Source organism: Hymenobacter algoricola, assembly GCF_039539525.1.
Taxonomy (GTDB): Bacteria; Bacteroidota; Bacteroidia; order Cytophagales; family Hymenobacteraceae; genus Hymenobacter; species Hymenobacter algoricola.
Window position 1 is genome coordinate 1 of record NZ_BAABDH010000109.1, and the last position, 97814, is coordinate 97814.

Annotated in this window: 79 protein-coding genes and 1 tRNA gene; 53 read left to right on the forward strand and 27 right to left on the reverse strand. The window is 62.0% G+C overall.

Going from position 1 to position 97814, the window contains the following annotated elements; genetic code table 11:
* The first annotated feature begins 131 nt into the window (after positions 1 to 131).
* Positions 132 to 1283, forward strand: coding sequence for an FG-GAP repeat domain-containing protein (locus ABD842_RS18155; protein ID WP_345117053.1), 1152 nt, complete (start codon positions 132 to 134; stop codon positions 1281 to 1283).
* A gap of 58 nt (positions 1284 to 1341) precedes the next feature.
* Positions 1342 to 1560, forward strand: coding sequence for a T9SS type A sorting domain-containing protein (locus tag ABD842_RS21240; RefSeq protein ID WP_425553206.1), 219 nt, complete (start codon positions 1342 to 1344; stop codon positions 1558 to 1560).
* 567 nt (positions 1561 to 2127) lie between these two features.
* Here the strand turns inward: ABD842_RS21240 and ABD842_RS18160 are convergent.
* The 6 genes from ABD842_RS18160 to ABD842_RS18185 form a co-directional block, all read right to left on the reverse strand.
* On the reverse strand, positions 2128 to 5709 hold the full coding sequence (locus ABD842_RS18160; RefSeq protein WP_345117055.1) for a reprolysin-like metallopeptidase: 3582 nt from the start codon (positions 5707 to 5709) through the stop codon (positions 2128 to 2130).
* Positions 5710 to 5839: 130 nt separating this feature from the next.
* On the reverse strand, positions 5840 to 6328 hold the full coding sequence (locus ABD842_RS18165; protein ID WP_345117057.1) for a hypothetical protein: 489 nt from the start codon (positions 6326 to 6328) through the stop codon (positions 5840 to 5842).
* Between the two features lie 257 nt (positions 6329 to 6585).
* Positions 6586 to 8523: a DUF3857 domain-containing protein gene (locus ABD842_RS18170; protein ID WP_345117059.1), complete on the reverse strand. Its 1938-nt coding sequence runs from the start codon at positions 8521 to 8523 to the stop codon at positions 6586 to 6588.
* On the reverse strand, positions 8520 to 10568 hold the full coding sequence (locus ABD842_RS18175) for a transglutaminase domain-containing protein (protein WP_345117062.1): 2049 nt from the start codon (positions 10566 to 10568) through the stop codon (positions 8520 to 8522). The genes ABD842_RS18170 and ABD842_RS18175 overlap by 4 nt, the downstream gene beginning before the upstream one ends.
* Positions 10569 to 10740: 172 nt before the next feature.
* Positions 10741 to 10869: a hypothetical protein gene (locus ABD842_RS18180; protein WP_345117064.1), complete on the reverse strand. Its 129-nt coding sequence runs from the start codon at positions 10867 to 10869 to the stop codon at positions 10741 to 10743.
* Positions 10870 to 11196: 327 nt separating this feature from the next.
* Positions 11197 to 12411 carry an MFS transporter gene (locus tag ABD842_RS18185; RefSeq protein ID WP_345117066.1) on the reverse strand — a complete coding sequence of 405 codons (1215 nt, stop codon included), beginning with the start codon at positions 12409 to 12411 and terminating at the stop codon, positions 11197 to 11199.
* A gap of 349 nt (positions 12412 to 12760) precedes the next feature.
* On the opposite strand from ABD842_RS18185, the gene ABD842_RS18190 reads away from it, so the two are divergent.
* Positions 12761 to 13471: a DUF305 domain-containing protein gene (locus tag ABD842_RS18190; RefSeq protein WP_345117068.1), complete on the forward strand. Its 711-nt coding sequence runs from the start codon at positions 12761 to 12763 to the stop codon at positions 13469 to 13471.
* A gap of 133 nt (positions 13472 to 13604) precedes the next feature.
* Positions 13605 to 14219 (forward strand): methyltransferase family protein, encoded by a 615-nt coding sequence (locus tag ABD842_RS18195; protein ID WP_345117070.1) that lies wholly within the window; start codon positions 13605 to 13607, stop codon positions 14217 to 14219.
* Positions 14220 to 14315: 96 nt separating this feature from the next.
* On the opposite strand, the gene ABD842_RS18200 is transcribed toward ABD842_RS18195, so the two are convergent.
* Positions 14316 to 15137 (reverse strand): DUF547 domain-containing protein, encoded by an 822-nt coding sequence (locus tag ABD842_RS18200; RefSeq protein WP_345117072.1) that lies wholly within the window; start codon positions 15135 to 15137, stop codon positions 14316 to 14318.
* A 206-nt stretch (positions 15138 to 15343) separates the two neighbouring features.
* Here ABD842_RS18200 and ABD842_RS18205 point away from each other — a divergent pair, with 206 nt between their 5' ends.
* Positions 15344 to 18298 (forward strand): TonB-dependent receptor, encoded by a 2955-nt coding sequence (locus tag ABD842_RS18205; RefSeq protein ID WP_345117074.1) that lies wholly within the window; start codon positions 15344 to 15346, stop codon positions 18296 to 18298.
* 78 nt (positions 18299 to 18376) lie between these two features.
* On the opposite strand, the gene ABD842_RS18210 is transcribed toward ABD842_RS18205, so the two are convergent.
* The 5 genes from ABD842_RS18210 to ABD842_RS18230 form a co-directional block, all read right to left on the reverse strand.
* Positions 18377 to 19543, reverse strand: coding sequence for a hypothetical protein (locus tag ABD842_RS18210; protein ID WP_345117076.1), 1167 nt, complete (start codon positions 19541 to 19543; stop codon positions 18377 to 18379).
* A gap of 377 nt (positions 19544 to 19920) precedes the next feature.
* Positions 19921 to 20640, reverse strand: coding sequence for a DUF92 domain-containing protein (locus tag ABD842_RS18215; RefSeq protein WP_345117078.1), 720 nt, complete (start codon positions 20638 to 20640; stop codon positions 19921 to 19923).
* A 197-nt stretch (positions 20641 to 20837) separates the two neighbouring features.
* Entirely contained in the window at positions 20838 to 21257 is a 420-nt protein-coding gene (locus tag ABD842_RS18220) for an STAS/SEC14 domain-containing protein (RefSeq protein WP_345117080.1), read from the reverse strand.
* Between the two features lie 430 nt (positions 21258 to 21687).
* A complete protein-coding gene (locus tag ABD842_RS18225) occupies positions 21688 to 21942 on the reverse strand; it encodes a hypothetical protein (protein WP_345117082.1) in 255 nt (84 codons plus the stop codon).
* Positions 21943 to 22095: 153 nt separating this feature from the next.
* Positions 22096 to 22830, reverse strand: coding sequence for a DUF4328 domain-containing protein (locus tag ABD842_RS18230; protein ID WP_345117083.1), 735 nt, complete (start codon positions 22828 to 22830; stop codon positions 22096 to 22098).
* A 330-nt stretch (positions 22831 to 23160) separates the two neighbouring features.
* On the opposite strand from ABD842_RS18230, the gene ABD842_RS18235 reads away from it, so the two are divergent.
* Positions 23161 to 25038, forward strand: coding sequence for an ABC transporter ATP-binding protein (locus ABD842_RS18235; RefSeq protein ID WP_345117085.1), 1878 nt, complete (start codon positions 23161 to 23163; stop codon positions 25036 to 25038).
* Positions 25039 to 25184: 146 nt separating this feature from the next.
* Complete coding sequence (locus ABD842_RS18240) at positions 25185 to 25787, forward strand: DUF4136 domain-containing protein (protein WP_345117087.1); 603 nt, start codon at positions 25185 to 25187, stop codon at positions 25785 to 25787.
* An 11-nt stretch (positions 25788 to 25798) separates the two neighbouring features.
* Here the strand turns inward: ABD842_RS18240 and ABD842_RS18245 are convergent, their stop codons facing one another.
* From ABD842_RS18245 to ABD842_RS18260, 4 genes are all read right to left on the reverse strand, one after another.
* The gene (locus tag ABD842_RS18245; protein ID WP_345117089.1) at positions 25799 to 26776 is read right to left on the reverse strand and encodes an XdhC family protein; all 978 of its coding nucleotides are present in this window, start codon (positions 26774 to 26776) and stop codon (positions 25799 to 25801) included.
* A 241-nt stretch (positions 26777 to 27017) separates the two neighbouring features.
* Positions 27018 to 29315, reverse strand: coding sequence for a xanthine dehydrogenase molybdopterin binding subunit (locus tag ABD842_RS18250; RefSeq protein ID WP_345117091.1), 2298 nt, complete (start codon positions 29313 to 29315; stop codon positions 27018 to 27020).
* A gap of 189 nt (positions 29316 to 29504) precedes the next feature.
* On the reverse strand, positions 29505 to 30944 hold the full coding sequence (locus ABD842_RS18255) for an FAD binding domain-containing protein (RefSeq protein ID WP_345117093.1): 1440 nt from the start codon (positions 30942 to 30944) through the stop codon (positions 29505 to 29507).
* A 215-nt stretch (positions 30945 to 31159) separates the two neighbouring features.
* Positions 31160 to 32086 (reverse strand): hypothetical protein, encoded by a 927-nt coding sequence (locus ABD842_RS18260; protein WP_345117095.1) that lies wholly within the window; start codon positions 32084 to 32086, stop codon positions 31160 to 31162.
* A 248-nt stretch (positions 32087 to 32334) separates the two neighbouring features.
* Here ABD842_RS18260 and ABD842_RS18265 point away from each other — a divergent pair, with 248 nt between their 5' ends.
* The 3 genes from ABD842_RS18265 (at position 32335) to ABD842_RS18275 (ending at position 35861) form a co-directional block, all read left to right on the forward strand.
* The gene (locus tag ABD842_RS18265) at positions 32335 to 32679 is read left to right on the forward strand and encodes a DUF7957 family protein (RefSeq protein ID WP_345117097.1); all 345 of its coding nucleotides are present in this window, start codon (positions 32335 to 32337) and stop codon (positions 32677 to 32679) included.
* The gene (locus tag ABD842_RS18270) at positions 32676 to 33728 is read left to right on the forward strand and encodes an MJ1255/VC2487 family glycosyltransferase (RefSeq protein ID WP_345117098.1); all 1053 of its coding nucleotides are present in this window, start codon (positions 32676 to 32678) and stop codon (positions 33726 to 33728) included. The genes ABD842_RS18265 and ABD842_RS18270 overlap by 4 nt, the downstream gene beginning before the upstream one ends.
* A gap of 150 nt (positions 33729 to 33878) precedes the next feature.
* Complete coding sequence (locus tag ABD842_RS18275) at positions 33879 to 35861, forward strand: peptidylprolyl isomerase (protein ID WP_345117100.1); 1983 nt, start codon at positions 33879 to 33881, stop codon at positions 35859 to 35861.
* Positions 35862 to 35948: 87 nt separating this feature from the next.
* Here ABD842_RS18275 and ABD842_RS18280 read toward each other — a convergent pair whose 3' ends face one another.
* A complete protein-coding gene (locus tag ABD842_RS18280) occupies positions 35949 to 36290 on the reverse strand; it encodes a cupin domain-containing protein (protein WP_345117102.1) in 342 nt (113 codons plus the stop codon).
* Between the two features lie 200 nt (positions 36291 to 36490).
* Between ABD842_RS18280 and ABD842_RS18285 the strand changes: the two genes are divergently transcribed.
* The gene (locus tag ABD842_RS18285) at positions 36491 to 37318 is read left to right on the forward strand and encodes a serine O-acetyltransferase (RefSeq protein WP_345117104.1); all 828 of its coding nucleotides are present in this window, start codon (positions 36491 to 36493) and stop codon (positions 37316 to 37318) included.
* 51 nt (positions 37319 to 37369) lie between these two features.
* Positions 37370 to 38290 (forward strand): cysteine synthase A, encoded by a 921-nt coding sequence (cysK, locus tag ABD842_RS18290; protein ID WP_345117106.1) that lies wholly within the window; start codon positions 37370 to 37372, stop codon positions 38288 to 38290.
* Between the two features lie 134 nt (positions 38291 to 38424).
* Here cysK and ABD842_RS18295 read toward each other — a convergent pair.
* The 4 genes from ABD842_RS18295 to ABD842_RS18310 all read right to left on the reverse strand — a co-directional run bounded on the left by ABD842_RS18295 (position 38425) and on the right by ABD842_RS18310 (position 43829).
* Positions 38425 to 38501, reverse strand: a tRNA-Ala gene (locus ABD842_RS18295).
* Positions 38502 to 38828: 327 nt separating this feature from the next.
* On the reverse strand, positions 38829 to 39704 hold the full coding sequence (locus ABD842_RS18300) for a hypothetical protein (protein ID WP_345117108.1): 876 nt from the start codon (positions 39702 to 39704) through the stop codon (positions 38829 to 38831).
* A gap of 37 nt (positions 39705 to 39741) precedes the next feature.
* Positions 39742 to 42984 (reverse strand): TonB-dependent receptor, encoded by a 3243-nt coding sequence (locus tag ABD842_RS18305; RefSeq protein ID WP_345117109.1) that lies wholly within the window; start codon positions 42982 to 42984, stop codon positions 39742 to 39744.
* A gap of 185 nt (positions 42985 to 43169) precedes the next feature.
* Positions 43170 to 43829 (reverse strand): C40 family peptidase, encoded by a 660-nt coding sequence (locus tag ABD842_RS18310; RefSeq protein ID WP_345117111.1) that lies wholly within the window; start codon positions 43827 to 43829, stop codon positions 43170 to 43172.
* A 42-nt stretch (positions 43830 to 43871) separates the two neighbouring features.
* Here ABD842_RS18310 and ABD842_RS18315 point away from each other — a divergent pair, with 42 nt between their 5' ends.
* Complete coding sequence (locus tag ABD842_RS18315; RefSeq protein WP_345117113.1) at positions 43872 to 45281, forward strand: FAD-binding oxidoreductase; 1410 nt, start codon at positions 43872 to 43874, stop codon at positions 45279 to 45281.
* Positions 45282 to 45454: 173 nt separating this feature from the next.
* Here the strand turns inward: ABD842_RS18315 and ABD842_RS18320 are convergent, their stop codons facing one another.
* Positions 45455 to 45955, reverse strand: a complete 501-nt coding sequence (locus tag ABD842_RS18320) for an acyl-CoA-binding protein (protein ID WP_345117115.1) — start codon at positions 45953 to 45955, stop codon at positions 45455 to 45457.
* Between the two features lie 123 nt (positions 45956 to 46078).
* Between ABD842_RS18320 and asnB the strand changes: the two genes are divergently transcribed.
* From asnB to ABD842_RS18455, 27 genes are all read left to right on the forward strand, one after another.
* Positions 46079 to 47983 carry an asparagine synthase (glutamine-hydrolyzing) gene (gene asnB, locus ABD842_RS18325; protein ID WP_345117117.1) on the forward strand — a complete coding sequence of 635 codons (1905 nt, stop codon included), beginning with the start codon at positions 46079 to 46081 and terminating at the stop codon, positions 47981 to 47983.
* Positions 47984 to 48071: 88 nt separating this feature from the next.
* Positions 48072 to 49412 (forward strand): UDP-glucose dehydrogenase family protein, encoded by a 1341-nt coding sequence (locus ABD842_RS18330; RefSeq protein ID WP_345117118.1) that lies wholly within the window; start codon positions 48072 to 48074, stop codon positions 49410 to 49412.
* 104 nt (positions 49413 to 49516) lie between these two features.
* Positions 49517 to 50512 carry a UDP-glucuronic acid decarboxylase family protein gene (locus ABD842_RS18335; protein ID WP_345117120.1) on the forward strand — a complete coding sequence of 332 codons (996 nt, stop codon included), beginning with the start codon at positions 49517 to 49519 and terminating at the stop codon, positions 50510 to 50512.
* 79 nt (positions 50513 to 50591) lie between these two features.
* Entirely contained in the window at positions 50592 to 50936 is a 345-nt protein-coding gene (locus ABD842_RS18340; RefSeq protein ID WP_345117122.1) for a sugar 3,4-ketoisomerase, read from the forward strand.
* Positions 50921 to 51871 carry a hypothetical protein gene (locus tag ABD842_RS18345; RefSeq protein WP_345117124.1) on the forward strand — a complete coding sequence of 317 codons (951 nt, stop codon included), beginning with the start codon at positions 50921 to 50923 and terminating at the stop codon, positions 51869 to 51871. Before ABD842_RS18340 ends, ABD842_RS18345 begins: the two co-directional genes overlap by 16 nt.
* A 5-nt stretch (positions 51872 to 51876) precedes the next feature.
* On the forward strand, positions 51877 to 52983 hold the full coding sequence (locus ABD842_RS18350) for a DegT/DnrJ/EryC1/StrS family aminotransferase (RefSeq protein ID WP_345117126.1): 1107 nt from the start codon (positions 51877 to 51879) through the stop codon (positions 52981 to 52983).
* Positions 52984 to 53005: 22 nt separating this feature from the next.
* A complete protein-coding gene (locus ABD842_RS18355; RefSeq protein WP_345117128.1) occupies positions 53006 to 53941 on the forward strand; it encodes a glycosyltransferase family 2 protein in 936 nt (311 codons plus the stop codon).
* Positions 53942 to 54147: 206 nt separating this feature from the next.
* A complete protein-coding gene (locus ABD842_RS18360) occupies positions 54148 to 55923 on the forward strand; it encodes an ABC transporter ATP-binding protein (RefSeq protein ID WP_345117129.1) in 1776 nt (591 codons plus the stop codon).
* Positions 55924 to 55961: 38 nt separating this feature from the next.
* Entirely contained in the window at positions 55962 to 57038 is a 1077-nt protein-coding gene (locus ABD842_RS18365; protein WP_345117131.1) for a DegT/DnrJ/EryC1/StrS family aminotransferase, read from the forward strand.
* A gap of 58 nt (positions 57039 to 57096) precedes the next feature.
* Positions 57097 to 57735 (forward strand): NeuD/PglB/VioB family sugar acetyltransferase, encoded by a 639-nt coding sequence (locus ABD842_RS18370; RefSeq protein ID WP_345117133.1) that lies wholly within the window; start codon positions 57097 to 57099, stop codon positions 57733 to 57735.
* Between the two features lie 65 nt (positions 57736 to 57800).
* The gene (locus ABD842_RS18375; protein ID WP_345117136.1) at positions 57801 to 58745 is read left to right on the forward strand and encodes a glycosyltransferase family 2 protein; all 945 of its coding nucleotides are present in this window, start codon (positions 57801 to 57803) and stop codon (positions 58743 to 58745) included.
* Between the two features lie 146 nt (positions 58746 to 58891).
* Entirely contained in the window at positions 58892 to 59638 is a 747-nt protein-coding gene (locus ABD842_RS18380; RefSeq protein WP_345117138.1) for a WbqC family protein, read from the forward strand.
* Positions 59635 to 60630, forward strand: coding sequence for an aspartate aminotransferase family protein (locus ABD842_RS18385; RefSeq protein WP_345117140.1), 996 nt, complete (start codon positions 59635 to 59637; stop codon positions 60628 to 60630). Before ABD842_RS18380 ends, ABD842_RS18385 begins: the two co-directional genes overlap by 4 nt.
* Before the next feature lie 9 nt (positions 60631 to 60639).
* On the forward strand, positions 60640 to 61167 hold the full coding sequence (locus tag ABD842_RS18390) for a GNAT family N-acetyltransferase (protein ID WP_345117142.1): 528 nt from the start codon (positions 60640 to 60642) through the stop codon (positions 61165 to 61167).
* 6 nt (positions 61168 to 61173) lie between these two features.
* The gene (locus ABD842_RS18395; RefSeq protein ID WP_345117144.1) at positions 61174 to 62097 is read left to right on the forward strand and encodes a glycosyltransferase; all 924 of its coding nucleotides are present in this window, start codon (positions 61174 to 61176) and stop codon (positions 62095 to 62097) included.
* 17 nt (positions 62098 to 62114) lie between these two features.
* On the forward strand, positions 62115 to 63149 hold the full coding sequence (locus ABD842_RS18400) for a glycosyltransferase (protein ID WP_345117146.1): 1035 nt from the start codon (positions 62115 to 62117) through the stop codon (positions 63147 to 63149).
* A 59-nt stretch (positions 63150 to 63208) separates the two neighbouring features.
* Entirely contained in the window at positions 63209 to 63886 is a 678-nt protein-coding gene (locus ABD842_RS18405; protein WP_345117148.1) for a DUF1919 domain-containing protein, read from the forward strand.
* 102 nt (positions 63887 to 63988) lie between these two features.
* Complete coding sequence (locus ABD842_RS18410) at positions 63989 to 65020, forward strand: glycosyltransferase family 2 protein (protein ID WP_345117150.1); 1032 nt, start codon at positions 63989 to 63991, stop codon at positions 65018 to 65020.
* Between the two features lie 16 nt (positions 65021 to 65036).
* Positions 65037 to 66278 carry a glycosyltransferase gene (locus ABD842_RS18415; protein ID WP_345117152.1) on the forward strand — a complete coding sequence of 414 codons (1242 nt, stop codon included), beginning with the start codon at positions 65037 to 65039 and terminating at the stop codon, positions 66276 to 66278.
* 56 nt (positions 66279 to 66334) lie between these two features.
* Positions 66335 to 67606, forward strand: a complete 1272-nt coding sequence (locus ABD842_RS18420) for a glycosyltransferase family protein (RefSeq protein ID WP_345117154.1) — start codon at positions 66335 to 66337, stop codon at positions 67604 to 67606.
* Between the two features lie 147 nt (positions 67607 to 67753).
* Positions 67754 to 68716: a glycosyltransferase family 2 protein gene (locus tag ABD842_RS18425; RefSeq protein ID WP_345117155.1), complete on the forward strand. Its 963-nt coding sequence runs from the start codon at positions 67754 to 67756 to the stop codon at positions 68714 to 68716.
* A complete protein-coding gene (locus ABD842_RS18430; RefSeq protein ID WP_345117157.1) occupies positions 68713 to 69432 on the forward strand; it encodes a GNAT family N-acetyltransferase in 720 nt (239 codons plus the stop codon). The genes ABD842_RS18425 and ABD842_RS18430 overlap by 4 nt, the downstream gene beginning before the upstream one ends.
* 102 nt (positions 69433 to 69534) lie before the next feature.
* Entirely contained in the window at positions 69535 to 70671 is a 1137-nt protein-coding gene (gene rffA / locus ABD842_RS18435; RefSeq protein ID WP_345117159.1) for a dTDP-4-amino-4,6-dideoxygalactose transaminase, read from the forward strand.
* 50 nt (positions 70672 to 70721) lie between these two features.
* On the forward strand, positions 70722 to 72161 hold the full coding sequence (locus tag ABD842_RS18440) for a glycosyltransferase family 39 protein (protein ID WP_345117161.1): 1440 nt from the start codon (positions 70722 to 70724) through the stop codon (positions 72159 to 72161).
* A gap of 130 nt (positions 72162 to 72291) precedes the next feature.
* Positions 72292 to 73011 (forward strand): WbqC family protein, encoded by a 720-nt coding sequence (locus tag ABD842_RS18445; RefSeq protein WP_345117162.1) that lies wholly within the window; start codon positions 72292 to 72294, stop codon positions 73009 to 73011.
* Positions 73011 to 73949, forward strand: coding sequence for a glycosyltransferase family 2 protein (locus tag ABD842_RS18450; protein WP_345117164.1), 939 nt, complete (start codon positions 73011 to 73013; stop codon positions 73947 to 73949). Before ABD842_RS18445 ends, ABD842_RS18450 begins: the two co-directional genes overlap by 1 nt.
* Positions 73950 to 73959: 10 nt before the next feature.
* Entirely contained in the window at positions 73960 to 74616 is a 657-nt protein-coding gene (locus ABD842_RS18455) for an acetyltransferase (RefSeq protein ID WP_345117166.1), read from the forward strand.
* Between the two features lie 82 nt (positions 74617 to 74698).
* On the opposite strand, the gene ABD842_RS18460 is transcribed toward ABD842_RS18455, so the two are convergent.
* From ABD842_RS18460 to ABD842_RS18475, 4 genes are all read right to left on the reverse strand, one after another.
* Positions 74699 to 76399: a hypothetical protein gene (locus ABD842_RS18460; RefSeq protein ID WP_345117168.1), complete on the reverse strand. Its 1701-nt coding sequence runs from the start codon at positions 76397 to 76399 to the stop codon at positions 74699 to 74701.
* 86 nt (positions 76400 to 76485) lie between these two features.
* A complete protein-coding gene (locus ABD842_RS18465; protein ID WP_345117169.1) occupies positions 76486 to 78126 on the reverse strand; it encodes a hypothetical protein in 1641 nt (546 codons plus the stop codon).
* A 91-nt stretch (positions 78127 to 78217) separates the two neighbouring features.
* Complete coding sequence (locus ABD842_RS18470; protein WP_345117171.1) at positions 78218 to 79552, reverse strand: hypothetical protein; 1335 nt, start codon at positions 79550 to 79552, stop codon at positions 78218 to 78220.
* A 21-nt stretch (positions 79553 to 79573) separates the two neighbouring features.
* Positions 79574 to 80794 carry a tetratricopeptide repeat protein gene (locus ABD842_RS18475; protein WP_345117173.1) on the reverse strand — a complete coding sequence of 407 codons (1221 nt, stop codon included), beginning with the start codon at positions 80792 to 80794 and terminating at the stop codon, positions 79574 to 79576.
* Between the two features lie 137 nt (positions 80795 to 80931).
* On the opposite strand from ABD842_RS18475, the gene ABD842_RS18480 reads away from it, so the two are divergent.
* The 8 genes from ABD842_RS18480 (at position 80932) to dnaJ (ending at position 91172) form a co-directional block, all read left to right on the forward strand.
* Positions 80932 to 81846 carry a M20/M25/M40 family metallo-hydrolase gene (locus ABD842_RS18480; RefSeq protein WP_345117175.1) on the forward strand — a complete coding sequence of 305 codons (915 nt, stop codon included), beginning with the start codon at positions 80932 to 80934 and terminating at the stop codon, positions 81844 to 81846.
* 119 nt (positions 81847 to 81965) lie between these two features.
* Positions 81966 to 83183 (forward strand): hypothetical protein, encoded by a 1218-nt coding sequence (locus tag ABD842_RS18485; RefSeq protein WP_345117177.1) that lies wholly within the window; start codon positions 81966 to 81968, stop codon positions 83181 to 83183.
* 870 nt (positions 83184 to 84053) lie between these two features.
* Positions 84054 to 86282 carry a sodium-translocating pyrophosphatase gene (locus ABD842_RS18490; RefSeq protein WP_345117179.1) on the forward strand — a complete coding sequence of 743 codons (2229 nt, stop codon included), beginning with the start codon at positions 84054 to 84056 and terminating at the stop codon, positions 86280 to 86282.
* Positions 86283 to 86395: 113 nt separating this feature from the next.
* The gene (hpt, locus tag ABD842_RS18495) at positions 86396 to 86935 is read left to right on the forward strand and encodes a hypoxanthine phosphoribosyltransferase (RefSeq protein WP_345117181.1); all 540 of its coding nucleotides are present in this window, start codon (positions 86396 to 86398) and stop codon (positions 86933 to 86935) included.
* Positions 86936 to 87046: 111 nt separating this feature from the next.
* Positions 87047 to 87676, forward strand: coding sequence for an adenylate kinase (locus tag ABD842_RS18500; RefSeq protein ID WP_345117183.1), 630 nt, complete (start codon positions 87047 to 87049; stop codon positions 87674 to 87676).
* Positions 87677 to 87901: 225 nt separating this feature from the next.
* Positions 87902 to 88900: a GTPase ObgE gene (gene obgE / locus ABD842_RS18505; RefSeq protein WP_345117201.1), complete on the forward strand. Its 999-nt coding sequence runs from the start codon at positions 87902 to 87904 to the stop codon at positions 88898 to 88900.
* Between the two features lie 395 nt (positions 88901 to 89295).
* Positions 89296 to 89880 (forward strand): nucleotide exchange factor GrpE, encoded by a 585-nt coding sequence (locus ABD842_RS18510; protein ID WP_345117185.1) that lies wholly within the window; start codon positions 89296 to 89298, stop codon positions 89878 to 89880.
* Between the two features lie 152 nt (positions 89881 to 90032).
* The gene (gene dnaJ, locus ABD842_RS18515; RefSeq protein WP_345117186.1) at positions 90033 to 91172 is read left to right on the forward strand and encodes a molecular chaperone DnaJ; all 1140 of its coding nucleotides are present in this window, start codon (positions 90033 to 90035) and stop codon (positions 91170 to 91172) included.
* Between the two features lie 106 nt (positions 91173 to 91278).
* Here dnaJ and ABD842_RS18520 read toward each other — a convergent pair whose 3' ends face one another.
* Positions 91279 to 92643 carry a T9SS type A sorting domain-containing protein gene (locus tag ABD842_RS18520; RefSeq protein ID WP_345117188.1) on the reverse strand — a complete coding sequence of 455 codons (1365 nt, stop codon included), beginning with the start codon at positions 92641 to 92643 and terminating at the stop codon, positions 91279 to 91281.
* A 240-nt stretch (positions 92644 to 92883) separates the two neighbouring features.
* On the opposite strand from ABD842_RS18520, the gene ABD842_RS18525 reads away from it, so the two are divergent.
* The 5 genes from ABD842_RS18525 to ABD842_RS18545 all read left to right on the forward strand — a co-directional run bounded on the left by ABD842_RS18525 (position 92884) and on the right by ABD842_RS18545 (position 97712).
* Positions 92884 to 93384 (forward strand): RNA polymerase sigma factor, encoded by a 501-nt coding sequence (locus ABD842_RS18525; protein WP_345117191.1) that lies wholly within the window; start codon positions 92884 to 92886, stop codon positions 93382 to 93384.
* Positions 93384 to 94004: a hypothetical protein gene (locus ABD842_RS18530; protein ID WP_345117193.1), complete on the forward strand. Its 621-nt coding sequence runs from the start codon at positions 93384 to 93386 to the stop codon at positions 94002 to 94004. Before ABD842_RS18525 ends, ABD842_RS18530 begins: the two co-directional genes overlap by 1 nt.
* A 133-nt stretch (positions 94005 to 94137) precedes the next feature.
* Positions 94138 to 95088 (forward strand): ABC transporter ATP-binding protein, encoded by a 951-nt coding sequence (locus tag ABD842_RS18535; protein ID WP_345117195.1) that lies wholly within the window; start codon positions 94138 to 94140, stop codon positions 95086 to 95088.
* 122 nt (positions 95089 to 95210) lie between these two features.
* Positions 95211 to 96569, forward strand: a complete 1359-nt coding sequence (locus tag ABD842_RS18540) for an ABC transporter permease (RefSeq protein ID WP_345117197.1) — start codon at positions 95211 to 95213, stop codon at positions 96567 to 96569.
* Between the two features lie 267 nt (positions 96570 to 96836).
* On the forward strand, positions 96837 to 97712 hold the full coding sequence (locus ABD842_RS18545) for a ChaN family lipoprotein (RefSeq protein ID WP_345117199.1): 876 nt from the start codon (positions 96837 to 96839) through the stop codon (positions 97710 to 97712).
* Positions 97713 to 97814: the final 102 nt, after the last annotated feature.

Genomic DNA, 97814 nt, shown 5'->3' on the forward strand with positions numbered 1-97814 from the left:
ACAGGCCGCCGCCACGCGGGTGCGTAAATCAAGCGAATAGGGATTCATCTTACTGGCTACGGCTATCCGCCAAATAGGGATGAACTGTTCACGAATCCGCTATAAGTAGATGGTTTAAAAAATAAAGCATCATGAAGTACTGCTTGTTCCTTACTTTTGCCGCCTTACTCGCCTTGCCGGGCTTCGCTCAACAGCAAAACCCACCCATCAGCCTACAGGCGTCGACACTTGCCTTACCCCTTGGGGCGGCTCCGAGTGACGTGGCCGTTGCGGACTTCAACCACGACCAGCGCCCGGATCTGGCCGTCACGCAAAGAGGCCTCAACCAGCTGGCCATCTTCCAGCAAACGGCATCGGGCTTTCCGGCCACGGCCACGAGGACTTACGCAGCGGGCACGTCCCCTAGCAGCGTGGTGGCGGTGTCGTTGGACGTGAATAATCCCAATGCCTACCTGGATGACCTGTTCACCGTCAGCGGCCCGGATGGGCACATCACGGCCTTTACCAATTCGTTGACCCAGCCCGGCGCGCTGACCGCTTCACTTGCAGTTAATTTTGCTTCGACCTACCCTAGCGTTTCGCCACGCCTCCAGGCTGGCAACCTCAATGGGGACGGGCTGATTGACCTGGCTATGACGAATGACCGGGAGATTCTGGCCGGTGTCTTTGCGTATGCTCACCGGGGCAATGGGGTAGTTGAGCAAATAGCTAGGCAAACTACGCTGGACCTGCCGGCCAATATTCAACTCTCGGACTTAGATCAGGACGGGGATCTGGATGCTCTGGTTGCCATGCCGCTCTACAACCAGATCCGCATAATGCAACACAGTATTATGCAGGCCGAATTCTGGTTAGCCCCTCCGATCAATATACCCAGTCTTGGCACAGGGGCCAGTAGCGCCGCCGCCGGCGACATCAATCTGGACTTTTACCCGGATCTGGCCGTAGCCAACAGCGGCTCGAATACAGTGGTTGTCTTTCTGCGGACGGCTCCGTTGCAATACACGACACCCCTCATTTTGCCTATGTCCGCCACCCCGCGGCACGTGCTGCTGGCGGACCTCAATGGGGACCGTGCCGCTGAGCTGATTGTCACCACGGATACGCAGCTGCTGGTTTACCGCAACACCTTGCTGCCTGGTCCGCCTCGCTTTGCTACACCGGTTATATTTCCCCTTGGTCCCAACCCGGATGCCTTGCGGCTAGCCGATGTGAACGGGGACCGGGTGACAGATATTCTCATTCCCTTGCGCCGGGGATCATACCGTTCGGATCTTCTGTAACCTGAGCCAAGTGCAGCCCACTGCGACGCGGCCTAGTACTCTCCTTGGAGTTGCCCTCGTGCCCAATCCGGCTACTGACCGGCTGACTGTGTTCCAGCCAGCACCGTCTGCACCCTTGGTATTGACGGTGCTCGATGGACTGGGCCGCACCGTGCTGCAGCAAACGCTTACCGCTGCTGAAAGCAGTTTTTCGGTAGCGCATCTGCCCCGGGGCCTGTACGTAGCTCGTCTGCAAGCTGGAGCCCGCAGCGCCACCCAGCGACTCGTGCTGGAGTAGATTCAACCGAGAGGCTACGGAGGAGTAGTGGTTCCACGGCTGCGCTTGGGCCGTTTGCTGCGCAAATGCAGTGCCTCCAGGCAGTAGAGGCGATGGACGCGCGTATGCTGGTCGGGCCTGCCTTACCGCCGCAGCAGCGTAAACAGGCGCTGGCAGCCGACGCGACGCGCCCCTGGGCCAGCTCCCGCGGCCGGTGTACCAGCTGCAGCGTTGCAGCGAGACGAGCTGGCAGGCCCGGCGGGTGGACAGGCGGTAGGCCTCGATCAGGTGTTGAGCGTTGATTCGCGTGCCTGGCGGTACGGGCTTCAGAAGGTTGTTTGAGCACGTCCTGCAGCATCTGCTTGTCCAGGCTCAAGTTAGGGTCGGTTCGTCGGTCAGATCTGCCTGCGGCTGTCGGGGCCAGCTCTTGCGCTTTACCGGCAGCAGCGGGGAGGAGCCGTGGGGCCGTCACGCCGGCCGGCTGGCCCTGCTTTCCTGGGGCAGCGCTTGGGTTTCCGGGTGCAGGCTCATAAAAAAAGGGCGGCTCCGAAAGGAGCCGCCCTTTTCAGGCGTCAGGCAGGCAGCGGGTTACTGCTTGATCAGGCGCGTTACGGCCGTGCCGTTCGGCAGGTCGAGGTGGAGCTGGTAGACGCCGCTGCTGAGCTTGCTCAGGTCGAGCTGCTGCTGCAGGGCGGCGGCGCCCTTCACCATGGTTTCGGTGGCGACCGTGCGGCCCAGCACGTCGGTGACGCGCAGGGTGATGTTGCCGCGCTGCCCGTTGTCCACGTTCACCTTGAAGATGCCCGTGCTCGGGTTTGGATACACGGCAATGCCCTTCAGCAGCTCCGCATTGCGGTTGCCCAGAATGGTGGCTTCCGTTGCGTACTCAGAGCAGCCTACGGCGTTGCAGGCCCGTACGCGGTAGTAGTAGCGGCCGCTGACCGATACGCTGGTCACCGTATTCGACTCGTTGGTGCCGGTAGTGGTCAGGGGCTGGTAGCTGGTGTTCGTGTTGAACGAGCGCTCCACTTCAAACCGGGTTTCGTTGGTCGAGTTATCGTACCAGGTCAGGATGTGCTGGCTGCTGCCGTTCACAAACGGATCGGGGATGATGGTCAGCGACGAAGGCATGGCCGGCACGTCACCGACGGTGCACAGCTCCAGGCTCCAGCCCGTGAGCGTACCGCCGTTGCCAGCGGCATTGTCGTTGATGCTCAGCACCCAGTTGCCATTGGCGTTGTCATTGATCAGCGCGGCCAGCGGGTTGGCCGGCTTATACGTGCCGCCCCCCGAGAGTGGGCAGGGCAGCGAGGCCGTAGCCGCGTCGTCGAGGCTCAGGTTGATATCGGCCGTGCCGGCGCAGGCGCGCGAAAGCAGTACTACCGACCGGCCATTGGGGTTGGTCAGGGTGATTTCCAGCTCGCCCACGTTCGGGTGGGTGATGGCCAGGTTACGAAGGCGGATGTCCGAAACCCGATCCGTATTGGTTACCGTGATAGTCGAGGTAACATTGCTGTTGGCGCTCGACAGGATAACGCGCGGGACCTGGGTGGCTACAATCGTGTTGCAGGCCTGAATGCCGGTCTGGAACTGCGTGGCCGCCGAGAAGGGCGCCGTGCCGCAGGGGCTGATGGCCCGTACCCGCCAGAAGTAGGTGGTGTTGGGCTGCAGTATCGTGGAGGGCGTGAAGGTGGTGCCCGTGATACCGGCCTGCGTCAGGATCGGCGTGGTGAAGGCCGCCGTGGTAGCCACCTGCACCTCGTACGACGTGGCGTTGGCTACGGCATTCCAGGTGAAGCGGGGCCGCGTGGAAGTACGGCTCGCGCCAGCCGGCGAAACCGGGATGGCCGCGGCGGTAGCCGCCTGCCGCACTACTACCTGCACCGACTGGCTTTGGGTGATGCTGCCGCTGGTACCGACGAGGTTGATAACGTAGCTGCCCGAAGCCACGGCGGTGGTAGCCGTGATGGTTGCCTGCGTAGAGCTGCCGGCATTGACCGTGGGGTTGGTGAAGGACACCGACAGACCCGTCGGCAGGTTAGCCGCCGACAGGGCGACGGCGCCGGTGAAGCCCTGCAGCTGACCCACGGCTACGTTGATGGACGTGGCGTTGCCGGGGCAGATGGAAGGCACCCCGCCACCAGCCGTGGAGGAGGTGAGGAAGAAGGTGGGGCCAGTGACGGCGCGCACGGCGAAGTTCTGGTTGGAAATATCGAAGAACACGTTGCCTGACGCCTGCACCTTGATGCGGGCCGCGGCCGTAGCCGCCTGGGTGACGGGCAGCGTAACCGTCTGGACGCCGTCGTTGGGCGTACCGGCCAGCAGCGTGGTGGGGTAGGTGCGCCCACCGTCGGTAGACAGCAGGATGTCCACGTTGGCCGCGTTAATGGGGGCCGCCGTGGTGTTGGCTACGTCCCAGCTCACTTCCTGCGGCGTACCGGCCAGCCAGGAGATAGAAGCGCCGGACGTGTTGGGATACGTGACCAGGAACGGGCCGGCCGTCGCTACGACGGCAACGTTCATCGAGTCGTAATCCACGCCGCCACCATTGACCCGGTTGTCGCGGGCCACCAGGCGGAAAATCAGCTTGCGGGCGTACGTCGGCAGCTGCTCCCCGATGGTATCAGTGTTGGTAATCAGGTTGTAGATTTTGGGGAAGGTGCGCGCCGGCGAAGTTTTGGGCGTGAACATCCGGAAGATGGCCGCGTCGCCGGTGGGCGTGCGTGGGTCGCCGGTGGGTCCCAGGTTGTACTGCTCCCACGAATAGGTCAGCGGGTCGCTTTCGGGGTCGGTGGCCGAGCCCGTCAGGGTGAAGGGCGTCTTGAAGGGAATAACGTAGTTGGCCCCCGCGCTTACCACCGGAGCGCTGTTGTTGGTAGCCGTTACCACGCCGCAGTTGCCTGCTCCCGTGATGTGCGCCACAATCTGGTCGAAGCTGCGGGAGTGGAAGTAAGGAATGCTGTTTGGCCCTAGATCCTGGGGCGCACAGATGCCGGCGTAGGCCATGATGCTCACGCCGCTGCCGGGCTCGTAGGCCGACACCGCGGCGCGGTTGCCGCCGGCGCAGTTGCCCGAGTTGCTGTTGAAGGTATGGTCGCCGCCGAACTGGTGGCCGATTTCGTGGGCTACGTAGTCGATGTCGAAGGCGTCACCCACGGGGTTGGGCAGGCCGGTTACGCCGCCCGCCTTTTGGGTCAGGCAGACCGAAGGCTTATAGGCTACGCCGCCGCCGCCGGTGCTGAACACGTGGCCGATGTCGTAGTTGGTAAACCCGATGATCGAGTTGAGGGTAGTAATGTTCTGGCCCAGCATAGCCGAGCCGCTGTTGTTGGTGTAAGGATCGGTGGCACCTTCCAGGTAGATGATCTGGTCGGTGTTGTTTACCAGCACCATGCGCACGGCCACTTCCTGCTCATACACGCCATCGACGCGGTTGACGGAGGTTACGATTTTGGCCAGCGTAAGGGCCTTGGTAGCTGCTGCCGGGGCACAGACCGCCACGGCATACTCGCCGGTGCAGGCCATGGCCAGCCGGTAGGTCCGCAGCTGGGTGCCGTTGGGTACCCGCTGGAAGGCCGAAGGCTGGGGCACGTTTACGTCCTGCGCGTCAGAGTTCAGGCACGTAAACCCTTTCTGGTTCATGGTCTGCTTATCGAACACGACGTAGTGCTCGGTGTCGCCGTTGGCGGCCGGGTCAATGTAAACCGTGCGGCCGGCCAGCATGATCATGCCGTGGAAACCCGCCGGGGTGACGTCGAGCCGGGCCGTGGCCGCCGGGTTGTCGATGCCTTGCGCGGCGTAGGTCTTAATCATGGGGTAGCGGGCGGCCAGCGCGGCCTCCATCACCGGCACTTCTACCACGCGGAAGCGCTGGGAAGTACCATCGGGCAGGGGCAGCGAAACAACCGTGCTGGAGTGGCGGGCGCCGGCACTCTGCTCGGCGGGTGCCTGGGCCAGCGTGCTGCGCATGGCGTCCAGCTGCACCGTAATGGGGCGGAACTGGCGGAGGCGGGCCATGGTCTGGCGAGCTGCCGTGGGGGCCTGGGCCGCATCGGCCCAGAGTACCCGTTGGGCCGCTGCATGATGCGGCGCCCCAGCCGCTGCGAACAACAAGCCGCCCAGCAAAGCTGGCTGCCAGGTGCGCAACGCTTTTGTAAAGGTTGAAACCATAAAGGTGGAGTAGGAAAAATGGTAGGTGAAAATCGAATCAGGATGAAGGCTCCAAGATAAGATTTTCAGCTACCATTTTTCCAATCACCGATGAAATCAGGTGATTATATCCCTGACTCGCGCCCGGGGCTCAGCGGACGGGGCCGCCCTTGATTTCAAAAGCCTGCTTGCTGCCCGCGGGCAGGGCGGCTTTGTCGAAGCACAGATAATGCTGGGTGTCGCCGGAGCGGTAGGGCTCAATCAGGTACGTGCGGCCCAGGCACACCAGCATGGCCCGCAGGCCGGCGGGCGTTATTTCCAGCCGGACGTAGTCGGCGGGGGTGGCGGCCTGGCCGGCGTAGGTGCGCAGCTCGGGGTATTTGGCGGCCAGGGCCGGGGTCAGCACGCTGCTGGCCCGCATCTGAAAGGCCTGCTGGGAGCCGTTGGGCAGGGGCAGCAGCAGGTTGGGGCCGCTCGTCTGATCGGCGGCGGCCAGAGCCTTCTTCAGTTTCGGCAGGTCCAGGGCCAGCACCCGGTAGCGCGTCGGGGTGAGGCGGGGCTTGCCCAGGCGCCGCACCTGGGCCGCCGGCAGCTCCCGCCAGAATCCGGCCGGCGCCAGCGCCGCAGAGGAGTCGGGCATGGGCAGTGGGGCAGACCGGGAAGGTGGGGGTACGGAGCACGCCAGCAGGGCAGGCAGCACGAAAAGTAGGAGGGAGGTCATCGTCATAGAAGTTAGGGTACCTGAGCCCGCCGCGGCTGCGGCACCGCGGAAGGTGCGATAATCCCGCCAGAAATCTGCCGGCGGCGTCTCCGATCCTTACGAGCAGCCCCAAAAGCAACAGCCTCCCGTGGGCTTCACGGGAGGCTGTCAGGAGCCGGCTGGCAGTGCGCGTCGCGTTAGCTTTCCGTTTTGAGCAGGACCAGCTGCACCTTGTCGGCCGACCCGATTTTGCGGCGGAACTCCAGGTAGGCCGGGTAATCGGTGCGCGGAAACCGGGTGCGGGGCATGATAAGCCGGCGCACGTACTGCAGCGTGCCGTCGGGCAGGGTGTGCAGCTGGCTGGAATAGGTGCCAAAGGCGGTCGTCAGCTTTACGGGGGCGGGCAGGGCTTCGGGCTTCAGGCCGGCGGGCACGTGAATGCGCACGGTATCGGCGTGGGAGAAGGCCTGATCCAGCCAGATGTCGGTTTGCCGCTCGCCCACGGCCGCGGGCAGCGCCGGCAGCCGGCTGAGTAGGTTGGGCGTCAGAAACAGCCGCTTGCCGCTGGTGGTGGCGAAGGTGGGCAGCGTCAGCCCCAGCGTCTGGTTCATGGCCGGCAGGGCCGCGCGGGTGTTGGCGGTCAGGCTGAATTTGGTGATGCTGAAGTTGTTCAGCGGCAGCGCGTCCCCAACTTTCTTTTTCTGCTCGGCCGCCGACAGTCCGTTCAGCAGACTGTGCAGGCGTTCCTGCTCAAGGCCGGTGCAGCGGGTCTGAATGGTGGCCGTAGCGCTGCCCAGCGCATCGAGGTACACGTCGGTGCGGCGGGTGCGCTGGTTTTCCTGGGCCCCGTAGCGGGGCGTGCGCACCAGCTTGCCGCCGGTGGGCGTGATGAGTAGCGCGTGGCGGTTGCCGGTAAAGCTGCCCATGTAGTTGAAGGGGTTGGTCTGGCTGGTGCATTCCAGCCACACGGTATCGGGGCGGGCGGCCCGGGTCAGGGGCACGCACAGCACGACGTGGTTGAACTGGCTGCTGGGAAACTCGGTGCGGATATCGGGCTCGTCGGCGCGGACCAGGGCGCAGTAGGCCGTCACGTCGGCGGCTTTCAGCAGGGCCATGCAGTAGTTGCTCAGGGCTTTGCAGTCGCCGTAGCCATTGGCGGCCACCGAGGAAGCCGGGAAGGTTTGCCAGCCCCCGATGCCCAGCTGAATGGAAATGTAGCGCGTGTTGGCCTGCAGGAACTCGTACACTTTGCGGATGCGCACCCGCTCGTCGGCTTCGCCCTGCACCAGCGCCGCAACGCGGGCCGTGAGCTCGGGCGGCAGCACGTCGCGGGTGGCGTTCAGGTCGTAGCTCCACTGGCCCAGGCCCTGCCAGGAACTCAGGTTGCCGGCGTGGCCCTGCACCTCGAAGCTGGTCGGGGCCGTGAGCACCGAGGGCGTAAACTCGGAGATGGGCGGGCTGTCGGGCTCTTCCTCGATGGCGGCCAGGTTGGTTACCTCCCACTGGTAGACCTCCAGCGCGGCCTGCTGGCTGCGCGCCAGCGTGACGCCGGCCGGCAGGTGCCGCTCCTGGTAGCGCAGCGGCAGCTCCGCGGGCGTCAGAACCCGGAACGAGGCCTGCTCGACCGACAGCTGGTCGGTGGGCTGCGGGTACCAGGAGGAGTAGAACAGCGGATTATTCGACACGACCTCGTACTCGAACTCGACCGTGTAGGGGTAGGTCGGCTGGCGCAGGTCGACGACGCGGCCCCGGCCGGAGCTGGCCAGGCTGAAGCCATCCGACAGGCTGATGTCGCCCACGTCGCCGGCCCGGAGCTGGCGCAGCAGCAGGCCCGCCTCGTTGTAGACGGCGCCGCGCAGGTAGCTGACGCTGCTGAGCTGGTCGTAATACACCATCTCCGTGGCCCAGCGCGCCCCGTTTTCGTCCAGGATGGTCGTCACCTGATGCACCGTCTCCACGGTGCGCCCCACCGATTTTACCAGCAGGGTTTCCTCGTGGCGGCGGATGATGGCGTGGGCGTTTTCGCGCAGGGCGGCGGGCACCGCCGACACCGGGTATTTGGGCAGGCCGCCCCCGGCCTGAGCCGGGGAGGCGAGCAGCCAGGCGCTGGCCGCCAGAAGCAGGAGCCGCCTCATGATTTCTTCTTCAACACGATCTGCTCGGCCTGCTTGGCCAGCATGCGGTTGTAGAACTCGCGCAGGTAAGCGTACTCCTCGGCCGAGTAAAACGGCTTGCGCAAGGACATCCGGCTCACAATCTGAATGGCGTTTTCGCCCGGCACGATGGTGTAGGAGTAGCGGCCGCCATCCTCCGGCAGATCCACCAGGGCCGACTTGGGCAGCTCCTCGGCCACAAAGCCGGCGGGCAGGGTGATGGTCATCATCACCGTTTCGTCGACCTGGGCGCCGAAGTCGACGGGAAACAGGCGCTCCTCGTGGCGAAACGGGTTTTTCTCGTCGCTGAACGAGCGGAGCGGGCTCAGGTAAATCGTGCTGGTCGGCCCGTCGGCGCCGGCCGAGGCAAACTCGTAGTCGAGCGTGAGGGGCTTGGGCAGCTGCTCGCGCTCCTTGAAGGCGAACTTGGGAATGGACCAGCCTTCGTGGGCGCTGGCCAGCTGTTCGATATATTTTTTCTCGCCCTGCTTCTGCAGTAATTCCCGCTCGTGCTGGGCCGAGTAGCCGCCGTGTTCCTGGTGCACCTTGCCGGTGATGCCGCCGCGCTCATCAACCGTGAGCTGAATCTGCCGGTATTCCAGGTAGCGCTGCGTTGGCTTCAGATCAACCCAGCGCGACTCTTCGGGGTTGGGCATGACCAGGCGACCCGTGCGGCTCAGGCAGCGCTGGGGCAGCGTGCCGCAGGGCAGCAACTCCTCGGTGGCATCGACCAGCATTTCCTTGCCGTCGGGCAGACTGACGTGGGCAATAACGTAGTTGAACTTCGACACCAGGGGCAGGTCGGTATTGATCATGCCATTGTCGCGGGTGCTGAGCATAACGGGGTTGGCCGTCAGGCCCGCCTCGCGCAGCGTGGCAATCAGGAGCAGGTTCACATCGGCCGCCGAGCCGGTGTGCACGTCGTAGGCGTGGCGCAGCGTGCCGGCGGTGTACAGGCGGTCCGTGCCATTGTATTTTACCGACTTGCGCACCAGGGCGTGAATAGCGGCTACGCGGGCGGCCGGATCGGTTTCCTTGGCCAGCAGCGGCGTGAGCTGGTCTTTCATGAAGCTGCCGCGCTTGAGTTGGGCGCCGAAGTTGTCATCGGTGAGCAGCTCCCTGTCGATTTGCACCCACGTATTCGATACGGGCTGATAAGGCTGCCCTTCCCAGCGGATACCGGCCAGCTCAAAATCAATCCGGTCGACGTAATCCTTGTAGGAAGTCATGTAGGGCTCATCCCGGAAGGCGGGGACGTCTTTCATCACCCAGCGGTGAATCTTGGTGGGCACCTGGACCATGGTAGTGGAGCCCGCCACGCGCTGGGTCGCGAAGCCCGAGCCCGAGGTGCCGCCGCTTTCGCGCAGCGCGGCCTGCATCACGCCCTCCGTGTGCTCGTTCAGCGCCAGCGCATCGTAGCCCTGCATCAGGGTCTTGTAGTCGAAGTACTTGGGAATGGTCGCCTGGTACTCGCTCCAGCGCACCGGAATCTCGTGCTGAAATTGCCAGTCCTGGAAGTTGAACAGGAAGTCGGAGGTGACCAGGTACGAATACTCGATGATGGAACCTACCCGCACGTTGGGCAGCGTAAACTTGCGTACCGTAACGTTGGCGGTGGCCTCGTCGCGGAAGATGGCTTCAGTGGGCAGCTTCTCCTTGACCATATGGCCATCGACCAGATTGTAGGTGAAGCCTTTCAGGCCGGTCAGCTTTTCGGCGTTCCGCTCCTTATGATACAGCGGAACCTTCACCGTGGCCCAGTCGTAGCCCGACTTCTTCAGGATCTTGATGCGGGTAACGCGCTCAAAAAGAATGCGAAAGTCCCCGTCGATGTACTCGAAGTGGGAGCGGCCGTAGTCGCAGAGGATAACGGCTGCCGCGGCGCTGTCGGCCACGAAGTTGGCACCCGTCAGGTCGCGCTCATCGATTTTGCCAAACTTGATAGGGGCCTCCTGGCTGAAAGCCGGGGTAAAGGCCGCGCCGCAGATAACCAGCAGCGCCAGCCGACGCAGTAGCGTTGGAGTCATAAAAAAAGTAAGAAATACTATCCGCTCAACTTTTCCCCAGGGGCTATCTAACAGTGGAGGCGAAGAATCAGATAAGGGATAGTTGTGAACAACACGGATGATTGGAAAGCTAAAATTGCACAATTTCCCGGAGGCTACCGCCGCCGGCAGGAAAAATAAAATCCAGCCTAACTCACTGGCGGCGAAGCACCAGCACCTCGGCCGATTTGGCCAGGGCCCGCTGGTAGAGTTCGCGCAGGGCCGCATACTCGGCCGGGGAATACTCGGGCTTGAGCAGCTGCAGCCGGGCCGTGAGCTGCACCGACTGGGGCGTAGGCTGGCTGAACTGATACAGGAGAAACGGCCGCCGCCGTTGGGCAGCGCCAGCGCCAGCGGCGCCAGCGCTTCCTGCCGCGTGAAGCCGGCAGGGAGCAGCACGGTAAGCACCGCCGTCTGCCCGCGGGCCATGCCGAAGCTGACCGGGTACTGCCGCTCAGCGTGCTCAAACGGGTTGGTGCGGTCCAGGAACTGCCGCAGCAGGTTCAGGTAGATCAGGGCCGAGCACAACAGCTGCCGGCCGCCGAGTATTCTTCAAAACCGGCGAAAAAACCGGGGCCAACCTACTCGGCCAGGGGCTGCCGGCCGCGGGCTAGGCGGCGTGGCCCGCCGGCTTTTTTACGCCCCACAGCAGATAGGCCAGCGCCAGCAGCGTGGTGCCCGTGCTAAGCGCGTGCACGTAAGGCAGGTTGGCGGCGGTGTTGTGGAAAATCCAGCCCGCCAGCAGCGCGCCCAGCCCGATGCCGGCCTCAAGGGCAATGTACATGGTGGCCACGGCCCGGCCCCGGCGCGCGGGGTGGCTCAGGTCGATGGTCCAGGCGTAGAGCGTGGGGGAGTTCAGGCCCGAGGCCAGGCCGAACAGCAGGGCCGCCGCCAGAAAAACCGGCTTGGTGTGGGCCAGCGTGAGCAGCAGCAGCGACAAGGTGAGCAGCACCGTGGAGATGCGCAGAATAGGCACCCGGCCGTACCGGTCGGAGGCGCGGCCCGCCACCAGCCGCACCAGCAGCGACGACAAGGTGAAGCAGGTAAAAAACAGGCCTTTCTCGGCCGGCTGCAGCCCCAGCACCTGGCTCTGGTCGGGAATGACGGTGAGAATGGCCCCGAACGGAAACAGGCACAGCAGCGTAACCACCGCCGGCCCCAGCACCCGCGGCTCCAGCACCTCGGTCCAGTCGAGGCGCAGCAGGCGCCAGCTAAAACGCTGCCGCTGGGTTGCGGGCAGCGTTTCGGTCATGGTGCCCTGCACGGCCAGGCTCAGCAGCGCCAGGCCCGAGGAGCAGTAAAACAAGGTGTTGAGCGAGGTGGCCGCCGTGATGTAGGGCCCCAGCGCCGGCCCGGCGGCCATGCCCAGCGAGCCGGCCACGCCCAGCAGGCCCATGGCCTCACCCCGGCGCTCGTACGGAATGATGTCGGCAATGTAGGCGGCCGTGCCGGTGGGCTTGAAGCCGGTGCTGAAGCCGTGCAGCAGCCGCAGCCCCAGAAACCCGACTACGGTGGAAACCCAGGGGTAGAAAAAGCCGCAGATAAAGCAAACCAGGGAGCCGAACACCATCACCGGAATGCGGCCCACGGTGTCGGCCAGCTTGCCGCTGAAGGGGCGCGAAAGGCCGGCCGTGAGCGTGAACAGGGCAATAATGAACCCCTTGTACTCCGCCCCGCCCAGCCGCGTCAGAAAGTCGGGCAGCTCGGGCAGGAGCATGTTGAAGCTCATGAAAAACAGAAACGAGCTCAGGCACATCAGCCAGAAGCCGGCAGTATAAATCTGGCCTGTTGCAGGAGGGAGAATGTCGTTTTGTACGCTGTTCAAGGGACTTCCTGGGTATCAGACGGGGCGCAGCGAGGCCGAAAATACTACCGGCTTGCCCCTTTTTATGCCTCCTTTCGGCGGTTGCAAGGGAGGCGGCCGGCAGCTTGGCCTCAGTGATGCCCGGGTAATGGGTAAAGTTGAATTCGGCCGGATAACCGGTTGTCATCAGCAGCGGGAGTGGAATGCCCCGGGGGAAAATCGTACGCGCCGCGAAGGTGTTGTGCCTCCAGTGGTACGTCCGGTGCTCCGCGCCGGCCAGGTGCGGCCCGCCCGGCAAAGGTACGGATAGCTTACCAGGGGCCAGCAGCTTTTAGCGGCCGCCGGGCCTTGTTGACGTAACTTCCCCTCCATGAAGAAGCTCGTTTTTTTTCTTGCGGTGCTCGGCTCCGCCACCGGGCTGCTGACGGCCTGCAACGGTGACCCGGCGGCCGGCTCGACGGCTACCACCGAACCGGCCGGCGGTGACGTGGCCGGCATGAACCACTCCCGGACCAATCCAGCCCCCGGTGCTGGGGGCCTGATGAACGTGAGGAGCACTATGCTGCAAGACATGGAGGCCGTCAAGCCCACCGGCAACGCCGACTCCGACTTTGCCCACGTGATGATGGCGCACCACCGGGGCGCGGTAGCTCTGTCGGCTCTGGAGCTCAGGCACGGTCAGGACGCTGGGCTGCGGGCCTTGGCCCGGAAAATCAGCACCGACCAGAAAAAGGAGCTCCAGGCTCTGAAAGCCAGTGCTGCCCGCCTCAACGGTGCTCCCGCCACCTCCCCGTCTGCCGCCGCGCCGGACCCGTTTACCAGCCTGATGAAAAGCTCCCTGGAGCGGATGATGAACCTAGGCCTGCCCGGCGGCAGCATCGACGCCGACTACGCCCTGCTGATGGTAGCGCACCACCAGAGCGCCATCGACCTGGCCAAGGCTGAGCTGGCGTATGGCCGCGACGCCAAGCTTAGGGAAATGGCCCAGCAGCTGATTGACACCCGGCAGAACGAGCTCCAGCAGTTCGAGCAGTGGCCGGCTTCCAGCGCCAGCAAGCCAACGGCCCGCCCGGCCGGGTAGGAGGGCCGGGAAAAGTAACTTCGCCGGGCCCGGCGCCGGTTGCCCGGCGCGCCCCCCAAACCAAGCAGCCGGCCCAGCGCGTACCTCTGCCCGCTACCCGGCCAGCGTTGGCCGGGCTTACCTTGCTACGCGCTTGCTGCTACTCGCCTTTTTCTGGACTGTCTACTTCGGCTTGCACAGCCTGCTGGCCACCACGTGGCTTAAAGACGCCGTGGCCCGGCGCCTGCCCCGGGCGGCGCGCTTTTACCGGCTGGCCTACAACCAGGTGTCGGTGTGGGGGTTTCTGCTCCTGTTTCGCTACCAGAGCCAGCTGCCCGAAACCCGGCTGTTCAGCCCGCCCCAGCCGGTGCTCGTGCTGGGCTACGCGCTGCTGGGGCTGGGCCTGCTCGTGGCCGTGGCCGCCCTGCGGGGGTACGACCTGGCCGAATTTGCCGGCTGGGCCTACATCCGGCGCGGTCCGGCCGCCGCCGACGGACCCCTGCGGACCGGGGGCCTCAACACCGTGGTGCGCCACCCGCTTTATTTGGGGCTGCTGCTGGGGCTGCTGGGGTTCTGGCTGCTGGCACCCACGTATGTGCGCAGTGTCTTTGTGGGCTGCAACCTGGCCTATTTGCTGGTGGGCACCCGCCTGGAAGAGCGGAAGCTGCGCCAGCGGTTCGGGGCCGCGTACGCGCGCTACCAGGCCCGCGTGCCGCAGCTGCTGCCGCTGAAATGGCGGCCCACCGCACCCGGCCCATTGCCGGACTGACGACCTGAAATCACGGACCCCCCCCCGTAACCACCAGCCCCCGGCTGCGCAGCGCTGAAGCGAAGCACAACCGGGGGCTGGTGGTTACGGCAGGCGTTACTTCTGCTCGTTGAGCGACCAGTTGTAGGGCAGGTACTTCAGTTCGGCATCGGCAGTCACCTTCTGGCTGGCCGAGTACTTATTGAGCGTCTTTTGCAGGGTGTTGCCGTCCTTCTTGAAGTCGCCGGGGTAGAAGTTGAAGATTTCGGACACCTGCGGGGCGTTGGCCGGGGTGAGCTTGTTTTTGCCCGGGTCATTGACAAAGTCGCGGGACTGGTCTTCGAGCTGCTGGTTGAGGCGGCTGCCCACGTATGCCTCGCTGCGCAGCTTCGGACACGAAATGGCCGCGCAGACCAGGGCGAAATGCACCCGGTACTCACCGCTGAACTTGCGCCGGATCAGGCGCTGCTCCAGGTCGTTGAGGCAGTATTTGTCCTTGTCTTTGCCCAGCCGGATAAAGCGCTGGTCCCAAACGGTGTTTACCAGGGTTTTGTCGCCGCCGAGCTGGCGGATGGTTTTTACCGGGTAGCCGCGCAGCACCCGCTGGATGGTAAAGGCATTGTAGGCGTTGAGCCAGTAGGCGAGCTGGTCGTTTTTGCTCCACTGCTCGTTGGGCAGCGTGTTGCTCACGGTGGTCAGGTAGGCGCTCAGCTTCGTGGAATCGGCCATAAAAGCGCGGTAGTTCACCATGCCCTGCCTGTCGACGTACTTTTTGAGCAGCGCATCAAACGGGGCGTGGTCGACGGGCTTGGTGCCGGCCATGGTGGGGTTCAGGTCCTTTACGTAGCGCAGGTACTGGCAGCTGCCCACCAGTGGCCATACCAGCAGTGCCAACGCCAGCAGCAGGGGAGAGAAAGAGAAGCGGGAGGACGGGTTCATGAGCAGGCGCGAAGGCGGCGTGGAAAATGGTCGGAATCTGAAGACTCACAAACCTACGCACTTGCTTTTGGTTTGGATGCCGCCGGTCCTGGGTTCGGGTTTCCCGGGTTTTTAGCCGGCGCCCAAACCGGGCGGCAAGCCAGCCCGTAGTTCGGTACGGTCATTCGGCTGAATGGCTACATTTGCGACTCCTCTACTCTCTTTCTATGTTTCCAAACGCTACTTTCTTGGGGCGCCTCGTGCCCGCGGCAGCAGTGGTGTGCGCGCTGGCGCCGGCCGCTTATGCGCAGAGCACGGCACCCGGCCCGGTTACGGGCATCATCACCGATGCGCAGGGCCAGCCGCTGGCCGGCGCCACGGTGGTGCTCAACCCCGGCCGGATCGGTACCGCGACCGACCGTAACGGCGCATTTTCGCTGACGGTCCCGGCCGGTACCTACACCGCGACGGTGTCGTATCTGGGCTTCAAGGCCAGCAGCCAGTCCGTTACCGTCGCCGCCGAGGGTGGGGCCGCCGCTACGCTGAACGCCTCCCTGGCCCAGGACCCGCTGCTGATGGATGCCGTGGTGGTAACGGGTAACTTCAACCCGCAGAGCAAGCTGGAAAGCGCTACGGCCGTCACCACGCTCAACAACCGGCAGATTCAGAACCGCGTCTCGCGCGGCACCGCCGACCTGCTCATGGCCGTGCCCGGCTTCCGGGTAAACTCCGACGGCGGCGAAGCGGCCAACTCCGTGTCGCCCCGGGGCCTGCCGGTGAATGCCGAGTCGGGTTTCGGTTTTTTGCAGCTGATGGAAGACGGCCTGCCGATTCTGGAAGTTGGCTCGCTCACCTTCGCCAAGTCCGATATTCACTTCCGCGTCGACGAAACCATCGACCGGCTCGAGGTGCTGCGCGGCGGCTCGGCGGGCATCACGGCCAACAACGCGCCCGGCGGCATCGTCAACTTCCTGAGCAAAACCGGTACCGGCGACAAAATTCACGGCATCGTGCGGCTGACCGGCGGCGACCAGGGCTTTAGCTCCGACCGCACCGGCGCCGCCCAGCTCGCGGGCCTGCAGCGGCTCGACGCCAACGTGGGCGGCCCCATTGCGGGCACGGCCCTGCGCTTCAACATCGGCGGGTTTTACCGCTACGATGTGGGCACGCGCTACGCCGGCTTCCCGGCCAACGTGGGCGGCGGCGTGAAAGCCAACGTGACCTACAACCTGAAAAACGGCTACGTGCGGGTGTACGGCAAATACCTCAACGACCGGGTCGCCTACTACACCAGCATTCCCTACCAAAACCTGAACAACCCCGAGCAGATTCCGGGCGGCCCCGACTTCCGTCGCGGCACCATGCTCTCGCAGCACCAGCAGATTACCACCATTCCAAACCCGTTCAACAACGGCCAGGGCGCCCTCACGCGGGATCTGGCCGACGGTCAGCACACCCGCTACAAAGCCGTCTCGTCGGAGGTGTTCTTTGATCTGGGCAACGGCTTTACCCTCACCGACAATGCCCGCCTGCTCGATGCCAACCTGAGCACCGACGGCGTGTACGACGTGCGTGCTCCCTTGCCGGGCACCGCTTTTGCCGCCAACTACGCCGCCCTGCGGGGCCTGGGTGCCGGCACGCCGGTCTTCTCCTTTGCCAACGACCCCACCAACACGCCCATCGACATTGCCACGCTTAACGGCAACGGGCTGATAAACATCGCCGGTATCTTCCCCGACGACAAGCCGGCCACCAACGCCATCAACAACCTGAAGCTGCAAAAAACGGTGGGCCAGCACCAGCTCACGGGCGGATTCTACGCCAGCCGCTACACCATCAAGGAGCGCCTGAGCTACAACCTGGTGCTGCAGGAAGTGGCCAACCGCCCGCGTCTGCTCAACGTGCGCATCCCCACCCAGGGGGCGCTGTTCGGGGGCCTGCCGATTGAAGTGACCAAGGACGGCTTCCTGTTCCAGAGCTTTGGCGACGGCCTGCTGTTCAACTCGACCAACACCACGCAGGTGCTGAGCTACTACGCCGGCGACCAGTGGCAGGCCACCAGCAAGCTGCGCCTCGACGGCGGCATTCGCCTCGAAACCACCCACGCCGAAGGCAGCGCGCCCAAGACGGCCATCCTGGTTAACCCCGAGGCCCGGTTCACGCCCTTCGTGGGCGCACCCACGGCCGCCAACGGCTTTGGTGGTTCCAACGGCGGCCTCGACGGCCAGTACCGCACTTTTTACGACAACCGCTTTCTGCAGAACACGGCGGATGTGCGCAGCTGGGACTTCAACTTCAGCACTTTCAACTACTCGCTGGGAGCCAACTACAAGTTCTCCGACCAGCTGGCCACGTACGCCCGCTACAGCAATTCGGGCGTGGCGCCGTCCAACGACCAGTTCGCGTATTCCACCGACCGCACCCAGCCCGACGTGACGGTGCGCGGCGAAATTCAGCGCGTGCTGCAGGCCGAAGCCGGCCTGAAAGTATCGACCAGCCGCGTGAATCTGGCCGTAGTGCCGTTTTACAGCCGTAATACCAACATCGCCGTCACGGTGCAGATTTCGGACCCCAACTTCGGCCTGGGCCTGGTGCAAACCCGCGGCGACGTGGACAACCTGGGCCTGGAGCTGGAAACCACCTACTCGCCCGTGCAGGGCCTCACCCTGCGCGGTATCGGCACGGTGCAGCGCCCGCGCTACCTCGACTTCAACATCTTCGTGCCCCTCGACCCGGATAAGCAGACTGCCGGAACTCCTACCAAGCAGCAGTTTGTGAACCTGAAGGGCAACAAGCTCGAAGACACTCCCGACGTGCTGCTCGAAGGCGGCGCCGACTACACCTACCACGGCTTCAACGTGTTCGGCAACTACCGCTGGTTTGGTGAGCGGTTCGCCACCAAGCGCAACAACATTCTGCTGCAAAGCTACGGGGTGGTGTTTGGCGGCGTAGCCTACGACTTCGACAAGGCCCTCACCGGCCTGCAGCTGCGGGTGCAGGGCTCGAACCTGTTCAACACCATTGGCTTCGGCGACGCGGCGGCCCGCAACGGCGACAACTTCTCCAAGGAATACATCAACGGCCAGGACACCAACGGCAAGACCCGCGCCGAGAACTCCTACAACCTGGCCCGGCCCATTCTGCCGCGCAACATCACGGCCAGCGTCGCCTACTCCTTTTAAGGGCGCCGACAGTACCACAAAAAATCCCCTTGCCGATTGGCAAGGGGCTTTTTTGTGGTCTTATAGCCCGGGTTGGACTTAGTCGATTATCGGGGCCCGCTCGAAGGGCTGATGGCGGTCGAACAGGTAGCGGAAGGTGGCGTGGGTGCGCCAGATTTCGCCCCCGATGTTTTCGGCCACGCGCATCATCTTGGGGTTGAAGTCGCCGATCCAGTTCATGACAAAGTCCTCGTAGTGCACCTTGCTGGTGTCCTGCACGGTTTTGGAAGCAGCCAGGATAAAGGCCATTTCCAGTCCCTTGCGCTGGTGCTCGGGCACGATGCCAAAGGCAATGCCGGTCATGGTCCGCACGGCCCCGCGCCAGCGGTACCAGGCAAATTTGGCTTTGCCCAGCCAGTTCAGGTTGCCGCCCACGTAGCGAAACAGCTCGTTGAGCTCGGGTAAGGCAATGAAGAAGCCGACCGGCTCGCCGTGGTAGTAGGCAAACCAGCAGATTTTCTCGTCGATGATGGGCCGCAGCTTGCGCATGATGTTGGCCGCCTGCTCGGGCGTCATCTCCTTCACGCCGTCGTGTTTCACCCAGGCCTTGTTGTAGATCTGCCGGAAGTCTTCGGCGTATTTGCCCAGGGCCTGCACCCGCAGGTGCTCGAACGTGAAATCGGGGTTGTTGAGCAGAATGGACGCCTTTTCCTGGTATTCGGGCGTAAGTGGGGCAGCTACCTTGCGGAAGTAGGTAAACTGCTTGAAGTAGAGCTGGAAGCCGTGGGTTTCGAGCAGGCGGCGGTAGTAGGGCGGGTTGTAGTTCTGGGTGTAGAGCGGCGGGCCGAAGTTGTCAGTCAGCAGGCCCCACCACTGGTCCCGGTCGCCGAAGTTGATGGGGCCGTCCATGGCCTGCATACCCCGGGCCTGCAGCCACTGCCGGCAGCCGTCGAGCAGCACGGTAGCGGCTTGCTGGTTATCAATACACTCAAAAAAGCCCATGCCGCCCGTGGGCTGGGCGAACGTATGGGCCGTCCGCTCATTGACGAAAGCGGCCACCCGGCCCAGCGTCTGCCCGGCAGCATCGAGCAGCAGCCAGCGAATCAGCTGACCGTGACGGAAGTACTTGTTTTTGGCCGGGTTAAATACCGTCTCAATATCCCGGTCAAGGGGCCGCACGTAGTTTGGCTCGGCCTGGTGGAGGCGAACCGGAAACTCGAGAAATTCACGGGCCTGGCCAGCGGTTACGACTTCCTGAAGCTGCATGGTGGAGAAGATGGTAAAACGGAGAATGAGGCACTGCAAAGCGGGCCGCTGTTCAGGGTAGCGCCTGGCCGCAACAGGCAGGATGAGGAGGGAGGCAAGCGGCGGCCCCGGCCAGCGCGGCGCGTTGATCGGGGTCAGAGGGAATACGGAGGAAAGGATAGGTCGGATTCCCCCGCCCCGGGGCTTACCACCCCCGCCGGGTACTAGGGTGTGGGGGCAGGAACCGAAAAGAGCGTCAGGCCGGGCATGGGGCGCATCAAGCCAGGGATGAAGCATCTCGCGTGCTGACGTATGAATAGTAATCCAACGACGCCACGCGAGATGCTTCGACTTCGCTCAGCATGACGGACGGCCTTTTTCCTTGCCCTCTACGCAGCCTAGGGCAGCAGGGCCAGGCCCGCCGCGGTGAGGGCGCCGACCAGGGTGTTCAGCAGGTTGACGACGTTGTTCGTAACGTAGTGGCGTCGTTCGAGCGTGGCTCCGATGAGCGAGTCGGCCAGATTGCCGGCCGTGCCCGCCACCAGCAGCCACCCGAAGGCCGGGCCCCACCCGAAGGCCACGCAGTAGGCTCCCGCCACCAGGGCGCTGCCCGCCAGGCCCAGCAGCGTCCCCTCCACGCTCACTACCCCATTCTGCCCGCGCACATCGGGCCGCCAGGTGACCATGTTGTAGTAGCGCCGGCCATAGATGTTGCCCAGCTCGGAAGACAGCGTATCGGCCGTGGCGGCGGCAAAGCTGCCCGCCAACATGAGCTGGGCCAGGGACGCCTGGGCGGGCCAGTACCAGCCGGCCAGCCCGAGCACGCCCGCCACGCCGGCGTTGGCCAGCACCTGCCCGGCGGTCCGGCGGCCCTTGTTGGCTTCGGCCAGCCCCAGCCGCCGCTTATCGGCTACCTGCCAGGCGGAGGCGGCGGAGCCCAGCCCAAAGAACAGGCCCAGCAGGCCCACCCCCGCAAAGCCACTGCCCAGGAAGATCAGCAAGCCCAGCACGCCGCCGGTCCAGACTCCGGCCGTAGTGAGCTTGCCGGCCCGCGCGCTGTAGGCCATGCCCAGGCCGAGCAGCAGCACAATAAGCCCGAAGCGAAGCGTCGTAGTCATCAGGGCAAGGGAATGTTCTCAGCGTATCGGCAACGCCGACTCTTGCGGGGCCAGGGTGCCTGGCTTTTACAAAACCCCCAACGGCCGCCTAACCCTCCCGCCAAAGAAGTAGGGCTGGCCGCCGCGCTGGCCACGGGTGATACGGCAGGACGAGCCAAAGCAGGAGCAGTGGTGCCGCTTTTACGGCGGGGGCTGATTTACGCCGCCCCCTGCCGGGCCGCCCGCAGCCAGGCCTGCGCCTCGGCAAAGTCGCTGAACATGCGCATCTGCAGGCGCCCGCCGATACCCAGGTGCATGGCTTCGGCGGAGTGCGCCGCCAGGGAGTCGGGGCTGGCAACGTGGGCAAAGTGGGTGAGGCCCTGCTCGCTGGCGCGGTCGGCCCAGTTGGTCACAATCCACTCCACGGCGTGGTCCCAGGGCCCGATAACCTGGCGGTTGTCGTTGAGCAGGTAGGCGCACTGATTTTCCCGCAAAGGAATCAGGCAGGCATCGGCCCCAGCAGTGATGCCGGTATAGGTCTGGTAGCCAATCCAGTTGTTGTAAACCCACTGGTTGGCCGCGTCATAGTTGGTGGTGAGGTAGACTTTGCCGAAGCCGTTCTTTAATTCTGTGGACATGGGAGCTGGGCTGGAGAGCTGGACTGCTGGCTGGAAGCCGGCCGGGAAGGTCGGTAAAAATACCGCGCGGGCCCACCCGGCGCAAAACTAACGGAGCTTTTTTTTGCCTGTTCCTGCCAAGACGGCCGCCCCCCGACTCCGGTCCGGAGCGTGCTTTAGGGTGCGTGGACAGGTAGTTGAAAGCAGCAAAAAAGAACGGTCCTGCCTTATCTGGCGTCCGCGCAGCCGAAGCATCTCTACTGCTTCGCTGAACCCTACCCCCAGCCCCGTTTCGCTTGAGGCGCGAAGCCAAAAGACCGCCCGGGGCCCACGCACGAAGAAGCCCCGGCCGCAACTGCGACGTCGCGAAACCCGCACCCGTTGGGGTACTCTCCAACGTCGTGTACAGCAGGGTATGCCTGTCGACCGAAACCGGCCCACAGTGGGCTACTTACCCAACCGTATTCCTGCGGCTTATTTCCGCCTGGACGCTCTTCAGGTTTTGCGAATTTCTGTAGCCAATCAGAAAAGCAGAAATCAGCAGAATAACCGGCAGGACAAACCCCTTATGGGTGGCAGACCAGACCGCAATGCCAATCAACACCCCTATGAACAGGGCGGTTGTGGTTTTCTGGGACTTCAGTTTTTTCTCCTCTGACACTACTTCTTCAAGGGTCATTTGAGAGTAGTCTTTACCTGAAAGCATAGCAGAGGAGGTTCGTGAACGGTGTAGAGACGCGTATTCGCGTCTCGTTGTTGAGCAGCCCGCGGCGCGGACGATGAGCACGGGCCCGGTTCACCATTCGCAAAACCGCTACAGGAGAACAGGGTTGAAAGGTATGTTAAATCGTACTACTAGCTACCCCTGAGCAGCCTCAGCATCAGCGGTGGGCGCTCCGCCATAATCAGTGCCACGGGTATTCGGCGGGAATGAAACGGCAGCCAGCAGGTCCTGCTCATGGCGCGCGATGGCGCGGAGCATAGCCAAGGCCGCCATAAAGCTAAACAGGATAAAGACTTGGGTAGCCATCATCATCTGCGTGTTGCGTAAGAGCTGCTCAATGGTAGGGTCTTCGGCCCGGGCAAAGGCAGCATTGACACGAGAAATAATGAGCAGCCCTATGTGGAAGGTCCACCAGACAGCCGCGGCGTTGCGAAATCGAGCCGGTGTAGCAAGCTGGGCAGAGTGGGCCGTGCGGACCGTGTAGCGCCCGATGTCCTGCATGATACGATAGGGGAGCCAGAGGTTCATGATGGGGATAACCCAGCCCCAGGCGGCCATGCTTGTGCTGTATTGGGGCCGAGCCAGGGGCAGCTGATGTACGTTGTGGTAGGCGCGGTACATCCATAGGGCCAAGGCGACCAGTGCCAGCAGCATGACGCCGAACTGGACGTACTCAAGGATTTCCACCCGCAAATCATTGGCGTGGCCAGATCCCGGGGTAAGGGTGCCGCCCTGCTGGACGTGCCGGATCATCTGATACTGCATCCCATAAGAAACCAAGGACAAGAGAGCCATTATGCCGCGGGCGTACTGAGCACCCTGGGCAAAGCGCATGCGCTGACGGTTATCGAGGAAGTAGGGGTATTGCAAAGGTTGGGAATGGTGACGTGTTGAGCGATAAATCGTACTACTAGCTGCCCCTGAGCAGCCCCAGCATCAGCGGGGTCTTCGGCTGCTAGGTGTTCCGGCTGTCCAATGGTTGTCAGATGACGTGTGAGCAACCCATTCAGCAAAAGCAGCAAAGCCCAGGTCCATAGTCAATAGTTATCAGTCATAACGTTATAAACTTTTGGTTTAAAGGGATATTTTGGTCGATGGAATAACCCTTAATCCGGGCAAGATAACACCATTCCCCCAACTCCTCCCTGCCAAAACGGCCGCCCCCTGACTCCGGCCCGAAGTATGCCGTAGGCCGCGCCTATGCCCTGGTACTCTGACTTATTCAACTCGATTTCCGCCAAAAAGCCCCAGCCCGACGGCAAGCCCGCCGTTTCGGTGCGGGAGCGGTTTTCGGCCCTGCGCAACCTGCCCGAGTTTCTGCGCCTGATCTGGCAGACCAGCCCCGGCCTCACGCTGGGCAACGTGGCCCTGCGCCTGCTGCGGGCGGCCCTGCCCGTCGCCATGCTCTACGTGGCCCAGCTCATCCTCGACGCGGTGGTGCAGCTCAGCCGCCAGCCCGCCGCCGACCGTCTGCTTACGCCCGTCCTGACGCTGGTGGCCCTGGAATTTGGCCTCGCGGTGCTGTCGGATGCCCTGGGCCGGGGCGTGGCGCTGCTGGACTCTTTGCTCGGCGACCTGTTTGCCAACCGCACCTCGGTGCGCCTGATGGAGCACGCCGCCGAGCTGGACCTCGACCAGTTCGAGGACAGCACCTTCTACGACAAGCTCGAGCGGGCCCGCCGCCAGACGCTCTCGCGCACCGTGCTCATGGCCCAGGTGCTCAGCCAGGGGCAGGATGCTATTACGATGGCGTTTCTGGCCGTCGGGCTGGTGGCGTTCAATCCGTGGCTGCTGCTGCTGCTGCTGGTTGCCGTGATTCCGGCGTTTCTGGGCGAGTCGCACTTCAACGAGCGCAGCTACTCGCTGGTGCACGGCTGGACGCCCGAGCGCCGGGAGCTCGACTACCTGCGCCAGACCGGCGCCTCCGACGAGACGGCCAAGGAAGTCAAGATCTTCGGCCTCTCGCCCTTTCTCATCGACCGGTTCCGGCTGCTGTCGGATGAGTTCTACCGCAAGAACAAGGACCTCGTGATCCGGCGGGCGGGCTGGGGCACGTTCTTCGCCGGCGTGGGCGCCACGGGCTACTACGCGGCCTACGTCTACATCATCAGCCAGGCCGTGCGCGGGCAGATTTCCATCGGCCAGCTCACGTTTCTGGCCGGTTCCTTCGCCCGGATGCGGGGCCTGCTCGAAAGCATCCTGAGCCGGTTTAGCTCGGTGGCCGACGGCGCGCTCTACCTGCAGGACTTCTTCGACTTTTTCCACCTCAAGCCCCGCATCATCCGCGACGAGGCCCACGTGGTGCGCCCGTTTCCGCACCCGATCCGCCAGGGCTTCCGCTTCGAAAACGTGGGCTTCAAATACCGCAACACCGAGAAATGGGCGCTGCGCCACCTGAACTTTGAGCTGCAGGCCGGCGAAAAGCTGGCGCTGGTGGGCGAGAACGGGGCCGGCAAAACCACGCTCGTCAAGCTGCTCAGCCGCCTCTACGACCCCACCGAGGGCCGCATCCTGCTCGACGGCCACGACCTGCGCGAGTACGATCCGGCCGAGCTGCGCCAGGAAATCGGGGTCATCTTCCAGGATTTCGTGCGCTTCCAGCTCTCGGCGGGGCAGAACCTGGCCGTGGGCCGCATCGAGGAGAAGGACAACCAGCCCCGCATTGCGCAGGCCGCCGCCCAGAGTCTGGCCGACACGGTGGTGCAGAAGCTGCCCAATGGCTACGACCAGATCATCGGCCGCCGCTTCGCCGGGGGCGTCGATCTGAGCGGGGGCGAGTGGCAGAAAATAGCCCTGGGCCGGGCCTACATGCGCGACGCCCAGCTGCTGATTCTCGACGAGCCCACCGCCGCCCTCGACGCCCGCGCCGAGCACCAGGTATTCCAGCGCTTCGCCGAGCTGACCCAGGGCAAAACCGCCATCCTGATTTCCCACCGCTTCAGCACCGTGCGCATGGCCAACCGCATCCTGGTGATTGAAAACGGGCAGTTCGTGGAAATTGGCTCCCACGAGGAGCTGCTGGCCCGGGGTGGCCGCTACGCCGAGCTGTTTGCCCTGCAGGCCGCAGGCTACAAGTAGCCCCGGGCGGAAAAGCGCAAAAGCGGGGCGCACAGGCTGATTTGCCCGGTAGACCAAAATTTTACACCTCCTTTCGGCTGACTATCAATCTATAACGTACGAGTATGTCGTAACTTGAAAAGAGTGTCTCCCTTAGGTTCCTTCGTATGAAACTGACCGTTCCGTTTTGTCTGGCGTTGGTGCTGGCCCTGTCCGGCTGCTTTGCTTCCCGCGAGGCCCGCATCGAATCCGACTACAGCTATTCCGGCACTTTCAAGCGCTACCGGACCTACCAGTTTGTGACGGGCGCCGGCATCTCGGCCGATACGAGCAAGCTCGGGGAAGTGCTGCGCGACGCCATTCGCACCCGGATGAAGATTCAGGGGTACCGCCCGGCCCGCACCCGCCCGGATCTGCTGGTTATCTTCCGGCTCTTTGAGGGCGACATGGCCTTCCGCGGCTACGCCCAGGAAGATTTGACCCGCTGGGTGACCAACGGGCGCGTGGAGGATGATGAAACCCCCAGAAGCGAGCGGCAAGGCTACCAGCCCGTGCGCATGGTCCTGGCCGAAGGTACCCTGCTGGTTACCCTCGTGGATAACCGCACCAACCGGGCCGTGTGGAACGGCTACGCCTCCGGGGTCACGGTGCCGGCGGGCCCGCAGGGCGAAGTGGTACTGCGCCGGTCAGTGCGCTCCATATTCGACCAATACCGCATTTTCACCGAAGGCTACCTGAAGGGCAACGACGAGAGCAGCACCCAGAACTAAGCCTGCCGTAGCTATTGCGCGTTGCGCACCCGAATCAGCTCGGCGGCCACGCTGATGGCTATTTCTTCCGGTGTACGGCTCTGAATGGGCACGCCGATGGGCGCGTGCACGCGGGCCAGGTCCTCGGCCGTGCAGCCGGAAGCGCGCAAAGAGCCCAGCAGCTCGGCAATCTTGGCCTTGCTGCCCATCAACCCCAGGTATTTCACCCGATGAGCCAACAGCTGGCGCAGGGCTACTTCGTCGGGCCGGTAGCCGAAGGTCATGATGACGATGAACTGATGGGGGCCTTCCGGAATTTCCCGGGCCAGGGTTTCGTAGGGCACCGTGCGCTTGTGGTGGGCGTAAGAGTTTAGCGCCAGCGTGTTCAGCCCGGGCCGGTCGTCGAGGACCGTCAGCTCAAAGTCCAGCGTGGCCAGCACCCGCGACAACGCCAGCGCCACGTGCCCGCCGCCCACAATCGTCACCTGGTCGCGGAAGCCGAGCCGCTCGGCGTAGTGCCAGTCGGTGCCGGCGTGGTAGGCGAAGCTGGGCAGGTTCGCCGGCGCCGGCTGTACCCGCAGGCCCGCCGCCGACAAAGTAAAATAAGCTGCCGAAAGCTGTTCCAGAGCCCTGACGCAGGCTTCCACGGCCGGCTGGTCGGTGGGCTGCAGCGGAAACAGCAGCACGACCTGTTCGCCGGAACAGATCATGCCGGACCGGTCGGTGGGGGCTTCGCGGCGGTGAATCTGGGGCCGCAGCACGAGGGCCGGATTCGCCTCGCGCCGCCGGGCCCGGGCCAGATCCACGAACTTGTGCTCCATGATACCGCCCCCGATGGAGCCGGCCGAATCGTCGGCGGCCACGCTCATCTTGAAGCCCTGCCGGCCCGGACTGCTGCCGTGGCTGCTGAGTACGCACAGCAGCGTCACCGGCCGGCCGGCCCGCATATGGGCCGCCGCATGCTGCCACACCAGCAGGTCGCGGGGCCGGGATTGGGAAGGTTGTTGCACGGGGAAAAGTGGTAACGCGAAGTTTTACTTCGCGAGGCGTTGGACGACAGGAGTTGTTAAAAGTAGTTTGAGTTCGTTTCCAGGCCTCCGAAACAGTGTAGAGACGCCTGTTTGCGTCTCGTCGTTGAACAACAATCGTTGCTACGGCGCGGCCGACGAGACGCAAGTATGCGTCTCTACACCGTGCTAGGGGCTTCTTAGCGGCGCGGACGTCTCGCGAGGTAGAACTTCGCGTTGCAGCTTACGCCTCCGCCGAAACCACTACCGGCGCTACCGGCGCGGGCACGGCACTTGGGTACAGGTTCAGCAGCACCTTCTCCGGGGTAATCGGGGCCGAGAAATCTATTTCGTGGCCGGGGCGGAAGGCGCGGATGGCGTCGCGCACGGCAAAGTAGGCCCCGATGCCGTACATCAGCGGCGGCTCGCCCACGGCTTTGGAGCGCAGAATGGCCCGCGGATGACCCGGCGTATCCAGAAAGTGCACGGGCATGTGCCGGGGTACTGAGTACAGATCCGGGATTTTGTAGCTATTCAGCGAGTTGGTCAGCAGGCGGCCTTCTTCGTTGTAGATCAGCTCTTCCAGCGTCATCCAGCCGATGCCCTGCACTGCGCCGCCCTCAATCTGGCCCTGGTCGATGGCCGGGTTCATGCTCTCCCCGAAGTCGTGCACAATCTGCACCGCGTCGAAGGCGTAGGTGCCGCGCAGGCAGTCGACTGTCACGGTGGTGTAGGCCGTGCCGTACACGTGGTAGGCGAAGGGGTAGCCCTGGTTGGTGGTGGGGTCGAAGTGCAGGTCGGGGGTGGCGTAGTGGGCGTTTTCGGTCAGGTTCACGCGCTTCCAGTACGCCGACGACACCAGCTTTTCCCAGATCGTGTCGGCGGGTACGCCGGCGGCCAGCACCTGCTCGTTGGTTATTTCCAGCCCTTCGTAGTTGAGCGTGTACTCGTTGCAGGCGTGCTGCAGCAGCCGTTCGCGCAGCACCTCGCAGGCCATTTGGGTGGCTTTGCCGTTCAGGTCGGCGGTGGCGCTGGCGGCGGAAGGGGAGGTGTTGGCCACGCGGGTAGTATTGGTGCTTTCCACCTTGATGCGGTTGGGCGAGATGCCCAGCGTCCGGGCCGCCACCTGGGCAATCTTGGTGTTCACGCCCTGGCCCATTTCCACCGCGCCGGTGCTCACGCCCACCGTGCCGTCGGTGTAGATGTGCACCAGCGCGCGGGCCTGGTTCATGGGCGTCTTGGTGAAGGAAATGCCGAAGCAGATGGGCATCACCGACAGCCCTTTCTTGAACTGCTCGTTCCCGGCGTTGAAAGCGGCAATAGCGGCCCGGCTTTGCTCCAGGTCGTAGATCCGGTCGGCCGTGTCCCAGCTGAGCTCGGCGTTGCACATTTCGGCCGGCTGCCGGTACGAGAACAGGTCGTTTTCGCGCAGCAGGTTGCGCCGCTGAATCGTGCTGGCCGGTACGCCCAACGCCTCGGCCGCCTTCACAATGGCCGACTCCATCACAAACATGCCCTGGGGCCCGCCGAAGCCCCGGAAGGCGGTGTTCGGCGGCAGATTCGTGCGGCAGCTGTAGGCCGTGGCCGTCACGTTCGGGATGAAATACGTGTTGGTGGCGTGAAACAGCGTCCGTTCCAGCACGGCCGGCGACAGGTCGGCGGCGGCCCCGGCATTCTGGTAGAAGGTGACTTCGTAGGCCACGATGCGCAGGTCGGCGTCGAGGCCGATGCGGAAGTCGGAGGAGTAGGGGTGGCGCTTGCCGGTCATGCGCATGTCGGCCATGCGGTCCAGCACCAGCTTCACGGGCCGGCGCACCACGTAGGCGCCCAGCGCGGCCAGCGCCCCCCAGGTGGTGGCCTGGTCTTCCTTGCCGCCGAAGCCCCCGCCCAGGCGCGTCACGTCGACCTCAATCTGGTGCATGCCGATGCCCAGCACGTGGGCCGTGTGGCGCTGCACGGCCGTGGGGCCCTGGGTCGAGGAAATAATCCGTACGCCGCCCATTTCAGTAGGGTAGGCGTAGGCGCCCTGGGTTTCGATGTACAGATGCTCCTGCCCGCCCGACTCGGCCACGCCCTCAAACACGTGGGCGCACTGGCTCCAGGCCGCGGCCGAGTCGCCGAGACGGAAAGTGCGGGGCGGCACGATCAGCTCGCCCTGGGCCGCGGCCACCCGCGGGTCGGTAAGGATGGGCCGCGGCTCGATTTCGACCTTGATAAACGCCAGCGCGGCCTGGGCCTGGTGCTCTGACTCGGCCAGCACCAGGGCCACGGGCTGCCCGCGGAAGTGGACGTGCCCCTCGGCCAGCAGCGGCTCATCGGGCACGATGCCGCCAATCTGATTTTCGCCCGGAATATCAGCTGCGGTAAGGATGCGCACCACGCCGGGCTGCTCCAAGGCAGCCGAAAAATCGAGGCTCAGCAGCTTGCCGTGGGCCAGCGGCGACTCAAACACGGCCGCGTACAGCGTGCCCCGCTGGGTCGGAATGTCGTCTACGTACTGGGATTCGCCGCGCACGTGGCGCACCGGGTCGAGGTGATTCATGGGAGGGGAATTCGGAAAAGAAAAGTGAGCTGTCAGGCAGAAACACTTTTTCCTATTACTTCAAAATTTGACCGTCATTCCGAGCGAGCCGAGGAATCTCGCGTGCTGACGTCGGATTAGTAACCCAGTGACAGCACGCGAGATGCTTCGACTTCGCTCAGCATGACGTTCTGTTCTATAGTCTGCTGCTTACACCAGCTCCCGCAGGGAAAGCCGTTCGGGGAAAAACTGCAGGAAGTGGGCAAACAGCAGCTGCCGCAGCAAAAGCCGCTTATAGTCGGCCGTGCCGCGGGCGTCGCTGATCGGGCTAATTTCGGCCTGCATCACCTCGTTGGCCGCCGCCAGCGTGGCGGCACTGACTTCCTTACCGGTCAGGAAAGCCGAGGTGCGGGCCAGCAACAGCGGAATGGGCCCCACGCCACCAGCCGAGAGGCGGGCCTCCTGAATAAAGCCATTTTCCGCGCGCAGCCAGGCCGCCGAGTTCACGCTGGCAATGTCGAGGTGAGTGCGCTTGCTGACCTTTTCGAAGCTGAAGAAATCAGTGGGCTGCGGGGCCGCGAAGCTGATTTCGACCAGCTGCTCGTCGGCTTCCTTGGTGAGGGTTTTGTAGCCCCGGTAGAGCTCCCGCAGGGGCAGGTCCCGGCGCTGGCGGGCGGCGGTTTCCAGCGTGATGCGGGCGTCGAGGGCCAGGAAAAAGATGGTCAAATCGCCGATGGGGGAGGCGTTGACGAAGTTGCCGGCCACGGTGCCCATGTTGCGGATCGGGGTGCTCGATACCAGCTTGAGGTGAGCGGGCAGGCGCGGAAACAGCTGGTTCATCAGCGGCGAGTCGCGCAGGTTTTCGGCGGTAGCGGCGGCGCCCAGCACCACCCGGCCGTCGGCTGCCTGCCGGATGCCGCGCAGGTGGGCCTGGTCGTACACCAGCTCCACGGGCACGGCCCGCACGTGCTCGGGGCGCTGTACCAGCAGGTCGGTGCCGCCGCCCAGGATTTGATGATTCGCTATTGGTTTTTGGTTTTTGGTCTCGTTTGACTGCAATTCGGCCTGCAAAGCCTGCAGCTGGGCGGGAATACCTTGGAAATACGCGGGCACAAACTGCTGCTCGCTCAGCCAGTGCACTACGTTTTCGGCGGGGCGGGCGGCCAGCTGCTCCGTCAGCAGCGCCGTGGCCCGCTCCAGGGATTTGTAGCCCGTACAGCGGCAGATGTTGCCGTCGATGGCCGCCAGGCCGCTTTCGGGCGTGGCCGGCTTGTGGCTCAGCGCGTGCCCGGTGAGCGACATCACGAAGCCCACGGTGCAGAAGCCGCACTGCGAGCCGCCTTCCTGCACAATGGCCTGCTGCACCGGCGTGAGCGTACCCGCAGCGGCATTGATGCCTTCCACCGTCACGATGTGCTTGCCCTGGGCATTGCCCAGCGGCGTGAGGCAGGACGTCATCGACTGGTAGCGGATGGTGGCCCCATCGGGCTGCAGCTCGCCGACCAGCACGGTGCAGGCGCCGCAGTCGCCCTCGCGGCAGCCGATTTTGGTGCCGGTCAGGTGCTGCTGGTAGCGCACGAAGTCGAGCAGGGTACTGCCCGCCGGCTGGTCGGTGCGGATGCGCTGGCTATTGAGGTAAAAGTGAAGCATGCGGAGCAGGGAAATTCAGGGCAGAGGGTTCAAGTTAACAAAAAAGTAACATTGGTCCGGACCGCCCGCCGGCTGCCCGGACCCGGCCTGGCCGCTGCCGGTGGCATCTATAACCCGTCGTCGCGGCCGTTGGCCGCCGGTAGCAGGGGCGGCCAGGACAAAAAAAGCCCAGCCATCTGGGCAAGATAGCCGGGCCGGGCGGAGTCGCAACTCCCTTATTTGGTGAACTTAGGAATGCGGAACTGCAGGCCGATGGAAGGAATGAAGGTAAATCCCTTGAGCTTAGCCGTCTGGTTGTTGAGCAGCTGGTAGGTGCCATAGTTCTGGTAATACAGGGCAAAAGCCGGAATGACGTAGGCGTAGCGGTAGCCGATCTTCACGTTGGCGAAAGCGCCGTAGGACGAGAAGTCCCGCTTCTGCTCGGGCAGAGACGGCAGCAGCTCGGTGGCCGAGCCCGACTTGTAGATGTTGCGCGGGTCGAAGCCGTAGCGCAGGAAGGTGTGGGTATACACGGCCCCGAACGACACGGCCCCGATTTCCTCTTCCGGTCCAAACGACTTGCTGAACACCAGCGGCACGATCAGGTCGCGGCGGTTGGCCTCGAAGCGCAGCAGGCTGTTGATGTTGTCGAGGTAGGGGATGCTGGGCAGCTTGGCCCGCTGGGTGGCATACTGGAGCCCCACGCTGCCATACAGCGCACCGGCCGCGCCGCCGGGCCGCTCGGGCGTACCGGTCGGACCCATAAACTGGTACATGGCGTCGAAAACGTGCGAGCCGAAAGCGTACTTGTAGCCCACGTCGAGCCGGTCAATAACCCCGTAGCGCAGGTACAGGTCGGCGGCAGGCTGCACCGGGTCGATGACATAGGCCAGGGCCGCTACCTGCAGCTTGTCGACCAGGTCGCTGTACTCCACTTTTTCCTGGCTGACGAGCTGGTCGGCGGCTTCCTTGACCACGGCCCCGGTTTTGTCGATGGTTTCGGTCGGGATGTTGAACGACTGGTTGCCGCCCACCCGGAACTCGCCGTGCGGGGTGACTTTGCCGGTGCTGGTAATGCCGCGCGGGGCCATGCAGCTGGTCGTGAGCAGAGTGGCCAGGGCCGGCAGCACCAGCACGCGGCGGAGGGAGGAAAGCCGTGTCATCAGCGGAAAAGCGGGAAGAAAGGGTGGGGAGAGGAGGAAAAGTTCCGCGGCGCAATTGCCAAAACCAAGCCGAAAGTACGCTCCCCAAACGAAACGGACCCGCTCGTTAGTCCGGGCTGGCGGGAAGTTATTTGTAGTCAGCCGGTTGTTGTTGGAGCGGGCTGCGGCTCCGGCCAATCCGGTCCGTCGGAGGGGTATTCGGGGTTTTCTGTTACTTGCAGGTGCATGCCGGCCTATCCACTCTCTTCATGATCAGTAGCGAACGAAACAAGGTTATCGACGACGCCGGAGCCGTGCTCTACCAGGCCCGCTACCACATTACGCGGCTGCTGCCGTTCGACGCGCTGTACCTGCTGCTGGAAGAGTCGCCGCTCGGCATCCTGTACAACAACAACAACGTGACGGCCATTTCCCCTACCGGGGAGCTGCGCTGGAAGGCCGAGGTGCTGCAGTCCGTGTCCGGCGCCGTTGACAACCCATACCGGGACCTGTGGATAGCCGACGGGCAGCTCTGGGCCAGCAACTGGATTGGCTGGGCCGTGCAGCTCGACCCGGCCAACGGGAAGGTGTTGCAGAAAGTCTGGACCAAATGAATATTCTCTACGGAGTGCCCGGCGAAGGGCTGGGCCACGCGACGCGCAGCAAGGTAATTATTGGCTACCTGCTCAGCCAGGGGCACAACGTGTGCGTGGTCAGCAGCGCCCGGGCCTACCAGCTGCTGGCCGCCGCCTTCCCGGGCCGGGTGCACGAAATCCGCGGCTTTCACCTGGCCTATAAAAACCTGACCGTGTCGAAGTCGCGCACGGCGGCCCTCACGCTGCGCACGGCGCCCGAGAACCTGCGCATTAACTTCGCCAAGTACCGCGAGCTGCTCTGCGACTTTCCGCCCGACCTGGTCATCTCCGACTTCGAGTCGTTCAGCTACTTCTTCGCCAAGTGGCGCCGTCTGCCCGTTATCAGCATCGACAACATGCAGATCATCAGCCGGGCGGCGCTGGATGTGGCCGTACCGCGGCAGGAGCGGGGCAACCTGAGCCTGGCCCGGCAGATTGTGCGGGCCAAGCTGCCGCGCAGCCGGCACTACCTCATCACCACGTTTTTCCCGCTGCCCCTCACCCACGCCGACACTACGCTGGTGCCACCCATCATCCGGCCCGAAATCCAGGCCGCCCGGCCCACCACGGGGGCGCACGTGCTCGTGTACCAGTCGGCTACCACCCAGAAGGACCTGGTGCCGCTGCTGCAAAGTCTGCCGGGGCAGGAATTTCGGGTATATGGCTTCAACAAGGAGGAAAACCACGGCAACGTGCAGCTGCGCGCCTTCAGCGAGCAGGGCTTCATCGACGACCTGGCCAGTGCCCGCGCCGTGGTCACCAACGGCGGATTCTCGCTGATCAGTGAGGCCGTATACCTGCATAAGCCCATCTGCGCCATCCCGATTCCGGCCCAGTTCGAGCAGTTTCTCAATGCCGCTCAAGTGGAAAAGCTCGGCTACGGCCGTCATTTCGACGCCATCACCGCCGACAGCCTCAAAGCGTTTCTCTACGACCTGAGCGGTTTCGAAAAGGCGCTGGGCAGCTACGCCCAGCAGGGCAACGACGTGCTGTTTGCCGAGCTGGAAAAGGCGCTGGCCGCCGTCTGAGGCCGTAACGGATTGCCCGTTACGGGGGCCTGATTCCGGATGGCATAAGACGCGATAAGGGCCCGGCGGCGTGCCGAACCGTTCGGGCCGGTTGCCCTCATACAACCGGCAACCACGCCACGGAATCAATCAGTATCTTGGCTCACCCATATGAGCCAACCCGTACGTTCCCGTTTTGCCTTTGCCCTCGTCGCGGCGGGCTGCCTGAGTTCCGGCCTTTCTTCCTGCGTAACGCGCCCTCCGGCGGCGGCGCCCGTGGCCAACAAGTTTACCGACTCCGTGCTGCGGCAGATTGCCACGGCCCAGGATGAGCGGGCTACCGCGGCGCTGCTGCCGTTTCTGGAGCGGCCCGAGGGGCAGTACCGCCGCGAAGCCGCCCTGGCCTTTGCCTCGGTGCAGGACAAAAAAGCCACTGCCGCCCTCAGCGCCCACCTCACCGACGCGGACCCGACAGTGCGCCGCGCCGCCGCCTACGCCCTGGGGCAGACTGCCGACTCCACGGCCGAAGCCGCCCTGCGCCAGCGCCTTACCACCGAGCCTGATGCCGCCAACCGCCGCTACGTGCTGGAGGCCCTGGGCAAATGCACTTCCCGCGGCGGACTGTCCGCGCTGGCCAAGCTGCCCCCCAGCCTGGCCGCCGACACCGCCGCGCTGGTCGGGCAGGCCTGGGGGCTGTACCGCGCTGGTCTGCGCGGCCTGACTTCGGAAGCCGCCGTGGCCCGCACCGTGCAGCTGCTGGGCAAAAGCAACCCGTACGGCGCCCGCCTCGCCGCTGCCAACACGCTGGCCCGCACCCGGGGGCTGAACCTGACTTCCTACGCGCCTACCCTGATTGGCGTGGCGCAGAACGACCCCAGCTACGCCGTGCGCAGCTCCGTGGCGGCCTCATTGGGCAAAGCCTCGCAGGCGGCAGCGGTACCGGCCGCCCTGGCCGCCCTCACCCGCCGCGACCCCGACTACCGGGTGCGCCTCAGTGCCCTGCGGGCCATGACGGCCGGGCAGTATGCCCCGGTGAAAGAAGCGGCCTGGGATGCCCTGGCCGATGCCAACGAGCAGGTGGCCCTGACGGCTGCCGAGTTTTTTCTGGCCAGCGCCAAAGGCGAGCCGGGGGCCAGCCTGCTGGAAAAAGCCAATAAGCTTAGCGCCTGGCGGGTGCGGGCAACGCTGTTGGCCGCGGCCCTCAGGCAGGGAGGAGCCCAGCAGGAGGCCATTCGCACGGCCGTGCAGGAGCGCTACTCCGCTACTGCCGACCCCTATGAGAAAGGCTACCTGCTCAAAGCCCTGGGTGAAGACCCGGCCGCGTACGAGTTTGTGAGCCAGGCCACGTTCGTGGCGGGCCAGCCGGTTGTCGTCGGCACCTACGGGCTGGAGGCACTGGTGGCGATGCGCAGCCACCCGGCGTTTCCGGAGCCGCAGCAGCCCGCCTTTGCCCTGCTGCTGCAGCGCGCCATCGGTACCGGCGACGTAGCGCTGCTGGGCATTGCGGCCGAGGCCATGCGCAACCCCAAGCTGGACCTGCGCCGCCTGTTTGCCAACACGGTGTTTCTGCGCCAGGCCCGCGACAAGCTGCTGCTGCCCCGCGACCTGGAAGCCTGGCAGTCGTTGCAGCAGACCATCGACTTCCTGGAAAGCATTCCCACGGCTCCGTTTCCGGTGGCCAAAGCAGCGTCGCACCCCATCGACTGGCCCTTTGTGCAGGGTATTCCCGTCGGGCAGCGCGCCATTATCCACACCGGCAAGGGCGACGTTACCTTCCGGCTGCTGGTGGAGGAAGCGCCGGGCTCCGTTGCCAGCTTCGTGACGCTGGTGCAGCAGGGGTTTTACAATGGCAAGAACTTTCACCGCGTGGTGCCCAACTTCGTGGCCCAGGGCGGCTGCCCCCGCGGCGACGGCTGGGGCAGCTCCGACTATAACCTACGCTCCGAATTTGCTGATCTGCACTACGGGGAAGGAGCCGTAGGCCTGGCCTCGGCGGGCAAAGACACCGAAAGCTGCCAGTGGTTTATTACCCACGCCCCCACGCCCCACCTCGATGGCCGCTACACCATCTTCGCGCAGGTCGTGGCCGGTATGGACGTGGTAAGCCGCCTGGAAATCGGGGACCGGATAAACTCCATCGAGCTGGCGCGCTAGACGTTCTTCCGCGGCCGGCCTGACCTGTTTTTCGCAAAAAGCCCAGCTCCCGGGGGAGAGCTGGGCTTTTTAGCTTAGCAGGAAAGCCTAGGCTTCCTCGCGGCCGTGCACCTGGGCCGGCGGTGAGGTGGCTTCTACGGCGCTGAAAGTGTCCAGTATTTTATAGGTGTGCGAGGCGTTTTTGGGCACCACCCACGAGTTGCCGGGCTCCAGCAGCACCATCTGGCCTTCGATGTGCAGCTCGGCGCGGCCGCTGAGCACGTAGCCCACAGTTTCGTAAGGGCGGGTGGCAGCCTCTTTCGCTTCGCCGGGCTGCTCGTTTTCCCACATGCGCATGGCCACGTGAATGCCGGAGGCCAGGTATTTCTCGCCGTCCTTGCCTTTGGGCGAATGCTTGGAATCTACTTTGGTGATGGTGGTATCAGCCATGGGAAGTGGTGTTTTAGGTGGGGAAGTGGAGCGTCGGCCCACGCGGGCCGGGTCTTCCTAACGCAGGGTGGCCGTCGGTGGTTGTGCGCCGGGAGGATGCCAAACCTTCCGACGGCCCGCTGGTTGCTGGATACGCTGTGGCTGCTATCTTGCCGGCTCCCGGTCGGACTTTCGCCGCGGCTTACTCCGTCTCCCCGCTCATGCAAGTCGCTTTCATTCATGCGCTGGCCCAGGCTCACCAGCAGGCGGCGGCCCCGCTGCCCGGCCCCGCCTTCTGCCAGCTCGCCGATCAGGTGCTGCAGCTGCTGTTTCCGGAGCGCGCCACCCGTCCGCTCAGCAGCCCCGATGCCGTCGAAGCGGAGCTGGGCCAGCTGCAAAGCAAGCTGACCACGCTGCTGCACGCCGTGCTGCCGCCGGCGCCGGCCGCCACCGTCGCCGTAACCTGCCTGGAAGGACTGCCGCTGCTGCGCGAGTCGCTGCTGCGGGATGCCGCCGCCATCGTCGCGGCCGACCCGGCGGCGCAGGGGCTGGCGGAAGTCATCAGCACCTATCCGGGGTTCTACGCCATTGCCATGCACCGGCTGGCGCACGCGCTGGGGCAGCTGCGGGTGCCGCGGGTGCCGCGCCTGCTCAGCGAGTACGCCCACGCCCAGACCGGCGTCGACATTCACCCCGGCGCCCGCATCGGCCCCTCGTTCTGCATCGACCACGGCACGGGCATCGTCATCGGTGAAACGGCCGTTATCGGGGCCCACGTGCAGGTGTTTCAGGGCGTCACGCTGGGGGCGCTGAGTGTGGCCAAGCACATGGCCAACATGAAGCGCCACCCCACCATCGAAGACCACGTGGTAATTTATGCCGGGGCCACCATCCTGGGGGGCAGCACGGTAGTGGGCAGCCGCAGCATCATCGGGGGCAACGTGTGGCTTACCGAAAGCGTGCCGTCGCACTCCCGCGTCTACCACCGCGCCCAGATCCACGTGACCCGCACCGAAGATCCCACGGCTGATATTGTTTTTTCCATCTAAAAAAGGTCCGCCAGCGCCGCGCGGCGGTACTTCTACTTTACCTCCTGCCCTATGAAAGCCAACACCATTCTCGATACCATTGGCAACACGCCTTTGCTGCGCCTGAACCGCCTGTTTGCCCAGCGCCCCGACGTGGAAGTATGGGTGAAGCTGGAGCGCGCCAACCCCGGCGGCAGCATCAAGGACCGCATTGCCCTGGCCATGATTGAGCAGGCCGAGCAGGACGGCCTGCTGACGCCCGACAGCCTGATTGTGGAACCCACCTCCGGCAACACCGGCGTGGGCCTGGCGATGGTGGCGGCGGTGAAGGGCTACCAGATTACGCTGGTGATGCCCGAGTCGATGTCCATTGAGCGCCGCCGCCTGATGGCCGCCTACGGGGCCAACCTGGAGCTGACGCCCCGGGAGAAAGGCATGAAGGGCGCCATCGAAAGAGCCCACGAAATCGTGCGCAACACGCCCGGGGCCTGGCTGCCCATGCAGTTTGAGAATCCCGCCAACATCCGGGCCCACGTCGAATCCACGGCCCAGGAGATTCTGCACGACGCGCCCGAAGGCTTCGACTTTCACATTACCGGCGTGGGCACCGGCGGCCACATCACGGCCGTGACGGAAGTGCTCAAGCCGCACTTTCCCGGTATGCTGACCTTTGCCGTGGAGCCCGAGCTGTCGCCCGTCATCAGTGGGGGCACGCCCGGCCCGCACCCGATTCAGGGCATCGGCGCCGGCTTTATTCCCGCTAACCTGCACACCGCTATTCTGGACGGAACCATCCAGGTCAATCAGCAGGAAGCCTACGATATGGCGCGGCGGGCCGCCCGCGAGGAAGGCCTGTTCGTGGGCGTGTCATCCGGCGCGTCGCTGGCCGCCATCGCCAAGAAGCTGCCCGACATGCCCCAGGGCAGCCGCGTGCTCACCTTCTGCTACGATACCGGCGAGCGGTACCTATCCGTCGACGGGCTATTCGTCTGATCCCCGCGTCTGCTTGTCCGCACCCCAGGCTGAACAAGCAAAAAGGCACTTCCGATAAGGAAGCGCCTTTTTTGCTGGCGGCTGAGCAGCGGGACAAGAAAAAAGGCCCGGCCAAATAAATGGTCGGGCCTTTTTGGTGGAGAATATCGGAGTCGAACCGATGACCTCTTGCATGCCATGCAAGCGCTCTAGCCAGCTGAGCTAATCCCCCGTTTGTTGTACCATCCGCCGGTTGCGTTTGGTGATGCAAAAGTACTGCAGGTTTTCGATTTTGCAAGGCTGCATATCAGAAATACCTAAAATAAAGCAGCCTGTTTAGCTGAAAAGCACAATTTTCAGAGGTAAGCTATTGGTTTAGAAAAGAATATAAATAGTCAGGCCTAAGTAAAATAATTTGATTGATTTCCTCCGTGCTGGACCCATCCGGTACGCAGTTGGGAAACCCAACCAAGCAGGTAGAGTCTGGCGGAGAGCAATAAAAAAGGGGCCGAAGAATCTCTCCGGCCCCTTTTGAAAAACAGAAACCAAACATCTGGTACTAGTGATTGACTACCGAAATGGCGAGTGGGGTAGTAGTGCTGCCACGCAAACCGCTGGTGTAAATCGTATAGCTTTTACCCGCCTCTAAGGTGAGTGCCTGCGGAGTAAATTCCACTTTGAGGTTGTTGGTACCACCTACAAGGCCACGGCGAACATCGAATGTATAAGCACCCGGCGTAACCTCGTTGAACGTAGCAAAGTTGGTTGTGCGAGCAGGGTTGGAATTAGGCACCGTATACGATGTCGAACGGTAAGTACGACCAATTGGACGATACTGAAAGCGGTTCGTGACTGTATTGTAAAGACCCAAACTGTCGGCACCTGAGGTGAAACTCGGTGACAGATTGATGAAGCGGATTCTAGCCCGATTAGCAGTCGAAGTCAGGTTATCAGTTAGTGTAACACTGCGAATACCACCCTGATCTGAGGTTGCAGTCACCGGGTACACATATGCTCGGGTTGGCTGATCTGTTAGGAATACAGTGTAGCTGGTATTCCCTGAGAAGGAAGAACGCAGAGCGAGGGGCCGAGCCACAGTAAGAGGAGCAACTCCGGCCGCTATAGCGGCAGTTGGCGTCGCTGGAATATTAGTGGGCTCCGAGAAGAGGAGTAAACGTTGACCGGCCAGAATGTTAGGTACGGTCGTAGTAGCCAGGTAAGGCAATGTCGCTCCTGCGGTAAGGGCATCAATAGTAAACGAAGTGCCAGTAGTACCCGGAGCGGCGTTTACAATACGAACAGTTGCCGTACCCACTGTGGAGGCAGTTACCGGCTTGGGCTCGGGCAGAGTAGGCTCGTCGCAGCTGGCCAGCGTGGCCGCTACGGAACCAGCCAGCGCCAGCTTGGTCAAATAAGAAGAGGAGGAAAATTTCATGGGATTCGGAATGAAGGTAACGGGGTAGGACTACCGGTTAAAACAAGTAGCGAACACCGAACTGGGCCTGCCACCGCGAGGCCAGCTGGTTGATCTGGTAGCCCGTGGTAGGCGAGGGCGTCGTGCCCGAGCCGAAGCTGAAAGTCGGACGGCCCGTGGTGCCGTTCTCGAGACCCTGGTAACGCAGCAGACCGAAGTTCTGGTTCGATACCGAGTAGTCGCGACCCCACTCGCTGCTGAGCAGGTTGCCGAAGTTGATGACGTCAACCGACAGCTGGATAGTGTGGGCTTTGGTGCCGACCGTCGTGTAGATGTCCTGCAGCAAGCGTACGTCGACGCGGTGCTGGAAGGGAGTGCGGGCCGCGTTGCGAACCATGTACTCGCCGCGGTGATCCTTCATGTAAGAGTCATTCTCGATGAACGAGTTCAGCTCGCTCCAAACCTGGTCAATCGAGCGACGATCATTGACGCCATCCGTTACCAGCACAATTTCGCTCTGGCTGCGCGGGATGTAAATCAGGTCGTTCGAGTTGCCGTTGAAGCTGCCGCCGTCGCCGTTCAGGTCGCCGCCGGTGGAGGTGTACGAGAAGGGCGTGCCCGACTGACCGTTATAAAAGGCCGAGATGGTGGTGGCAAAGTGCTTGGCATACTCTTTCCGGTACGAGAAGGCCGCAATGACGCGGTGACGCAGGTCGAAGTTAGAGTAGGACAGGGGCAGGTTGTTCGGACCCGAGATGTGCGGGTTGAACTCCCAGATCGACTGGGCCGTGGAGCTGGTGCCGGAGTACAGGTCGCGCGACTGGCCGTAGGTGTAGGCCGTCGAAGCGAAGAAGCCGTTGTCCAGCTGCTTTTTCAGCTCACCCGTTACGCTGTACTGGTAGCCTTTGCTGGTGTTAGTCAGCAGAAACACGCTGTTGAAGTCGCGGCTGTTGCGGTAGCGGGCCGCGCCCGTCGGATACACCGGCCGGCCATCACCCTGCAGTACGCCCGTAGGGTTTATCAGGTTGATGTCCTGGGGCAGCACGTCGTTCAGGGTCTTGGAATAGATGCCTTCTACGGTGGCTACGATGCCCAGGGGCAGGCGGTAGTCCACGGCGAAGTTGGTCCGCACCAGCTGCGGGTTCTTGAAGTCTTTCGACGTCACGGCTACCACGCCTCGAACGGCCCGGGCGGGCAGGTTACGCACGGCGTTCTGCAGGGTAGTGTAGTCCGGGGTCAGGGCAAAGCTGCCACCGGTTGGTACGTTGGTGCCGGCCGTCTGGCTGTCGTAGTTGGCAAAGTCGACGCCCGTGCCGGCGTACTGGTTGGCGATCCACACGTAAGCCGGCCGGCCGGTGAACACGCCCACACCCCCGCGGATCTGGAAGGTCTGGTCTTTCTTCACGTCCCAGTTGAAACCGATCCGGGGCGAGATCTGGATGCGGCTCTTCGGCAACCGGTCGGTCCGCACGTCATAGGCATCGGTCTGGGCGTTGGCTACGGCAAACGTCGAGTCAACCTTGTAGTTGTACGACGGCTTGTCGAAGTACACCGGCATGTCGAGGCGCACACCCGTGGTGAAGCGGAAGTTGTCCGTCACGTTGAATTCATCCTGGGCATACACGCCAAACTGCGCCGCGCCAAACTTGGAAGTAGGCTTGCCGCCGGGCAGCGCGAAGTTCTGCTGATAGCGGAAGTTGGCGCCGCCGGAAGCGGCAGCGTTCGGTACGTTATCCAGGAAAGCCTGCAGAGAAGGGTAGGAGTAGCTGCCTTCGGTGCGCTGCACGAACAGGTTGTCGAAGCGGAAGATTTCGTTGTTGGTACCGAAGGTCAGCACGTGCTTACCGGCGAATACGTTGAAGTTATCCGTGATTTCGAGCACGTCCTGGTTCAGGCGGTTCCGGGTCGAGCTGAAGTCGGAGCCCGCGGCTACCGTACCGGAACCGAAGTTGATGGTGACGGCCGGAAACAGCGCCCCTTTGGTGGTGCGGCTGTCGCGGATGCGCGAGTAGCCGAACAGCAGGTTGTTGGCGAAGCGGTTGCCGAAGCGGCTTTTCAATTCCGCTACCGTCGAGTTGGTCTGGCTCAGGAACTGGTACGCGTTGTTGCCAAAGCGGAAGCTGGTGGCGCTCCGGGAGATGTTGTCGTCGGAAGCGTCCACGAAGTTGTGGCGCAGGGTGAGCTGGTGGTCGGGGTTGATGTTCCAGTCCAGACGCGCGAAGGCCTTGTTGCTGCGGGTTTCGGCATTGATGGCGCCGTACTCACCGGCATCGTAGCCGAAGGTGGCCAGATGGTCCGAAATCTGCTTCAGCTGGTCGTTGTTGACGAAGCTTACCACGTCGGAGCCGGTTTCGTTGCCACCACCAGGCAATGTGTTAGCCGCGCGGAACAACAGCGGAGCGCTGCGGCGGGTAACCTCGCCGTTTACGAAGAAGAACAGCTTGTCCTTAATGATCGGACCGCCGAGGCGGAAGCCGGTTTGAAAGTCGTAGAATTCAGCCAGCTTGGTGCGCTGCCCGGTTACCGGGTCAGCCGTTGGGCTTTTGCCGGCCGTGTTCTGGTTACGGCCATAGACGAAGGCCGAGCCCGAGAAGTCGTTGGTACCCGAGCGGGTTACGGCGTTGATGCCACCGCCGCTGAAGCGGCCCTGGCGCACATCGTAAGGAGAAAGGACCACCTGGAATTCCTGGATGGCGTCCAGCGAAATCGGGTTGGTGCCGGCCTGTCCGCCGGGGGCGCCGCTGCCACCTAGACCGAACAGGTCATTGTTGGAGGCACCGTCAATCTGGATGTTGTTGAAACGGCCGTTCCGGCCCGACAGCGAGTTGCCGTTGGCCTGGGGCGTGAGGCGGGTGAAGTCCTGGAAGCTCCGCGAAATCGACGGCAGACGCTCGATTTGCTCCCGCTGAATGTTGGTGGCGGCGCCGTTGCGCTGCGAGTTCAGCGTGGGGTCCTGCTTGCCCTGCACCGTGACGCCGGCCAGCTCGGTCGTGGCTTCGTTCAGGTTGATATCCAGGCGCAGGTTCTGGCCCAGCGTCAGAAAGATGCCATCCCGGGCGGCATCCTTGTACCCGATAAACGTGATACGCACCGTATAAGGGCCGCCCACGCGCATGTTCTGAATGTTGAAACGGCCTTCCGAGTTGGTCGGGGCTACATACTGCGTATTCGTTGGCGTATGCACGGCAATCACCGTGGCTCCGGGCAAACCGGCTCCTGCTTTGTCGGTGATGACACCGTTCATAGCCGAAGTGGTTGCGCCCTGGCTCCACGCTACCTGTGCCGACAGCAGAGTCAGCATCAGCAGCAAGAAATGGCGTAAACGTAAGTGTTTCATAAAGGGGAAAAATGGTGAGAAAAGAGGGTGCTTACGGCTAAGCGCCACAAAACTAAAGACGAGTTCGGGGACGCTCATTACCGAATCGTTACTATTCACAAACTGCCGCCCATTACGTGCGTTTCGTGCCGCAAAGGTAATAGGGAAATTCATAGTACGGGCCGTACCGCTTTGATAAAGCGGCTCAAATAATAGTCACTCTCCAGGCTGTTCTCTACCACGCCTAACGAGCTGGAAGAGTGGATGAACTGCACTCCTTCCGGACTGGCTTCCGTCACCATGCCCACGTGCGTGATGGTGTTGCTACCAGGTGAAGCACCAAAAAATACCAAATCTCCGGCTTGCAGATCCTGCGGTTTTACCGGGGCTCCCCAGGCAGCCTGCTCGTTCGAGGAACGCGGAATCTGCACGTTGATAGCGGCAAAGGAATTGAAGAGCAGGCCCGAGCAGTCCATGCCCAGGCGGGTGGTGCCCCCGTACCGGTAAGGAGTGCCCTGAAAGGAGCGGGCCGTCTGAATCACGGTGGCCAGGTCCTTGCGAATAGTGGCCGGGCCGGAGCGGCGCTTCACCACAATTTTGGACTTGCCCGCGGGCAGGGAGGCCTTGGATTTGACCTTGCTGCCGCCGCGACGACGCTCTGCGGCCTTCATGCGGGCCATGTCGCGGGCCGAGTAGTAGCGCCCGTTGCGCTGGTTAAGCTTTTTGGAGCCGCCGCAGCCGCCCAGCACCAGCAGCATGCCCAGCAGCAGCAGCGCAAGCCACTGGCCCCACTGCCCCGAATGCCGTACCTTTGTTTTGTGTTCCCGCATCGGGGCAAAGATACAGACCCCGCACATTCTGACCCGCTATATATGGATTTCCAAGCCCTGAGTCCCGAACTGGTTCTTGCCTTCGAACACATTGTCGGCGTGGAGTATGTGCTGACGGCACAGCGCACCGAAGCCGCCGCCTACGCCGACTACGGCCGCGACCATACCGAAGACCTGCACTTTGCCCCGGAGGTAGTGCTGCGCCCGGCCGACGCCGAGCAGATCAGCCGGATTGTGCGCCTCTGCCACGAAAACCACGTGCCCGTCACGGCGCGCGGGGCCGGCACGGGGCTGAGCGGGGGCGCGCTGCCCATTCACCACGGCGTGGTGCTGAGCACCGAGCGGCTCAACCGGATCATCCAGATTGATGAGCGCAACCTGCAGGCCACGGTGGAGCCGGGCGTGATAAACGAGGTGTTTCAGAACGCGGTGAAGGAGGTGGGCCTGTTTTATCCGCCCGACCCGGCCAGCAAGGGCAGCTGCTTTCTGGGCGGCAACCTGGCCCACAGCAGCGGCGGCCCCAAAGCCGTGAAGTACGGCACCACCCGCGACTACGTGCTGAACCTGCAGGTGGTGCTGCCCACCGGCGAAATCATCTGGACGGCGGCCAACACCCTCAAAAACTCCACCGGCTACAATCTCACCCAGCTCATGGTGGGCTCGGAAGGTACGCTGGGCATCATCACCCAGGTGGTATTCCGGCTGTTGCCGTACCCGCAGCATAATATTCTGATGCTGGTGCCCTTCCGCCAGGTAGAGCAGGCTGCCGAGGCCGTGTCGGCGGTGTTCCGGGCGGGTATTATCCCGTCGGGCATGGAATTTATGGAGCGCGAGGCCATTGCCTGGTCGTCGGACTACCTGAAAATTCCGCTCACGCTGCCCGAGGACATCCGGGCCCACCTGCTCATCGAGCTCGACGGGCAGGACCTCGATGAGCTCTACAAGGAAGCCGAGCAGGTGTACGGGGTACTGGAGAAGTACGACGTAGGCGAAATCCTGCTGGCCGACAATGCCACGCAGAAAGACGAGCTCTGGAAAATCCGCCGCAACATCGGCAACTCGGTGCGCTATAATTCGGTGTACAAGGAGGAGGATACCGTGGTGCCCCGGGCCGAGCTGCCCACGCTGCTGAAAGGCGTAAAGGAAATCGGGGCACGCTACGGCTTCAAGAGCGTGTGCTACGGCCACGCCGGCGACGGCAACCTGCACGTAAACATCATCCGCGGCGACCTGGACGACGAGATGTGGGACGTAGGCCTGCGCCAGCCGATAACGGAGATATTCGAGCTGTGCGTCCGGCTCGGCGGCACCATCAGCGGGGAGCACGGCATCGGGCTGGTGCAGAAGGGCTACATCGGCATTGCCCTGCAGGAAACCAACCTGAATCTGATGCGCGGCATCAAGGGCGTGTTCGACCCCCACGGCATCATGAACCCGGGCAAGATCTTCTGATCTGAACCCCGGATTCGAGCGGGTTTTTCGGATGCAACTAATTTCGAAGGCGGCTCCAACGCGGGGCATTTAGCCCGTTTTAGCGGCTGCAAAACCAGAACGGCTACCCCTGCGGGCAGCCGTTCTGGTTTCTAAGGGCACGCCCACAAAAGTCGTGGAATCCGTGGTTTGCCTTATTGTTCGCCCTTCAGCTGGTCCTCGCCGCCGTACGGAGCGCCGGCCGTAATGTCGCCGCGCAGGCCGCCCTGCGACACGCCCGGGCCGCTGTCGGGTTGTCGCGAAGTGGTGGTGTTCGCCTCGGTGGGTGGGTTCATGGCGCTGCCGGTGGCCGGCTGTCCGCTGCCGGTAATGATGGTGGCCTGCTCGCCCACGGGGCCGGCCAGCTCGCTTACCTTGGCTACGTACTGGCGCTTGGCGTCGTCTTCGCTCACGCCCTTGAACTTGCTCCACGAGTCCCACTGGGCCTGCGACATGCCCGGGGTGCCGCTGGGGTTGTCGGGCGTGTCGTCGCCCACCACCTCGCCCTTGGTATCATGGTCGCCTTCGGTGGCCTGCTTGTAAAGGCCGTAGAGCTCCGTCATGTGGGCGGCGGCTTTATCACCGGGCAGGCCGTCGACGCGGGCCACGGCGGTTTCAAATTGCTTTTGTAAGTCCATTTGCTGCTGAAGGTCCATAGGGGAGGGGAAATAAGGTGAATGTCGGAGAGTGTACTATCGTGGCACGGCTTTGGTTGCGGGGGCGCCCCGCTACTTTTTTGGAACGTTAGTCCGTAGACTTCGTACTTTTGCCCGCTAATTATGTGTGGAATCACCGGAATATTCGCCTTTACCGACGCTGGACGCAGCACGCTCTCCGCGCTGCAAGCCTCCACCGACGCCATTGTCAGCCGCGGACCTGATTCGCAGGGGCATTTTGTGTACGACCACTGCGGGCTGGGCTTCCGCCGGCTGGCCATTCTCGACCTCTCGGCCGACGGCAACCAGCCCATGACCGACGAGTCGGGCCGCTACACGATTGTGTTCAACGGCGAGATCTTCAACTTTCGGGAGCTGCGGCAGAAGCTGGTCAAGAAAGGCCACACGTTCCGGTCACAGACCGATACGGAGGTTATTCTGAAGCTTTACATCAGTGAGGGCCGCGGGTTTTTGAAGAAGCTCAACGGCTTCTTCGGCCTGGCCATCTACGATAAAGAAGAGGATTCGCTGTTCATTGCCCGCGACCGGATGGGGGAGAAGCCCCTGCTGGTATACCGCGACGAGGACAAGATGTTCTTCGCCTCCGAAATGAAGTCGCTGCTGGCGCTGGGCGTGCCCCGCAAGCTCGACTACGCGGCCCTGAGCCATTATCTGCAGCTCAATTACATTCCCGGTCCCGCCACCATTTTTAAGGGCGTCAAAAAGCTGCTGCCCGGCCACTACCTCTATGTGAAGGGCGGTAAAGTGGTGGGCAAGCGCTGGTATAAGATTCCCTACGACCAGAAGAAAACGGACAGGAACAAGCTCAGCTACGAGCAGCAGCAGAAAAAGCTGGTCGAGCTGCTCGACGATGCCACCGCCCGCCGCCTGGTGGCCGACGTGCCCGTGGGCGCATTCTTGAGCGGGGGCATCGACTCCTCGGTTATCGTGGCGCTGGCCTCGCGCCACACCCAGCACCTGAACACGTTCAGCATCGGCTACCGCGACGAGCCCTTCTTCGACGAAACCAAGTACGCCAAGCTGGTAGCCGAGCGCTACAAAACCAACCACACGGTTTTCTCGCTCACCAACCAGGACCTGTACGACCATATTTTCGACGTGCTCGACTACATCGATGAGCCTTTCGCCGACTCCTCGGCCCTGGCGGTGTACATTCTGAGCAAGCGCACCCGCGAAAAAGCCACGGTGGCGCTGTCGGGCGACGGGGCCGACGAAATGTTTGCCGGCTACAACAAGCACATGGGCGAGTTTCAGGTGCGGCAAGGCGGCTTCAAAGCCGAAGCCGTTACGGGCCTCAACCTGCTCTGGGACGTGCTGCCCAAGTCGCGCAACTCGTTTTTTGGTAACAAGGTGCGCCAGTTTCAGCGCTTCTCGCGCGGCATGCTCAGCGGCCCCAAAGACCGGTACTGGGACTGGGCTACCTTCGTAAGCGAGAAGGACGCCCGCAACCTGCTCAGCCCCGCGTCGCGGCGCAAGGTGGGCAAGAAGCTGGCCGAGAAGCGCCGCAAGGACATTCTGGAAAACCTGCACGCCGACGGCGACCTGAACGAGGTGCTGCTCACGGATATGAACCTGGTGCTGCCCTACGACATGCTCACCAAGGTGGACCTGATGAGCATGGCCAACTCCCTGGAGGTGCGCCCCCCGTTCCTGGACCCGAACGTGGTCAACTTCGCCTTTTCGCTGCCGGTCACTAGTAAGATCGATGCCAACATGAAAAAGCGCATCGTGCAGGACGCGTTCCGGCCGATGCTGCCCGAAGAGCTGTATAAGCGGCCCAAGCACGGCTTTGAGGTGCCCCTGCTGAAGTGGTTCCGCAACGAGCTGCGCCCGCTCATCGAGGACGACCTGCTCTCCGACGGCTTCATTGAGGCCCAGGGCGTGTTCAGCGTCGAGGCTATCCGGGGGCTTAAAACCCAGCTGTTCTCGCGCAACCCCGGCGACGTGCACGCGCAGATCTGGGCGCTTATCGTGTTTCAGTGGTGGTGGAAACGCCATATGGTGTAGGGCCGGCGGAAAAATATCCTATTTCCGGGCGGCCCGTTCTATGTGTTTCCCCCTTGGTCTAAAACGAACTCCTTTTTAAGTATAACCCATGAAAATTGCAGTTGTAGGCACCGGCTATGTAGGCCTAGTCACCGGCACATGCTTCGCTGAAGTTGGCATCGACGTCACCTGTATCGACATCGACCAAAAGAAGATTGACAACCTTCACAAAGGGATTCTGCCCATCTACGAGCCCGGCCTGGAGGAAATGGTAACGCGGAACGTGGAAAAGGGCCGTCTGAGCTTCTCTACCAATCTGGCCGACGGGATCAAAGACTGCGACGTGGCGTTCATTGCCGTGGGCACACCTCCCGGCGAGGACGGCTCAGCTGACCTGAAGTACGTGCTGGCCGTGGCCCGCGGCATTGGCGAGCACATGAACAGCTACGGCGTTATCGTGACCAAAAGCACGGTACCCGTGGGCACGGCGGCCAAAGTGCGCGCCGAAATTGAAAAGGCTCTGGCCCAGCGCGGCCAGTCCATCGAATTTGACGTGGCTTCCAACCCCGAGTTCCTGAAGGAAGGCGCCGCCATCGACGACTTCCTCAAGCCCGACCGTATCGTGGTCGGCGTGGCGTCGGAGCGCGCGGAGGAAGTGATGAGCAAGCTCTACAAGCCCTTCCTGCTCAACGGCCACCCGATTATCTTCATGGATATTCCCTCGGCCGAAATGACGAAATACGCCGCCAACTCGATGCTGGCGACCAAGATTTCGTTTATGAATGACATTGCCAACCTGTGCGAAATCATGGGTGCCGACGTGAACATGGTGCGCAAGGGTATCGGCTCCGATGCCCGCATCGGCACCAAGTTCATCTACCCCGGCATCGGCTACGGCGGCTCCTGCTTCCCCAAGGACGTGAAGGCGCTGATCAAGACGGCGGCCGAAAACGGCTACCAGATGCAGGTGCTCAAAGCCGTGGAAAGCGTCAACGAGGCCCAGAAAGAGGTGCTGTTCGACAAAGTAACCAAGCACTTCGGCGGCGAGCTGAAAGGCAGGAAGATTGCCATCTGGGGCTTGTCCTTCAAGCCCAAAACCGATGACATGCGCGAAGCTCCCTCGTTGGTCATCATCGAGAAGCTGCTGGCCGAAGGCTGCACCGTCTCGGCCTACGACCCGGTGGCCGTGGCCGAAGCCAAGCACACGCTGGGCGACACCATCACCTACGCCAAGGACGAGTTTGACGCCCTGATTGACGCTGACGCCCTGTTGATCGTAACGGAGTGGCCCGAATTCCGCTCCCCTAATTTTGAGGTGGTGGCCCGCCTGATGAAGCAAAAAGTTATCTTTGACGGCCGTAACATCTACGATGCCAAAGAGCTGCACGCGGCTGGTTTTGCTTACCATTGCATTGGTATCCGCACCGACCACAAAGAGCCGGTGGCCTAGTTGTCGGGGCCGCGCTGTCTGCCCGCCGGGTGGCGCGGCCCCACTCCAGTGGCGTTCTACTTCCATAAATTCAGTGGCTAACTGCCATTGCTAACTGCTTGATAATGGCCAACAGCGCTGAGCAAAAACGCATTCTGATCACCGGCGGCGCCGGCTTCCTGGGTTCCCACCTCTGCGACCGGTTTATTGCCGAAGGGTACCATGTCATTGCCATGGATAACCTCATCACCGGGGACCTGACCAACATCGAGCACCTGTTCGGCAACGAGAGCTTCGAGTTTCACCACGCCGACGTGTCCAAGTTTGTCTTCGTGCCCGGCAAGCTGGACTACATCCTGCACTTTGCCTCGCCGGCCTCGCCGATCGACTACCTCAAGATTCCGATTCAGACGCTGAAAGTAGGCTCGCTGGGTACCCACAACCTGCTGGGCCTGGCCCGGGTGAAGGGCGCCCGCATGCTGATTGCCAGCACCTCGGAAGTGTACGGCGACCCGGAAGTTCACCCCCAGGTCGAGGAGTACTTCGGTAACGTAAACCCCGTGGGTCCGCGCGGCTGCTACGACGAGGCCAAGCGCTTCCAGGAGGCCATTACGATGGCCTACCACAACCACCACGGGCTGGAAACCCGCATCATCCGGATCTTCAACACCTACGGCCCCCGGATGCGCCTCAACGACGGCCGCGTGTTGCCGGCGTTCCTGAGCCAGGCGCTGCGGGGCGAAAACCTGACCGTGTTCGGCGACGGTTCCCAGACCCGCTCGTTCTGCTACGTCGACGACCTGATCGAGGGCATCTACCGCCTGCTGCTCAGCGACTACGCGCTGCCGGTCAACATCGGCAACCCCGATGAAATTACCATCAAGGAATTCGGCGAAGAAATTGCCAGCCTGATGGGCGTTGAGTTCAAGCCAACCTACCAGGAGCTGCCCCAGAACGACCCGATGAAGCGCAAGCCGGACATCACCAAAGCCCGCGAGATTCTGGGCTGGGAGCCCAAGGTAAGCCGGGCCGAAGGCCTGCGTCGGACGCTGGAGTACTTCAAGGAGCATGTCACGGTGAAAGACAATAGTCAGCCGGACAACACGCCGCGTACTTTCTAAGCCTTCAGGCCCCGGTATGCAGCAACCGCACATAATCGAGTTTGCGAAGTTAGGCGCTTCAGACATCGGTTATATCTCAGTGAGCGAGCCTGATGGCCTCGTTCCTTTTGAGGTCAAACGGACCTTCTGGACCTATTTCACTCCCGAGAGTATTGTGCGGGGCCGGCATGCCCACCATGCCACCGAACAGGTGCTGATAGCCGTAGCTGGCCGCATCATCGTCACGATGGAGCTGCCCGATGGCGCTATCAGCACCTTTGTGCTCGAGTCGCCCCACGTAGGCGTGTACATTCCGCCCAATGCCTGGCATACCATGCAGTACTCGCATACGGCCGTACAGCTCGTCTTTGCCTCTACTCCCTACCAGGAGTCGGACTACATTCGCGACTATTCCATGTTCAAGCAGGTATGGCAGTCGAAGTAGAGGCGGCCCTGGTAGCGGCGCGGGCGGAAAAGCTGTTCTTTTATTCGCCCTACAACTTTCTGCGCGCCCTTGACGGCCAGCTGCAGCAGGAGCTGTTCGGTACCGGACCTGCCGCTGCTTACGCTTCTGAGCCCAGCCAGGAAGTATTTGAGGCCGAGGTAGGGGAGCACAAAGTACAGTTCCTGTACGCTCACCTGTCCTGGGACAGTGCGTTTTTCAAAACGCCGGTCTATAAGCTTTTCACCGCCTTGTTTGCCGCGGGCGTACCGGCTGGCGCGCTGGCGCAGGCCGCGCAGGCTTTCCGGGAGCATCTGACCCAAAAGGGCGATTTTTACATCTTCGCCGAGCTGCCGGCCGAAGACACGGCTGTGGCCCAGATGCTTGGCGGCAGCTGGCGGCTGGTGGAAACCCGCCTGACGTACTTTCACGACGGCGTCAGCACGTTTGAGCAGCCCCGCTTTCCCGTTCGGCTGGCCCGGCGGGAGGAAGCCGACCACATTGGCCGGATTTCCGCGGCGGCCCGCAACGAGTACGACCGGTTTCACGCCGACGCCTGGTATGGCCCTGGGCAGGGCGACGCTTTTCTGGCCCGCTACGCCGCCGCCGCGGTAGAAGGCTACTGCGATGCCGTGCTGGTACCCGCTGAGCCGGGTCTGCCGGTCGATTCCTTTCTGGCCATCAGCGACCTGCCAGCCCATGCGGCCCGCTTCGGTACCGGCTTTTCCCGCGTCGTGCTCACGGCCGTGGGGCCGCAGAACCGGGGCTGGCACCTCAAGCTGGTGGCCGAGACGGTGCAGCGGGCCCGGGAGCAGCAGGCCGGCTACGTGCTGATGACCACCCAGGCCACGAACCGGGCCGTTTTCCGGACGTGTGAGAAACTGAACTTCAAACTGGGCGGCTGCAGCCACGTGCTGGCGCTTTCCAATACCTTGTAGCCCCCATGAAAGTCCCTTTCCTGTCCTTTACTCCCCAAAACCAGGCCGTCCGGACCGACGTGCTGGAGGCTATGGCCCGGGTTTTCGATTCGCAGTGGTACGTGCTGGGCGATGCCGTCAGGCAGTTTGAAGCTGAGTACGCCGCTTTTTCCCACACCCAGGAGTGTATCGGCGTGGCCAACGGCCTGGATGCCCTGCACCTGGCCCTGAAAGCGCTGGACATCAAGGACGGGGATGAGGTTATCGTGCCTTCCAACACCTACATTGCCACCTGGCTGGCCATTTCCTTCGTGGGCGGTACGCCCATTCCCGTGGAGCCGGTGCTGGATACCTATAACCTCGACCCGACGCTGCTGGAGGCCGCCATTACGCCCCGGACCCGCGCCATCATGCCCGTGCATCTGTACGGGCAGGCCTGCGAGATGGACGCCATTATGGCCATAGCCCGGAAGCATAATCTGTACGTGATTGAGGATAATGCCCAGTCGCAGGGCGCAGCCTACAATGGGCGGCTGACGGGCAGCTTCGGGGAGGTTAATGCCACCAGCTTTTACCCCGGCAAAAACCTGGGCGCCCTGGGCGACGCCGGCGCCATCACCACCAACGATGCGGGGCTGGCCAAGCGCGTGCGGACCCTGCGCAACTACGGCTCCCAGCAGAAGTACTACAACGAGGTTATCGGCCACAACTCCCGACTCGATGAGCTGCAGGCCGCCGTGCTGAGCGTGAAGCTGCCCAAGCTGCTGGACTGGACCCGGCAGCGCCAGGAAGTGGCGGCGCTGTACGACCAGCACCTGGCGGGCATTGCGCAGCTCAAGCTGCCCGCTACGGCAGCCGGGGCCACCCACGTGTATCACCTGTACGTGGTCCGGACGGCGCGGCGCGACGAGCTGCAGCAGCACCTGACGGCGGCGGGCATCGGTACGCTGATCCACTATCCCGTGCCGCCCCACCAGCAGCAGGCGTATGCTTCGCTGGGGTACCAGCGCGGCGCCTTTCCGCTGGCCGAAGAAATTGCGGCTACCTGCCTGAGCCTGCCGATGTGGCCGGGTATGACCGAAAACGAGGTCGAGGTCGTCAGCAGCGCAGTCCGCGCGTTCTTTCAGGCCTGATTTCAGCCCCTAATCCACCAGAATGCCCAAGCTCTCCGTCATCATTCCGTGTTATTTCAACGAGGATAACATCCCGGTTACCAGCCGCGAGCTTATTGCCAATGAGGCCCTGTTTCCCGCCGACCTGGAATTTGAGTACGTGCTGGTCGATGATGGCTCCAAGGACAACACCCTGCAGGCGCTGCTGGCTTTCCGGGCGGCCTATCCGCACAAGGTGCGGGTGGTGGAGCTGGCCGGCAACGTGGGCTCGTACAACGCCATTGTGGCGGGAATCGAACAGGCTACCGGCGACTGTATGGCCATCATCACGGCCGATATGCAGGACCCGCCGGAGCTGATGGTGCAGATGTACGACTACTGGCAGAAAGGGCTGAAGCTCATCATCGGCAACCGGCAGGACCGGGAGGAAACGGGGCTGCAGCAGCTGTTTGCCAAAGCCTTTCACGCCCTGATGAAGAAGATTGCGCTGCCCAACATCCCGGACGGCGGCTTCGATTTCGTCTTCTTCGACCGGCAGGTGGCCGAGCATATTCTGGAGCTCAAGGAGCGCAACAGCAACCTGTTCTACCTGATGGTCTGGCTGGGGTATCCGTACGTCAACATTCCCTACGTGCGGCGCAAGCGCGAAATCGGCAAGTCCCGCTGGACGATCCAGAAGAAGATCAAGCTGTTTATCGATTCTATTCTGGCCTTTTCCTTTTTCCCCATCCGGGCCATTTCCGTGCTGGGCCTGATTATGGGAAGCGTGGCGCTGCTGTATGGCTTCTATATTTTGATCAACAAGGCCGTGGGCCGTATCGATGTGGAAGGCTGGAGCGCGCTGATGGTAGTGGTGCTTTTTGTGTCGGCCTTCCAGATGATTGCCCTGGGCGTGATCGGCGAATACGTGTGGCGCGGTCTGGATGCGGCCCGCAAACGCCCCCTGTACGTGGTGAAAGAGGTTTTTTTCGGTAAATAGTCCTGGCCGGTCAGGGCTGTCCCGCCCTGCGCCCAAGCCCGGCAGTAGGGGCCGAGCAGGGCTGGTTGCCCCCGAAATGTGGCGCTGCCGGAAACGGGCCAAGCTGAAATCCGTACCTTTGCCTGCTTAGCCGAGGCCGGAGATGGCCAGACTCCGGGACGAGCTGCTTTTGCTCGGCCCTTCGTTTTTTGTGTGAACCAAGCTGTATGAACACCGGAATTATCCGCTACTCCCTTGATAGCATCCGCTATTACCTGACCACGTCGCAAAAGCGCAAAGCCGTCTGGATGTTTGCGCTGCTGCTGCTGTCCTCTTTTCTGGATGTGGTGGGCCTGGCGTCGCTGGTACCCGTGATGATGGTGGCGGCGGAGCCCGGCGGCATTCAGAAAAACAAGTATTTCGCTCCGCTCTACGATAGCCTCGGGTTTCAGTCAGACAAGAACTTCCTGCTGTTTCTGATTGTCAGCGTGTTTTTGTTTTTTCTGTTTAAAAACCTGTTTTCTACCTGGGTCAACTACCTGCAGACGCGCTTCACGGCCGACGTGGGCCTGAGCATCATCAAAACCCAGCTCACGAAGTACCTGAACTTCCCGTTCTGGTACTTCAACGACCTGGGCTCGGCCAACCTGATCAACAGTACGCTGCAGGTGCCCAGCACCTACGTGAACATGATTCTGCGGCCCCTGTTCATCTTCTTCTCCGAGGTGGCCGTGGTGCTGGTCATCGTGCTCAGCATCCTGCTCTACAAGCCGCTGCTGCTGGTTATTCTGGCTTTCGTGCTGGTACCCACCACGCTGCTGACCTACCGCGCCCTGCGGGCCCGCTCCCAGGTAATTGGCAACCGCATCAACGAGCTGCGGCCGGTTTCCTTCGGCCTGATCAGCGACCTGTTCACGGGCTTTGCGGAGCTGAAGCTGGCCAACAAGCAGAGCCGCTTCCGCGACCAGCTGGTCAGCAACCAGCAGGAAATCCAGAAGCTCGACGCTGAAGCCTACCTCTATACCCTGGTGCCGCTCAAGGTGATTGAGATGGTGGCCATCCTGGGGGTGCTGACCATTTTTCTGTACGCCATCTTCGTGCCGGGTACCTCTACCAACCTCATTACCCTGGTCGGGCTGTTTGCCGCCGCTGCCTACCGGCTCATGCCTTCCGTCAACCGCATGCTCATGTCGCTGGTGCAGCTCAAGCAGAGCCAGTATACCATTGAAAACCTGGAGTCGTTCCGCGAGGCGAAGTACGACGAGGCTCCCCACCCGCAGCAGCTGCCCCTGCACTTCGAAAGCACCCTCGCCTTCGACAACCTCCACTTCAGCTTTCCCGGGGCCGACAATCCCACGCTGCAGGGCATCAACATTACCATCCGCAAGGGTGAGAAAATCGGGTTTATCGGCAGCTCGGGCTCGGGCAAGACTACGCTCATGAACGTGCTGCTGCGCTTCTACACCGAGCAGAGCGGCCATATTCTGCTCGACGGCCAGCCGCTGACGGCCCAGAACCTTGAAGCCTGGCACCGGGTTATCGGCTACGTGAAGCAGGATACCTTCCTGATGGAGGCTTCCATCAAGGACAACATTACGCTCGGCGACCCCGAAGTCGATGCCGAGCGGCTGCGCTACGCCATCGATCAGGCATCCCTGCGCAGCTTCGTCGACGGCCTGCCCGACGGCGCGGATACGCATATCGGGGAGCGGGGCTCCAAGCTCTCGGGCGGCCAGCGCCAGCGCATTGGTATTGCCCGCGCCATGTACAAGCGCACCGAGGTGCTGGTGCTCGATGAGGCCACCAGCGCCCTCGACAACGAAACGGAGCGGGAAGTAAATGAAGCCATCAACAAGCTTTCCCAGACCGACATCACCATCCTCATCATTGCCCACCGCATCACCACGCTGCGCGAGTGTGACCGGATCTACGAGCTACGGGAGGGGAAGGTGATTGCCGAGCATCAGTACGATAGCCTGATGCGCCAAATAGTGCAGCCCTAGCGGGCCCTTCCCCACTGATTTTCTAAAATCTTGAAAATATGAGCATCAACGTCACCAAAGCCTATCTGCCCCCGCTGGAAGAATACATCGGTTATCTGGAAGGTATCTGGGAGCGAGGCTGGCTGACAAACAACGGCCCGCTGGTGCAGCAGCTCGAAGCAGAGTTGAGCACCGCCCTGAGTGGAGCCAACGTGCAGTTTATGTCCAATGGTACTATCGCCTTGCAGGTTGCCATCAAAGCCCTGGCCCTGACGGGGGAGATTATTACCACTCCTTTCTCCTACGTCGCCACCACTACCGCCATTCTGTGGGAAGGCTGCGAGCCGGTCTTCGTCGATGTGGAAGAGCAGACCTTCTGCATCGATGCCACCAAGATTGAAGCCGCCATTACTCCGCGCACCTCGGCAATTCTGGCTACCCACGTCTATGGCTACCCCTGCGATGTGCGGGCTATTGAGGCCATTGCCCGGCGGCACAAGCTGAAGGTGATCTACGATGGCGCCCACGCCTTCGGCGCGACCGTGCACGGCCGCTCCCTGCTGGCGTACGGCGATATTACCACCTGCAGCTTTCATGCTACCAAGCTGTTTCATACCAGTGAGGGCGGGGCCATCATCACCACGGACGAGAAGCTGGCCCAGAAGGTCTCGCTCTATAAATCGTTTGGGCACATCGGCGACGAGTACTACTCGCTGGGGGTGAACGGCAAAAACTCCGAGTTTCACGCTGCTATGGGCCTGTGCAATCTGCCCCGGGTGCCGGAGTTTATTGACGCCCGCCGGCAGATTGCGGAGCTGTACCGGGCCGAGCTGGCGCCGCTGCCGCTGCGCTACCCCGTGATGCCCGCCGCTACGGAGTACAACTACGCGTACTTTCCCGTCATCTTCGATACCGAAGCACGGATGCACCACGTGAAGCAGGCGCTGGCGGCCCACGGCATCAACACGCGCCGCTACTTCTTCCCTTCGCTCAACAAGCTGCCCTACCATACCGGTGCCGACTGCCCGGTATCGGAGGATATTGCGGTGCGGGTGCTGTGCCTGCCGTTCTATCAGCAGCTGGAACACGACCAGGTCCGCCGTATTGGTGCCCTGATTCGGGAGAATTACGCGTAGTTCCGGCCGTGCGGCAGAGTAGTTTTTTCACCCGGCCCGGCCGGACATTTTCGCTTGTATGCTGATAATCGGAGCCGGCGGGCACGCCACGGAGCTGCTGCAGAGTATGGAACCACTGGCCGCCGCCACCAACCTGTTTTTCTACGACGACGTAACGCCGGATTTGCCCGCTCTGCTGTTTGGCCGGTTTCCGGTGTTGCGTAGTGAAGCCGAGGCCCGCGTCCTGTTTGCCCGCGACAATACGTTTGCCCTTGGCCTGGGCGGCACCACCATCCGGTGGAAAATTGCGCAGCGGTTTCAGGCGCTGGGCGGCCAGCTGGTTTCGGTTATTGCCGAGTCGGCCAGCATCAGCCCCTACGACGTGGTGCTGGGCCCGGGCCTCAACGTAATGCAGAACGCTCTGATTTCGAGTAGTACCCAGATCGGCGAAGGCACGCTGGTGAATGCGGCCGCCAGCGTCCACCACAACACGGAGCTGGGGCGCTACTGCGTGGTGTCGCCGGGGGCCCGGGTGCTGGGGCGCTGCCAGGTCGAAGACTTCTGCCTGATCGGGGCGAATGCCACTATTCTGGCCGACATCCGGGTAGGGCACAACTCTACCATCGGGGCCGGCGCCGTGGTAACGCGGCATGTGGCGCCTAATTCAGTGGTGGTCGGCGTGCCGGCCCGCCCGATTGGTGTAGGGCACAAGGCCTAGCGCCTACAGAATGCGTATTTTCATCCTTCTCCCCCTACTACCGCTGTTCAGTAATAAGTCAGGCAATGCGTGAAGAAGAAACAACGGTTCCTTTGGTGAGTATCTGTTGCATCACCTACAATCATGAGGCTTTTTTGGCGCAGGCAATTGAGTCGGTGCTGAAGCAGCAAACCGATTTTGCGGTGGAACTGGTAATAGGGGAGGACTGCTCGCCCGACGGCACCCGGCAGATAGCGCTGGACTACCAGAGCCGCTACCCGGGGCAGGTGCGGGTACTGCTGCCGGAAAAAAACCTGGGCATCATGCGCAACCTGATGACCACCATGGCTGCCTGCACCGGCCGCTACGTCGCCTTTTTGGAGGGCGACGACTACTTTACCGACCCGCATAAGCTCCAGCGGCAGGTCGACGTGATGCGGGCCCAGCCCGACTGCACGCTCTGCATTCACGACGCGGAGGTCTTCTGGCAGGATAATTCGGCCCCGGCTTATTTGTTCAGTACCAAGTATGCCACGCTGCTGCCGGCGCACGAAGCCCGGATTACCCAGGCCGATTTAGTAGAGTACGGCTGGGGCATTCCCAGCGCATCGATGGTGTTTCGCCGGGACAGTATCCTGCCCTTGCCCGAGTGGTTTCAGGGGGTGTTCAGCGGCGACTACACCCTGCAGCTGCTTAGTACCCGGCGCGGCTACATCTACTGGCTGCCCCAGGTGATGTCGCGCTACCGGCTGCACGCGGGCGGGGTAATGCAGACCAGCAGCAACACGCTGGGACAGAATGAAAAGCGCATCTTTGAACTTGAGCACTACAAGCATTTTCTGCCCCAGCAGCTTCATGCCAAGGTCGATGAGTATCTGGAGTACCTGTACTTGGAGCGCAGCGAGAAGATGGCGGCCCTGGGCAAGCGGGGGCAGCAGCTTCGCTATTATCTGAAGGCAATGACAATAAACCGGCAGCGTTTGGGGTTTCACCTGCGAAGGTTGGTAAAACGGGTAACTTTGTCGGCGTAACCCGCCGCCAACCCGCTTAGGCGGGCGCGCAGTTCTGGTAGCAGTGCCGCCCGCCCTATTTTCTCCCGGCGAGCGGCACTGCCGTAAAAATCAGCCCCCACATTCCTGTTCGGAAGGGCTGATATCTTTTCACCAATCCGATGCTTATGCTCTCAAAGCAACAGACTCTTCCCGTAGTTGCGGAAAAAGTTGCCATCATGCAGCCTTACTTCTTTCCGTATCTGGGCTATTTTGCTTTGATCAAGCACACTGACTTCTTCGTTTCCTTCGACCCCGTGCAGTATATCCGCAAGGGCTGGATGAACCGCAACCGGGTGCTCAAGCCCGGGGAAGGGTGGCAGTATATAACTGCCCCCGTGCAGGCGGCCGACCGGGACGCCCTGATCAAAGAGGTACAGGTAGTGGAGGGGGAAGCCTGGAAAATGCAGATTCTGCGGCAACTGGAGCACTACAAAAAGCGGGCACCGTATTATGCCGAGGTGACGGCGCTGCTGGAAAGCTGCTTCGCCAGCCCCGAGCTGAGCATCAGCCGCCTCAACACGTTTTACCTGCTGCAGGTGTGCCAGTACCTGGCCATTCCGTTCAGCTACGACATCTTCTCCGACCTGAACCTGACGCTGGGACCCGTTGCGGCGCCCGACGAGTGGGCCCTGCGCACCTCCCAGGCCCTGGGGGCCACCACCTACGTCAATGCACCCGGGGGCCGGGAGTTTTTTCACCCCGAAAAATACGCCAGCGAGGGCGTCAGCCTGCAGTTTCTCGACATCACGCTGGAGCCCTACAGCCAGCGCCGCCCCACCTTCGAGGCGGGCCTCTCCATCGTGGATGTGCTCATGTTCAATACACCCGAGCAGGTGTGCGCCATGCTCGACAACGTAGTGCTGGCGGGATGAAAAAGTATATCGGCGGATTTCTGGAGCTGGAACTGTTTCCGCAGCCCGGGCCCGGCTACCACGCCGGCGCGCTGGCCCTGAGCAATGCCCGCGCCTGCGTAAGCCACATCATCGGCCAGACCGGGATGAAGCGCATCTGGCTGCCCTACTACACCTGCAATGCCCTGCTTGAGCCCTTCGAGCAGGCCAATATCCCCTACCAGTTCTATGGCCTCACCCCGGAGCTGACGGCCGCCAACCTTCCCGCCGAGCTGGCCGCCGACGAGTACCTGCTGTACGTCAACTACTTCGGGCTCAACAACGAGTACGTCCGGCAGCTGGTGAGCCGCTACGGCAACCAACTGTTGGTCGATAATACCCAGGACTTTTTTGCCCGCGGCTACGCCCGGGGCTGGGGATTCAACTCCGCCCGCAAGTCCTTTGGCGTGCCCGACGGGGGCTACGTGTACGGGCCCGCCGCCCGGCTGGGCACCGCCGACGGCTACCCCGTCAATGCGGACTACCACGCGGGCTACCTGCTCGACCGGCTCCGGGGCGCGCAGCAGCAGGCCTACGCCGGCTTCGTGGCCTATGAGCATACGCTGACCAGCCAGCCGCTGCGCATCTCGGAGTTTTCGGCATCCTTGCTCTCACAGGTCGATTTTGCCGCCGTCATTGCCAAACGCCGCGCCAACTTCGAGTACTATCACGTCCGGTTGGGTAGCTCAAACACCTTGTCAATAAAGCTGACGCTGTCCGAGCTGCCGGCCGATACCGTCCCGTTTTGCTACCCGCTGCTGCCCGCTTCCGGGCGCGAGCTGGACCGCCGGCCGCTGTTTGCCCAAAACCTGTTTATTCCCACGCTGTGGCCCGACGTGCTCACCCGCCAGCCGACGGGCTACGCCTGGGAGCGGCGTCTGACGCAGGCCGTGCTGCCGCTGCCCGTTGATCATCGCTACGGTCCGGCCGAGCTGGACAAAGTAATAGCGGCGGTCCGCGCCCAACACTCCTAAGTACTTTCTATGGCTCCAGCATTGCACCTGCGCGAGATTGAGCGCGCCGACCTGCCGCGCATCAATCAGTGGCGCAACGACCCGGAAATCATCAGCCTGCTAGGCGCCAACTTCTTTTATATTGGTGCCGGCATCGACGAGAAATGGTTTGACAGCTACCTGGCCAACCGTGACAAAGCCGTCCGCCTGGCCATTGTCGACTCTGCCACGGATACGCACATCGGCAACGTGAACCTGACGGGCATCCACGCGGTGAACCGCTCGGCCGAATTCTCGATTTTCATCGGCGACAAAAGCTACTGGTCGGCCGGCTTCGGACCCGTGGCTACCCGGCAGATGCTGCACCACGGCTTTAATGACCTGAATCTGCACCGGATCTACCTGACCCTGCTGCAAAGCAACGAGCGGGCCCTGCGCATGTACCAGCGGCTGGGGTTCCGGCAGGAGGGGCACCAGCGCCAGGCCGTGTTCAAGGGCGGACACTACCACGACGTGCTGGAAATGGCCCTGCTGCGCGACGAGTATCAACCTCAATAACTGCTGATGGAGTCGTCGACAACCCCGCTGGTGAGCGTGCTGATGATTACTTACAATCACGGCCCTTACCTGGCGCAGGCGCTGGACAGCATTCTGGCGCAGGAGCGAAATTTCAGCCTGGAAATCGTGGTGGGCGAGGACTGCTCGCCCGATAACACCCGGGCCATCGTGCTCGACTACCAGCGGCGCTACCCGGCTACCATCCGCCCGCTGCTGCCCGAGCACAATATCGGGGCCATGAACAACCAGATTCAGGTGATGGAAGCCTGCCGGGGCCGCTACGTGGCGATTCTGGAGGGCGACGACTACTGGGTGGATCCGCACAAGCTGCAGCGGCAGGTCGACTACCTGGAGAGCCACCCGGCCGCCGCGCTGGTCTTTACCGACGCCGCGCTGGTGGACGAGCAGGGACAGATGCTGGAGGAAAACTTTGTGCCGGCCCAGTACCGCCACCACTTCACGCTCAGTGAGCTGCTGCAGGAGTACTGTCCGCCGGCGCTGACGGTGCTCTACCGCAACGTGGTGCCGACGATGCCGCCGGTATTCCGGCAGATAGCCAATGGCGACTACGCTCTGTTTGCCCTCATCGGGCAGCACGGCACGCTCGACTACCTGCCCGGCGTGACGGCCCACTACCGCAAGCACGGGGGCGGCGTGTGGTCGGCGCAAAACGAGGAGAAGCGGTTCCGGATGAACCTGGCAACCAAGCTGGCCATGCTGCACTACTTTGGCCCGCAGTACCGGCCCGATATCCTGCCGGCTGTCAACTGGTACTACACCCAAATCGGCCAGCTGCTGTGGCAGCAGAAGCGCTGGAAAGAGTTTCTGCTGCTCTACGCCCAGTTTGCCAGCCTGTCCGTTTCCACCACGAACCGGGAGCTGTCGGCTTTCACCTGGAAGCTGCTCACCGGCCGTTTGTCCAAGGCTTAACCTTTCTGAAGCTGCTCATGAACGGAGTTTCCATCCTGATCTGCACCTACAACGGGGCTGCCCGGCTGCCGGAGACGCTCCGGCACGTGGCCGCCCAGCAAGTGCCCGCCCACATTCCCTGGGAAGTGCTGGTGGTCAGCAACGCCTCCACCGACGACACCATCGCCGCCGCGCAGCGCCTGGGCCGGGAGCTGCTGCTGCCGGTGCCGCTGCGGGTGCTCGACGCGCCCCGGCCGGGCAAGGAAAATGCCCTGATCCAGGGGTTTGAAGCGGCGGCCTACGAATTTATGGCCGTGGTGGACGACGACAACTGGCTGGCTCCCGACTACGTGCGGCGCGCCTACGAAACCATGGCTGCCCACCCGGCCATAGGCATTCTGGGGGCGCAGGCCCAGGGCGCGTTTGAAGTGCCGCCGCCGGCCTGGTTTGCCGAGTTTCAGGCCGTGTATGCCGTCGGCCCGCAGAACGGTGGCACCAGTGGGCCGCTGCCCGCAACGGACGGCTACCTGTACGGCGCCTGCTCGGTGGTGCGGCGCTCCGGCTGGCAAAAGCTGCGGGCCCACGGCTTTGCATTTACCACCTCCGCCAAGCGCGGCAAGGTGCTGTCCGGGGCCGAGGATGTGGAGCTGGGCGACGCGCTGCGGCTGGCGGGCTATACGCTCTGGTACGATGCGCAACTGCAGTTTCGGCACTTCATGTTCAAGGAGCGCCTGACGTGGGAATACCTGCTGCGCATGGCCCGGGGCACGGCTTCCTCCCAGCTGACCAGCGTGGTGTACTACTTTGTTTTCCGCCACCCCAACCTGACGGAAGCCCGCTTCCGCCGTCTCTACGCCAAGCGGCTGCTTTGGCTGGCTTCGCAGATTGCCCGGCAGCCCGGCACGCTGGTAAATACCCTGCTGCGCCCCGACCAGGAAGAGCTGACCGGCAACTTTGAGATGCTGCGCCTGCTCTACAACCTTAAAATGTCGGTGGCCCAGCGGGAAGAGGCGGTGGTGGTGTTCCGCCACGTGCGGGCGCTACAGCAGCGCCTCGGCGAAAAAAGCACCTGATTTTACTGAATCTTCGATTCAGCCTGTGGAGAATGTGAACCCTCTAACCACTCTGCCGAATGAGTTACTTCATTGATCAGCAGCGCAAAAAGGCCGGCCGATGCCTTGACCGCTACCGCCTCAAGAATAAGTCGTTTACGCTTTTCTCCGATGACTGCTGGGGGGGGGAGGTATACAAACACTTCGACCACCCCTTCAATACTCCGTTCATTGGGCTGATGCTGGAGGCGCCCTGCTACATGAGGCTGGTGTCCGAGCCGAAACACTATCTGGCGCAGCCGCTGGTATTTCAGAAGCACTCGTTTTACCAGGGCATAGATGCGCTGCGGGCACGCTGGCACCATTATTTTCCGATTGCCACGCTGGGTAGCGACGTGGAAATACAGTTCCTGCACTATCATTCCGACGCCGAAGCCCAGGAAAAGTGGACGCGCCGGGTGCAGCGCATCAACTGGGGCAATATCTTCCTCAAGTTCGACGGCAGCAAAGCTGGCGCTACTCCCGAGCTGACCCAACAATTTGACCAGCTGCCCTTCCCCCGGCTCACCCTGCTGCGGGAGCCCCAACCCGAAATCCAGTCGGCGCTGGTGGTGCCGAGGTATGTCAACGATGGAATGTTGCAGTTTGAGCGGGCCCGGCCGCATTTCGACCTGCTTGGCTGGCTGAACCGGGGCGCTATGCACGGCAGCAGCCTTGTCCGCTTCTACAACCAGGTATTCTTTCCCAGCAGCAGCTAATTGCAGGCGGTTGCAACGCTTTGTCCGGAAACCCGGTATTTTTGCAGGTTCAACGCCCGGCGTGCTCCCGGTACGCCGGCCCCCGCTGCCTTTCCTTTGCTTATGCCCGACTCCTCAGCGCCGCTGGTTTCCGTAATCCTGCCCGTCTACAACGCCGGAGAATACCTGCGGCCGGCCATCGACAGCATCCTGAGCCAGACCCTGCAGGACTTTGAGCTTATCATCGTCGATGACTGCTCGCCCGACGGCAGCCTGGCCGTGGCCCGCACCTACGAAGCCGACCCGCGGGTGCGGGTGCTGGCCAACAAGCAGAACCGGGGCCGCTCCTTCACCGACAACTACGGGGCCGAGTTTGCCCGCGGCCGCTACATTGCCAAGATGGATGCCGACGACGTGGCCCGGCCCCAGCGCCTGCAGCGGCAGGTCGAGTTTCTGGAGCAAAACCCCACGGTGGGCCTCACCAGCAGCTTTATGCAGTGCTTCGGCGAGTCCGACATCGTGTATACCTACCCCGTGTCGGCCGACGCGGTGCGCTGCTTTATGCTCTTCAACATGCCGGTGGCCAACCCCACCGTGTTTTTCCGCCACGCCCTGCTCACCGAGCACGGCCTGCGCTACGACGACACCATCCTCGACACCTTCGGCGAAGACTACGAGTTCATTGCCCGGGCCGCGGAAGTCGTCGCCATCGTCAACCAGCCCGAGATTCTGCTCAACTACCGCACCCTGCCCCAGACGATAAAGGGCGACGTGCACGCCCGCCGCAACGCCAAGTCCAACCAGATCCGGGAGCGGCTGCTGCGGCGCTTCGGCATCCCGTTTACGGAGCGGGAGCTGCTGGTGCACAACACCATTTCCTACGTGCCCTTCACCCTGGGCAACATTACCCTGCCCGAGGTGCACGCCTGGCTCTGGAAAATAAAGGACTACAACGCGCAGACCGGCTACGCCGACCCGGCCGTGATGCTGGGCTGCGTGGCCGAGCGGTGGTTTCTGACCTGCTACCTGAACCCCGACAACGCCACCAACAGCTTCCGCGAATACCGCCGGCAGCCCCTGGCGGGCCACTACAAGCTCACGACGAAGCTGCAGGCGAAGTTCCTGCTGAAAAGCTACGTCCTGCGCCACCGGTAACCCCCTTCCTATCCGTATGGTCACTCCCGACTCCACTAAGAAAAAGATTCTGCTCCTCACGCCCCACCTCACCTTTGGCGGGGCCGAGCGGGTGTTTCACGACCACGGGGAGGCCTTCGCGCGCCGGGGCCACCAGGTGACCGAGTGCCTCTTCGACCAGAAGGTCATTGCCTTTCCCACCCAGAATGCGCTGGTATCGCTGGACGTGCCGGCCCGGCCCGGGGTGCCCGGCAAGCTGCGCACGTTCTGGGAGCGGGTGCGCCGCACCGGCCAGATCAAGAAGGCAACCAGCGCCCAGGTCTGCATCAGCCACCTGGAGGGCGCCGACTACCTCAACCTGCTCAGCAAAGGCCCGGAGCGCGTGATTCTGTGCATTCACAACTCCAAGCGCCACGACCCCAACATCCGGGGCGCCGTGGGCTGGCTGCGCCGCACCATCCTGATGCCCCAGCTCTACCAGCGGGCCGACAAGATTGTGTGCGTGAGCCGCGACCTGCGCCAGGAGCTGCTCGATACATTCGGGCTGCCCCCGGAAAAGGTGGTCACCATCAACAACTTCTTCGACGTGGAAGGCATTGCCCGCAAAAGCCGGGAGGCGCTGCCGCCGGCCGAGGAAGAGCTGTTTGCTACCCGGCCGGTGCTGCTGGCGTCGGGGCGGCTGGGGCCGGAGAAAAACCAGCTGGCGTTGCTGCCCGTGCTGGCCGAGCTGCACCGCCGCGGGCAAACCGCCACCCGGCTGGTGCTGCTCGGCGACGGGCCCGTGCGGCCCCAGCTGCTGGCCCGCTGCCGGGAGCTGGGCCTGCGCGCCTGGCAGGCCGAGGACGGCCAGCCCTTCGGCCCCGATTACGACGTGTATTTCCTGGGCTTCCAGACCAACCCCTTCCGCTACCTGGCCCGGGCCACGGTGTCGCTGCTGCCGTCCCTGACCGAGGGCTTCCCGATGGCGCTGTGCGAGTCGATGGCCTGCCGCGTGCCGGTGGCCTCGGCCGACTGCCCCACCGGCCCCCGCGAAATTCTGGCGCCCCAGACGCCGGCTAGCCAGTACGCCGCCGCGCCCGAGTGGGCCGAGTTTGGGCTGCTGCTGCCTATTTTGACGCCCGGCCCGGGGCTGCCGGCCGCGGTAAGCGTGTGGGCGGACTCGCTCAGCACCCTGCTTGCCGACCCCGAGCTGCGCCGCCGCTACGTGGCCAAAGCCCACGAGCGGGTGCAGGACTTTGCCCCCGACCGCATCATGCAGCAATGGGAGGCCGTGCTGTAGGCTGCGCGCCGCCTGTCGGCGTATAGGAAGCTTTCTACCTCCGAATAAAACCCAACATGCTCCAACCCACTCCTGCTACCGCGCCGCGCCCGACGGGCCAGACGGGCTCGGTTCGGCCGATGATAATCTACGTGTACAATAGCTACGACGACCCGCTGTTCCGGGGCATCCTGCTGCCGTTTATGAAGCACGCGGCCCTGGCCCAGCCCGACCTGCGCTTTCACCTGATAACGTACGAGCAGGAAGACTGGCCCCTGACGCCCGAGCAGCGCCGGCAGGTGCGCGCCGACCTGGCCCAGTACCGCACCGTGTGGTATCCGCTGACCTGGCACTCGGGCCGGTTCAAGCTGCTTAAGAAAGCCTACGACCTGGTGCTGGGCACGCTGCTGGTACTCAGGCTGCGCCTGACCACCGGCGCCGGCAGCATCGGGGCGCTGTGCACCATTGCCGGCTCCTTTGCCTTTCTGATGGCCAAGCTCATGGGCCTGCGCTACTACGGCTTCTGGTACGAGCCCCACAGCGAGTTTATGCGCGACTTCAACATCTGGCCCACCTCGGGGCTGGCTTTCCGCGGCCTGCACTACATGGAGGGCCTCTCGGGCCGGCACGCCGACGTGCTGACCACCGGCACCGTGCACATGATGCGCCGCCTGGAAGAGTGGGGCAGCAAGGCCAAAGTGTTTAAGCTGCCCAGCTGCGTCGATGAGAACAAGATCTACTTCCGCCCCGAGGGCCGGCAGCGGGTGCGGGCCACGCTGCCCATTCAGGCCGAGACGCGCGTGATTCTGTACCTGGGCAAGTTCGGCGGCATCTACTACGACCGGGAAATTGCTACTATGTTCCGCACCCTGCACGAGCTGGACCCGGCCCTGTTTTTCCTGATCGTGTCGCCGGATCCCGCGTCCCACATTGCGGGACTGATGCAGGAAGAGGGCGTGCCGGCCACCCACTACGCCGTTACGCGCAGCCCCTACAGCGAGGTGCAGGACTATATTTCGGCGGCCGACTTCGGGGTGGTGGCCATTCCGGCGCTGTCGGCCCAGCAGTTTCGCTCGCCCATCAAAGTAGGGGAGTACCTGTGCTGCGGGCTGCCGTACCTGGTGTGTCGGGGCATTTCGGAAGATGACGCCGTGGCCGAGCAGAAGCGTGTGGGCGTGGTGGTAAAAGACTTCTCGGCGCCGGAAATCCGGGCTGCCTACCCCCAGATTGAGCAGTACCTGCACGAGGACAAAGATGAGCAGCGCCGCCGCTGCCGGGCCGCCGGCATCGAGTACCGCGGCGTGAGCCAGTACCTGAGCACCGCCGAGGCTATCTTTGCCACCGTATAACCAACTCGTTGGGCTGGGCGCCTGCCCTGCAACCTTCCTCTGCCGAGTTGTCGGAAAATGAGGCTACTATTAATGAACGCTGTAGCAGGAACCCGTAATTTTGGCCCCAGGCCGTGCCGGCTTCCTACTGCGATTTTTGCTACTACTGTGACCAACTCCGCTGAGCGCCCGTTTATGTCCATCGTCAGTCCCGTGTACCGGGCCGACACCATGCTGGATGAGTTAGTCGCCCGCATTGTGGCCAGCGTGGCCCCGATTACGGATAGCTTCGAAATTATTCTTGTGGATGACCGCAGCCCGGATAATTCCTGGGCCGGGATTCAGAAGCAGGTGAGCCTCGACTCCCGGGTGAAAGGCCTGCGTCTGAGCCGCAACTTCGGGCAGCACCGCGCCATCACCGCCGGCCTCGACCATAGCCGGGGAGAGTGGGTAGTCGTCATGGACTGCGACTTGCAGGACCGCCCCGAGGAAATACCCGCTTTGCTGGCCAAGGCGCAGGAAGGGTCTGACATGGTGCTGGCCCGCCGCTTCCAGCGGCAGGACACCTTTTTTAAACGCCTGTTCTCGCAGCTCTTCTACGGTACCCTGGGCTACCTCACCGGCTCGCGGCAGGACAGCGCCATTGCCAATTTCGGCATTTACCACCGCAAGGTTATTGACGCCATCTGCGCGATGCGCGAGAGTGCGCGCTACTTCCCCACCATGGCCCGCTGGGTGGGCTTTCGGGTGAACACCCTCAACGTGGAGCACGCCGAGCGGGCCGAAGGCACCAGCAGCTACAACTTCAAGCGCCTCGTCAACCTCGCGCTGGACATTATCCTGGCCTATTCCGACAAGCCCCTGCGCCTGACGGTTAAAGCGGGACTGGTGATTTCGGCTACGGCGTTTCTGGGTGCCATCTACATGCTGGTCCGCGCCATTGAAGGCAAAATCCAGGTGCTGGGCTATGCCAGCCTCATTGTATCCATCTGGTTTTTCTCGGGGCTCATTATCTTGATTATGGGCGTCATTGGCCTATACTTGGGCAAGACCTTCGAAGGCGTCAAAAACCGTCCTATCTACGTCGTCGACGAGCTTATTGGGCCCGACACCACCCCGGTCACCGTATGAAGCAGGCTTTAGAACGACTCAGTTGGGATAGTGACTTTCTGGGCTACCCCGTTGCCCGGATACAGCCCGCTGCTACTGACGAAGGCACGGTGCAGGCGCTGGTGAGCGAGGCCCGGGCACACGGCTACCGGCTGCTGTACTGGTCCACAGACCCCACCGATGCCCAGGCTGCAGCTACGGCCCAGTACCTGGGCGCGCGCCTGGCCGACCAGAAAGTCACGTTTGCTATGGCCGTTCCGGCTGCATCGTCGTACTTACCCGCCGGGGTGGAGCCCACCACGGAACTGACGCCGAAGCTGGAGTCGCTGGCCCGGCAGGCCGGGCACCAGTCGCGCTACCAGACCGACCCCAACTTTGCGCCCGACGTCTACGAGCATCTTTACGACCTCTGGATTGCCAACTCCGTGCAAGGCACGCTGGCCCGGGAAGTTCTCGTGTTTCGGGCGGAGCCCGGCGCGGAGGAAGCCGGCCTGATAACGCTGGGAATCAAAAAGGGGCGGGTCGACATCGGGCTGCTGGCCGTGGATGAGCAGGTGCGCGGGCAAACCATTGGGGCCAAGCTTGTAGAGGCCGCCCGCCAGCGCACCCGGGCCTGGGGCTACGATACGCTGCAGGTCGTCACCCAGCTCACCAACGTGGGCGCCTGTCGTTTCTACGAGCGGTGCGGCTTCACCATCAACCAGCTGGAGTACATCTACCACGTGTGGCTGGAGTAAGGCGGCGGCTGACCAGTGCCGGCCCGGACCTGGGCGGTAATCTGGAACCGGGTTCATTTAATTAGTGTCTCACCACGTACCTTTGTGCTCTAACCCTGAGCTATGCATTCCACCAATATCCCTTTCAACAAACCCTACCTCTCCGGCAACGAAACCCGTTATATTGAGGAAGCGGTTCTGTCTGGCAAGATTTCCGGCGACGGTATGTTTACCAAGCGCTGCCACCAGTTTTTTGAGCAGCAGCTGGGCTTCCAGAAAGTGTTGCTCACGACCTCCTGCACCGATGCGCTGGAAATGGCGGCCCTGCTGCTCGATATCCAGCCCGGCGACGAGGTGATTATGCCCGCCTACACGTTCGTCTCGACGCCCAACGCCTTCGTGCTGCGTGGGGCCCACATCGTGTTTGCCGACAGCACCGCCGAGAATCCGAACATGGACCCGGCCCAGATTGAGGCCCTGATCACGCCCCGCACCCGGGCCATCGTACCCGTGCACTACGCCGGCATTGCCTGCGACATGGACCCGATTATGGCTGTTGCGGAGCGCCATGGGCTGTTTGTAGTGGAAGATGCGGCCCAGGCCATCGACAGCTTCTACAAAGGCCGGGCGCTGGGGACCATCGGGCATCTGGCGGCTTTCTCCTTCCACGAAACCAAGAACATCATTTCCGGGGAAGGCGGCATGCTGGCCATCAACGACGCGCGCTTTGCCGGCCGGGCCGAAATCATCCGCGAAAAAGGCACTAACCGTTCCTCCTTCTTCCGCGGGGAAGTAGACAAGTACGGCTGGGTGGATCAGGGCTCATCGTTCCTGCCATCGGACATCATTGCCGCCTTTCTGTGGGCCCAGCTGGAGAACATGCAGGACATTCAGGCCAAGCGGAAGGCGCTCTGGCAGCACTATTACGACGCTTTGGCCCCGCTGGCCGAGTTGGGCGTGCAGCTGCCGCAGGTGCCCGACTATGCCACCAACAACGGGCACATGTTCTACGTGGCGTGCCGCAGCCTCGACGAGCGGACCCGGCTTATCGAGCAGCTCAAAGGCCAGGCTATCAACCCGGTATTCCACTACCTGTCGCTGCACACCAGCCCGTTCTACGCCGAAAAGCACGACGGCCGGGCGCTGCCGTGGTCAGACCACTACACCGACTGCCTGATCCGGCTGCCGCTGTACTACGAGCTGAGCGAAGAGCAGCAAAATCGGGTTATCAAAGCCATTCTGGAATTCTACGCCCACTAATCGGCTTAGGCTCTCCCTTTGCTTTTCCTGCCCGCCTGACTGTCAATACCGTGCTTACTACTACCGAAATGGCGGCTCCGCCACGCCCCACGCATCGCCTGGCTCCGTACGTGTTGCCAACGCTGCTGCTGGGCGGCCTGGCGTTGCGGCTGTTGTTTATGGCGGTGGGAGCTGCCTTCTACTACAAAGCCAACAGCCCGTTCAGCAACAACGACACGTATTCGTTTACGCAAAGCTTTATGAACCTGTGGCAGCACGGCCACTACAGCTTTAATCCGCTGAATCCTGAGGCGGCCTTTGGCCGTCTGCCCGGCTTTCCGTTTTTCTGGGGTGGGCACTATCTGCTTTTTGGCGAGAAGTACGTGTTTCAGGCCGTGGCTTTTACCCAATGCCTGCTCGATACGGTGGCCATCTACCTGGTGTACGCTACTGCCCGGGCCCTGACGCAAGACGTGCGGGCCGGCTGGGTTTCCGGCCTGCTGTATGCCGGCTACCCGTTTGTTATCGTCTGGCTGACGATGTCGGGCTCCGAGGCGCTGGCCACGTTCCTGACCATCGTGGTGTTCTGGTGGCTGGCCACGCGGCCGGCTACCGGCCGCAATGCCCTGATTGCGGGCCTGCTGGTAGCCGTGGCCCTGATGGTACGCGAGTACCTGGGCGTGCTGCTGCTGCCGGTGGCCTTCTGGGTTTTCTCGGCCAAGGGCATCAGCCTGCCTTTTGTTCGCCTTGGCACGCTGGCTGCGCTGGGCTTTCTGGTGGTGTATATCAGCTGGCCTATCCGCAACTACGTTTTCCAGCACCGGCTGGTGCTGCTCAAGACGGCTACCGCCGGCTACGACCGGTACGCGGAAGACGTCAACTCGGCCCGGCAGTGGGTGTATGGCTGGAGTAGTGATTCCGACCCTTACCTCGATGGTATTGCCGGCAAGGCTCCGCTGCCCGAGTTTCCAGCCGAGGTATTTGCCACACCCGCCGAGGCCGCACGGGCGCAACAGCTGATCCGGCAGGCCCGGCAGTGCGGCACGGGCTTTCACTCCTGGCGCTACAACCAGCGCTACGAGCAGCCCACCAACTGCAATGCCGAACTGGCGGCTGGCTTCGAGGCCCTCAATGCTTCCTACAAGCAGCGCTATCCGTTGTCGTACTGGACGCGCGTACCGTTTGCCAACCTGAAGCGGGCCGTCTTCAAGAGTCAGCTAAAGCAGGATGCTGGGGGCGGCAGTAAGGTGGTCACGATTCTGTTTGGTTACCGGAGTCTGCTTATTCTGCTGAGCCTGGCCGGGGCCTGGTTGCTGCGCCGTCGCCGCCCTACCTGGCCGGTAGTATTCTTCTTCACGTTTATGTACCTGTTTTTGTGCTTTGGCATCCGGCACCTCGAAATGCGCTATCTGCTCCAGGCCGACGCGGCGCTGCTGTGCTTGGCGGGCGCCCCGCTGATGTGGCTGTTTGACCGGCTCGCAGCGCAGTTTCGAACAGTTTCGGCCAACTAAACGGCCAGGCCGTTTATGTCGTCCAACTAAACGTATGACTTCCAGCGGTACCCTGCCGCGGGCCAGCTACCCGGCGGCCACGAGAGTCGATTTATCCGGGGCCTGCCCTGCCAACTAAGATTTTGGTCAAATGCTCACTTCCAAGAAAGTTGCCATTCTTCAATCAAACTACATTCCCTGGAAGGGTTTTTTTGATATGGTCAATATGGTTGATGAATTTATCCTATACGATGATGTACAGTACACGATTAGTGACTGGCGCAACCGCAATAAAATAAAAACTCCTGCCGGTACTGCCTGGCTGATTATTCCGATTCGTCACGACTCCCACGACCAGAAAATCAACGAAAGCGTGGTTTCGATGAACAACTGGGCGCTGAAGCACTGGCGCACCATTTCTCAGACCTATGCCAAGGCGCCGTTTTTTAAGTTGTATAAAGATGAGCTAGAAGCGGTATATATGACTTTGGGCACCGATCATCTGAGCCTGATTAATTACGCTTTCATTCAGTTTGTGTGCAGGCAGCTGAACATCACCACGAAAATATCGTGGTCGTCCGATTATGTCTTAGGTCCCGGCAAAACGGAGCGCCTGGTACAGCTCGTGCAGGACGCTGGCGGCAGCGAATACCTGTCCGGGCCGGCGGCCCAGAATTACTTGCTGCCTTCCTTGTTCGAGGAGGCCTCGCTCAAACTCACCTGGATGGACTACAGCGACTACCCCGAGTACAAGCAGCTGGGGCCCGCACCCTTCGAGCACGGCGTCACCATTCTGGATCTGCTCTTCAATACGGGTCCGGAAGCCCCGGCCTATATGAAATCATTCGCCTCCCAAACCAAGCAGGCCTGATGCAGCCGGCCCCCGAGTACTCCGTAGTCATCCCCACCTACCGTGGGCAGGATACGCTGCGGCCGCTGGTAGAGCAGCTGCAGCAGTTCTTCTCCGCCGCCGCGTTGCGCTACGAGATTATTCTGGTCAATGACTGCGGGCCTGACCGCTCCTGGCAGGTGATGCAGGAACTGCAGCAGGAACAGGGAGCCGACGTGGTAAAGATTGTGAAGCTGGCGCGCAACTTTGGGCAGCACAACGCGCTGATCTGCGGGTTTGCGCACGCGCAGGGGGAGTTTATCATCACCATGGACGAAGATCTGCAGCATAGCCCCGCCGACATTGCCCACCTCATTGCGGCGCAGGCTACCGGCGATTTTGATGTAGTGTACGGCAAATATGCCGCGCTGCAGCATTCGGGGTTTCGCAATATCACTTCCCAGGCGCTCAAGCAGCTGCTGCGGGCCAGTATTCCCGATCTGCACCCGGACTACACCGCCTTCCGGCTGATCAAGGCCGGCATTGCCCGGCATTGCCTGACGATGAGCAACTCCTACACCTTCCTGGATGGCTACCTGACCTGGATTACCAATAACGTCGGCAGCGTCACGGTGTCGCACCAGGAGCGGGCCGCGGGGGAGAGCTCCTACACCGTGCGGAAGTTGATCGAGCACTCCATTAATATCTTCGTCACCTTTTCCGACTTACCCGTACGCCTGTTTTCAATCACGGCGGTAGTTATTTTCTTCCTCACGTCGTGCTACGCTCTGTACATTTTAGGGCGTAAGCTTATCTTCGACGACCTCAGCTCCGGCTTTCCCACCCTGGCAATCTTGCTCGGGTTTGGGGTCGGCCTGGTTTTGCTGGGCCTGGGAATCCTGGGCGAGTATATCCACCGGATTAACCTGAAAACCACCCGGCGCCCGGTATTTGTGGAAGCTGAGGTAAAACACCGCTAACGGAGGTTGTATGAATAGCCACATCAAGCCCCAGCGGGTTGCCATTATCGGTTCGGGAGCCCTGGGCCAGCAGATAGCGCAGCACCTGAAGCAGAGTGCCGGCTGGCTGGCGGTGGGCTTCTTCGACGACTTTGCGCCCGCTGGCACAGTCACCCCCCACGGACCGGTACTCGGAACCGTACCGGATGTTCGGGAGTCGTTCCGGCAGGGGCACTTCGATTCCTTGCTGATGGGCATCGGCTACAATCATCTGGCGGCCCGCCAGCAGCTGTTCGAGCAGCTCGCCGGCCAGGTGCCGTTTGCCTGCTTCGTGCATCCGGCCGCCTACGTCGATGCCAGCGCCTCCGTGGCTCCCGGCTGCTTTGTGTCACCGGGCTGCATTCTGGACCTGAACGTCCGGGTCGGCCCCAATACCTTCCTCTACCCGGGCTGCATCCTGGCCCACGATACCACGCTGGCGGGGCATTCTTTTCTGGCGCCCGCCGTACGGCTGGCAGGGCACGTCTTGGTGGAGCCGCGGTGCTTTCTGGGCATCGGCACCACCATTATTGACAATAGCCGCATTGGCCCCGACGTCCGGACGGGAGCCGGCACTACCGTCGTCCGGGATTTGACGCAGCCGGGACTCTACGTCGGCACGCCGGCCAAAATGCTAAGAGCTTCCTGAGCAGGCAATAGCCGGGCCGCGGCAAATCGGGGCCGTAAGTCGGGTGTTTTCTTTCGGCCGGAGCAGGAGCTGATCTGCCGGGCTACTTGCCCGTTTGCCGCTCGGTCGGAGCTGGGCCCAGTCCCGCCGGAGCCACCACGGAGCAGGCCTGGTAAAATCGTTGCGGGGGAGTATCAGCGGTACTTTGGGTCAGCAGGGGACCAACCGGGCAAAAAGTTGGGGCGGAACCCTGAATCGTGTTCAGATACCGGGTGAAGAAAGAGCCAAAGCCATCCGGAAACAGCCAGATGACATCCCGCCGGTTGGCCATGACCTGCATCGCCTGTCGGAAGGAAGTGGTGCCCCCCAGGGAATGCATCACCTGCAGCTGCGAAGCATCGTGGGCCGTCCAGCCATTGAGCAGGAGCATGGGGCCCGCATGGAGATCGTAGTTGCGGAAAGGAGAAAGCGACCTGACATCCGGCGACACCATCACCAGGGGCCGGCGGCCAACGTACGTCGCTATCTGGGCTATGTAGTGTTCACACTTCTGCTGCTCAACATAGTGGCGGCGGGCCCGCAGAACATTCTTCAGAACTACGGCCCCCAGCAAACAAACACCCAGCAGCGCGGTGCCCAGCCAGGCAATCCGGCTCCGGAAAGGCCAAACGGTGAGCTGGGGTATCACATATGCGCTCATCGCTGCGGTGAATAGCCCAAGCAATGGTGTTGCCACGCGGGCGGGCAGTTGCAGCACAATTCCCAAACCAATCATCAGCCCGGCCATGTACAGCAGGTACAGGCCCGCCCAGACCAGAGCAGCTCTTTGCTGCTGCCGGGCCAAGACCCACAGCAGCAAAGCGTTCAGGAAGACAACGAAGAAATAGTCGCCGGCCAATCGGCCAAATAGGGATATGCTTTTGGGTACCAGAACATTGTGCACGGAGTGAGCCAATGACATCGTCCCCGTGCGCTCAAAAAAGCCTTTGTTGACCAGGGTCGTATCACTAAGCCCCCACCAGTTGTCCAACGATTCCAGGGCCATGGAGTCGTTGGCCGTGCGCGGCTGCATGGAGTAGAGATTGTAGTCCTTGTGATTGGCCTTCAGAATATCAATCTGCTGATAGCTGCTGTCGTTGGTCGTGCGGCGGAGCATCTGCCAGGTGGAGGCGCCCACCAGCAAGCTGCCGAATAAGGCCAGAGTGACCAGCCCCGAGCGCCAGGGAGCTATCCAGAAAACGACCGGTACCACGGCTGCCATACCCAAAAAAGCTCCGCTGGGCCGAACGGACCAGGCCAGCAGCATCAGAAAGCTGCCCGCTACCCACCACCAGCCGAACGCAGGGCGGGCACGCAGGCGTTGCAGGCTGTAAAGTACCGTAGCCCCGCTCAGCAGGATCGGGATGCGCGTAAAGTTCATGCGTAGCACGCTAGACAGGCCGGTAGCCACAAAAAACAGCACCAGTATCAGCACCCGCGTCCGCGTCGACCAGGCGGCAGTTGCCTTATCGAGGACGCTAAACAGCAGGCAGAACGAAACCAGCAGCAGTGAGTACAGCAGCAGCCCATACCAGGGCAGGGCCGGAAGGGCCTGATAAAGTGCCGCCAGCAGGGCCGACAGGCCATGGAAATACAGGTGCAGGTTGTCTACCGGCTGCAGCGTGCCCACGCCGCGCAGCAGAAAAACGATGAAGATGTCGTCGTTGGTTTCGAAGTAGGCCCCCAGAAAAAGGATGGTCGCCGCCAACAGGAAAGCAGGTAGCAGGCAGCGGCGGCTGAAAGCAGTGGTGAACCAAGAAGTCATTGCGGGTAAGTTGGCGGCGGAGCGAAGCGGAAAGCCCAGTTTCCGGCAGCGGCAAGATAGGGTGAACCGAGGAGAGAGGACCCGTCTTAAGGAGCTACCGCGGCGGCCGGGCACACCCGGTGTAGTTGGGGGAAGTCAGCCTGGGCGGCATCCGGAAAGGTCGGGGCAATCGGGCAGAAAGCGGGGGCCTGCTGGCTGAATGCACTCAGGTAACGCGTGAAAAAGGAGCTGAAACCCCGCGGAAAAGCCCACACAACATCAGCGCGGCGGGCCAGCGCATTCATGGCCTGGTGGTAGGTCACATCGCCGACCAGCGCGCGCAGCACGGCCCGCTGCGAGGGGTCATTAGCCGTCCAGCCGTTGAGCATATACACCAGGCCCCCGCCGAGGTCGTAGTTTTTCAGCGGCGACAGGGAGCGGAACGAGTTGTAGAGCGAAGCTACCACCAGGGGCTGCCGGCCCACCTGGGCGCGGAGCTGGGCCAGGTACTGCTCATTCTCCCGCTTTTCCTGCCCGTGGCGGTAGCTGCGGGCGGCCGTTTTGCCCGCGTAGGTCAGCGTCAGCAGGAGTGCCAGACCGAGCCCGGCAAGCTGGAAGGACCGGGGAAGGCTGTAGACGGCCGACGGGGTCAGACGCGGAAAGATGTAGCAGAAGTTGACCAGCGTATACAGCGTCAGGGCCGGGGATGCCACGCGCGGGGGAAGTTGCATTCCAATGCCCAGCGCCAGCAATAGCCCCCCGATAAAGGCCGAATACAACAGCCACCACCAGGCAAGTCGCCGCTCAGGACCGGGGCAGGCCCGAAACAACGCCCAGATCAGCAGGGCGTTGAGCACGAGGTACAGGAAATAGTCACTGGCCAGGCGCCCCAGCAGCGACGCGGCCTTGGGCGGCACCACCTTACGGGCCCAGAAGTTCAGATCGATGCGGGTAGCCCGCGCATAAAAGGCGCGGTTGACCAGCGTGGTGTCCCCGATTCCCCACCAAGGCTGCACCGACTCGAATGCCACCGCATCGTGGGGCTGAGTGGGGTGGAACGTATACATTTGGTAGTCGTTGATCCTCGCCCGAATGTCGTGCAGGTGCTCGTAAGCGCTCTGCGAGGAGTCGACAGCCGCCCCTAAGCTCAGCGAGGCGCCCACCAGCACGGCAGCGTACCAGCCCAGCACCAGCACGGCGCGGCGGCGTTGGGCCCGCCCCACCAGAAATACCGCCGGAGCCGTTACCAGCAGGCCCACGAAGGCCCCGTTGGAGCGCACGGCCCAGCCCAGCAGCAGCAGGCCCGTGCCGAGCAGCACCCATCCCAGGCGCAACCGGTCCAGTCGGAGTAGGTGCAACGTGTAGAGCACGGTGGCGCCGGCCAGCAGGATGGGGGGACGCGTGAAGTTCATCCGCATCACGTGCTCGGCGTACGTGAGGAAAAAGAAGAAGCACAGCACCCCAATTCGGCGGCTGTTGGACAAGCGAGCCAGGTAAGGGTCGAGAGCTTTGAACACCAGAATGGCCGAGGCCGTGAGCAGCGAGTACAGCAGCAGCCCGTACCAGGGCACGGTGGGCTGCAGGCTGTAGAGCTTGGCTAGCAGGGGGGCCAGCCCGTGGAAGTACAGGTGCATGTTGCTGGCTGGAGCCAGCATGCCCGTGCCGCGCAGCAGGAAAATGAGGACCAGGTCATCGTTGGTCTCAAAGTAGCACCCCAGCAGCAGGCCGGTGCAGAGCGTGAGCACCAAGGGTAAAACAACCGTTCGGAAGGAGGAAGTCTGGAGAAGCTGTTTTACCACGGAACGGAAAAGGATTAGAAAGAAAAATGCCGGCCCAGTCCTACACCCGGGCCGGAGTGCGTAGCGTGGCAAGGCTGGTCGGGCGCCGCTTAACAGCTTGCTTGATTTTGGCCTGGATGATGTAGAGTCCGGCGGCGTAGAAGGGCATCAACGGAATCTTATAGCGTACCAGCGTCCCAAAGTTACCCGACGACATGCCGACGGCGATGGCAAATACCAGCGAAAATACGAAGCACAGCAGCAGCACGGGCGTGGAGGAAATCAGGGCCAGCACGCGGCGCGGCCCCGCCTGGTAGATAATCCGGGCCGTCACGAACAGAAAGATCATGGCCTCCAGCGAGGAAAGCAGGGTAATAGCGTTGCGGGCTTCCCAGGGAAAAGGCCGGAACAAGGCCACCACAATAGCCTGGGGCGCAATCTTGGCAATGCTGCCCAGGCTGCCATCGGCCGCGGCGAGCTGGTAGCCCGACCCTTCAGTGCCGCTGGCGGCGTAGATGTTCTTGGCGGTTTTCTGGCTTTCCTCCCCAATCGTGTCCAGATCGGTTAAGCTGCTGATGGCAAGAAAACCGATGACGGCGCCGACAATAATCAGCACGGGCTTGGCCAGCAGCCGCAGGGTCTTGTTGCGGATCTTGCTGCTGTTCTCGTTGAAAAGCCAGACCAGCGTCGGCGGCAGGAAACACAGCAGAATATACGCCTTCACGTGATACAGCGCGTAGCTGAAGAAGGCCCCCAGAATCAGCCCCCGGATAATGCTGCGGTGCCGCACGCCCACGGCGTGAAAGGAGTAGAAAACCCAGCCCAGCGCGCCAATGCAGATGGAGTCCTTCATCAGCCCGGAGCCCCAGAAGAACACCGAGGGAATGTAGAAGCAGGCAATGCCCAGCTCTTTGTACACCAGGGGCTGGATCCGCACAAACGTCATGTACATGGCCCAGATGCCACTGAAGCTGAGCAGGGCAAAAAACAGCCCGACCACGGTGTAGGTATGAAAGCAGAGCAAGCCAAAAAAGGCACCCAGGCGCACTACCACAAACTCGCCGCCCGCCCGGTACCAGGGCATCTGAATGGCGTACTTGTAGGTCAGCGGCTCGTACACCCCGTCGGAGGTCATCAGGTGCCACCAGATGGTGGGCGACTCCTCGAAGGCGCGCCCGAAGATCTTGACGTGGTTGAAATAGTTGAGCGTGTCGCCGTAGCCGTAGTAAAACTGGTAGACGACACCCAGGGCAATGGCCCCCAGAAATTTGAGGCTGAGACCCGGAATGAAGAATTTGCGCGTGAAGCCATTCGTAACCCGCGGCCGGATGGCAAAGGCAATACCGTACAGCAGCAGCAGGTAGATTGGGGTCAGGAATAAGTCCTTGATTTCCATGGAGTCGGCGCCTGAGGCCTGCTACTTCTTGTTCTTCTTCAGATACGCTTTGGCTTCCCGGTAGTACTCTGATTTCTTGTCGGCCGTTTCCTGCACCACCGTGTAGTAGCGGGCGGCGCTTTTGGCGTCCTTCTCCTTGTCGGCAATCCGGGCCAGATTGAAATAGGAGTACACGTAGAAGCCCCCGGTGGTTTCGTCCGTGCTTTCGGCAAACACAATGCTGCGCAGGTAGTAGTCTTTGGCCTTCGCGTAGTCCTTGTACTTATACTGCATCAGCCAGCCCATAAAATACGTGGCGTAGCGGCCACTGATAGCTTCGTAGCCGGGCATGCCGCGGTTGAGCTTTTCCAGAATGTCGCGGCTGGTGCGCTCAGCTTCCGGAAACAGCCCTTCGTTGAAGCACAACAGGGCGTAGAAGCGCTGAAAATAGCCGTTATCCGGGTACGTGGTAGCCATGTACCGGGCCACGGGCATGGCGGCCGCAGGATTATTCTCCTCGTTGTTCAAAATCCGCATCAGGAAGAACTTAGCTTCCATACCGGTATAGAACCCGTTGTCGGCCACGTTCTTGAGCTGCTGCAGGCCCAGCTGCTTGTTGCCCTTCGGGAAAAACAGCATCACCGGCCGTAGCAGCGGGTAGTTGTTGGCAATCCAGACCTGGTAGTAGTTGAACAAAGCCTGCCCAAAGAGGAACTCGGGGCTCAGGCCGTTGGCCTCCTTGCTTTTATCCAGGTAGTCGAGGGCCCGCTTGCTGCTCACGGTAGCTTTGCGCCAGTCGCGGCGCTCCGCGTGCAGGCGGGCATCGAAGCCGTAGGCGGCGGAGAGGAAAAAGCAGGCTTCGTAGTTCTTGTTATCGGCTTCGTAGAGCCGCTCCCCGTACGTGACGGCCGTATCCATGTAGGCGAAGAAGATCTTGTCGTACATCTTCGTCTGCACGTTGGTCGGCGCAATCTTCCACCAGGTGCTCAGGCCCAGCAGAAAGTAGGGCATGGGGTGGGTGGGGTAGCGCCGGCGCAGGGAGCGGAACTGCCGCTCCGCCTTGTCATACTTGAAGTTGTACAAATTCTGTACGGCCCCATCCAGCTCGGTCTGGATATCCTTGTCCAGCAGCAGCCAGCCCTTGGTATCTACCGCGTTAGGCGCAATATCCACGTTTTCGAGGTCGATGTTGCGGACGGGAGCAGTTTTGCGGGCCGTATCGGGCTGTTGTGCCCACCCCAACAAGGGCAGAAGGGCAAGCAACAGGACAAAACAGAGTTTTCGGATCATATGAGCATCTGATTGCGGCTAGATTGGCAGCGGCAGCTGCGCAAAGGCCACCCAACGGGAAAGCTAAAGTATGGCTTTTATCCTAGATTTGGACGAATAACCGCGTTAATATGAAGCTTCTGCACTCTCTGTGCCACGTAGCGGCACCCGCCGGCAACGAGGCCCCACTCACTGAATATTTGCTAAACTACATACGGCAGAACCAGGCCACTTGGCTGAGTCAGCCGCGGGTGTTAAGCGGGAGTCAGTTTCAGGATTGTATTATTCTGGTTTTTGGCCAGCCCCGCACCGCTGTATTCGCTCACATCGATAGTATTGGGTTTACGGTACGCTACGGGCGGCAGCTGGTGCGCATCGGCGGCCCCCGCGCCGAAGCCGGTTACCGGCTCGTGGGCGAAGACTCGCAGGGGGCAATCGACTGCACGCTGACTGTTGACGAGGAAACGGGGGAACTGGGCTATGAGTTCACCCGCGACATTGACCGGGGTACGGAGCTCACCTTCCGCTGCGACTTTCGCGAAACCGAGACGACCGTGCAGTCCTGCTACCTCGACAACCGGCTGGGGGTGTGGAACGCGCTGCGCGTGGCCGAAACCCTGGAAAATGGCATTATCGCCTTTAGCTGCTGGGAAGAGCACGGCGGCGGCTCAGTGGCCTACCTGGCCAAATACATTTACGAGCAGTACGGGGTGCGCCAGGCCCTGATTTCGGACATCACCTGGGTCACGGAAGGCGTCCATGCCGGGGCCGGCGTCGCCATCTCCCTGCGCGACTCCCTGATTCCGCGCCGCGCCTACGTGGACCGGATCCGCCGCCTGGCTCGTGAGGCCGGTATTGCCCACCAGCTGGAAGTGGAAGGCAGCGGCGGCTCCGATGCCAAGGAGCTGCAGCACGGCGCCCAGCCCTGGGACTGGTGCTTTATCGGGGCCCCCGAAGACCACGTGCACTCCCCCAACGAGCTAGTGGACAAGCGCGACATTGCCAGCATGCTGGCCTTGTACCAGGTGCTGCTGCGCGAACTTTAAAAGATAAAACAGTAACTGAACCAGCGTGAAACGCAGTCAAACTGTGTGTTGCACTGCTGCTCAAAAGAGGGCCAAAAGCTTACGCGCTGTGGTCTCGGAACACCCTATAGTTTGTACCCATGCTGAAGAAAATTGTTGAGGATGAAAAAAATAGCAGCCGTATTCCCACCAAGCTACAAGCCCTGATTGCCAGTGTCGGTACGGGCCTCTTCTTTTGGGGATATTATATAGGTCTTGTAAATATTAAGAAAATACCGGTTGACGTGCCATTTCACGTAAAAATGGTCTGTGACGCTTGTAGCAGTGGTAAAAGTGTCCCCCCTAACTTTGGATTTTATGCTCCTTTATATATCATCTCCCTTTTCAACTGCAATTATATAAACCTGCTCGCAGTAGCTCTTTTTGTTTTGGGCTTCTGGTGGGGCGTCACAGTCTATGTCTCGGCACGCTCAGTTGAACTATTACTGCCCGATTCAACGCTGCCCGGGCAACAGACCAGGTTTCTTGTCTTGCTTGTGGCAGTGCTGTCGTGCTTTATATTTCCCCTGCCGGCTGGTTCTACCAATTATGGTCTCGGACTGCTACCACCTAACGTCTACCATAATTCGACAATCGTTGGCTCGTGGCCCTTCATCATTGTTATTTTTATAGTAGCCGTAAAACGTCTGCGTGCAGCAACAGAAGTAAACTGGCGCATGGATATATTGCTGGCCTTGTTGCTTGTAGGAAGTGCTGTTTTCAAGCCCAGTTATGCTTTTGCGTTTGTGCCAGCTTACGGGCTGCTTTATGCTCTGCAGGTGCGGTTCAGATTTAAAGCATTAGTACGTTTGGCCGTGCCGCTGCTGCCGGTAGTGCTGCTCATTATTGGGCAGGTGCTCTGGAGCCTGGCACACCAAGAAGTGATGCTTGACGGCGGCGAGTCACATATTGTATTCGCCCTGAGGGCTGGTTGGCACACATTTGTCCCCGAATTCACTGTCGGGCACATACTAGGTAGCTTTGTCTCATCTTTTGCTTTGCCAGCCTTGGCTTACCTTATATGCCCGCACTGGCTACGCCGCCCAAGTCATCACTTAGCCTTGCTAAGCGTTGCGTTCGGTATGGTAATCTTTATGTTCGTTTACGAGACGGGGATACGGGCTACTCATGGCAATCTTGTATGGCAGGTAGTGGCGGCTAATCACATTCTGCACTGGCTGATCTTGGTGGAAATTTTCTTCTGGAAAACCACAACGCGGGTTCACTATTGGCAGCGAGCTGCTTTGCTTGGATTTGTGGGAGTGAGCGTCGTATGCGCCTTTGTTCACATGGCCCGTTTGGCTCGCATTGGCGCTTAAAGCCTAACCAGCAAAAACTGACGAACCAAGCCCTCAACACCCTCTGGCATTACGTACGGGATGGTTACAAAGGGCGCTCCGCTTCAGGATGCGTTCGACGACCTCGCGGCCTGGCCAGAACATAAATTCCGGCTGCTCGCCTTGGCTCTAGCACTCGACCCGCCACCCGCGCCCGAACATAGCCCGACTTGCGGGCGGGAGCCGGGCAGCCCAGCGCTAGGTCAGCGGGCCGAACTTTTTTTAAAGCAGCTGCTTGCGCAGGCTGCCGGTGAGATACTTACAGTCTGTGCCCTGTCCGCCGCTATACTTGGTTGTACAAGCTGTCAGGGCCGCAACTCGTGGGGAAAGACGGCCCAATAGGTGCAGCCGCACCGCGTAGCACAGAGTCATTCCAGAGGGAACGGGACGGCCGTGCTTATCCGCCTATCAGCTGTACTGCCGGCATTGCTTCACCCGGGCAATACCCGCTCCCGCCGATTACAAGAATATAGCCCTCGGCGGCCAGCATGGTTCTCCCGCTTGCTCAAGCGTCAGCGCAGATGCCGCACCTGGACTTTTACCACCTTAGGATTACCAACCGGTAGGTGTAGGGGGGTGAGACATTTGCGGCGCAAGGTCTTTGCTGCCCCAAACTCCAGCCGCCGGCGGCCGCCGAGCAAGGCGGTAGCGGCCAGGAACGGTTGGCAGGTAGTTCAAGCCGAAAAATTTACATAATCAAAAAGCCTGATATAATATACTGTTCGCAATGAGAAAGTTTTGCCGGGACGAGGTATTTGATCCTGAGAAGTTGGGGATTAGCTAAGAAGCTCTATTTTACCGACCTAAACGCTCTTTGTTCTCACTCCAAAACCCTCATTTCCCACCGCTTCTATGATGAATATTCTTTACGTAGCACCCGGGTTGGGTATTCTGGCCCTCGTTTACACGTGGCTGCGCTCCGGCTGGGTTACCCGCCAGGATGCCGGGGATGAACGCATGAAAACCATTGCCGGCTACATTGCCGATGGCGCCATTGCCTTCCTGAAGGCGGAGTACAAGGTGCTGACCATTTTCGGGCTTATTGCCAGCGTCTTTCTGTTTTACCTGGGCAGCACCGGCGAAAAGTCCAGCCCGGTGATTGTCGTGGCCTTCCTGATTGGGGCCATTTTCTCGGCCCTGGCCGGCTTTATCGGGATGAAGATTGCCACCAAAGCCAACGTGCGCACTGCCCAGGCGGCCCGCACCAGCCTGTCGAAAGCCCTGAACGTGTCGTTTTCGGGGGGCTCGGTGATGGGCATGGGCGTGGCCGGCCTGGCCGTGCTGGGACTGGGCTCGTTGTTTATCGTGTTTTACCAGATGTTCGTGGTTAGCAAGGGCGGCAGCGCCAATGGCGTGGAGATGGAAACCGCGCTGGAAGTGCTGACGGGCTTCTCGCTCGGCGCCGAAAGCATTGCCCTGTTTGCCCGCGTGGGCGGTGGCATCTATACCAAGGCCGCCGATGTGGGCGCTGACCTGGTGGGCAAAGTCGAAGCCGGCATTCCCGAAGATGACCCCCGCAACCCCGCCACGATTGCCGACAACGTGGGCGACAACGTGGGCGACGTGGCCGGCATGGGGGCCGACTTGTTCGGCTCCTACGTGGCAACTATTCTGGCTACCATGGTGCTGGGCCGCGAAGTGGTGGCCGCCGGCGACCAGTTCAACGGCCTGTCCCCGATTCTGCTCCCCATGGTCATTGCCGGCGTCGGCATCGTGGCCTCCCTGATTGGCATTCTGACCGTGCGGGTGAAGGAAGGTGGCGACGTGCAGGCGGCCCTCAACTTCGGCAACTATGTATCCGTCGCCATTTCCGCCGTAGCGGCCTTCTTTATTATCCGCTGGATGCTGCCGGCCGGCGACCTGGTTATCGGGCGCGCCGGGGCGGTGGCCTTCACCTCGATGGATGTGTTTTATGCCGTCGTGGTGGGTCTTGTCGTGGGTACGCTGATGAGCATCATTACGGAGTATTACACCGCCATGGGCAAGCGCCCGGTGCTCAGCATCGTCAAGCAAAGCAGCACCGGCCACGCCACCACGGTTATCGGCGGTCTGTCGGTGGGCATGGAGTCCACCGTGCTGCCGATTCTGATTCTGGCGGCCGGCATTGTGCTGTCGTTCCGCTTTGCAGGCCTCTACGGCGTGGCTATTGCCGCCGCCGGCATGATGGCTACCACCGCCATGCAGCTGGCTATCGACGCCTTCGGCCCCATTGCCGACAACGCCGGCGGCATCGCCGAAATGAGCGAGCTGCCCAAGGAAGTGCGCGAGCGGACCGACATTCTGGACGCGGTCGGCAACACCACCGCGGCTACCGGCAAAGGCTTCGCCATTGCCTCCGCCGCCCTGACCTCGCTGGCCTTGTTTGCCGCCTTCATGGGGACGGCCAACATCAGCGTCATCGACATCAGCCACGCCGACGTGCTGGCGGGCCTGTTCGTGGGGGGCATGATTCCGTTTATCTTCTCCGGCCTGGCCATTTCGGCGGTGGGCCGGGCGGCCATGGCCATGGTGCAGGAAGTGCGCCGGCAGTTCCGCGAGATTCCCGGCATTATGGAAGGCACCGGCCGCCCCGAATACGAGAAGTGCGTTGCTATTTCCACCCAGGCCGCCATCCGCGAAATGATGCTGCCCGGTGCCATTGCCCTCGTCGTACCCGTCATCGTGGGCTTCACCATGGGGCCCGAGGTACTGGGCGGCCTGCTGGCCGGCGTCACGGTGTCGGGGGTGCTGATGGCCATTTTCCAGAGCAACGCCGGGGGCGCCTGGGACAACGCCAAGAAGTCGTTCGAGAAAGGCGTGATGATTGACGGCGTGATGCAGTATAAGGGCTCCGAAGCCCACAAGGCCTCCGTCACCGGCGACACCGTGGGCGACCCCTTTAAGGACACCTCCGGTCCCAGCATGAACATTCTTATCAAGCTGATGTCCATCGTATCCCTGGTTATTGCGCCCCACATTGCCGCCCCGGAGCGGGGCATGGCCCAGGCCGAGAGGCCGCGGCAGGAGCCGAGCGTGTCGTCCCCGGTGCAGTCGGTGGCGGCTGCCGGCGCGGCCTCCAAAACCCTGCTGGTGCAGCGCTAGGCCGTCACTGCTGCTTCCTACGGCCATTCACGAGCTGCCTCTCCCTGCCGGAGGGGCAGCTTTTTTGTACTACATTTGAGTCCCCCTTCGCTCAGCGGACCAACCTCACCCGGATGCCCCAAGCCACTATTTCCCTGCACGACAAGCAGTTCAGTCCCTATCTGCCGGCCCGGCAGATTGCGGAATCCATCCAGGCCCTGGCAGTGCGGATCAGCCAGGACTACGCCGGCCGGCAGCCCCTGTTCGTGTCCGTGCTCAACGGCTCGTTCATGTTCACCTCCGACCTGCTCAAGGAGCTGACCATTGCCTGTGAAGTAGCCTTCATCCGCGTGGCTTCCTACGCCGGCACCAGCAGCACCGGCGAAGTAAAAGAGATTCTGGGCCTGCAGGAAGACGTGCAGGGCCGCGACCTGATCATCGTGGAAGACATCGTGGATACGGGCCACACCATGCGGGCCCTGCTCGACCTGCTGACGGCCAAAAAACCTGCCTCCCTGGCCGTGGCTACGCTGTTTTTGAAGCCCGAGTGCCTGCAGCACGAGCTGGATATCCGCTACGTGGGCCTCGAGATTCCCAATGACTTCATCGTGGGCTTCGGCCTCGATTATGACGGCCTGGGCCGCAATTACCCCGACGTGTACAAAGCTGTCTGACCTCGGCCGGCAGCCAAAATAAGCTGTTAGCCGTAAGGGGTGGTTTGGTGCCGATTTGTTATCTTTCCCAACCCCGCCCACACTTTTCTTTCTCGCGAAACACCTCGCTTTATGCTCAATATCGTGCTCTTCGGCCCGCCCGGCGCCGGCAAAGGAACGCAAAGCCAGAAACTCATTGCCCGCTATAATCTGGTGCACCTGTCCACCGGCGACCTGCTTCGCTCCCAGATTACCCAGGGTACGGAGCTTGGTCTGCGCGCCAAAAAACTCATGGATGAAGGTCTGCTGGTACCCGATGAGGTGGTTATCGGCATGATCGAAAGCCAGCTGGCCAACAACACCACGGCCGCCGGCTTCATCTTCGACGGCTTCCCCCGCACCGTGCCCCAGGCCCAAAGCCTCGATGCCCTCACCCAGCGCTACGACACCGGCGTGAGCTGCATGATTGCGCTGGAAGTAGACGAGGAGGAACTGGTGAAGCGCCTGCTGGACCGCGGTAAAACCAGCGGCCGCCCCGACGACCAGAACGAGGAGAAAATTCGCAAGCGCGTGACGGTATACAACACCGAAACCGCCCAGGTAGCCGGTTATTATGCCGCGCAGCAGAAGTTTCACGCCCTGAACGGAATCGGCGTTATCGACGATATTTTCGGCCAGATCTGCCGGATTATCGACCAGCACCAGCCGGCCGCTGCCGTTGCCGGCAGCCCCGCCGCTGCTACCGACGAAGTAAAAGCGTAACTTTACGGCTGCTACCCGCTGCTGGGTAGTGGCAGAACCAACTCTGTCATCCTGAGCAAAGCGAAGGACCTTATCACGCTGGAACGACCCCAATGTCGTTCCGCCGCAGTAAGGTCCTTCGCTTTGCCCAGGATGACAGCCGTTTTTTAGACATCCCATTAAGACGGCGGAACCAGGAATACCCCAATTCTTAGTTCCTGATTCTTGATTTTTAATTCCTTCCCCGTGGCTTCCAACAACTTCATCGACTACGTCAAAATCAACTGCCGCTCCGGTAACGGAGGGGCCGGCTCGGCTCACTTTTTCCGTGCCAAAGGCCTGCCCAACGGTGGCCCCGACGGTGGCGACGGCGGCCGCGGCGGCCACATCATTCTGGAAGGCAACTCCCAGCTCTGGACCCTGCTGCACCTGCAGTACAAAAAGCACCAGTTTGCCGAAAACGGCGTGAACGGGGGCGAGGCCCTCTGCACCGGCGCCCAGGGCAAGGATATCACCATTCAGGTGCCGCTGGGTACCATTGCCCGCGACGCCGAAACCGGCGCGAAGAAGGTGGAGATTACCGAGCACGGCCAGCGCATCATCCTCACGCCCGGCGGCCGCGGCGGCCTGGGCAACGACCACTTCAAGTCGGCCACCAACCAGGCCCCGACCTACGCCCAGCCCGGCGAGTCCGGCGTGGACGAGCTGGTGATTCTGGAGCTCAAGCTGCTGGCCGACGTGGGTCTGGTGGGCTTCCCCAACGCGGGCAAGAGCACGCTGCTGTCGGTGGTGTCGGCGGCCAAGCCCAAGATTGCCGACTACGCCTTTACGACCCTAACGCCCAACCTGGGCGTGGTGGCCTACCGCGACTACAAATCCTTTGTGATGGCCGACATCCCCGGCATCATCGAGGGCGCGGCGGAAGGGCGCGGGCTGGGTATTCGCTTCCTGAAGCACATTGAGCGCAACTCCATGCTGCTGTTCATGATTTCGGTCGACAGTCCGGACATTGCCGCCGAGTACAAGGTGCTGGTGAATGAGCTCCAGCAGTTCAACCCCGAGCTGCTCGACAAGAAGCGCCTGCTGGCCATTACCAAGGCCGACCTGATCGACGACGAGCTGGAAGCCGAGATGCGCGCCACCCTGCCCACCGACCTGCCCACCGTCTTTATCTCCAGCCTGGCGAATAAGAACATCATCCAGCTGAAGGACATGATCTGGCAGGCGCTGAATGCCAAGGAGTAACACCTATGGCTGCCCGTACTTATATTATACTCCCTATTGTTCTCCTGGCTTTGCTCTGCGTATGGTTAGGGCCTATGTGGGGGCTTCAAATGTTCGCGTGGCTGCTGTTTTACGGTGGGATGGCAGCCGCACGTATATTTTTCGCACTGGATTACTCAAAAGATTAATCTGCTGCAGTTTCCAATGGTTATTGCGCTGACTTTCCCAGTGGCGCTTCTCGCCTTTTATTTGAAAAAAGCGTCGTTCAGAGCAAGGTAGAGGAAACCTACTACCCGCCTCCTGAAGTTTCTCGTGCCAAACTGACAGCCAAACCCGCTTTGGCAAACTCCTTGCGCCCGACGGGTAGCCCAACGGCCACTCCCGTGAAAAACCCATTCCGACGAATATTTACCAAAATGGCTGACGATACCACCCTGCCCCAGGACGACAATCTGTCCGTTGACTCTACGCATACGGCCGGCGAATTGCCCGAAGACCCGAACGCGCCCGACCTGGGCACGCCCGAGGGCCTCGACGGCGGCGCGCCGAAAGCCGAAGGCACCAAAACTGACGCCGAGCTGGCCGAGCTGAAGGACAAATACCTGCGCCTGGCCGCTGAGTTCGACAACTACAAGCGCCGCACCACCAAGGAGCGCGCCGACCTGTTTAAAAGTGCCAACCAAGAGCTGATGGTGGCTTTGCTGCCCGTGCTCGACGATTTTGAGCGCGCCCGCCACGCCACCCAGGCTACCACCGATGCCGGGGCCGTGCGCGAGAGCATCGAGATTATTCAGAACAAGCTGAACAAAACGCTCCAGCAAAAGGGTTTGACCCCCATGGAAGCCAAGGGCGGCGACTTCGATGCCGACCTGCACGAGGCCATTACCCAGATTCCTGCGCCTTCGGAGGACCTGAAGGGTAAAATCGTGGACGAGGTGGAGAAAGGCTACTACCTCGGCGACAAAGTAATCCGGCACGCCAAGGTGGTGCTGGGCCAGTAAATGAACGAGTAACCGTCATGCTGAGCATTCTGCGCATCAAGCAGAGACGAAGCATCTCGCGTGCTGACACTGGATTAGTAATCCAACTAAACACGCGAGATGCTTCGACTTCGCGGACGCAAGATGAAGCATGACGTTCTGGAAAAACAACAATGGCAACGAAGCGAGATTATTACGAGGTGTTGGGCGTGGCCAAAACCGCGTCGGGGGAGGAAATCAAGAAGGCCTACCGCAAGGTGGCCATCAAGTTTCACCCCGATAAGAACCCCGACGACCCGACGGCCGAAGACAAGTTCAAAGAAGCTGCGGAGGCCTACGAAATCCTGTCCAGCGACGACAAGCGCGCCCGCTACGACCGGTTCGGGCACCAGAGCGGCGGGGGCGGCGGGGCCCAGAACATGGAGGACATCTTCTCCCAGTTCGGCGACATCTTCGGCGGCGGCGGCGGCTTCGAGGGCTTCTTTGGGGGCCAGGGCCGCGGCGGCCAGGGACGGCGCGTGAAAAAGGGCTCCAACCTGCGCATTAAGCTCAAGCTCGATCTGGAGGAAGTGGCCAACGGCGTCGAGAAGAAAATCAAGGTGAAGCGCTACGTGGCCTGCCAGCCCTGCTCGGGCACCGGCGCCAAAAACGGCACCGACCTGAAGGACTGCGGCACCTGCCACGGCCAGGGCCAGGTGAAGCGGGTGGTGAACACGATGCTGGGCCAGATGGTCAGCGCCTCCACCTGCCCGACCTGCAACGGCGAGGGCAAAATCGTGAGCAGCAAGTGCGACGTGTGCCACGGCGAAGGCCGGCAGCTGCACGAGGAGGTTATTCCGATCAACATCCCGTCCGGCGTGGCCGAGGGCATGCAGCTGAGCATGAACGGCAAGGGCAACTACCCTGAACGCGGCGGCGTGCCCGGTGACCTGCTCATCCAGATTGAGGAGGAGCCGCACGAGCTGCTCAAGCGCGACGGCAACAACATCATGTTCGAGCAGTACATTTCGTTTGTCGATGCCGCCCTGGGCGCCAACATCGAGGTGCCGACCATTGAGGGCAAGGTGAAAATCAAGGTCGACCCCGGTACCCAGCCGGGCAAGATCCTGCGCCTGCGCGGCAAGGGCATCAAGGACCTGAACGGCTACGGCCGCGGCGACCAGCTCATTCACCTCAGCGTCTGGACGCCCAAGAACGTGAGCAGCGAGGAGCGGGAGCTGCTCGAAAAGCTGCGCAACGCCCAGAACTTCGTACCCAACCCCGGCAAGAACGAGAAAGGCTTCTTCGAGAAAGTAAAGGAGTATTTCCAGTAAGCTGCGCATTGCCGCGAACTATCCTTGATTGCGGTGATTAGAAAAAGCCCGCCCTCCATTCGTGGAGGACGGGCTTTTTCGTGCGGAGCCGTGCGGGGTATCTCGGCTAGTGCTTCAGCACGCGCTTAGCAATGGTGCCTTCGGCCGCGTGCAGGCGCACGGTGTAGAAGCCGGCCGGCAGCGTACTCAGATTCAGCTCGTGCCGGATAGTGCCTCGGCGGGGCTGGAGGTCAAGTGTTTGGACCACCTGGCCTAGGGTGTTCAGGACTTCGGTGCGCACCGCCCCCTGCTCGCGCAGGCCGGCAACACTAAGCGTAGCAGCGCTCAGGGTAGGGTTGGGGTAGAGGGCTGCTGCGGCTTCCAACTCCGTAGCCCGCCGGGTGGCCAGCGTAATGAAGTTGGAGTAAGTAGCCAGGTAGTCGTTGACGTACCGGCTGGTCGGCACATCATATTCCTGCCCCACCCTGCGGCGTATCTGGCTGGTGGCCGCGTAGCTGAGCAAGGTGCGGTAGGCGTAGTCGATGAACCAGGCATTGTTGGCCCATCGTTCGCCCTGGTACAGGGTTTCGTTGCCGAAGGCATCATAGGTCTGGGTGTAGCGTTCTTCGTTGAGCCAGACGTCAGGTGCAACCAGCTTCTGGCCTATGCTGACGTAGCTGCCGTTGGCCTGGTAGGTGAAGGTGGTGCGGTAGTCATCGGCCCAGGTGCTGGTGGCTTTATTCCATTCCTGCTGCTCGTAATAGGCAGGCAGCAGCTTGGCCCAGTTATACCAATTGATACTGCGAATGCGGTAATCATTGACATAAGCTCCGTTATCCCACTCCTCCCCGGTGAGCCCCGTCCACTGGTTGTTGGCATTGACGGTGTACGTAGTGCGGTAGTCCGGTTGCCAGATGCCGGTGGCCGTATTCAGATTCTCAGCTACTTCCGTGAGGAGTACGCCGGCCGGATTATACGTGTTGGTGCTGCGGTAGCCACCGCGCGTCTGCCAGGCATTGTTCTGCCATTCCTGGTACAGATACAGGGTTCCGCGGCCATTGGCATCGTAGGCGTATTGCGTGCGGTAGCTGTTCATATAGGCCGAGCCGTTCCAGTTCTGCTCCAGCTCCTCGGTTACCAACGCCTGCGCATTATAGACCAGCAGCGTCTTCCGCCGAGGAGCATTCGTAGCCGAATCCGTACCCACTATTTGAATAGGGCGGCCCTGGGTATTGTAGGTATTGGTTAGGATGTAGCCGCCGTCCCAGCGGGCGGTATTCTGGCTCCAATAATGCTCGATGCTGCGGCCCGGCACGGTAACGGCCGTAATGCCCGCCCCGCGGGCGGTCAACTCAGCACCCGGCCCGACATAGTGGTGCGCCTGATCAAACAGGAGTTTGGCGGAGCGAGCCGGAGTCCGGCTTTGCGCGGTGCTGCTCAGAGCCGCCGTGAGGAGCGCTGCCGTGAGGGCCAGGGGTAAAAAGTGCTTCATAAGACCAGCAGATAATAGGGTGAGCACCAAATATAGAACTAATATTGATATTGTTATATATGAAGTATATATATTATAAATAATGGATATTAAGCACTTCGACAGCCGGTTGAATTTATGCCGGGACGCAGATCAAGTAATTGAATAATAAAAGGTTGTATAAAAGTAAGGCAAAAACAAACAGGCATTCTGTAATGTAGCCGGCCTGCTGGCGATATATATCGTGTACTTGCTTCTGCCATGAACCCCGCCGCACCCGATTTTCTTGCCGTCATCAACTCCAACCAGGGTTTGCTGCACCGCATCTGCCGGCTCTACTGCCCCGATGCCGACGAACGGCAGGATCTGTACCAGGAAGTAGTGCTCCAGCTCTGGCGGGCCTGGCCCCAGTACCGGCCGGGCGCGGCCAAAGTCAGCACCTGGCTCTACCGCATTGCCCTGAACGTAGCCATCAGCAGCCTGCGCCGGCGCACCCGTCACCCCGCGCCCGAGCGGTTTGGCCCCGAGCTGCCCGACGTGGCTCCGCCCCCCGACCCCGGCCCCGACGCCGACGATCTGGCCCAGCTCTACCAGGCCATTGCCCGGCTCTCCGACGTGGAAAAAGCCTTCGTGCTGCTCTACCTCGAAGAGCGCACCTACGAGGAAATGGCCGACATCCTCGGCATCACCCAGAACAATGTGCGGGTGAAAATGCACCGCGTGCAGGACAAGCTTCGCCACCTCCTAACCCAACCCGCCTGATGGAACTCAATGATCTTCGCCGCCAGTGGCAGCAGCAGCCGGCCCCGGATAGCGCGGCCCCGGATGAGGCCGCCCTGCGCGCGCTGCTGACCCAGCCCTCCACCAGCCCCGTCGCCCGGATGCTGCGCAATGCCCGGCAGGAAATTATTTCCACCGTGCTGATTCTGGCCCTGACGATGGTAGGGCTGCAGTTTGTGCACCTCCCCTGGCTGCGGCCGTTTGGCTTGCTGCTGCTGACGGCTTCCGTGCTGATGGGCTATTACTACTACCATAAGCTGCGGGTGCTGCAGCGGCTGGGCACCACCACCGCGGCCCTGCGCGGCCACCTGGAGCAGCAGCTGCAGAGCCTGCGGAGCCTGCTGCGCCTGTACTACTACTTCACGATGGGCACGCTGGTGCTGATGGGCAGCTTTCTGCTGTACTCAACCTATACCCACCTGCCGCAGCTCTTCCGCGGCGACGCCCGCACGCTGTGGCAACGCGGCCTGTGGCTGGGGCTGACGGCGCTGATTTCCTGGCTCATTACCGGCTGGATTACCCGCTGGCACCTGCAGCGCCAGTACGGCCGCTACCTCGACCAGCTGGAAAGCCATCTGCACGAGCTGCGGGAGTTGTCCTGAGCCCGCCGGCCGCCATTCGGGCGGGCTTTCCGCCCGTTCAGACCCAATAATTTGCTGATTGGGTAAGAATTAAGCGGCTTCTTTATCCGGTTCCTGTAATATTACGCTCCACTCCCAACCTACTCTTTCCGCTGTGAGCAACATTCTGCAAGCCATCGACGTGCGCAAGGCCTACGCCGCCCACGTCGCCCTCGACGGCGTGAGCCTCGATATTCCGGAGGGCAGCATCTTCGGGCTGCTGGGTCCCAACGGGGCCGGCAAAACCTCCCTGATTCGCATTATCACCCAGATTACGGCCGCCGACTCCGGCGAAATCCGCTTCCGGGGCGAGCGGCTTAGCCCCAGCCATATCGGCCAGATCGGCTACCTGCCCGAGGAGCGGGGACTCTACAAAAAGATGAAGGTGGGGGAGCAGCTGCTCTACCTGGCCCAGCTCAAGGGCCTCACCAAGGCCGACGCCACCCAGCGCATCAAGGGCTGGATCGACCGGCTGGACCTGCGCGCCTGGGTGAGCAAGAACGTGGAAGACCTCAGCAAAGGCATGCAGCAGAAGGTGCAGTTCATTGCCACCGTCCTGCACGAGCCCAGCCTGATCATCCTCGACGAGCCGTTTTCGGGCTTCGACCCCATCAATGCTAACCTGATCAAGGACGAAATCCTGGAGCTGCGCCAGCGCGGGGCCACCGTCATCTTCAGCACCCACCGCATGGAATCGGTGGAGGAGATGTGCGACAACATTGCCCTCATCAACCGCTCCCGCAAGGTGCTCGACGGCTCGGTGCGCGACATCAAGGACGCCTTCAAAACCCGCACCTATGAGGTGGAGGGCAAAGGCCGGCTGATGGTCATTCACCCCGACTTCGAGGTGCTCGAGCACAAGGACCGCGAAAATGGCCACTTCTACGACCGGATTCGCCTGCACGAGGGCACTACGCCCAACGACCTGCTGCGCTACCTGATCGGCAACGTGGAAGTGCACGCCTTCCGCGAGCAGATTCCGAGCATCAACGACATCTTCATCCGCCGGGTGCAGGAAACCATGCCCGAAACCTTATCGGAGAAAGAGCTGGCCGTGCAGAGCTAGCCCGCACAAGCTGCCCGGCCCTCGTGCTGACTGCCACGCATATGTCAGCACGCGGGATTCCTCGCGGGGCTCGGAATGACGACCACCAACCAAGACCCCAAGTTCCTAAGACCCCACCAACTATGAATAAAATCTGGCTTATCATTCAGCGCGAATACCTGACCCGGGTGCGCAAGAAGAGCTTTCTGGTGATTTCGCTGCTGGCCCCGCTGCTGCTGGCCGGTACCACGCTGGGCATTGCCAAGCTCAACGCGCCCTCGTCGGCCGATGAGGTGGCCGTGTACGACGCCAGCGGCCTGAACCTGCTGGACCACCTGGTGGCCACCGAAGAGCTGCGCTTCGTGCCGGCCGGGGGCGCCTCGGCACCGGCCGCCACGGCCGCCTTCCAGCGGGCCAAGCCCAAGCAGGCGGCGCTGCTGGTATTTCCGGCGGACTTTTCCCTCGACTCCAACCAGGGGGTGCAGCTGCTGGCCGACGGCAACGTGAGTCTGAACCGGCAGCTGAATGTCCGCAAGGCCGTCAACAAGGCCATCAGTGAGCTGAAGCTGACCCGCTCCGGCCTCACCCGCCAGACCATCGATAACCTGAAGGCCGACGTCGACATGTCGGCCGTGAACCTGTCGCAGAAGGGGGGCAGCAAAAACAACGTGGGCGCCACCACCGCCGCGGCCTACTTCCTCTCGATTCTGGTCTACATGTTCATCTTCATCTACGGCGTGCAGGTGATGCGCGGCGTGGCCGAGGAAAAAACTAACCGGATTATGGAGGTAATGATGTCGTCGGTGAAGCCGTTTCAGCTGATGATGGGCAAGATCCTGGGTATTGCCGCCGTGGTGCTCACCCAGTTCGGCATCTGGCTGATTCTGTCGTACACCATCACCACGGTGGTAGCGCCGCTGCTGATGAAGTCGGACAAGACGCCTGCCACCGCGGTAGCCGCCAAAGCTTCGGGCGCCAGCGCCTCGCCGGCCGTGGCTGCCGACGAGGCCCCGGCCCTGAAAGCTCCGCAGCCCGGCACCCCGCCCAACATCTGGAGCGTGCTCGACGGCCTGCCCATCGGCAGCATCATCGGCGGCTTCCTGTTCTTCTTCCTGGGCGGCTACCTGCTCTACTCGTCGCTGTTTGCCGCCATCGGCGCGGCCGTCGATGACCAGACCGACGCCCAGCAGTTTATGTTCCCGGTGACCATTCCGCTGATTCTGAGCTATATCGTGAGCATCAACGTCATCATCAACGGCGACCCGAACGGTCCGCTGGCGTTCTGGCTGTCGATGATTCCGTTTACCTCGCCCATTGCCATGGTCATGCGCCTGCCCTTCGGCGTACCCGCGTGGCAGCTGCTGCTGTCGGGCGTGCTGCTCATTGGCGGCTTTATCTTCACCACCTGGGTGGCCAGCCGCATCTACCGCGTGGGCGTGCTCATGTATGGCAAGAAAGTAACCTACGCCGAGCTGTCCCGCTGGATGTTCTATAAAGGGTAAAGCCGTAGCAGGAGTATCATGGCGCGCCTTCTGCGAGTAAAGCAGAGACGAAGCAATAACACTGCTCTGAATTGTAGAAAGCACTGTTACCCTGAAAAGCCCCGACGTTAAGCATACGTCGGGGCCTTTTTGTTAACAAGGGCCTCTGTGCTGCTCAGGACGGATTGCTTCCGCCTTCGGCTTCGCAAGGACAGCCGACCAATAAAGCGTCAACACATTCTGCGTACTTTGAGCCGGCTGCGCCAGACCGGCCGCTGCCCCTTGCCCATGACCCGAAAACTCCTCCTGCTGCCGCTGCTGCTTTTGCTGCTCGGCTTCCGCGCCGACGACCGGCCGGCCTACCGCCTGTTTACCGCCGCCGGCAAGCCCGCCCGCTACGACAAGATGCTCCAGGAGCTGGCCCGGGCCGACGTCGTCTTTTTCGGCGAGCAGCACAACGACCCCATTGCCCACTGGCTGGCGCTGCAGCTGACCAAGGATTTGCTCCGCCTGAAACAGGGGCAGCTGGTGCTGGGCCTGGAAATGTTTGAGCGCGACGTGCAGCCCCTGGTCGACCAGTATACCACCGGGGAGGTGGCTGAGGAGGAGTTCGAAGCCCGCAGCCGCCCCTGGCCCAACTACGGCACCGACTACAAGCCGCTGCTGCTGCTGGCTAAGCAGCAGAAGTTCCGCGTGGTCGGGACCAACGTGCCCCGCCGCTACGCCTCGATGGTAGGCAAAAACAGCCTCTCGGTCCTCGACACCCTGCCTGCTAAGTCCAAGGCCTGGCTGGCCCCGCTGCCCCTCACCGTCGACTACGAGCTGCCCGGCTATAAGAATATGGCCAAGATGTTCGGCGGCGACGCGGCCCACGCGGCCGGCGTGCAGAACATCATCCAGGCCCAGGCGCTCAAGGATGCCACCATGGCCTACTTCCTCAACCAGGCCCGTCCCGCCGGCCACCTGCTGCTCCACCTCAACGGCAGCTACCACTCCGACAACCACGACGGCATCCTGGCCTACCTGCGCCAGCAAAATCCCCAGCTGCGCGTACTGACCATCAGCACCGTCACGCAGGAGCAGCTCGGGAAGCTGGATCGGGAGCAGCAGCAGAAAGCCGATTTCATCCTGACCGTACCCGCCGACATGACCAAAACCTACTAGTTGTATAGTCCCAGCGTGAGGTGGGTCGGGTCCTGGGTAAAGTTAACGGGGTTTTTCTGCCACTGGGCACACACAAATTCATGTGGCGTGAGGCCGCGTAAG

What these genes read in the sequence shown, in the direction of transcription:
- ABD842_RS18190 (WP_345117068.1), top strand. Translation starts at nt 12,761, where the DNA reads ATGAAGAAGCTCGTTTTTTTTCTTGCGGTGCTCGGCTCCGCCACCGGG.
- ABD842_RS18335 (WP_345117120.1), top strand. Translation starts at nt 49,517, where the DNA reads ATGGCCAACAGCGCTGAGCAAAAACGCATTCTGATCACCGGCGGCGCC.
- ABD842_RS18160 (WP_345117055.1), bottom strand. Translation starts at nt 5,709, where the DNA reads ATGGTTTCAACCTTTACAAAAGCGTTGCGCACCTGGCAGCCAGCTTTG.
- ABD842_RS18215 (WP_345117078.1), bottom strand. Translation starts at nt 20,640, where the DNA reads ATGACTACGACGCTTCGCTTCGGGCTTATTGTGCTGCTGCTCGGCCTG.
- ABD842_RS18530 (WP_345117193.1), top strand. Translation starts at nt 93,384, where the DNA reads ATGGAACTCAATGATCTTCGCCGCCAGTGGCAGCAGCAGCCGGCCCCG.
- asnB (WP_345117117.1), top strand. Translation starts at nt 46,079, where the DNA reads ATGTGTGGAATCACCGGAATATTCGCCTTTACCGACGCTGGACGCAGC.
- ABD842_RS18490 (WP_345117179.1), top strand. Translation starts at nt 84,054, where the DNA reads ATGATGAATATTCTTTACGTAGCACCCGGGTTGGGTATTCTGGCCCTC.
- ABD842_RS18260 (WP_345117095.1), bottom strand. Translation starts at nt 32,086, where the DNA reads ATGACACGGCTTTCCTCCCTCCGCCGCGTGCTGGTGCTGCCGGCCCTG.
- ABD842_RS18285 (WP_345117104.1), top strand. Translation starts at nt 36,491, where the DNA reads ATGCAAGTCGCTTTCATTCATGCGCTGGCCCAGGCTCACCAGCAGGCG.
- ABD842_RS18395 (WP_345117144.1), top strand. Translation starts at nt 61,174, where the DNA reads ATGGAGTCGTCGACAACCCCGCTGGTGAGCGTGCTGATGATTACTTAC.
- ABD842_RS18415 (WP_345117152.1), top strand. Translation starts at nt 65,037, where the DNA reads ATGGTCACTCCCGACTCCACTAAGAAAAAGATTCTGCTCCTCACGCCC.
- ABD842_RS18405 (WP_345117148.1), top strand. Translation starts at nt 63,209, where the DNA reads ATGAGTTACTTCATTGATCAGCAGCGCAAAAAGGCCGGCCGATGCCTT.
- ABD842_RS18165 (WP_345117057.1), bottom strand. Translation starts at nt 6,328, where the DNA reads ATGCCCGACTCCTCTGCGGCGCTGGCGCCGGCCGGATTCTGGCGGGAG.
- ABD842_RS18370 (WP_345117133.1), top strand. Translation starts at nt 57,097, where the DNA reads ATGCTGATAATCGGAGCCGGCGGGCACGCCACGGAGCTGCTGCAGAGT.
- ABD842_RS18345 (WP_345117124.1), top strand. Translation starts at nt 50,921, where the DNA reads ATGGCAGTCGAAGTAGAGGCGGCCCTGGTAGCGGCGCGGGCGGAAAAG.
- ABD842_RS18240 (WP_345117087.1), top strand. Translation starts at nt 25,185, where the DNA reads ATGAAACTGACCGTTCCGTTTTGTCTGGCGTTGGTGCTGGCCCTGTCC.
- ABD842_RS18200 (WP_345117072.1), bottom strand. Translation starts at nt 15,137, where the DNA reads ATGAACCCGTCCTCCCGCTTCTCTTTCTCTCCCCTGCTGCTGGCGTTG.
- ABD842_RS18315 (WP_345117113.1), top strand. Translation starts at nt 43,872, where the DNA reads ATGGATTTCCAAGCCCTGAGTCCCGAACTGGTTCTTGCCTTCGAACAC.
- ABD842_RS18500 (WP_345117183.1), top strand. Translation starts at nt 87,047, where the DNA reads ATGCTCAATATCGTGCTCTTCGGCCCGCCCGGCGCCGGCAAAGGAACG.
- ABD842_RS18300 (WP_345117108.1), bottom strand. Translation starts at nt 39,704, where the DNA reads ATGAAATTTTCCTCCTCTTCTTATTTGACCAAGCTGGCGCTGGCTGGT.
- ABD842_RS18400 (WP_345117146.1), top strand. Translation starts at nt 62,115, where the DNA reads ATGAACGGAGTTTCCATCCTGATCTGCACCTACAACGGGGCTGCCCGG.
- dnaJ (WP_345117186.1), top strand. Translation starts at nt 90,033, where the DNA reads ATGGCAACGAAGCGAGATTATTACGAGGTGTTGGGCGTGGCCAAAACC.
- ABD842_RS18365 (WP_345117131.1), top strand. Translation starts at nt 55,962, where the DNA reads ATGAGCATCAACGTCACCAAAGCCTATCTGCCCCCGCTGGAAGAATAC.
- ABD842_RS18450 (WP_345117164.1), top strand. Translation starts at nt 73,011, where the DNA reads ATGCAGCCGGCCCCCGAGTACTCCGTAGTCATCCCCACCTACCGTGGG.
- ABD842_RS18480 (WP_345117175.1), top strand. Translation starts at nt 80,932, where the DNA reads ATGAAGCTTCTGCACTCTCTGTGCCACGTAGCGGCACCCGCCGGCAAC.
- ABD842_RS18155 (WP_345117053.1), top strand. Translation starts at nt 132, where the DNA reads ATGAAGTACTGCTTGTTCCTTACTTTTGCCGCCTTACTCGCCTTGCCG.
- rffA (WP_345117159.1), top strand. Translation starts at nt 69,535, where the DNA reads ATGCATTCCACCAATATCCCTTTCAACAAACCCTACCTCTCCGGCAAC.
- ABD842_RS18330 (WP_345117118.1), top strand. Translation starts at nt 48,072, where the DNA reads ATGAAAATTGCAGTTGTAGGCACCGGCTATGTAGGCCTAGTCACCGGC.
- ABD842_RS18250 (WP_345117091.1), bottom strand. Translation starts at nt 29,315, where the DNA reads ATGAATCACCTCGACCCGGTGCGCCACGTGCGCGGCGAATCCCAGTAC.
- ABD842_RS18410 (WP_345117150.1), top strand. Translation starts at nt 63,989, where the DNA reads ATGCCCGACTCCTCAGCGCCGCTGGTTTCCGTAATCCTGCCCGTCTAC.
- ABD842_RS18380 (WP_345117138.1), top strand. Translation starts at nt 58,892, where the DNA reads ATGCTCTCAAAGCAACAGACTCTTCCCGTAGTTGCGGAAAAAGTTGCC.
- ABD842_RS18510 (WP_345117185.1), top strand. Translation starts at nt 89,296, where the DNA reads ATGGCTGACGATACCACCCTGCCCCAGGACGACAATCTGTCCGTTGAC.
- ABD842_RS18310 (WP_345117111.1), bottom strand. Translation starts at nt 43,829, where the DNA reads ATGCGGGAACACAAAACAAAGGTACGGCATTCGGGGCAGTGGGGCCAG.
- ABD842_RS18545 (WP_345117199.1), top strand. Translation starts at nt 96,837, where the DNA reads ATGACCCGAAAACTCCTCCTGCTGCCGCTGCTGCTTTTGCTGCTCGGC.
- ABD842_RS18170 (WP_345117059.1), bottom strand. Translation starts at nt 8,523, where the DNA reads ATGAGGCGGCTCCTGCTTCTGGCGGCCAGCGCCTGGCTGCTCGCCTCC.
- ABD842_RS18360 (WP_345117129.1), top strand. Translation starts at nt 54,148, where the DNA reads ATGAACACCGGAATTATCCGCTACTCCCTTGATAGCATCCGCTATTAC.
- ABD842_RS18270 (WP_345117098.1), top strand. Translation starts at nt 32,676, where the DNA reads ATGAATATTCTCTACGGAGTGCCCGGCGAAGGGCTGGGCCACGCGACG.
- ABD842_RS18210 (WP_345117076.1), bottom strand. Translation starts at nt 19,543, where the DNA reads ATGCAGCTTCAGGAAGTCGTAACCGCTGGCCAGGCCCGTGAATTTCTC.
- ABD842_RS18445 (WP_345117162.1), top strand. Translation starts at nt 72,292, where the DNA reads ATGCTCACTTCCAAGAAAGTTGCCATTCTTCAATCAAACTACATTCCC.
- ABD842_RS18265 (WP_345117097.1), top strand. Translation starts at nt 32,335, where the DNA reads ATGATCAGTAGCGAACGAAACAAGGTTATCGACGACGCCGGAGCCGTG.
- ABD842_RS18275 (WP_345117100.1), top strand. Translation starts at nt 33,879, where the DNA reads ATGAGCCAACCCGTACGTTCCCGTTTTGCCTTTGCCCTCGTCGCGGCG.
- ABD842_RS18385 (WP_345117140.1), top strand. Translation starts at nt 59,635, where the DNA reads ATGAAAAAGTATATCGGCGGATTTCTGGAGCTGGAACTGTTTCCGCAG.
- cysK (WP_345117106.1), top strand. Translation starts at nt 37,370, where the DNA reads ATGAAAGCCAACACCATTCTCGATACCATTGGCAACACGCCTTTGCTG.
- ABD842_RS18350 (WP_345117126.1), top strand. Translation starts at nt 51,877, where the DNA reads ATGAAAGTCCCTTTCCTGTCCTTTACTCCCCAAAACCAGGCCGTCCGG.
- ABD842_RS18175 (WP_345117062.1), bottom strand. Translation starts at nt 10,568, where the DNA reads ATGACTCCAACGCTACTGCGTCGGCTGGCGCTGCTGGTTATCTGCGGC.
- ABD842_RS18355 (WP_345117128.1), top strand. Translation starts at nt 53,006, where the DNA reads ATGCCCAAGCTCTCCGTCATCATTCCGTGTTATTTCAACGAGGATAAC.
- ABD842_RS18485 (WP_345117177.1), top strand. Translation starts at nt 81,966, where the DNA reads ATGCTGAAGAAAATTGTTGAGGATGAAAAAAATAGCAGCCGTATTCCC.
- ABD842_RS18320 (WP_345117115.1), bottom strand. Translation starts at nt 45,955, where the DNA reads ATGGACCTTCAGCAGCAAATGGACTTACAAAAGCAATTTGAAACCGCC.
- ABD842_RS18525 (WP_345117191.1), top strand. Translation starts at nt 92,884, where the DNA reads ATGAACCCCGCCGCACCCGATTTTCTTGCCGTCATCAACTCCAACCAG.
- hpt (WP_345117181.1), top strand. Translation starts at nt 86,396, where the DNA reads ATGCCCCAAGCCACTATTTCCCTGCACGACAAGCAGTTCAGTCCCTAT.
- ABD842_RS18390 (WP_345117142.1), top strand. Translation starts at nt 60,640, where the DNA reads ATGGCTCCAGCATTGCACCTGCGCGAGATTGAGCGCGCCGACCTGCCG.
- ABD842_RS18540 (WP_345117197.1), top strand. Translation starts at nt 95,211, where the DNA reads ATGAATAAAATCTGGCTTATCATTCAGCGCGAATACCTGACCCGGGTG.
- ABD842_RS18220 (WP_345117080.1), bottom strand. Translation starts at nt 21,257, where the DNA reads ATGTCCACAGAATTAAAGAACGGCTTCGGCAAAGTCTACCTCACCACC.
- ABD842_RS18420 (WP_345117154.1), top strand. Translation starts at nt 66,335, where the DNA reads ATGCTCCAACCCACTCCTGCTACCGCGCCGCGCCCGACGGGCCAGACG.
- ABD842_RS18305 (WP_345117109.1), bottom strand. Translation starts at nt 42,984, where the DNA reads ATGCTGACTCTGCTGTCGGCACAGGTAGCGTGGAGCCAGGGCGCAACC.
- ABD842_RS18205 (WP_345117074.1), top strand. Translation starts at nt 15,344, where the DNA reads ATGTTTCCAAACGCTACTTTCTTGGGGCGCCTCGTGCCCGCGGCAGCA.
- ABD842_RS18375 (WP_345117136.1), top strand. Translation starts at nt 57,801, where the DNA reads ATGCGTGAAGAAGAAACAACGGTTCCTTTGGTGAGTATCTGTTGCATC.
- ABD842_RS18430 (WP_345117157.1), top strand. Translation starts at nt 68,713, where the DNA reads ATGAAGCAGGCTTTAGAACGACTCAGTTGGGATAGTGACTTTCTGGGC.
- ABD842_RS18280 (WP_345117102.1), bottom strand. Translation starts at nt 36,290, where the DNA reads ATGGCTGATACCACCATCACCAAAGTAGATTCCAAGCATTCGCCCAAA.
- ABD842_RS18235 (WP_345117085.1), top strand. Translation starts at nt 23,161, where the DNA reads ATGCCCTGGTACTCTGACTTATTCAACTCGATTTCCGCCAAAAAGCCC.
- ABD842_RS18470 (WP_345117171.1), bottom strand. Translation starts at nt 79,552, where the DNA reads ATGGAAATCAAGGACTTATTCCTGACCCCAATCTACCTGCTGCTGCTG.
- ABD842_RS18460 (WP_345117168.1), bottom strand. Translation starts at nt 76,399, where the DNA reads ATGACTTCTTGGTTCACCACTGCTTTCAGCCGCCGCTGCCTGCTACCT.
- ABD842_RS18455 (WP_345117166.1), top strand. Translation starts at nt 73,960, where the DNA reads ATGAATAGCCACATCAAGCCCCAGCGGGTTGCCATTATCGGTTCGGGA.
- ABD842_RS18520 (WP_345117188.1), bottom strand. Translation starts at nt 92,643, where the DNA reads ATGAAGCACTTTTTACCCCTGGCCCTCACGGCAGCGCTCCTCACGGCG.
- ABD842_RS18255 (WP_345117093.1), bottom strand. Translation starts at nt 30,944, where the DNA reads ATGCTTCACTTTTACCTCAATAGCCAGCGCATCCGCACCGACCAGCCG.
- ABD842_RS18225 (WP_345117082.1), bottom strand. Translation starts at nt 21,942, where the DNA reads ATGCTTTCAGGTAAAGACTACTCTCAAATGACCCTTGAAGAAGTAGTG.